The sequence below is a fragment of the Hymenobacter sp. HSC-4F20 genome, from assembly GCF_019599275.1.
Lineage (GTDB): Bacteria > Bacteroidota > Bacteroidia > Cytophagales > Hymenobacteraceae > Hymenobacter.
In genome coordinates this window covers 1,829,997-1,945,339 of record NZ_JAHZTD010000001.1, presented here as the reverse complement: position 1 = coordinate 1,945,339, position 115,343 = coordinate 1,829,997, and the positions used below count along the sequence as shown (strand labels likewise).

The window sequence follows — 115,343 nt, the reverse complement described above, 5'->3', positions numbered from 1 at the left end:
CCGGGTACCGCTGGGCACTACCTACTTGGCCACCCTAACGGGCCTGGATACTGATGGCGACGCCCTGGCCCTGACGGCCACCGGCCAGCGCTTCGATCTGGCCGCCGCCGGCATGCGCTTCACGGCCCAGAATGGCCGGGGACAGGCCTCCGGCACCTTCCAGTGGGAGGCAACCTGCGCGGCCCAGGCCCTTACCTCAGAGTTGCTCGTGACATTTCGCCTGCAGGAAAGTGCGGTTTGCAATACCCTGGCCCAAACGCGCACCGTGCGTTTCGAAGTAGTGCCCACCCCCGATACGGTAGCCTTCCTGCCCCCCAACATTATCACCCCCAACCGGGACGGCCGCAACGATGTCTTCACCCTGCCTGATCTGCCTCCCGACCTCTGCGACGGCCGGTTTGGAGGCATCACCATTTACAGCCGCTGGGGCCAGGAAGTGTATCACTCCGGCAGCCGGGGCTTTCGCTGGGGTGGGAGAGGGGTAGCCGGTACCTACTACTTCCTGATAACCTACACCGACGGCCGCAAATACAAAGGCTGGTTGCAGGTAAATCCCTGAAAGTAGGAGCAGCATGGCAGTGCCTCGGCCGTTGGGCTTTTTCCAAGCAGGAAAGCCCAACGGCCGAGGCATTTCATCGTAGGAGCCAAGCCAAGTCACTTTGTGAATCATTCTGAGGTATATTTTACCGTTTTAAATATTTAATGCTATTAATTATTGTTTAAGGAACAATTATGCGTTTCTTTGTTGTAACCGCACGTAGATAACGAAGTATCTCTCCTCTCACCTTTAGCTTCCTTAGCACTTCTCTCTTTCGGCTTATGGAACGATACAGGCATTACTCTGATACTTCGCGCTTTATCCTGCCCCTGATCGACGTGCTGTTAATATTCGGGGCGTTCCGGGTAGCGGGCTACCTGTTTCTGGGCAGCTGGTACTTCGGGGGCTATTACCCGTTTTTCTACGCCATCTTTGCCCTGATCTGGTGGATCATATCGGGGCAGTTTGCCAACCTCTACCGCACCGACAAGCTCATTACCTACCCGGAAAAGTTGCTTTACCTGATGCGCACTTTTCTGCTGCACGCCGGTATTGTGCTGCTGGGCGTAGTGGCCATGCGCATGTACTGGCTGCCAGTGCGCTACCTGTTCTCGGTTTACAGCTTTTCTGTGACGGCCGTGGTGGCCGGGCGCTTCCTTATCACGTTTCTGTACCGGGCCTACCACACCCACTTGGCCCGGCCCCACAGCCGTTTTGTGATAGTGGGCGCCGGCGCCAGCGGCCAGGAACTGTACCGCTTCCTGGCCTCCCACGACCCGATTGGCAACCAGTTCATGGGCTTTTTCACCGACAGCTCGGAGCACGTGCCCGCTGGCTTGCGGCCCCTGGTGCGCGGCCGGCTGGCCGAGTTGAAAAACTACTGCGTGCGCGACCAGGTCGATGAAATCTACTTTGCCATGCCCCTCGACCGTCGGCAGCTGATTGAGGACCTCTCCCGCTTCGCCGACGAGCATTTTCTGTCCTTCCGCATTGTCCCTGATTTCCGCGGTACCGTCCGTAAAGATGTGAATGTATATTTCTACGACCACCTGCCCATTCTCACTATCCGGCACGCGCCGCTGGGGATGCGCACCAATCAGGTACTAAAGCGCCTGTTTGACATAGTTTTTTCGCTCATTGTTATTCTGGGCGTGTTTCCGGTGGTGCTCACGGTGCTGGCTGTGCTTATTAAGCTGGATTCGCCGGGGCCAGTGTTCTTCAAGCAGTTGCGGCCGGGCAAGCGTAATCAGCTGTTTCCGTGCTTTAAGCTCCGCACCATGCGCACCGACCACGGGCAGACGGAGCTGCAGGCTACCAAAGGCGACGCCCGTATTACCCGCGTAGGCCAGTATCTGCGCAAGTACAACCTCGACGAGCTACCCCAGTTCTTCAATGTGCTGCTCGGCCATATGTCGGTGGTGGGGCCTCGGCCCAACATGATTTCGCAGCTGGAGGAATACAGCAAGCACATCCGCACGTACCAGATGCGCCACGCCGTAACGCCGGGCATCACGGGCTACGCCCAGGTGCACGGGTTCCGGGGGGAAACCCGCGAGGCCGGCACCATGGAAAAGCGGGTGGAATACGACCTGAAATACGTGGAAAACTGGTCATTCGGGCTGGATATGAAAATCATCGGCCTCACCGTCTGGAACATGGTCAAGGGCGAAAAGAACGCCTATTAAGCGTAGGGTACCACGCGGGGGCGGTTGCACCACGCAGTCTGCGCAGAAGGCACGCGCTGCACGTGTTGCTTGGCCCTCCCGCTCACTCTTTCCTTCTCTGTTGTATGCTGCGTAAGCTACCCGTCCTGGATTCCTGGATTTCTACCGGCTCAGTGTCTGATTTCGTGACGACCATTCTGAAGCTGGGCGCGGCCCGGGCTTCGGCCTACGTGTGCTTCGCCAACGTGCATATGGTGGTAGAGGCCCAGCGCGACGCGGCGTTTCGGCAGGTGTTGCACGAGGCGGCCGTAGTAGCCCCCGATGGTAGCCCCGTGGCGGCGGTGGTGCACTGGCTAAACCCAAGTAGTCCGCCCCAGCCGCGGGTAGCGGGTATGGATTTGCTGCCTGCCCTGCTGGAAGCCGCCGCGCAAAACGGGCAGTCGGTGTACTTTTATGGCACCACCGAGGACGTGCTGCAAGCCATGGTAGCGCGGGCCCGGCGTGAGCTGCCTACCCTGCGCATTGCCGGTACCCATTCCCCGCCCTTCCGGACCCTGACTCCCGAGGAAGATGCAGCAGAAGTAGCCGCCATCAACGCCACCGACCCTGACTTGCTGTTTGTAGCCCTGGGCTGTCCTCGGCAGGAACGCTGGATGGCCAGCCACCAGGGGCGCATTCGGGCGTGCATGCTGGGGGTAGGGCAGGCGTTTCCGGTGTACGCAGGCCTGGAAAAGCGCCTGCCTCTGTGGGCACGACGGCTCTGGCTGGAGTGGGCCTACCGGCTGTGGCTGGAGCCGCGCCGCTTATGGCGGCGCTACCTAGTCACCAATACCCAGTTCGTGTACCTGCTCACCCGCCGCACAGTTGCCCACATGGTAGGTCGGCCCACGCCCCGCCCGGTAGCGTAGCCTCCTCTTCGCCACTTTCCCTTGCTTACCCCCCGTTGTAACTGGAGGCTGCAATGGCATGTGCGGAACACAGGATAATAGAGATGTATAGTTTACTTTTTTTGAAAAATACTTATAAAAAATATTGATAGAATTACAATATACCCTATATTTCAGCAACCTTAGCTTCCTATAAGTTCCGCAGTATCTGCGCTTGAGCTCCTCTCGCTGACTTCTTTTCCGACCTCATATTTCTAACCCCTCACATAATATGAAAGCAGTAATTCTGGCCGGGGGCTACGGCACCCGCATCAGCGAGGAAAGCGGGGTGCGCCCTAAGCCCATGGTAGAAATTGGGGGCCGGCCCATTCTCTGGCACATCATGAAAATCTATGCCCACCACGGCATCCGCGACTTTGTTATCTGCTGCGGCTATAAGGGGCACATGATCAAGCAGTATTTCTCCGACTACTTTCTGCACAACTCCGATGTGACGTTCCGCATGGACCGCAACGAGATGCAGATCCACCGCAACCACGCCGAGCCCTGGACCGTGACGCTGGTAGATACCGGCCAGGAAACCATGACGGGCGGCCGCCTGCGCCGGGTGCGCGAGTACGTAGGCGACGAAACGTTCTGCCTGACCTACGGCGACGGGGTAGGGGATGTGAACATTCGGGAGGCTGTGCGCTACCACCGCCAGCAGGGCGCCCTGGCTACCCTCACGGCGGTGCGCCAACCAGGCCGCTTCGGGGTGTTTAACCTGCAGGATTCCAGCAGCCGCGTTTCCAGCTTCACGGAAAAGCCCGAAGGCGGTGAAACGCCCTGGATTAACGGCGGCTTCTTCGTGCTGGAGCCCGCCGTGTTCGATTACATTGATGCCGATGAAACGGTGTGGGAAAAAGCTCCGCTAGAGCGCCTGGCCGCCGAAGGCCGCTTGGCCGCCTTCCGCCACACCGGCTTCTGGCAGCCCATGGACACGCTGCGCGACAAAAATATGCTGGAGGAGATGTGGCAGCAGGGCAAGGCGCAGTGGAAAGTGTGGAGCAACACCCCGGAGTCGGCGGAGCCCGACCCCGTGCTGGCCGACATTCTGGCCACGCCCGTGGTGGCCCCGCTCACGGAGCGCGTGGCGGCTCCTACCATCATGCCCGCCGACTAAGAAGTGAGTTAGAGAGAATGAGTGATTGAGTGAAGTGCTCGGTTTGACTGCACGTTATCTGCTTTCACTAATTCTCTGTTGCTTCACTCAATCACTACCTCACCACTTCACGCTATGCGCATTCTTATTACGGGTAATATGGGCTATGTAGGCCCAGGCGTTGTGCGCCATTTGCGCCAGCAGTTTCCGCAGGCCGAGCTGATTGGCTACGACATGGGCTACTTCGCCCACTGCCTCACGGGGGCCCGCCGCCTGCCCGAGTCGCGCCTCGATCAGCAGATTTTTGGCGACATCCGCCACTTGCCCACGGGCCTTCTGGAAGGCGTGGATGCGGTGGTGAACCTGGCTGCCATCAGCAACGACCCCATGGGCCAGACCTACGAGCAGGTAACCCTCGACGTAAACTATCTGGCCGGTATTGAGCTGGCCCGGCAAGCCAAAGCCGCGGGCGTTAGCTCCTTTATCTTTGCTTCCTCGTGCAGCATGTACGGAGCCGGGGGCGAAGGCGCCAAAACCGAAACCTCGGAGCTGAACCCGCTGACGGCCTACGCCCGCTCCAAGGTGATGACCGAGCAGGATCTGCGCCCCCTGGCCGACGACAACTTCGTGATTACCTGCCTGCGTTTTGCTACCGCCTGTGGCTGGAGCGACCGGCTGCGCCTGGACCTGGTAGTGAACGACTTTGTGGCTGGTGCCGTGGCCGCCGGCGAAATCAGCATCCTCAGCGACGGTACGCCCTGGCGCCCCCTGATTCATGTGCAGGACATGGCCCGGGCCATTGAGTGGGCCATTGGCCGCCCGGCCGAGGTAGGCGGCACTTTCCTGGCCGTGAATACTGGCTCGGAGCAGTGGAACTACCAGGTGCGCGACCTGGCCTACGCCGTGGCCGACTCGCTGCCCGGTACGCAGGTCAGCCTGAACCCGTCGGCTCCGCCCGACAAGCGTTCCTACCGCGTCGATTTCAGCCTGTACCGGGAGCTGGCCCCAACCCACCAGCCGCGCCGTACTCTGGCCGATACCATTGACGAGCTGCGCGACGGCTTGCTGGGCATGCACTTCCGCGACGCCGCCTTCCGCTCCTCGGAGCTGATGCGCCTGCGCGTGCTTACCAGCCTGCGCGAAACCCAGGAGCTAGCCGACGACCTGAGCTGGGCCCGCACCGTGGGCGCCCGGGCGGCGGCTCCCGCGGCGGTAGTAGCCTAAGGCTCGCTACCCCCAGGCCCCGGGCCAAGCCGGCCCTTCCATCCCTTCCTGTCACTTCCAAGCATCTATCTGTATGATTTTTACCGAAACCGAACTGCCGGGCGCCTTTATTATTGACGTAGACCGGATGGCTGATGACCGGGGCTTTTTTGCCCGCTCCTGGTGCGCCGATGAGTTTGCGGCCCACGGCATTCTGATGCCCCCAGTTCAGGCCAACGTTTCTTCGAACCCCAAGCGCGGCACCCTGCGCGGCATGCACCTGCAACTAGCGCCCTACGAGGAAACCAAGCTGGTGCGCTGCACCCGCGGCGCTATTTACGACGTGATTGTGGACCTGCGCGAAGAGTCGCCGACCTACGGGCAGTGGCTGGGCGTGGAGCTCACGGCCGATTCGTTCCGGATGCTGTTCGTGCCCGGTCGTTTTGCCCACGGCTTTATCACCCTCGAGGACAATACCGATGTGGGCTACCAGGTATCGGCCAAGTACGCGCCCGGCTACGAGCGGGGCCTGCGCTGGAACGACCCAGCCATTGGCATCAAGTGGCCCATCGAGCCTACCCTGATTTCCGAGAAGGACCAGAAGCACCCCGATTTTCAGCTGCGCGTGCCCGAGGTAGTGGGCAGCTAGAGAACGGCAACCAAGACACACGGCAGGCAACGGGGAAATGATGGGCAAGGGCTTGGCTGCGGCAGGTCATTCAATTCAGTTAACCAACCTATTACAAGAAACAACATGCTCATCATTGATACGGCCCTGCAACAGCGCCAGCGCGAAGGTCGCCCGATTCGGGTAGCCATGGTAGGGGCGGGCTTTATGGCCCGGGGCGTGGCCCGGCAAATCTGCTGCTACGTGCCCGGCATGGAGCTGGTCGCCATTGCCAACCGCACCCCCGAAAAAGCCCGCGCCATCTACGCCGAAGCCGGCGTAACCGACGTGGTGGAGGTTAGCTCCGTGGCTGAGCTGGAAGCCTGCGTAGAGCAGGGCCGCCCCGCCATCACCAACGATGCCCTGCTGCTAAGCCGCGCCGCCGGCATTGAGGCCATTATCGAAGTAACCGGCGCTGTAGAGCACGGCGCCCATGTAGTGTTGGAAGCCATCGGCCACGGTAAGCACATCATTCTGCTCAATGCCGAGCTGGACGGCACCGTTGGTCCCATTCTGAAAGTGTACGCCGACCGTGCCGGGGTAGTGTACACCGTAGCCGACGGCGACCAGCCGGGCGTGACCCTGAACCTGGCCCGCTTCGTGAAGGGCCTGGGCGTAACGCCGGTGCTGTGCGGCAACATCAAAGGCCTCCACGACCCCTACCGCAACCCCACTACCCAGGAAGGCTTTGCCAAGCAGTGGGGCCAGAACCCCAGCATGGTTACCAGCTTCGCCGATGGTAGCAAAATCAGCTTTGAGCAGGCCGTAGTGGCCAATGCTCTGGGCATGCGCGTGGCCCGCCGCGGTATGCTGGGCCCCACCGTAGAGCCGGGTACGCCCGTGACCAAAGCCGCCGAGTGGTACCCCCACGAGTTGCTCCTCAATGGCGGCCCCGGCATCGTCGACTATGTAGTGGGTGCCGAGCCCGGACCCGGCGTGTTCGTGCTGGGCACTATTGATGACCCGGTGCAGCAGCACTACCTCAAGCTCTACAAGCTGGGCCCCGGGCCACTGTACTGCTTCTACACGCCCTACCACCTCTGCCACTTCGAAACCCCCACCACCGTAGCCCGGGCCGTGCTGTTCCAGGATGCGGCGTTGGCGCCCGCCGGCCCCATGTGCGTGGAGGTAGTTACGGCCGCCAAAGTGCCCTTGCAGGCCGGGCAGGTGCTGGATGGCATCGGCCACTACCACACCTACGGCCTGGCCGAAAACGCCGATGTGACGGAGCGCGAAAACCTGCTCCCCATTGGGGTGGCCGAAGGCTGCATTCTGCGCCACGACGTGCCCAAGGACCAGGTGCTGACGTACGACGACGTGATTGTGCCCGAAGGCCGCCTCATTGACCAGCTGCGCCGCGAACAGGCCGCCTACTTCCAGCAGGCGGCTCAGTCCGTAGCGTCCTCTGCTGCCGTTGCTCCGTCCCTGGCCTAGGCTTCCCTTCCGCCGGCCACCCTGCTCTCCCGCTCTCTGCCCTATTTTCTCCCCTCGTATTGGTTATGGAACACTTTTCTCCGTTCGTCGTTGGTGGTGCGACGCTACGTGCTGCCAGGCACCCGATACCAGCGCCAACGTACCTGCTTCCGCAACCCGTAGAGCCGCCGGCCAGTCCGTGCCGGTTCTGCGGCGAGCCCCTGGACTATACGTTCGTTGACCTGGGTACCTCACCGCTGTGCCAGCACCACGTGCGGCCCCACGAGTTCAACCGGGCGGAGGCCTGCTACCCCCTGCATGCTCGCGTGTGCCGCAGCTGCTTTCTGGTACAGCTCGACGAGTTCGTGACTTCTGAGGAAATCTTTCAGAACGACTACGCCTACTTTTCCTCCTACTCGGCTTCCTGGCTGCGCCACGCCCGCCGCTACACCGACATGGCCACTGAGCGGTTCGGGCTCACAAGCAGCAGCCTGGTAGTAGAAGTGGCTTCTAACGACGGCTACCTGCTCCAATACTTTGTAGAGAAAAACATTCCGGTGCTGGGCATTGAGCCGGCCGGCAACGTAGCAAGTTACGCTCAGGCCAAGGGCATCAACACGCTGGTGCGCTTTTTCGGGACGGAAACTGCCCGCTACGTGGCCCAACTGTTGGGGCAGGCGGATGTGCTGCTGGGCAACAACGTGCTGGCCCACGTGCCTGATATCAACGACTTTGTGGCCGGCCTAGGCCTGTTGCTCAAGCCCGACGGAGTCGTTACGATGGAGTTTCCGCACCTGCTGCGTCTGATGGAGGGCAACCAGTTCGATACCATCTACCACGAGCACTTCAGTTACCTGTCTTTTTACACCGTGGAGCGCATTTTTGCCCACCACGGACTTACCCTCTTCGACGTGGAGGAGCTGCCGACGCATGGCGGCTCCCTGCGCATTTTTGCCCGCCACAGCGCCAGCGCGGCCTGGCCAGTAACGGAGCGGGTAGGGACGCTACGCCGCCGCGAGCTGGCTGCCGGTATCACCGACCTGGCTTACTACAGCGACTTCGAGGAGAAAGCCAAGGAAACCAAGCGGAAGCTGCTAGAATTCCTGATTGAAGCCAAGCGCGAAGGCAAAACGGTGGTAGGCTACGGGGCTCCCGGCAAGGGCAACACGCTGCTGAACTACTGCGGCATTCGGACTGATTTTCTGGACTATACCGTAGACGTGAGCCCCCACAAGCAGGGCAACTTCCTGCCCGGCACGCGCATCCCCATCTGCCACCCCGACCGTATCCGCCAAACCCAGCCCGACTACGTGCTGATTCTGCCCTGGAACCTGCAAGAGGAGATTATGGAGCAGATGCAGGACATCCGGGCCTGGGGCGGCCGTTTTGTAGTGCCCATTCCGGAAGTACAGGTGTACGCATAAGGCGGGGCGTTACCGATGTCGACTGCCTTGCTACCTGGTGCCGCCGCCCCAACCGATGTGGCTTCGGCTGGAGCAGCCATGCACGCCCTTATGGCGCGGCTGTTTCCTATCTGCCGCAGCATTACGGGCAACGGCGTGCGCGAAACCCTGGCCGTGCTGCGCGAATATCTGCCGGCTCTGCAGGTGCACGAGGTGCCCAGCGGCACGCCCGCCCTCGACTGGACCGTGCCCGCCGAGTGGAACATTCGCGACGCCTGGGTGAAAAACGCCGCCGGCGAGCGGGTTATCGACTTTCAGCAGCACAACCTGCACGTACTGCAGTACAGCACGCCGGTGCACGGCTGGTTTTCGCGCCGGGAACTGGACGAGCACCTGTTTTCCCTGCCCGAGCAGCCCGACCTGATTCCCTACCGCACCAGTTACTACCAAGCCAGCTGGGGCTTCTGCCTACGCCACCACCAACGCGAACAGCTGCGCGAGGAGCACTACGAAGTCTGCATTGACAGCACCCTGGACGCCAGCGGCTCCCTGACCTACGGCGAGCTGGTACTGCCCGGTGCCTCGGAGGAAGAAGTGCTGCTGTCCTGCCATTGCTGCCACCCGTCCCTGGCCAACGATAACCTTTCGGGGCTGGCCGTGGCCGTATTCCTGGCCCAGGCCCTGGCCCGGCAGCCCCGCCGCTATACCTATCGGTTTGTGTTCGGGCCGGGCACTATTGGCTCCCTTGTCTGGCTGAGCCGCCACCGCGAAACAGTCGGCCGCATCCGGCACGGGCTGGTGCTTACGCTGCTGGGCGGCCCCGGTGGCTTCACCTACAAGCAAAGCCGCCGCGCTACCGCCGATATAGACCGCACCGTGGCCCTGGTGCTGCGCGACTTTGGGGCCGAGTACGAGGTGCGGCCCTGGTTGCCCTACGGCTACGATGAGCGCCAGTACTGCTCACCGGGCTTCAACCTGCCGGTGGGCTGCCTCTCGCGCACGCCCTTCGGGGAATTTGCCGAGTACCACACCTCCGCCGACAACCTCAGCTTCGTGCGGCCGGAGCAGGTAGCAGAAAGCCTGCGCCTGACTGAGGCAGTGTGCGAGGCTCTGGAGCGCAACCATACGTACCGCAACCTCAGCCCCTACGGAGAGCCGCAGCTAGGCCGCCGCGGCCTCTACAAAGGGGTAGGCGGCGGGCAGGAAGGCGCCGACTGGCAAATGGTCCTGCTCTGGCTGCTCAGCCTTTCCGATGGCTCTAAGAGCCTGCTGGATGTAGCCGAGCAAGCCAACCTGCCGCTGGCCCTGCTGCACCGGGCCGCCAGTGCCCTGGAAGGCGCTGGCCTGCTTCAACCCCTCTAACTCGCTTACTGGCCCCAGACGGCGTCTTTCCACATGGAATCACCTTTGGCTCACTCTGCCCCCGAAGCTGCGCCTGCTGGTTCTTCTCCCAGCTTCGAGCGGTCGGAGGCGCTGCAGGCGCGTTTTCACGCCGCTATTCCCGGCGGGGCGCACACCTACGCCAAGGGCGACGACCAGTTTCCGGAGCACATGGCGCCCTATATGGTGCGGGGCGAAGGCTGCCGGGTGTGGGATGCTGATGGCAATGAGTTTATTGAGTTTGGGGCCGGCCTGCGCTCCGTTACGCTGGGCCATGCCTACCCCCCGGTGGTAGTGGCAGCGGCCCGGCAACTCAGCCTCGGCTGCAACTTTGGGCGCCCAGCGGTGCTGGAGCTGGAAACCGCCGAGGAGTTTCTGGATTTCACTGGCGCCGGCGAGATGGTGAAGTTTGCCAAAAACGGCTCCGATGTTACCAGTGCCGCCGTGAAGCTGGCCCGCGCCTATACCGGCCGCGAGCTGGTTGCCATCTGCCAGGATCAGCCATTTTTCTCCGTCGACGATTGGTTTATCGGTACCACGGCCGTTGGTGCCGGCATTCCGCAGGCCATCCGCGAGCTAACCGTCGGCTTTCGGTTTAATGACTTGGCTAGCCTGGAAAACCTGTTTGCGGCTCGTCCGGGCCAGGTGGCGTGCGTGTTGCTGGAAGTGGAGAAGGAGGTGCCGCCGGCCCCGGGGTTTCTGGCTGGGGTGCAGGCCCTGTGCCGCCGCGAGGGGGTAGTGCTCATCTTCGATGAAATCATTACGGGGTTTCGGTGGCACAACCAGGGCGCCCAGGGGTTCTACGGTATCCGCCCCGACCTCAGCACCTTTGGCAAAGCCCTGGGCAACGGCTTCAGCGTAGCCGCTCTGGCTGGCCGGCGGGAACTGATGGAGCGCGGCGGCCTGCACCACCCGCACGAGCGGGTATTCCTGCTCTCCACTACCTACGGGGCCGAAACGCATACCCTGGCCGCCGCCCGCGCCGTAATGCAGGTGTACCGTCAGGAGCCCGTCACCGACCACCTGCACCACGTCGGGCGGCTACTGGCGGAGGGGCTGCACCAGTCGGCGCGGGAGCATGGGCTGAGCCAGCAGGTGCGGGCCCTGGGGCAGCCGTGCTGCCTTATTTACACCACCCGCGATGCGCAGGGCCAGCACTCTGCCGCGCTTCGGACCTTGTTTTTGCAGGAAACCATGCGCCGCGGCCTGCTCATGCCTTCTCTTATCGTCAATTACTCGCACACGGAAGCGGTTATAGCGCAGGTGCTGGAGCGGTTGCACGACGTACTGGGCGTGTACCGCCGGGCTCTGGATGAAGGCGTGGAAAAATACCTGCGCGGCCAACCCGTGAAATCCGTTTATCGGCGCTTCAACTAGCAAATAAGGTAGAGCCAGACAGGTTTGCGGACTACAAAGGGGTAGGAGCCACCAGCCTGACTCAGGATACCGGGTATAAGAAGGAAGAGGTATCGGGCGGGAAGGCTAGTACCAACAGGGTAGCGCCGGCACGTTTCATCTTCAAACGAAACGTGGCGGCGCTACCCTGTTAGTGGTTGGTATAGCTGCGGCGGTCTAGGTGCTGGGTACTGCCCAACTGGTATTGGTGGGCAGCGGCGGCGTGAAGTTCAGGCGAGCCAACGTGCTCAGCCCTAGCCGGATGGGGAGCCAACGCGCCGGTACCGGCAAATGGCGCAGGGTAGGCAATTCCAGTAGTTTCAGGGTGCGGCGCGCCGAGGCAGCATCGTGGTGCTGCAAGGCCCGGTAAGCGCCCGCCAGCACAAACTGGTGGAAAAACCTGGCTTCGGCCCGGCGCAGACGAGGTTCGGGCAGCAGCTGCTGGGCCCGGGCTTTCTGGAAGATTCGCTGAAGCAGCTGAATATTCTGCTCGTGAAAAACCCCGGTGGTCAGGGCCCCATCGTGCACGGAATACGCGGCAGTAAGGCTGGGCACTTGGTAAAGCCCGCCGTAGGCGAATACGCGGAGCCACAGGTCGGTATCGTCGGTGTCTTGCTGGCTTGGATCGGGGCCGCCGGTATGCTGGTAGGCCTTTCGGCTTACTACCAGGCCCGGAATACGAATCAGAGAGGAATTGGTCAGCAGCGCCTCTATGGCCGCTTCGGGTGCCAAAAAGCCGGCCCGGGCTGGCACCTGGCGCCGCAGCTCCTGCCCATCCGCATCCACTACGCTTACTCCAAATAATATGGCATGCTGCTGCCCGTGCAACTGCCGCAAGGTCTCGAGCATAGTTTCCAGTCCACCGGGCAGCAGGTAGTCGTCGTCGTGCAGCATGAGCACGTACTGCCCCCGGGCTCGCTCTACACAAGCCCGCCAGTTGGTGGCAGCATTGCCGCCGGGAGGGTTGCGGTGGTAGTGCCAGCGTTGGGGTGGCTGCTTTCCGAGCACCTGTTGCGTGGTTTGCTCCCCGGCCTCGGCGTCGTGGGTTGAGTTATCGGAGATGATAACTTCTACCTCAGCGGGTAGCGGCCCGATGGAGCGCAGGGCGCGGGCCAGTAAGGTGGGCCGGTGGTAGGTAGGCACGCAAATGCTAAGCAGGGGGGGAGACAGGGCCGACGCAACCGGAGCGGGCAGCCAGCCGCGCCGGGCCCGTTGCTGCACTAGCTGGCGAGATACCAACACCTCCCGCCAGTGCTGCCACAGATACCGCACGGCCCGTAACGACTTGCGCTCGGCCAGCACGGCATAGGCTACAATGCCCACCTGCCGGGGCAAGGCGCGCAGCAGCAGGCCCGGAACCTGCTTAGGCGGAGTGTTTTTGAGCAGCAGCAGCCACTGGTTTTTCACAGCATCGGCCTTGATGGCCCCGTTCAGCCGCCGCCGTAGCCGCAGGTTGGAAGGCAGGAACTGGCGGGGGTGCAAGGCCCGGCAGGCGGGCTCAAATAGCGTGTGCCACCCGTAGAGACGCCCCCGCCAGGCAATGTCCCAATCCTCCTTATGCGCGAAAAAGCGGGAGTCGAAGAACTCGCCCTGCACCCGCAAATCGTCAATAAAGCGCCGGCGGAACAGGGGAAGGGCCCCATCGGCTCCGTCGACGTAAGTGGGCTCCAGAATACCGGCCGTGCTCAGCGGCTGTCCGTGCAGGCGCAGGCTGAAGCGGCCATCGGGCAGGGCCACCATGCCGGCACTATCAATGCGCGGATCCGCGTCGCGGTTCTGCAGCAGCAGGCCGCACACGGTACCAATGCGGGGGTCGCGCCGGATGGCGGCCACGGCGCAGGCCAGGTAGTCGGGCTCCATCTCCACATCGGGGTTGACCAGCAGCACCAGGTCGGTTTCGGTGCGGTCGAGGGCGTAGTTGTGGCCTCCGCAGAAGCCGGTATTCTCCGTCAGGCGGTGGAGGCGTACGCGCGCATCGGTGGCGGCCAGGGCCTCCACCCGGGCGCATGTGTCGTCCTGGGAGTTGTTGTCAACCACCCACAGCTCAAAATCGGCCCACGACTGTGCCAGCACGGAGTGTAGGCAGGCTTCAATGGAGTCAGCACTGTTCCACGATACCAACGAAAGCAGGACGGAAGGCATAAGCAAGGCAGTTGGAAGGAAAAGAGACGCCCGACTACACGCTAGCCGGCTCCGGTTGGCGCTGCAAGGCCGTTTCTACTAGGGGGCGCAGGGCCTCCAGGTCCACGATGAGGTGGTCGCGCTGGGCGCCGGTGCGGGTCTGGCTGGGGTTGGGCGTTTCGCACACGAGGTACTGGTGGTCCATACCAAGGCGGGAGGTAAACTCCAGGTAATCGGCTACTACAAAGCTGGACGGGAACAGCTCAATGAGCTGAGCGCCCCGCGGGCTGACGACGATGTTGGCCAGGCCGGCGCCTACTGAGGAGACAATAACTTTTGCCTGGGCAAACAAGGCCGTTTTCTCATCCTGGGAGTAGGGGGTGAGCGTGTGCGTCTCGAAGCCGTATTCGCGCAGCATGGCCTCCAGGGCGTCCTCGTTGAGGATGTGTCGGCCCGGCGCATCGCGGCGGCTGATGTAGATGTAGGGGCTAAAGGTGCGGTTCACTGCGGGCGGCGGCAGCAGAATACTGCGCAGAAAGTCGCAGGCCCAGACGGGCGTGTGGGTTAGGTTGCCGCGCACGCCGGGGGTAGCCAGCAGGCAGCGGGCCCGCACGTGCGGGTTCTCCGTGACATCTACCAGCCGCTCCGGCCCAATGCCCAGCGCCGCCATGGTGCCCTGCACAAACCGCTTCGATTTATCATAGACCAAAAAGTAGTCTACCGCGTCGAGCAAACCAGCTTCGCGCACCAGGTGCAAGCGGGGCAGCGAGTCAATCAGCCAGTGGTAGTAGTTGCCGCTGGCCGCGCCCCCGCCGGAAAGCAGGTTGCAGACGGTGCCGGGCAGCTCCCGGGGAGCCACAAAGTAGCGCTGGCGGAAGATGTTGTTGCTCTCCGGGGGCGTGAGGTCCCACCGGGCCCCGTCGTACTGAAACGACACGTCCCCGACCAGGCGGTTGTCGGCGGCAATAACGGCCACGCTGTTAAAGTTGTCGGCGTACACGCGGCCGTCAATCAGCTCTACCACAAACGCAGCCGGTACTTTCTCCTGGCGGTGGGGCTTGTCGTGCAGGCCCTCGTACACGGAAGCCTTGTCGTAGAAGTCATCGGGCACGTGCAACTGGGAGGTGTAGGCCGGTACCACCCCGAAGTACGCCACGCCGCCGCCGGGGCGGGCCGCCAGCTCGCGGCTGCTGGGGTGCACGCCCACCGGGCGGTAGTGCAGGTTCTGGGGTATCCACTCGCGTAATAGCCGCCCTGCTTTGCGCCGGGCCCGCAGTACAACATCGTGCATAAAAAATAGAACAAGTGAGGGGAGAGGAAGGAGAAGATTAGGCGAATTGGGGCCGGGCAGTAGCGCGCTGCCAGTCGGCCGATTGCAGCACAGCCGTAATGCCTTCGCGCAGGCCAATGGTGTGGTGCCAGCCCAGCGCATGGAGCTTGCTTACATCCAGGAGCTTGCGGGGCGTGCCATCGGGCTTGGAAAAGTCAAACAGGATTTCGCCGGCGTAGCCCGTGAGCTCGGCCACCAGGTCGGCCAGTTCCTGAATGCTGATGTCGCGGCCGGTCCCGATGTTGACGGGCTCGGCCCCGTCGTAGTGGAGCAGCAGGTGGAGGCAGGCGTCGGCCAGGTCATCCACGTGCAGGAACTCGCGGCGCGGGGTGCCCGTGCCCCACACCGGCACCCGGGGCAGGCCCAGGGTTACCGCCTCCGAGAACTTGCGCAGCAGGGCCGGCAGCACGTGGGAGTTGTGGCTGTCGTAGTTGTCGCCGGGGCCGTAGAGGTTGGTGGGCATAGCCGTAATGAAGTTACAGCCGTGCTGGGCCCGGTAGGCCTCGCAGAGCTTAAGGCCGGCAATTTTGGCAATGGCGTAGGGCTCGTTGGTGGGCTCCAGGGCCCCCGAGAGCAGGTATTCCTCTTTGATAGGTTGCTGGGCCAGGCGCGGATAAATGCAGGAGGAACCCAGGAACAGCAGCTTGCGCACTCCGCACCGCTGGCTTTCCCGCAGCACGTTGCTCTGAATCATCAGGTTGTCGTAGAGGAAGTCGGCGCGGTAGGTATTGTTGGCCTGAATGCCACCCACTTTGGCCGCGGCCAGCAGCACGTACTCAGGATTTTCGAGGGCAAAGAAATCTTCCACGGCGGCTTGGTCGCGCAGGTCCAGCTCCTGAGAAGTACGGGTAACGATATGGTGGTAGCCAGCGCGCTGCAGGCGGCGCACCAGGGCTGCGCCCACCATGCCACGGTGGCCGGCCACGTATATTTTAGCGTTTAATTCCATCGGGGAGAGAGGCTGAGGTAGGGTAAGAGGGAAGGGAGGAAGGAGGGGGTAGAGGGGATAGGGCGCGGAGGTAAGCAGGAGCCAGTTGCCCTGTAGCTGCGTAGCCTCCGCCCCTCCTTATGGCGCCGTTTTATCCTAAAAGCTATTCATCGTGGTACATAATCTGGTGGCCGGCTTCCAGGAGCACCGCATCGCGGCGGAACAGGCGCAGGTCGGCCTGCACCATGTCTTGCACCAGAGCCGGTAAATCATACTGCGGCTCCCAGCCCAGCTCAGTTTTAGCCCGCGTGGGGTCGCCAATGAGTAACTCAACCTCCGTGGGGCGGAAGTAAGCCGGGTCTACGGCTACTACTTCCTGGCCCAGGGGGAGCTGAAAATCAGGATGGTGGCAGGCTACCACAAATGCTGTTTCGTTGGCGCCGTCGCCGCTGAAACCTACCTCAATGCCCAGCTCGGCAAAGGCTAGGCGCACAAACTCGCGCACGGTGGTGGTTACGCCGGTGGCCACCACGTAGTCGCGGGGCTGTTCCTGCTGCAGCATGCGCCACATGGCTTCCACGTAGTCTTTGGCGTGGCCCCAGTCGCGCTTGGCGTCGAGGTTACCCAGGTACAGCTTGTCCTGCAGGCCCAGGGCAATACGGGCGGCGGCGCGGGTAATCTTGCGGGTCACAAAGGTTTCGCCCCGCTGCGGGCTTTCGTGGTTGAAAAGAATGCCGTTGCAGGCGTACATACCATAGGCTTCCCGATAATTCACTGTAATCCAGAAACCGTACAGCTTGGCTACGGCGTAGGGCGAACGGGGGTAGAAGGGGGTGGTTTCGCGCTGGGGTACTTCCTGCACCAGCCCGTACAGCTCCGAGGTGCTGGCCTGGTAGATGCGTGTTTTGTGCATCAGGCCCAGAATGCGCACTGCCTCCAGCAGCCGCAGCGTACCCACCCCGTCCACGTCGGCCGTGTACTCAGGCGTGTCAAACGACACCTTCACGTGCGACATGGCCCCCAGGTTGTATATCTCGTCGGGCTGTACCTCCTGCACAATCCGAATCAGGTTGGTCGAGTCGCTCAGGTCGCCGTAGTGCAGCTTAAAGCGCACATTCTTCTCGTGAGGGTCTTGGTAGAGGTGGTCAATCCGCTCGGTATTGAACATGGAGGAACGGCGCTTGATGCCGTGCACCTCGTATCCCTTGCTCAGGAGCAATTCTGCTAAGTAAGAGCCGTCCTGGCCCGTGATGCCCGTAATAAGTGCGCGCTTCATAGAGGAAGAGAAGGAAGTGAGAAAGCAGCACAGTAGAATACTTTGCTGTATAACTTTAACGACAAATTATTGTATTTTGAACTTGATAAACAACCTATTTTGTAGAAAAATTTATTCTATATATTGAATAAGTTAAAATACTGCGCGTCAATTCGGCCCTGCCGCCTTGTAGAGGCCGATTTAACCCACAAAAAAAAGCCTGACTCCTTTTAAAGGAATCAGGCTTTTTTAACGTGGCCAGAAGCTAAGGCGAACAGCTACCTACGGGGCTAGCTTACGCGCCGGCGCGAATCAGCCGCTAGGGCTACAAGCAGTGCCGGCATTGCTCCCGTTTCCATGGGGGCCGAGCTGGCAACCGGGTTCAGCTGGGTAGCCATGGGGGCCAGCGAGGTAGAAGGCACGGGCTGGAAGGCCGTTGTAGTGGTTTTACGCCATACTTCCACCCCCGAAAGGTTTAGGTCGCCGCCCGAGCTAGTTAGCTGAATGGTGCCGTTGGTTACGGTTACGGCGAAGGGGCCAACCTTGCTCCAGGACCCAGCCGAGCCGGTGTTGTGGTTGCTGAGCACGGATTGTCCGTTGAGGCTGATGTTAATCGTTTGGGCGTGGTTGTCTTCCCAGATATAAGCGTATACCTCGTACGAGCCGTTGGGCACGTTGCTCATCGTAAAGCTCAGGTTGCGCGAGTACACCGAGGAGCGAATCATCTGGGCCCGGGCCGTGGTAGTGGCCGGATTCAGCGTAACGCCCTGGTTAGCGAAGCGGGAGCCATTGGTAGAGTAATTCGGGGCCGAGTTGCCTTCCCAAGCATTGCCGTCCAGAGAGGTAGCAGCGCCGTTGAGGTTAATGGCACGGTAGAACACCGAGTTTGCCGTGGACGTGGAAGCCGTAGCGGCAGTCACGCTGACGTTAACGGCAGCCGAAGTGGTCGTAGCCCCAGCGTTATCGGTGGCGTGGGCCGTCAGGGAGAGGGTACCGGTGGCAGTAGGCGTCCAGCTCAGCTGATAAGGGGCTGAGCTGTCTTCACCCAGCTTGGTCGAGCCGTTGTAGAACTCTACCTTCGTTACCGAGCCATCGGCGTCGGCAGCAGTAGCCGTCAGGGCCAGGGCTGTGTTTACAGGAACGGTGCTGCTGCCAGCGGCCAGGCTAACCGTGGGGGCTTGGTTGGCCGGCGCAGTGGTCGTGTTTTGACGCCAAATTTCTACGCCCGACAGGTTGATAGTACCCCCGGAGGTTGCCAGCGAAAGGGTGCCGTCCGTTACGTTAACCGTGAACGGACCCAGTCGGTCCCAGTGGCCGGCCGTACCGCTGTTGTAGTTGCTCAGGACAACTTGGCCTTCCAGACGGATGCTGTACGTTTCCGCATTGTTGTCTTCCCACACATAGGCATACACCAGGTAGGTACCATTGCTGACACTCATGCTGGCATGCAGGGAGTTGCTGTGCACGGAGGAGCGGATCATGCTGGCCCGGGCTGCATCCGTAGCCGGCGAGAGGGATATGTTCTGGTTGGCAAACCCACTGCCGTTGATCTGCACGCCACTGGCGCCGTTGCTGGCTTCCCAGCTACGCCCATCAATAGTGGTGGCCGGGCCGTTCACGTTAATAGCCCGAACAAAGGTGGCATTGGCGGGAGTTGGAGCCGGCGTAGTAGCTACCGGCGCCGACACGGTTGGGGCCGGAGCAGGTGCCGGAGCAGGGGCCGTGTTCGTGCCGTCGGCGCCCAGGGTAATGCCATTCTGCTGAAGCTTTTGCTGCCAGAGAGTCCGCTCGTTCTGCTCGGTCTGGAGCGTGATGGGGTTGGGTAAGTGCGTGGTGCCGGTGCAGTTAGAGCACGCCCCGGAGCTTAGATCGTGGCGGTCCTGGAAGGGAACGTTGTAGCCCCACTTGATAAAGCCGATGGTGTTGTTCGTGCTGGCATTGCCAAAGAACACGCTGCCCGGCTGCTGGTAGGCGTTGAAGATGGAGGTAGCCGCGTAGGTGGCGTTCAGGCGGGAGCCATCGGGCAGTAACCCGCTGGTCACCATCCGGTTGTTGTAGTACTTGATGTCGTGGCCGGCGGCAATGTTCATGGCCGCGTTGCAGGTCGAGATGAACTGGTTTTCGTAGGCGTTAACGAAAGCCGTAGTGGTTGAGGGCGAGGAGCCATCCCCATCCGTGGTCATGCCCGTTCCCGTGAAGGTGCCGCTGTTGGCGGGGTAGGGGTAGGCGCCCTGCACGTAGTTGTTGTGTACGCGGGCCGGGCTCTGCTGGGTACCACCCGAGTTATAGAAGTTGATGTTATCTTCTACCAAGCTGTTGTTGGGCTCATTGATCACCTGATTCCAGGCTATTTCGATGTTGCCTACGTTGCGCACCTGGTTCAGGCCACAGAACTGCACGTACTGGCCCCCGCCGTTGCGGTAGCGCCCGTCAATGTTTTTAGCTTGGTTGAAGCGCACCGTCAGGGTTTGGGAAGCCGAGCCGTCGCCGCTCCACTGGTAGGCCGTAATGCCCGTGGTATGCTCAAAGTAGTTGTTTTCGATACGCACCGAGCGGCCTGAGTTTACTTCCACAAAGCGGCCGTGGCGGCGGCCATCCACGCTCTGCTGAATGCCGTAGCCTTTGTTGTTGGTAATCACCAGCGTGGAGCCGCCATTTTTGGCGTCAATCAGGTCGCCGGCCCCCACCAGCACGCAGTTCTTGATGGTAACCGGCTGCGTGGTCTGGATCCGGATGCACGGCACATTGGAGTCTGTGCTGCGGAAGTTGCCGGTGTATGTGCCCCCTTGCGTAATAGTAATGGGGGCCGAGTAGGTGATATTCGTGGGATACTGCCCCTGGGCGTGGCTGGCCGTCGGGGCCAGGTTAAGGAGCAATACTACTGCCGACAGCGGCAGGAAATGGGCGCCAGAGCGGTTGCGTTGAGTCATCAGGGAAAAATGTAGTCCGAGGGCTTTTTGCATTCTGTGAGCCTTCAAAGAAAGAAACCAGGTAGGAATGAGTGAGAATTCTACTCCGTAAGTCAATTTGTTCCCGATGGCTGAATGAAATTTGTGCTATTTGTGCCTTGCCCACTTATTCAGCCTGCAGTACCTCTGTTCCGGCTTGGTCCAAGAAAAGCACCCGGCGCCTGGTGCAGGTCTGGCCGTGCCTCGAAGCAACCAGTACAGACATCTTGCTGGTCAAACTAAGCGTAAATTGTTGTGGCAACTCTATTTAGCACTCTGCACGTTCCATTTACAGCCACCAGGGGCTACCGTAGCCCGCTGAACTTGCGGTTCCCCGTTAGGTGCAATCCGCATAGCTGAAACTACGGGTATACGGTTGCTTCTTGGGTAACCTGCTCAATAATAGACTTTGAAAAGTTCTATATTGATTCCTTTGGTTCAATGCAAATGTATAAAACAGATTGAAAAGACAAACACGGTCTGTAAAAATATTAATTGTACTATTTTTATTTTTAATGCCCGATAGACGCGAAAAATCAGCTTGTAGGCGTCGGACAAGCTGATTGTATAAAATTCGGGCATTAAAAAATACCTAGTTCTGGTATTCAATAGTTTACCCAATACTGGTGTGTACTACCCTTGTTATTTTTTGCGCGGCTGAGGCAAGGTACGGGGCCCAACCACTTGCCCGGTTTGGCGCAGCCGACGCCGCCAAGAGGGTAGTTCCAGGCGCTCCAGCTGCAGGGTAATCGGCCCGGGCACGTGGTGCGTACCCGTGCAAGGCGAGCAGGCATTCGTGCTCAGATCGTGCCGGTCGGGGAAAGGCGCGTTGTAGCCCCACTTCACGAAGCCAATAGTATTATCGGCCACGCGGTTAGCAAAAAATACGGTGGCCGGCTTTTCATACGCGTTGAAAATGGACGTGGCCGCGTACGTAGCCCGCAGGCGGGAGCTGTCAGGAAGCAGCCCGCTGGTAATCATGCGGTTGTGGTGGAACGTGTTGTGGTGGCCGGCGGCAATATTCATGGCCGCGTTGCAGGTGCTTACCACCTGGTTCTGGTAAGCTTCCACGTAGGCAGTAGTTGTTAGAGCCGAGGAGCCATCCCCATCGGTGGTGATGCCCGAGCCGGTAAACGTAGCTGCTGTGGCCGGGATGGGGTAGGCCCCCTGAATATAGTTGTCGTGCACGCGCAGCGGGCTAGCCGGGGTGCCGGAGGAGTTGTGCAGGTTGATGTTATCCTCTACGAGGCTGTTGTTGGGCTCGTTGATCACCTGGTTCCAGGCTATATCGATATGGCCTACCCCGTGCACCTCGTTCAGTTGCAGAAAGCTCACGTGGGCCCCGCCCCCGTTGCGGTAGCGGCCATCAATGTTTTTGGCCTGATTGAAGCGCACCGTAATCGTTTGCGCCGGCGAGCCGTCGCCGCTCCACTGGTAGACGAGCACCCCGGACGTTTGCTCCAGGTAATTGTGTTCTACCAGCAAGCTGACGCCACTATTCACTTCTAGGAATCGGCCGCGAGCTTGGTTATCCAGGGTGGCGGGCAGTCCGTAGCCGCGGCAGTTGCGCACGGTTAAGCGGGCGCCGCCGGCGGTAGCGTCAATCAGGCGGCCGGGGCCGCGCAGCTCACAGCCGTCCAGCACTACGGGCTCGGTGGTGGCAATGCGGAGGCAGGCCTGCCCGGAAGCAGTGCTGGTGTAGCGGCCGGAGTAGGTGCCGCCGCGCGTGATGACAAGGGTAGCATCCGGGCCGGCGAGGCTGCATTGGCTGACCAGCAGTAGGAGCCCCGCAGCCCAAAGCAACCGCAGGATGGAGGTAGTTGCCATGAGGCGGGAAAGGAAAGGGTGGGACGAACAGGGCAGGACAAACGTACCGCGCTGGCAGGCTAGTGCAGAAAATAGCCTACCAGCCGCCGGGCATAGCCATTGAGCAGAAAGTAAGGCAGGTAGGGCCGCGGACAGTTCTTGAGGCTGAAATACGTGAAGTTGCGCAGGTTGCCCCCGCCCCGGATGCCGAACAAGTGCTGGTAGTACCCGCGCAGGCTACGCTGGCGGCGGGTTATTTCCTGGCCACTCTCCTCAGGGTAAGTGCTTAGGTGCGCATCGTAGTTGCAGTATACCGGGAAACCGTGGCGGCGGGCTACACTGGTATAGTCAAAGTCGGCGAGGTAGTGGGGCAGGCGCTTCTCATCGAAAAGGCCAATCGTTTCCAGCACAAGCCGCGGAATCAGTAGGCCCCGCCCCGGCAGATAAGTAACTGGGTGCAGGCCGCGGCGCTGCTCGGCAGGGAGGGTTTCCAGAAGGTCGCGGCGGGTGTTGGTGCGCCAGTCCAAGGTTTCGCCTCCGTATACGGGCTTCCCGGTGGTTACGTCCAGTTCCAGAGCGCCCAGCACGGCCGTTGGGTGGGCGTCAGACCAATCCAGCATCCGGGCCAGGAAGTCGGGGGCGGCTACTACGTCGTTGTTGAGCGTCATGATGCGGGTAGCTCCCTCGGCCAGCGCCCGCCGGATGCCCAGGTTCACGCCCGCCGTCCAAAACAGGTTACCGTCGCCCTCCTCGATGAGCACCTCCGGAAACTCCGTGCGCAGCATCAGTCCGGTGCCATCGGTGGAGCCGTCGTCGACCACTACCACCCGGAACTCCGGCACAGTTTGCTGGCGCAATGAGTCCAGGCAGGCCCGCGTAAAGTCTTTGCGGTTAAAAACGGGTATAACGATGTAGAGCATAAGCAAGAGGAGAGAGGAGAATAGGTAGCGCAGAAAACAGAAGGCGTGTAAGCTGCCGTGCCGGGGCATGTGGGGGCCTAGGCTACTTCCGCAGTGGCCGCCGACCGCAGGGACGTGGGGGCAGGAGGCTCGGGGCGGTACGCTGGGCGCGGGGGCACCAGGTGGCTGGCGAGCTTCATGAGGCGGTAGGTGCGGGCCGCCCAGGTTTGGGTGCGGGCAAACTCGTAGCCGGCCTGGCTCATGGAGGGGCGCTCGGCCGGATGGTCATAGACGTGCTCTACGGCGCGGGCCAGCCCCCGGGTTGTGGCCTGGGGGGTAGTAACGGCTACTTTGATGGCTGCCGCTGCCGGAATAAAGTCGTGGGCGCCCTGGTGGTCGAGGGTAATGATGGGCAAGCCTGTGCCCATGGCCTCCAGAAACTGCGAGGCAAAGGAGTCGCGCAGGCTGCCGAACAGCAGCACGTCGTGGCTGAGAAAGGCCGCGCGGGCCTCTAGCCACGGCACGGCCCCGCGCCAGGTTACCCGCTCCGTCAGGCCGTACTGAGCAATCCAGCCCGGTACCTGCGGCCCCAGAGGCCCATCGCCGATAACAGTCAGGTGAAACCTAACGCGCGGGTCTACCTGGGAAAGGGCATCCAGCACCAACAGCAGAGCCTTGCGCGGGTACAGCCGGGCCAGCCACAGCAGGCGCAGCACGGGGCCGGGCTCCCGCGCGGGCAAAGCCTCTGGAAAAAATGACTCCGGCAGGCCCGAGTCCAGGAACAGCTCTACCCGGTGGGCCCCGAGGCGGCGGGCGAGGGCGGCGGTTTCGGAGTTTGCCGCCAGCACCAGGGCCGCATGGCGCAGGGTTTGGCGCACGTTGGGGTCAAAAGTCATCAGCAGCCAACCGATGGCGTTGCGCAGAGTCTCGGTTTTAAACCAGTCGGGAATGAAGGTGCGGAACGCTGTGGGGGCCCGCTGTCCGCCCCCTACTGGCCCAAATATCAGAGGCTTGCCCAGGCGCCACATCCAGGAGCCCATTTGCAGGCTGCCGTAAGTAGCATGGTGCACGTAGTCGAACTCTATCTGCTGGCTCAGGCGGCGGGCCTGCCGCCAGGCCAGGTACTGCCACACCATATAATGCAGGTACACGCCAAACTGCCAGCGGTGCAGAAACTGCACCCAGGCTGGCACGGCCACAAAGAGAAACCGCAGCTGCTCCGGGGCCAGCTCGTGGCCATGCTCGGCCATGAACGGCTCGATGCCCGCCCGGCCGTCGGGGTTGGTGAGGCACCATACCTGGTGGCCGCGCTGCGCCGTTTGCCAGGCCCAGTTAAAGCCGTTGCTATCCTCGCCGCCGTGGGCCGGGTTGCAGGCGTAGGCCGAAATCAGGACGTTCATACCAGTTGCGTGTGCGGGGTAGAAGACGATGCCGGCACTAGGGGCGCCGGGTCAAGGGGAGTGGCGGGTGGTGGCGGGCCTGGCAGCGCCGCTGCGGGAGCTGCCGGCCTGGGCAAGGCCCGAGCCAGCAGGCGGCGGGCTTTGGCTTCCACGCGCCCCCACAGAAACTCCCGGAACCGTTGCTGGTCGCGGCGGCGGTCAGCCAGTACGAAGGCCGGGTGCCGCAGGGGAAAGGTCACGTCGGTGGTGGGTACGTTGGCAAACTCGTCGGTGGCGTCGAGCGTGTGAGTGCCCTGCTCCCCGAACCCGATGTTGCCCACCAGATTGACGGCCGGCACCACGCACAGGCCCGAGTGGGCCACAATGGCAAAGTGCCACTGGTAGTCCCACACGTCGGGGGGCTGGGGCAGGCCCACCACGCTGCGGATTTTGCTAAGGCGGTAGCGGTTCTCCAGCCAGGAGCTGTACAGGCCGCGCAGCTTGCCCTGGGCCGCGAGCTGGTGGTACTGGCTCAAGTGAAAATCATAGAGCTGCCAGGCGCGCCGCCAGGTGGCCCAGCCCCAACTGTTGACCTGGGTGGAGAAGTAATAGGAGTCGGCGCCGGCGGGCTGGGGGCCACGGGCTTCCCGGCTGAAGTTGTTACCCCCGATGTGCAGCACGCGTGTATCGTGGCGGTAGCGGGCCAGCAGCTCCTCGCAGAACGGAAAGAACGAAGGAGCGGGCACGCAGTCGTCCTCGAGAATAATGCCCTCTTCTTCGCGGCGAAAAAACCAGTCAAGGGCACTGGCAGGCCCTACGCCGCAATTGAGGTTGCTGGTGCGGAAGAGTGTAAACACTTCGCAGGGCCAGTCGACGTCCTGCACCACGGCGCGGGCGGCGGCACATTTAGCGGCGTCGTCGGGGTGGGTAGGGCGGGGGCCGTCGGCGGCCACGTAGAGGCGGGTGGGGCGGGCCCGGCGCACGGCCTCGAACACGCGCCGGGTAGTATCGGGGCGGTTGAAGAGGAGCAGCAGCACCGGCGCTTGCAGTGGAGAGGCCCCCTCGGGAGCAGCAGCGGAGAGGTCAGGAGTGGACAGCATGCGCGGTGGGAGCTTGAAGGGCGGAAGGAGAAAGCACCACGGGCGCCGCGCCGAACTCGGGCTGGGTAGCCGGACTAGCGGGAGCCCCGGCCCCCCAGGCAAAGGCGGCAAACGGCACGGGCACGGCCAGCGCCAGCGTGAGGCCAATAATGCCGTAGAGGTAGGGGGGCCAGTCGTAGGAAATGCCGTAAAGCAGGGCGCTACTGGCGTAGCTGATGAAGGTGGCCGTGGTGGGGCTGAAGGGCACCTGCTGGCGCACCCGTTTCCAGAGCTGCCCGATGGGCACGGCCAGCACCAGCAGCAAGCCCAGAACCCCAAAGTAAAACAGCCGGTCGAGGTAGAAGCTGTGGAAGTGGTGGCCGGTATGGTCGGCCCAAACGGGGTGGTCCCCGTCGCCGTAGAATTGCATGGGCAGCTCGAAGCCTTCCAGCCGCATGCCCAGCACGGGGTGCTCCTCCACGAAGGGCTGGTAGGTTTCAATCTGCTGCAGGCGCCAGCTGCCCGTGCCCTGCTTGTCGGCGTGCTCAATATCTTCCACGCTGCTTTCCAGCTTGCGCAGCACCTTGGGGTTATCGAGCACCACGGCCGCGCCCCCAATCAGGCCCAGCACCAGCGGCATCAGCAGCATGGGTAGCAGGCGGTTCATGCTCAGCCGGGCGCCCTCCACCCGGCCCGCCAGCACAAACGCCCCGTTGAGGACCAGGGCCAGCGCCGTAGTTAGCCACACGGTGCGGTGCTGCAGAAACACAATCAGCGCCAGCAACCCAAAAAATACGCCCAGCCGCAGCAAACCGCCCCGGCTCAGGTACTCATTAAAGTAGTAAAGCGCGGGTAGCAGTAGCAGAAACGCCGACGTGACATCGAAGCCCCGCTCGTTGTCCAGGAAGGCCGATAAGCTGAGGGCATCGGGATGGTAGAAGGCCAGGTTTATCACCAACCCAGCCAGTAGCAGCACCATGAGCAGGGGCGCGGGCAGCGGGTAGCAGCGGTAGTAGGCGTAGAGCCCAAAAATGGGCAGCAGGGCCATGAGCTTGGCAAACACGTGGGGGTAGACCATGGGCGTGCCCCAGCCACTGTACGACTCCAGGGCCAGGGCCGCGGTGGCGGCCAGCACCACCAGCAGCCACTTGCGCATCACGGGGCTGAGGTAGCGGAAATACCCGACGATGAGCAGCAGCGAAAAGCCTGTTATAGCATAGTTATACAAGCCTAGTACCGGGTCCTCGTTGTCCTTCACCAGAAACTCGTTGAAGGCCCGGTCGGTGGCTAGTACCCCCAGCGCGGGTAGCACATGACGAAAGCGCAAGCTGATTTTCATAGCTCAAGGACGGGAACGGGTGGAACGACGGGTACCGGGGTCAGGTGCGGATTCGCGTCTTGACCGGCGGCTTCGTACACGGCCCGGGTGCGGCGGGCGGTTTGCTGCCAAGTGAAATCGAGCAGGCGCAGCTGCCCCATCCGAATCAGGTCCTGGCGCAGGGTGGCGTCCAGCAGCAGGCGCTCCAGTTGCTGAGCCAGCTCGGCGGGCTCGTGCGGGTGATGGTAGAGGGCTGCCTCCTGGGCTATTTCCGGAAAGCAGGAAGCGTGGCTTAGCAGCACCGGGCACTGCTGCCCGAAGGCTTCCAGCACGGGCAAGCCAAAGCCCTCGTACTGGGAGGGGAACACGAACGCCAGGGCGTGGCGGTACAACTGGTTGAGCTGGGCATCCGTGACGGGCCCGAACTGATGGGCGCGCTTGGCCCACCCAGTGAGGTGCAGCAGCTCTTGCTCTGCCGCCGTGAAGGGCCCGCCCCCGGCGCACACCAGATGCAGGCCGGCCGCGGCGGCCGGGGGTAGCAAGGCCAGGGCTTCGAGCAGGCAGCCGAAGTTCTTGTACAGGGCGCGGCTGCCGGTAAACAGCACGTAGCGTTCCGGCACCGGTAGGGCCGGGCCCGCCGTGGTATATTCCCGGTCGGCGTAGCCGTGATGCACCACGCACACCCGCTCCGGCGCCACCGGCAGCAGGCGCAGCACATCGGCCCGGGTGTTTTCCGATACAGTAATCACGCGGTTGGCCCGCCGCACAATGTGCTCCAGCGTTTGCCCGTCCCGGTCGGTGTAGTACTGCGGGAACAGGGCCGGAATCATGTCGTGCAGGGTAATGACCAGGGGCCGCTCATCCAGCAGGTCGAGAAAGTAGGGGTCGTCGGTGAGGGTAGGGTGGAAGACGTCAAAAGCGCCCCGCCGCAGGGCCTGCACCGAGGCCCGGTGGTTGAAGTGCTTGATTACCCGCCAGCGGGCCGGCAGGGGCACGTTGGGCAAAAAGGTGCGGTGGTTGGAGTATTTCCGGTCGCGCAGGTAGAGGTTGTTGCTGAGCACTACCGCCAGCTCCGACTGCCAGGTAGCGTGGCAAAGCAGCTCGTGATGGTAGCGCGACACGCCCCCGAAATCCTGCAGCGAAAAAGCCTGATGGTCGTAGAGTACACGCATGACTAGGCTAGTTCGGTTTCCGGATCGGGCAATAGGGCAGCGTGGGGGCGCAGAGGAACACCGGACGGAGCCGTAGCCGGAATGGGAACCGGCTCCCCGTCAAGCCGGGCGAGGCGGGCAGAAAATGCCCGCAGCAGCAGTTCTACCCGGCCCGTTCCGGCTTGGCCTTCCTGCAGGCGGGCCAGCAGGCGGCGCAATACGCTGCGCAAACCCGCCGGCGGCATACCCACGGCCAGGCCCAGCAGCAGCAGCGCACCAATACTCATTTCCGCAAGCAGCAGCACGGAGGCCGGCACCAGGCCGGGCGGTAGCAGCAGGCGCACAGCGGCAATACCGGCGGCTACGGCTGCCCCGGCCAGTAGCCCGGGCACGTAGGAGCCGAGCACTTCCGCCGTGGTGACGGCCAGCACCCGGCGCATGAGCAGCAGGTAAAGCACCGTCCGGATAACCTCCCCGGCTACTACGGCGCCGGCCACGCCCAGCAGCCCGTAGGGGCTCAGACCGTAGAACAGGCCGGTGAGCAGCACCACGTAGCCCAGGTTCAGCCACAGCTTGGGCGTGAGCGTGGCCGTTGCATCGCACACCACCCCGGCAAACATGGTCACCATACTCAGGCTGAAAGCGGCGCACACCACCCGCAGAACCGGCACGGCCTCGCCCCAACTCGGGCCCAGCATCACCCGCACAATTTCGGGGGCTGCTACGGCCGCACCGGCGCAGATGGGGATTACCAGGGCCGCAATCAGGGTAATGCTGCTGAGGTACACGTTCTTCAGCCGGGGCCGGTCGGCCTGTACCTGGCTGAAGGAGGGAAACACCACCCGGGAAACGCTGGTCGTCAGCATATACACGGGTAGGCCAATGAGCTGCCAGCCCCGGCTGTAAATGCCCAGGGCCGCCGCGCCCAGCAAGCGGCCAATCAGCAGCGTATCCAGGGAGCCCGTCACGAACTCCAGGAAGCTGATGGCCGACATGCGGCTGCCGTAGGCCACCAGCGGGCGGTAGGTTGCCCAGTCGAACAGCAGCCGCAGGTCGTGGCGGACGGCCCCGTAGCTCAGTACCGTCAGCAGCAGGCCCTGGCCCAGGGTAGCCCCTACCAGGCTCCACACGCCAAACCCCTGCCAGGCCAGGCCAATGCCCAGCAGGCCGTAGCTCAGCACGTAGGACACCACCTCAAGTAGGGCCAGGGTGCGGAACTGCATGCGCCGCCGCAGCAAACTCAGGGCTGTGGCGTTGAAGCCCGTCAGGAGCAGGCCCACGGCCAGCACCCGCACTACGGGCACTACCTCGGGCTGGCGCACAATGCCAGCGGCCAGCGGAGCCCCCAGTAGCAGCAGGCCAGCAAACACCACGCTCAGGCCCAGCGAAGAGGTGAAGGCGGCCCGCACGTCCTTGCTGGTAATGTCGGGCTTCTGGATAATGGCCTGCTCCATGCCCATTTGGGCGAAGTAGGAGCCGAAGCGCAGGATAACCCCGGCCAGGGCCACCAAGCCAAACGCCGCCGGACTCAGCAGACGGGCCATGGTGGCCGTGTAGCCAATTTGCAGTAAGGAAGTGGTGATGGTTGCCGCGGTAGTCCACTTCACGCCGTGAACGGCTGCCGTGGTCAAGTTAGGAGCAGAAGAAGCCATGAGGCTATCCGGGTAGAAAGGTACGGGAGCGGAGCAGGGAGTAGAGGGGGGAACCTTCCGGCGGCGGCCCGCAAGCAGCGGGCCGCCGCCGCGGGACGGCAAGCGACAGGGCGGAAAAGCGGAGCGGCGGCAGAGGCTGGCTAATACCCGTAGGTGTAGGCCTTCTCCTTGTGGCGGTACTCGTAAGTTTTGGTAAAATGCATATCGTTAATAATAAGGTAGATATGCTTGATCTTCTGCTCGCGGTGCAGCTCGTTGATCTGACTGATCAGGCCACGGTCGGTGTAGTTCTGGCGTACCACGTAGATGTTAGCGTCGAGGTGGCGCAGCAGCATAAAAAACTCCGACACGTAGCCCGTGGGCGGGGTATCCACAATTACGTAGTCGTACTGAGTGCGCAGCTGCTCCAGCAGCTCCTCCATGCGCTGGCTTTCCAGCAGCTCGGTCGGGTTGCCTGGGATGGGGCCGCAGCAGATAACGTCGAGGTTGCGCACCCCCGAGGCATGGCGGCAGTCCTCCAGGGTGCTCAGGCCCATCAGGTAGGAACTCAGGCCGTGCTCAGCGCAGGCCTGCTCTAGCTGGAAGTAGCTCGCTACCGTGGGGCGGCGCAGGTCGCACTCCAGCAGCAGCACCTTGCGCCCGCTCTGGGCCATTTCCGCGGCCAGATTTACGGAGCAGAAGGTTTTGCCTTCGCCTGGCACGGAGGAAGTAACCCCAATGAGCTTCTTGTCCAGGCCGGCGGCCAGGTACTGCAGGTTCACCCGGATGGAGCGGAACGACTCGGCAATGGGGCCTTTGGGGTCGCGCAGCATGCTTTCCTTGTCCTGCTTGGAGCCGTGGGCCACTACTCCCAGCATCGGGATGGTAGTAATGCGCGAGAGGTCTTCCTTGCTTTGAATACGGCGGTTGGCCTTGTCCAGGAGCAAGGTAACGCCCAGGGGGAGAGCCAGGCCTGCCACCAGGGCAATGAGCAGCACTACCCCCGGCTTGGGCGCGGTAGGCGCGTCGCCCTGCATGCCGGCGGCGTCTACTACCTTCTTATCGGTGGCGTTGGTGGCCAGGGCAATAGCAGCCTCGGCCCGCTTCTCAATCAGAAACTGGTAGTTTTTGTCGTTGAAGTCGGTTTTGCTTTTCAGCGAAGCCAGCTGCCGCTCATTTTCTGGCATCTGGCTCATGGTGCCGCGCACCTTGCCCAGTTGGGCGTCGAAGTCGCGCAGGGCAATGTCGGCGGCGCGGGTCATGTTGGCCAGGGTCTGGGTCAGGGTTTCCTTGGCTACCCGAATCCGCTCGTCAAGCACCGTTACCATGGGGTTCTCGGCGCTGGCATTCACGCCCAGGGCCGCGCGCTGGCTGTTCAGGTCGGTAAGCTGCAGAATCAGGTTGTTTACCACTGGGTCCTCGATGCCCACGCTGCTGGGAGCTACAATGTGGTTGCCGCCGTGGGTGTCGCGCAGGTAGGCCAGCATGTTCTGGTAGTACTTGCGGTTGGTGGCCACCTTGGCCCGGAGCATTTCCAGCTCGCCCTGCTGCTGAATGCCGCGGGCCGATTGCGCCCCGGCGTCTACTACCCCCCGGGCGGCCCGGAAGGAGCTAAGCGCCGCCGTAGAGCGCCGCAAGGAGTCCGACAGGTGGCCGATTTCCTTGTCGAGGAAGGCTACCGTTTTTTGGCCGGTCAGGTTCTTGGCCAGCAAGTCGTTTTGTACGTAGCTGTGCATCAGCGTGTCCAGAAACTGAGTTTCCTTCTGCGGCACGCTGCCTTTGCTGGTCAGCTCAATAATGCGCGACTCCCGGTCGATGGGCTTGATGGAGAGGTGACCCATGTATTCGCCAATCAGGCTGTTATGGTCGCGCAGCACCACGTAGTAGTGCTCGTCGGTGCCGGCGGCGGGGTAATTGGGCTCGGCCTGCACCACGGCCGTGAGCAGGGGGTGGCGCAGCGTGTCGCCGGCGCGTACGGTTTCATTGAGGTGTACGCCCAGCACTTCCCGTACCAGCTCGCCGGTAGGCAGGCTGTAGAGTTGGCCTTTATCGGCGTCGGCCCGGAGGTGGAAGCGGCCATCGGGGGTAGGCTCCACGTAAATGGGCACGCCCGCCAGCTGCGGGGCGCTCAGGTCGGGCACCAGCCGGAACGGCACTGTGCCCGCGGCCCGCTCGCGCACCTGCACATCCTTGAACGTGTTCAGCCAGGTAGTAGGGGCGGCGTAGTACGCCACGTTGAAGGGCAGGCGCTGCAAGGCCTGGCCCACCATGTCGGCGGAGGTCAGCAGCCCGATTTCGTCCTCCATCTTAGTGCCTTTCTCCTTCACCTCCAGAATTTTGAGCAGCTCCTGCGCTTGCTTGGAGCCGGTGCCCTGGTCGCCGAGCAGCATGGTGGCCCGGAAAGCGTATACCGGCTCTTTTACCCGCAGGTAGAGAAAGGCCAGCAGGCCCGCCAGCAGCAACGACCCCAGAAACAGAGGCCAGCGCTGGCGCAAGCGGAAAAACAGCTCGTGCAGGTCGAGTTCATCGGTGGATGTGTGCGGACGTGGTTCCATTCCGATAGAGGATTAGGATGAGAGGAGGCGCGGCAGGGCGGCAGGGTTAAAAAACTTTCAGGTAGTTGAGAATCAGCACTACGGCCGAAATGCCTGAGAAAACCAGGGCTAGGTTGCCCGCGTTGCCCCGGTCGGCGCGGGCTTTCAGAGGCTCCACGTACAGGGCATCGTTGGGCAGCAGGTAGAAGTAGGGCGAGGTGAGCAGGGCGGGGTCGGTCAGGTCGAGCAGGACTACTTCTGAGCCCTTTATCGTCTGCCGGATCAGCTTCACGTTGCGGCGGTTGCCGAACTCAGTTAGGTCGCCGGCCAGGCCCAGGCCTTCGAGCACGGTGCACTGGGCGTTATAGACGAAGTAGCGGCCGGGCGCGCGAACCTCGCCCAGCACGGTTACTTTGAAGGAGAGCAGCTTCACCAGCACATTGGCGTCGCGCACGTAGCGGGCTACCTGCTGCTGGGCCGCGGCCTGGGTTTCTTCCACCGTGAGGCCACCTACCTTGAGTTTGCCCACGGTAGGTAGGTTAATAGTGCCGGCATCGTCTACGGAGTAACCCGTCAGGTAGAGGTTGCCCGGGTCCCCGTTGAACACGGCCCGGGTGTCCACGGTATTAAAGATATCGTTGAGCTGCGGTTGCACGCTCTGCACCCGGATGCTGAGCACATCACCGGGCTGAATGCGGTAGCGCTGGGGAGCGTTGTCGGCCGTTACGGGCGTGCGGGTATTGTATTTCTGCCCTTGCAGATACGGCAGATTTTTCTGGGATACGCAGCCAGTCAGCACTGGCCAAATCAAAACCAAAGACAATAGGAGAGTGCGGCCGAAACGGCGAAGCATAGACAGCATAGCGCAGCGGGGAGAGATGAAGCGGGAGAAAGCAGCTACTGGCAAGCAGTGAAGAAAGGAGGTAAAAACAGCGGGGCTTACATAGGCGTAGCATTGAATATTTCCATAAACGTATTGGATTGAAGTTGTAAAGTCAAGGGATATTTAAATTATTTCTATAATTATTTGCATTGATGCAGGCAACGTACTTCCCTGTGAAGGGGTTACAGAAGGCGCCATTTTCTTTCCTTACCGGAGCAGGCGCTACCTTGCCGGCTCTAATCCGCGTATAGCCTGCCCATGAAGATTTTGCTGGTTGAAGACGAACCCAAAGTGGCCTCCTTTCTGCATCAGGGCCTCACGGAGCAACATCACACCGTTGACTTGGCCGCCGATGGACTACTGGGTCTGCGCCTGGCCCAGGCCGGAGGCTACGACCTGCTCATTCTTGACACGCTGCTGCCCGGCCTGAGCGGGCTGGAGGTGTGCCGGCAGGTGCGGGCCCAGGATACCAGTGTGCCGATTCTGATGCTCACGGCCCTGGGCGAAACCGATGATAAAATCCGGGGCCTCGATGCGGGTGCCGATGACTACCTGGTCAAGCCCTTCGCCTTCCAGGAGCTGCTGGCCCGCATCCGCGCCCTCACCCGCCGCCGCCACGAGGCCCCCGCCGCCGAGGCCGTGCTACGCCTGGCCGACCTGACCCTGGACCCCGTCCGGAAGGTAGTGCAGCGGGCCGGGCAGGTAGTGCAGCTCACCGCCCGCGAGTTTGCCCTGCTGGAGTACTTGCTGCGCAACCAGAACCGGGTCGTGTCGCGGGTGGATATTCTGGAGCACGTCTGGGAAACATCCTTCGATACAGGCTCCAACGTCATTGACGTGTACATCAACTTCCTGCGTAAAAAGCTCGACAAGGACTTCACGCCCAAGCTCATTCATACGCTGGTGGGCATGGGCTACGTGATGAAGGAGGACGCGTGAGTGCAATGAGAAAGAAAGCCTGAGGAAGGAGAGGAGCAGTTCGGCGCGAGGCGCACGGAATGCTTCGCCCAGTCCGGGAGGCAGTTCCCGTGCGCCTTGTGCTAGAATGGTACTCCCACGCTGCCGGCTGTTCTACCGCATCTGTTGCTTATCCGATTCTGCGGCTGGCGTATTCCTGCTTCCTTACTCCTTATTCTTTCCAGCATGACTATCCGCACCCGCCTCACGTTGCAGTTCGCCCTAATTCTGGCCGTGACGCTGCTGCTGTTCTCGCTGGTCATCTACTACTTCACGTACCACTCGCGGCGGGAGTTTTTCAGTGAAAGCCTGTTTGCCCGGGCCCGCATCGTGGCCCACGTGTACCTGGATGGCACCAACCGCGCCGACGAGGAAAGCCGGGCTTCCTACCGGCGCTACCTGCGGCAGTTCTACCGGACGCTACCCGAGGAGGAGGTACGCGTGTTCGACGCTCATAACCGGGTAGTATTCAAAGAAGGGCGCGACGGGCGCGAGCAGATTCCGCAGGAGCTGCTGCGGTCAGTGCGCGAAGATGGCCGGGAGGTGCTGCTGGAGGACGACTACCGCCAGACCGTGGGCCTGCTCTACCGCGACGCTGAGCGGGGCGACTTCGTGGTGGTGGCTTCCTCCGTGGATGCCGACAGCCGGCAGAAGATGCACGACCTGCTCACGGTGCTGCTATCGGGCCTGCTGGCGTCCTTTGTTATTGTGGGCATCGGGGGGTTCTTTTTTGCCGGGCAGGCCCTCAAGCCCATGCAGCGCATCATCCAAGAGGTGGACAGCATCACGGCCTCCGACCTGCACCGCCGCCTTTCCCAGGCCGACGGTCAGGACGAGGTATCATTACTGGCCCAGCGCTTCAACAGCTTGCTAAACCGGCTGGAAACGGCCTTTGCCGGGCAGCGCACTTTTGTGCGCGACGCTTCCCACGAGCTGCGCACCCCGCTCACGGCCATTATCGGGCAACTGGAGGTGGCCCTGCTCCAGCAGGAGCGTACGCCCCAGGAGTACCGCCGGGTGCTGCAAAGCACCCTCGACGCGGCTCGCCTGCTCAAGGACCTTACCAACGGTCTGCTTCAGATTGCCCGCGCCTCCGACGACCCTTCTCAGGTACCGCGCACCCTCATCCGCCTCGACGAACTGCTGCTGCAGGCCCACGAGGAGGTGCACCGCCGTCATCCTACCTGCCGCATCGACCTGGACTTTAGGGAACCTGCCAATAACCGCCGCCGAGTGCCCTACGGGGTGCTGGGCAATGAGGCACTGCTGCTGTCGGCCTTCCTTAATATTCTGGAAAATGCCTGCAAATTCTCGGTGGGGTGCACGGAGCCAGTGGTAGCTACCCTCACGGCCTCCCTGACCCAGATCCGGCTGGAAGTGCGCGACCAGGGCGTAGGCATGAGCGAGGCCGACCGCCAGCAAGTATTTGTGCCCTTCTTCCGGGCCGATGCTGTGCGCAACGTGCCTGGTCACGGCATTGGGCTGCCTCTCACGGCCAAGATTATGGAGCTGCACGAAGGAGAAGTACACGTGGAAAGCCAGCTCGCTCATGGTACTGCCGTAACCCTTGTGCTGCCCGCGGCAGTGATCTAGCATGAAGAGAGCAGTAAAACGATATAGGTTGCTATTATTCGCTTGATTTACAAATAAATAAGTTTTTAATACCCTTTTAATTGACTTTTAATTAGGTCTTAACAAGAGGGCTGTAGACTTGCATTGGGGTTAGTAGTGCTTCCCAGCGTACCGTCCCCATCTGCTCCTCCCACATCCCCTCAGTATATGCTCAAAGCTACCCCGGTTTCCGAAACGTCGGTTGCCTCACAACTGGTTGGGGTTCCTACCTCGCCCTGGAAAACGCTCAACAAGGACCTGCCCGCCGGTCTGGTTGTATTCCTGGTAGCCTTGCCCCTATGTCTGGGTATTTCACTGGCGTCAGGAGCACCCTTGCTAGCTGGCATTATTGCCGGTATTGTAGGCGGCGTGCTCGTATCCTGGCTAAGCGGCTCCCAACTCAGCGTGAGTGGCCCCGCCGCGGGCCTGACGGCCATCATGCTGACGGCCATCAAAACGTTGGGGTCTTTTGAGGCCGTACTGGCCGCTACCGTCATTGCCGGGGGCCTGCAGCTGGTGCTAGGGGCAGTAAAAGCGGGCATCATTGGGTTGTACTTTCCCACGTCTGTCATCCGCGGAATGCTGGCCGCCATCGGCCTGATTCTGCTTCTGAAGCAGATTCCGCACTTTGTGGGGGCCGATGCCGACTACTTCGAGGATATGAACTTCCTGCAGTTTGACGGGCGGAACACCTTCACGGCCATTCAGGCTGCTATGCGAGGGATTAGCGCCGGCTCGGCCCTGGTAGGTCTGGTTTCGCTGTCAGTGCTGCTCTTCTGGGACAATGTGCTCAGCAAGCAGGTTAGAATGCTGCGGCTGGTACCCGGAGCCCTCATTGTAGTGGTGCTCTCCATTGGCCTCAACAACATCCTCGATGTAGCCGCCCCCGTGCTGCGGATTCGTCCCGAACACCTGGTAAGTCTGCCCAATATCACGGCGTGGTCAGACTTCACGGGCCTCTTTACCTCCCCCGACTGGATGGCCTTTTCCCGCCCCGCTACCTACACGGTTGCTTTTACTATTGCTATTGTAGCTTCGCTGGAAACCCTGCTCAGCGTGGAGGCCGTCGACAAGCTTGACCCCTACAAGCGCGTGACGCCCCCTAACCGGGAGCTGTTGGCCCAGGGGGTAGGCAACATCGTGAGTGGGTTGCTCGGGGGCCTACCCATGACGGCCGTAATTGTGCGCAGCTCCGCCAACATCAATGCCGGTGGTCAAACCCGCCTGTCGGCATTCTTTCATGGCTTGCTGCTGCTGACCAGCCTGCTGTTTCTGGAGTCTGTGCTCAACCAGATTCCGCTGTCGGCCCTGGCGGCTGTGCTGCTGGTAGTAGGCTATAAGCTAACCAAGCCGGCTCTGTACCGCACCCAGTGGAACCTGGGCTGGCAACAGTTTTTGCCGTTCATTGTCACCATCATTGCCATTTTGTTTACGGACCTGCTCAAGGGCGTTACCATCGGTCTGGTAGTTGGTATCTTTTACATTCTGAAGGCCAACTATGAATCGGCGTACTTCCTGAGCCGGCCGGCCGCCCAGCAGCCTGGCCCATTGCACCTAAAATTGTCGGAGCAAGTCACGTTCTTGAACAAGGCCAGTATTGTAAAGCTGCTGAACGAATTGCCGCGGGAGTCGCACGTACTCATTGATGGCTCCGATTCCTCGTTTATTGACTATGATGTGCTGGAAGCCATTGAGAACTTCCGACTTTCAGCCCCGGAGCGCGGTATTACCGTAGAGCTACGGGGTATTGAGCAGGTGCAAGTGCTGGGGCACTAAGTTAGTGCCGCAAAGTCGCCACCGGCCGAGCCGCTGGCGGCAACAAGTTGCACTTGCCCTACCCGCTACCGCACGTCACATCTTTTAACTCACCAATTCCCCACGTATGAAAGGCATCGAGCCAATTCTGGAAAATAACCGCAAATGGGTTGAGGGAAAACGAGCCCAGGACCCGGACTTCTTCAACCGCCTCGCTAACGGCCAACAGCCTAAATACCTGTTCATCGGCTGCTCCGACTCGCGCGTGCCGGCCTCGGCCATTACCGGCACCGGTCCTGGTGAAATGTTCGTGCACCGCAACATCGCCAACCTGGTCATTCATACCGACTACAACCTGCTGTCGGTACTGCAGTATGCCGTGGAAGTGCTGGGCGTAGAAGATATTATGGTGGTTGGTCACTACGGCTGCGGCGGGGTAGCTGCCGCCGCCAGCAACAAGCAATATGGCCTCATCGACGGCTGGCTCACTAACATCCGCGACGTAATCCGGGTGCACGAAACGGAATTCCTACGGATTGCCGACGAGGAAGCCCGCCTGCGCCGGCTAGTCGAGCTGAACGTTATTGAGCAGGTGCGCAACCTGGCCAAAACCAACATCATCCAGAATGCTCGCAAAGGGCCCAAACCTCCGCGACTGCACGGGCTGGTGTACGACATCAAGGAAGGCCTGCTCAAGGACTTGAAGGTAGAAGAAGACCTGATTGTAGAACTGGAGCACATCTACGGCCGCGAAGCAATCAACCATGCTGCGGAAGTGCTGGAAAAGGAAACCGGCCAGCCCACGCTCACCGACGACAAGCCCACTCTTACCGATGGGCCTACTCCCAACGGTAAGGGCAGCAAGAAGGAAGGGCAGGAGCTGCAAAACCAGCCCAGCTAAGTCATGCAAACATCAACTGAATCATCGGGCGTAGTCTGAGGGGAGTGCGCTTTCGATGTGTGGAACCGCCGCATCCATTGGGTGCGGTGGTTTTTTTATGCGCCGGACTTGCGCATAGGGTAGAACAGGTCTGATGAACGCCATCTATTTCGAAGAATACGGTCCGGCTGAGCTGCTGCTGGCCAGCTACTAAGCGCCCGGCTAGTCATTGCTGCGGGTGAAGGCAATCAGCACGGCCCCACCAGCCATCAGCACGGCGCCCACCACCACCTGCCAGGTTACTTTTTCTTTCAGAAAAAACACGGCCAGCAGAATCGAGAAAACCAGGGAAATCTTATCGAAGGATGACGTGCGCGATGCCAGCCCCAGCTTCAGGGCTTGAAAGGAGAACAGCGAAGAAAGGCAGGTAATGACGCCGGCCGCCACCAGAAACAGCCAGGTGCGCCGGTCAATTTGGGCAACTTGGCCCAGGTGTCCCTGCCACGCCACCACGCCCCAGGCCACGGCCACAATCAGCACCGATTGAACGGCAAACGCCACGCTTGCTTCAATATTCTTGACGCCAACCTTGGAAAGCGTAACTACCACAGCGGCTGACAATGCGGCCAGCAACGAAAACATCCACCACATACAGCTCTGAGCAACGAATTTGAAAAGGATACGCAACGGACAGTGGTTTCGCCGAAACCTGGGCTGACGTTTTTCCTTGGGAGGAAGCGGACCAGGGGTATCTTTGGCTACCCTTGCTGCTAAAGTCCGGGACTGGCCCGGGGGGCTGCATTAAGTGCATAACTTACTATGAAGAAAAGCCAGGTGAGTTGCCTGCTGGCAGTGCTCCTGCCAGTAACAGGATGGGCGCAAGCAAGCCGCTCAACCAGAACCACGCCCCTGCTGCCGGAGCCGCCCGGTACGGTGCGGGTAGCCGAAAATCTATTTGTCGATGAAACGGAGGTAGCCAATATTCATTGGCTGGAGTACCTGCACTTCATCCGGCGCGACTCGACCCTGGCATTCTACCAGAGCCAACTGCCCGACTCGACCGGGTGGCACCCCATCGTTGACCCCGAGCAGGCCCAGGCACCGCAGTCGTACTTCCGGGCGCCGGGTACCGGTATTACCCGGCTACTAACATCAGCTATGAGCAGGCCCAGGCCTATTGCCGGTGGCGGAGCGCCGTTGTGAACCAGGCCTACTTTCAGGGTCCAGACTTTCGGAAGCAGCATCCCGAGCTGTGCGCGTATACGGTCAGGGTGGAATACCGCCTGCCTACCGAAGCCGAGTGGGAGCAGGCGGCGGCCGGGGGGGGGGGGGGCAGGTAGCCGGCCGTTTGAGGTAGTGCAAACCCGGCCGGCCCGCAAGCCTAAAGGCCAGAAGCTAGCCCAGGCCGACAACCTGCTGGCTTGCCTGGAGGCGCAACAGCTACCACATCCAGCCACCGAGGTAGTCTACGAACTGCCCTTCAACCTGCGGGAAAACTATTACCTGGCCGGCAGCAACCAAGTATTTACCTGCCCCCCGCCAAAGCAGCTGTTTCCGTTACAGCTTACCACCGCCGGGCCGCCAAACGGAGTTGGCTTGCAGCAGATTATCGGCAATGTGGCCGAACTGACGGCTACTAAAGGCGTGGCCAAGGGTGGCTCGTACCGAAGCTCCGTACAGGGGCTTACGCTGCAAGCGCGCCAGCTGTATCAGGGGCCCCAAAGCTGGTTGGGACTGCGGTGCGTGGCCACGGTACGCATGCAGCGGAAAGCAGCCGAGTAAGCAGCGGCTCAGCTACAAGGCCATTTGGTGGAGGGTAGCGCGCGGCTATACATTGCCCAACCTCGGAAACCGGGCCTGGATAAGCAGGTACAGGCCATACAGAGCCAGGCCAATAGCCACGGTGCCCAAGGCGGCTGGCCCCAGGGCCTGAAGAGCGTTGAAGCAGCCTTCCGTGTCTCGGATTTCGTTGCTGTTGGCGTGGTGAGCGGCCAGAAAGCAGAAGTAGCCCATAATGCCTAGCACCACGCTCCGTGCGCTGTATCCCACTTGGCCCATATGGTAGACTACCCGCCGTTGCGCCGGGGTGAGTGGGCGGCCGTTGATGTCCGTGTCAAATTTACCGGACCAGGCGCGGTACAGCTGGAGCAGGCCGGCACTTAGCACTACTACCCCAATGAGGGCCAGCCACCCCTGGCCGTGCGGATGGTGTAGCACCCGTTGCAGAAGGGAGCGGCCCGCATCCTCTTCCCGGGGCAGCCGACCGTACCAAGCCATTTTACCCGCGTAGAAGGCCAGCAGCGCATACAGTACACCACTACACAAATAAAACCCGCGAACCGCCACACCGGTCAGGCTCAGGCCCTTGTTTTCGGTGTCGAGCAGGGCTTGCGCCAAGCGCCACGCTACGTAGCCCAGCAGCCCGCCAGCCACCAGCCACAGCAAAACCTGACCCAGGGGCATATGCTGAATCGTCTCAAATACTTCCCGCTGGTTAGGCGTTGTGCTACCGCGCACTCCCAGCGCCGCCAGTGTGGCCAGTCCGCCCAAAACCAAGTACACAAACCCGAGCGAGGCAAAGCCATAACGGGCCCCCGCCTTCAGGCTGGTAGCTGGGGAGGGAAGCAAATCGGGCAGAAAAGACACCCAAGCCATGAATCAGGAGCAGAAAAGGCCAAAACACGCCTATACGCACAAGGTTGGCAATTGGAGGCAACGGCCGAGCTACAAATGCCAACAGGGGTTCGTACTGGGGCCGCCCGCCATCGTGGTTGGGCCTGGTACAGCAACTGGGTAGCGAAACTGATGTAGTTACTTACATTTATTTCTCCCGGGGTTACGAGCAGTATAGCCTGCTAATGTATTGATATACAAATTTATAAATGATATGTGATGCCGTTATATATGTAACTTTACTCACTATATATTGCATTATTAATTGTATAAAGTCGGCAGTATCATAATATATTGCCGTATAATGCAAAATGAATAGTGTCTCTATCATGCATGGGTTGAGAAAAATTGAGGAACTGTTTGCGTACGACTCATTGGTACAACTAGCCGGTGAGGTAAAAAAACAAGAAGCGGAGTACCGGGGTGCCTCGCTGTCAGGAGTCCAGGAATATATTCCTTACGGGCTCTACGTTCTTCAATTAGCTGACCAGGGACACCCGTGTTTTTTTGGTTTGAACGCCGAAAATGAGCCCCAGGTTATTACCCTGCCGCTCAACCAGGCCAGCCGCTTTACCTCCATTGGCTACTACGTGAGCAGTGAGGCAGGCACGTTCCGGGTGCACCGCACAACTTTGGCGCTGTGGGTAGCCAGCCTGAGTTTTAGCCAGCTTAAGCAGTTCTATCCCCGCATCTTCGAGGGCAACAATTCCTCTACTATGGTGCTCACGCCGCCGGCAGAGTTCGGTGTGCTGTTGCCCCCTGACAACCGTTGGGGCCAGCTCTACGCTGCCCCACACCTCTACGAAGAGGCTTTACACGAGGTGGCCGCCAAAAGCGGCGTGGTAGTAACCCACAACGAGCAGGAAAACCTGTTTGGGCTCTATCACCGCGGGAGCTTGGTGGAGCAAGGGCCCCAGCTGGAAGTTAGCCACTTGGTTAAGCTTATCACCCACCGGCTGAATACGCCCGTTGCCTACCACCGCGTGAAGCAGAAAGTGCTGGATGAGCGCTATGCCAGTACCTTTCCCCCGGAGCTAGACAACTTTGATAATTGGGACGGTGAAATTCGGGAACACCGGCAGTTTCCGCTGGCCAACCTGTTCTACGTGCGGGTGCAGGCCGCTAGTGAAACGGCCGCTTTGCACATCGCCCGCGAGGAAATTACCTTGCAGCGCAGCCTGAACCCGGTGCGCGTAGCAGCCCGAGGATTGCCTTTTGAGATTGAGAGCGTGGTTATGCTGGATCGGGTGCTGGATACGGGCTTCTACGAAGTGCGCTACCACTTCGTCACTAGCAGCAACCAGGTAGAGCTGGCCTCCGCTTCCTGAGCCAGCAGGCAACACTGCGCACATAAAACCGACTTTTTCTCCGCGTATCTTTGTTGATTCCTTGCTGGCGTTTGCGCCGGCTACCTCAGTATCTGAATCAGCGAGTAGTGAAAGTTTGTATTGCCGAAAAGCCCAGCGTAGCCCGCGAAATTGCCCAGGTGCTGGGTGCCAACCGCAAAATGGACGGCTATTTTGAGGGCAACGGCTACCAGGTCACCTGGACGTTCGGGCACTTCTGCCAGCTGCGCGAGCCCGAGGACTACCGCCCCGAGTGGAAGCGCTGGAGCATCCATGATTTGCCCATGGTGCCCGAGAACTTCGGCATTAAGCTCATGCGTCGCGATGACGGGGTAGTGCGCCAGTTCACCGTTATCAAAAACCTACTGGCCAGCGCCGAGGAAGTTATTAACTGCGGCGACGCAGGGCAGGAAGGGGAGGTGATTCAGCGCTGGGTGCTGCTGGAGGCTAAGTACCGCAAGCCCACCAAGCGCCTCTGGATTTCCTCGCTCACGGAAGAAGCCATCCGCCAGGGCTTCCAGAACCTGCGCGACGGCTCGGAGTTTGACTCACTTTACCAGGCTGGCAAAAGCCGCGCCGTCGGCGACTGGCTGCTGGGTCTGAATGCTACCCGCCTGTTTACCCTGAAGTACGCGCCCGGCCAGCGCCAGGTGCTCAGCATTGGGCGAGTACAGACGCCTACCCTGGCTCTGCTCGTGGACCGCTACCACGAAATCCAGAACTTCCGCCCCGAGCCTTACTGGGTACTGCGCACGGAGTACCGCGGCACTATGTTCAGCCACGTAGCCGTGGTGAAGAAAGGCAAGGAGGACGACGAGCCCGACGAAAAGGCCCGCCTGAAAGCCCGTGGCTACTTTGTGACCCAGGAAGAGGCCGATGCCGCCCTAGCGGCCGTTAAGGACGTGCCCCTCACGGTAACCAACGTTGAAATTAAGAAGGGGCTGGAAACGCCGCCGTCGTTGTTTGATTTGACCTCCCTGCAGGTGCAGTGCAACAACCAGCTGGGTCTTTCCGCCGAGGACACGCTGAAAACAGTGCAGGCCCTCTATGAAAAGAAAGTAGTGAGCTACCCCCGCGTAGACACCACCTTCTTGCCTGATGACCAGTACCCTAAAATCCCTGGTATTCTGCGTGGGCTAGGGGCGTATAATAGCCTCACGGCCCCGCTGCTGGCCGGTAAAATCAAGAAGTCGGGCAAGGTCTTTAATAACAATAAAGTTACCGACCACCACGCCATCATCCCGACCGGGGCCAGCGCCAGCGGCCTAGGCGGCACCGAGCACAGCGTTTACGACATTATCGTGCGTCGTTTCCTGGCCGCTTTCTACCCCGATTGCGAAGTGTCAAACACAACCGTAGCGGCCGAAGCCGCGGGCCGCACCTTCCGGGTGCGAGGCCGGCAGATTCTGAACCCCGGCTGGCGCGTGGTGTACGGCGACCCGGAAAAGCAGCAGGCCCCCTCGGCCCCCAAAGCTGCCGGCGAGGGCGACGATGACGTAGTCAGCACCGTGCTGCCTGCGTTCGAGAAAGGTGAAAACGGCCCCCACAAGCCCCGCCTCGACTCGAAGATGACCCAGCCCCCGCGCGAGTATTCGGAGGCTATGCTGCTGCGCGGCATGGAAACCGCCGGCCGCAACGTAGACGACGAAGAACTGCGTCAGGCCATGAAGGAAAACGGCATCGGGAGGCCCTCCACCCGTGCCGCCATCATCGAAACCCTCTTCAAGCGCGGCTACATCCGCCGCGACAAAAAGAAGATCGTGCCTACGCCTACGGGTGTCGAGCTCATCGGCCTGATCCGGAACCCGACCCTGAAATCGGCGGAGCTAACGGGCCAGTGGGAGCGGAAGCTGCGCCAGATTGAAAGCGGCCAGCTGGACCAGGAACAGTTTCTGGGCGAGCTAAAGCAGTTGGTGCGCGAAATGGTGCACGAGGTAAAGCAAGACGGCTCGGGCCGCGCCGTAACGGTAACTTCTGCCGAAATCGCTACCCCTGCTAAAGCCGCCAGCCCTCGCCCCATGCCCGCTGCTGCGGCTACCCCGGCTGTGCCTGGTGCACTAGGTCCGTGCCCGGCCTGCGGGAGTGGCCACGTCCTGCGCGGTAAAACCGCTTTCGGCTGCTCGCGCTGGCGCGAAGGCTGCCAGTTGCGCCTCCCTACCTCGTATGAAGGCAAGAAGCTTACGGATAAGCAGGTCGGTGACTTGCTCAAGAAGGGCCGCACCCAAGTCATGCAGGGCTTTCTGGATGATGCGGGCAACAAATACGGCGCGGCCATCAAACTCACGCCCCAGCACACCCTGGAGTTGGTGCGCGCCGCCGAAAGCAAGCCCACTACCGCCACCGACCCCGGCCAGATTCCGTGCCCCGTCTGCCGCCTGGGCCAGATGCTGCGCGGCAAAAGCGCCTGGGGCTGCTCCCGCTTCCGCGAGGACTGCCAGTTCCGCGTGCCCTTCGAGTGGGGCGGCAAAACCCTCACCGACAGCCAGATGAACCAGCTCCTGCGCAAAGGCAAAACCGGCGTCATCCGGGGCTTCATCTCCTCCAAAACCGGCAACCGCTACGAGGCGGCCCTGCAGGTAGGCGCGGAGGGTAGGATAGAGCCGGTGTTTGATAACAAGGGGTAAAATTAGCTATATGTTAAACACGTATATCGTATTCATTCTCTTGCTATTGTCAGGACTAACTGTCAATGTTCAGGCACAAGGGAGGTTAGCTAATTTGATTACTGACGCCGCAGTTCAGCAGGTTGTAAGGTCGCTAGATGAGGATTACAAGAATTTTCAGGTAGACTCCCGACTTCGCTTTGAAGACAAGCGGGTGCAACAACTGTATCAGCGAGAAAAAGTGCGGGCCTGGGAAAAGGCAGATGTCGATGGAAATGGATTACAAGATCTACTCATCACCGGCACCCATTACGATAATGAGAGCAAAGTAATCTGCGTGCTTGACATGGGAGATAGGCTGGTTTTGGAAGAGTTCAGCCGTCAGTTTTACCGGTACTGCCCTGTGGTTCGCATCAAGTATGAGGGTCAACAAGCCTTGATTTCATACGCCGATTATGATAAACCTTTCCTGATTACGCAGCCTTTAGACAAGAATGATCGGCAGGAGTTTCTGTTGACTTATCGGTTTGGGGGCTTGATCGAGTATAATCCAGCCCCTACGCGCAACATTCAGCCAGATAGCATTCTGTACACTTCACATTTTGCCTACCACGATGTAGAAGAAATTGAAATTCAGATGGAGCCTCACGGTAGAGCTCGGTGCCGTTCCTGCGAGTACCCAGTACTCGACGAGTCTAAGAAGAAGTGCGAAGACTTGACAACCAAGCTTGCTGACACTACGCAACAGCAACTGGTACAATTGCTAAACTATTTACAACCGGATAAGCTAAGCCGCGAGTATCGCATCGGTTTCAACCATGTGCCTTATATTACGCTACATGTGGTATATGCTGATGGTCGGCGCTTACAAGCCGAAGACAGAGGTGGGATAGGGGCGTTCGGCCTGACGCGTCTATACGCACTATTAGAGTCGTTGCGTAAAACGCAGGAGTGGGTGCCTGCAAAAAAATAGTCTCCGCCATGACCCCACAACTCGGTAAAACCATTGTTATCCTCGGCCTTGTGCTGGTGACCCTCGGGGCGTTTGTGTGGCTGGGAGGGGGTAGTCTGCTCGGCTGGTTCGGGCGGCTGCCGGGCGATATTCGGGTGGAGCGGCCGGGGTTCCGGTTTTACGCACCTATTGTGTCCATGCTGCTGGTGAGCTTGCTGCTGAGCCTGATCATGTGGCTGGTGCGGCGGTAGGCTAGTCTATATTCGGTAAGTGCAATTATTAGCAGCCTCGGCAGGAGTTGGTCGTTCGGGTTGGGGTGGGCTGCAGGGGTAGGGAAGGTGGGTTAGAGAGAGTACGAAGAAGCCTGACAGGCAGCATTGGCAACGTTCCCGACAACGATTGCGCAAATAATCAGGGCCTTGCTAGGTAGAATGCGGTGGGTATTCGCCTAACATTAGTGAGGGCTTACTTCGGTGCGCCCGGCTGCTCTTTCTTCGACCAATCAAAATTCCCCACCATGAGAAACGCTTTACTAGTAAGTGCCCTGGTGCTGGGTACAACGGTGGCTGCCCAGGCGCAGCAAACCCGCCAGCTTCAGGGACGAGTGCTCGATGGTACCACGGGTGAAGCCTTGCCCGGGGTGACGGTGGTAGTGAAAAATACCACCATTGGCGCTACCACGGATGGAGACGGGAAGTTCGCCCTGAGCGTTCCGGAAGGTGGGGATGTGGCCCTCACGTTCAGCTACATTGGCTACCTGCCTCAAACGGTAAGTGTCGGCTCACAAACCCAGCTGAAAGTATCGTTGAAGTCGGATGAGAAGGCGCTGGACGAGGTAGTAGTTATTGGCTACGGGCAGGTGAAGAAGAGCGACGTGACCGGCTCCATTGTATCGGTGAAAGAAGAGGACCTGAAGAAGGTGCCTTCGGCCAACGTAATGGAAACCCTGCAGGGCCGTTTGCCGGGCGTAGATATTACCCGCAGCAGCGGCTCGGCGGGCTCGGGGGTGAACATTGCCGTGCGCGGTAATCGCTCCATCACGGCCCAGAACGGCCCCCTGTTTATTGTAGATGGGGTGCAGTACAACTCCATTCAGGACATCAACCCCAACGACATCCAGAGCATGGAGGTGCTCAAGGATGCGGCCTCCACGGCCATCTACGGCTCACGTGGGGCCAACGGGGTAATCATCGTCACGACCAAGAAGGGCGCGGCTGGGCAGCCCCGCGTGACCATCAACTCTTACTACGGCATCACGGATGCTGTGTATTACCCCCGCGTGAACGACGCGGCTGCCTATGTAGCCCAGAAGCGTGAAGCCAACCGCACCACCGGCACCTGGACCGGCCCCGCCGACGATTCCAAAATCTTCACGCCGCTAGAGATTCAGAATATTGCCAACGGTACGGGAACTGACTGGATGGATATGCTGCTGCGCCAGGGCGTGCAGCAGGAGCACCAGATTGGCCTCTCGGGCGGCTCGGACAAGACGAAGTTCTACACCTCCTTCGACTACTTCAACGAGCAAGGCCTGTTCCGGATGGACGATTTGAACCGGTACTCCATCCGCTTCAACCTTGATCAGGAAATCAACAGCAAAGTGCGGGTAGGCTTGCAAAGCCAGCTCACCTACTTCAACCAGGACCGCCGCCGCGACCCTACCAACCAGGCTAACAAGATTAACCCTTTGCTCACGCCCTACGACGAGAACGGGCAACTGTCGGTCTTTCCCAACGCCGGCAACTTCATCAATCCCCTGATTGACGAGCAGGAAGGCAATTACCAGAACAACGTGCGCACCACGCGCACCTTTGTCACGGGCTACGCCAGCTACCAGATTCTGCCCAGCCTGAATTTGCGCTCCAACCTCGGTCTTACCTTATCCAGTGCCCGCACAGGTATTTACCAAGGCTCGAACACGCTGGACCGCAACGGGTCGGTGGCGCAGTCGGCCTACGGGACGGAGTTCGTTACCAACTGGAGCTGGGAGAACATCCTGAACTACAACAAGACGTTCGGCAACCACGCCATTACGGCCACGGGCGTTACCTCTCTACTTACCTTCAACACCGAGAACTCCAACGCCCAGGGCCGCAACCAGCTGTTGGATTACCAGGGCTTCTACGCCTTGGCCAATGCTAACCAGCAGGTCGGCATCAACAGCGGCTACGTGAACAGCAAGCTGATATCCTTCACGGGCCGGGTGCAATACAACTTCAAGAGCCGCTACCTGCTCACGCTCACGGGGCGCTCCGATGGTTCCTCGGTGCTGGCTCCCGGCAACAAGTGGGCCTTCTTCCCCTCGGCTGCCGTAGCCTGGCGCATCATCGAGGAAGACTTCATGAAGGGCCTCACGCCGATTACGGACCTGAAACTGCGGGCCAGCTACGGCCGGGCCGGCAACTACGATATTCCGGCCTATTCCACGCAGTCGTTGCTGGTGCGCATTCCGTTTGCCTTCGGCGAATCGTCGACCCCGGCCTACACCTTTGCCAACCGCATCGGCAACAAAGCGCTGGGCTGGGAGCTGTCGAACACGCTCAACTTCGGGCTTGACTTTGCTTTGCTGAACAACCGCTTTACGGGCACCGTGGACGTGTACGACACCCGCACCAGCGACCTGTTGCTGAACCGCGTGCTGCCCGCTACCTCCGGCTATTCCATTGTAACCGAAAACGCCGGCAAAACCCGTAACCGCGGCATCGAGGTAGGGCTAAACGCACTGGTGCTGGAAAAGAACGATTTCCGCTGGAATGCTGGCCTGACCTGGTTCAAAAACAAGGAGGAAATTACGGCCCTTACCGTGTCGGGTAACGACGTGACGAACCGCTGGTTTATCGGCTCGCCAGTGAACGTGTTCTACGACTACGAGAAGGTAGGCATCTGGCAAACCAATGAAGCCGATGCCGCCAAAGCCTACGGCCAGAAGCCCGGCCAGATTAAGGTGCGCGACCTGGATGGCAGCAACACCATTACGGCAGCCGGGGACCGGAAAGTGCTGGGCTCTACGGTGCCCAAGTGGAGCGGCTCCTTCAACACCGATGTCAGCTACAAAGGCTTCGATTTGTCGCTGCAATTCTTCGCCCGCATCGGGCAGATGCTCAACTACGAGTACAACGGCTTCTTCGACCCCCAGGGCATCGAGAACAGCTCGCGCCAGAATTACTGGACCCCCGAGAACCCCTCCAACGACTACCCCCGTCCCGACGCCAGCCTCTCGAAAAGCACCCTGCAAAACGCCCTCTACGGCACCACGCTGCTCTACGAAGACGGCTCCTATGCCAAGTTGCGGGCCGCTACCCTGGGCTACACGTTCCCGGCGGGCCTGGCCTCGCGCTTGCGCATGTCGTCGCTGCGGGTGTACGTGCAGGGCAAAAACCTCTACACCTGGAGCCACATCGACAACTACGACCCCGAGCGGGGCGGCGCCATCACCACGCCCATTCCGCGGGTGCTCACTGCTGGTATCAACCTGGGTTTTTAAGCGAGTAGCGGTAGTTTTAGCCTAATCAGAACGATGAAATTCCCCACGAATCATACGCTGAAGTTGCTGCTGGCCGCCGGGGTAGCAAGCCTTGCCCTGCCCGCCTGCGAAAAGCAGCTGGAAGAATATAACCCCTCGGGCCTCACGGCCGATGCCGTGTACACCACGCCCGCTGGCTTCGAGACGCTGGTAAATGCCGCCTACTCCTACAACCGCTGGTGGTACGGCAAGGAAAACGGCTATAGCATCTCGGAAATGGGCACCGACCTCTGGCAGCGCGGGGCCGGCGACGTAAACCCCGACCTAACCGAGTACACCACCCTGCAGGGTAGTTCCGCCGCCCTCACCGACCTCTGGAACCGCCTGTATGCGGCCGTGAACGTGTGCAATGCCGGCATTGCGCGCATCGGCAACTCGGGTATGAGTGACGCCTTGAAGAAAACCCGGGAAGGGGAGCTACGTTTCCTGCGGGCCTTCTACTACTGGCAGATTGTGGAAACCTGGGGCGGCGTGCACTTCACTACCGAGGAAGTAACGTCTATTGCCAACACCGCCAACCGTACCCCCGTCGAAACCTTTTACAAGCAGATTTTCGAGGATCTGAACGTGGCGGTGGCCAATCTGCCCACCACTACCGCCGACTACGGCCGCGTGACTAAGCCCGCCGCCGAAGCCTTCCTGGCCAAGATGTACCTGACCCGCGGCCAGGACCGGCAGGCCGCCGACCTGGCCCAGAAAGTCATCAGCAGCTACGGCTACGCCCTGCAGCCCCGCTTTGCCGATTTGTGGTCGATGACCAACCTGGAGAACAAGGAAATTCTCTGGGCCGTGAACTACTCCAAGGACCTGAGCCTGAACGATAGGGTAGATGCCACGCTTTACCCCGACGGCCACCCCCGGGGCGGCAACAACGGCCACCTGCTGTTCCTGATGAAGTACGACGACCAGCCCGGCGTCATCCGCGACATTGCCTACGGCCGGCCGTTCAACCGCTTCATGCCCTCACTCTTCTACCTGAACCTGTTCAACGAGAAGATTGACTCGCGCTACGCTGCTACCTTTCAGACGGTGTGGCTGGCCAACCGCGCCGTGCCCGGCATTGCCGTCGGCGATACGGCTGTGGTAGCCAGCAAGTACATCATCCCGGAGGCTACCAAGGCCCAGAAGAAGTACCGCATCTGGGACCAGAGCGCCGTGTACCGACCCAACGGCACCATCAGCGGGGACCGAATTCACTACATGACCATGAAGAAATTCATGGACCCCACGCGCCCTACCATTGCCGAGGAACAAAGTGCCCGCGACGCCTACGTAATTCGTCTGGCTGATGTGTACCTGATGGCTGCCGAAGCCGAGTTCAAGGCCGGCAACGCCACCAAAGCCGCCGACTTGATTAACGTGGTGCGCCGCCGCGCGGCCCTGCCGGGCAAGGAAACTGACATGCTCATCAAGCCCGCCGACGTAACCCTGGACTTTATCCTGGATGAGCGGGGTAGGGAGCTGGGCGGCGAGCAGCTGCGCTGGTTTGACCTCAAGCGCACCGGCAAGCTGCTGGAGCGCGTGAAGAAGTACAACCCCGATGCGGGGGCCAGCATTCAGGAGTTCCACCTGGTGCGGCCCATTCCGCAGCGTCAGCTCGATGCGGTTTCCAACAAGGGCGACTTCACCCAAAACCCTGGTTACAGATAATATTTCCTACCCTGGTCAGGCCGGCAAACGTTGGGCTGACCAGGCTTTTTTACTTCTATGAAACAACTCACCGTTCTGTTTCTTGCCGTCCTGCTGCTGGCCTTCCGGCCCGCCGCGGACAAGAAAACCACCATTTTCCTGGTCGGCGACTCCACCATGTCCGACAAGCCCCTGGACAAAGCCGAGCGTGGCTGGGGCATGTACTTTAAGCAGTATTTCGATGAGGGCGTGACCATTCAGAACCACGCCATGAACGGCCGCAGCACCCGCAACTTCCGCCACGAAGGCCGCTGGGCTAAAGTGCTGGAGCAAGTGAAGCCCGGCGACTGGGTGTTCATTCAGTTCGGCCACAACGACTCCAAGCAGGAAGACACGGCCCGCTACGCCGCGCCCAAAACCGCCTACCGCCAAAACCTGACCCGCTACGTGCAGGAAGCTCGCGCCAAAGGCGCTAACCCGGTGCTGCTGACGCCCGTGGGCCGCCGCTACTTCGATGAGCAAGGCAAGCGCAAGGACGACCACGGCGACTACCCCGGGGTAGTAAAGGAAGTAGCGAAAGCTCAGAAGGTGCCAGTAATCGACCTGCACGAAACTAGCTGGGCGATGTACTCCCAGCTCGGCGACGCGGGTAGCAAGCCCCTGTTCTGGAGTTACCAGAACGGCGCTAACAACACCAAGCTCGACAACACCCACTTCTCGGCCTACGGGGCAGAGCGTGTGGCCCAGCTGGTAGCTCAAGATGTGAAAAAGCAGAACCTGGGCATTGCCTCGCACCTGCAGCCCTTGGCCTTCGCGGGCAAATATCAGTATGACCTACCCGTGGTACTGCAGCCCTATTTCCGCAAGGATACCTTTAACATTACCAAGTACGGGGCCGTAGCCGACGGGCAGACCCTGAACACCGAAGCCTTCCGCAAAGCCATTGACGACTGCAGCAAGCAGGGTGGGGTAGTGCTGGTGCCGCGCGGCCTCTGGCTGACCGGCCCCATTCAGCTAAAAAGCAACGTGAACCTGCACGTGGCCAAAGGCGCCCTGGTGCAATTCAGCAACAAACTCTCCGACTACCAGCTCATCAAAACCAACTGGGAAGGCGAGGATGCCGTGCGCAACCAGTCGCCCATTTCGGGCTACGACCTCGAAAACATTGCCATTACCGGCCAGGGCACCTTCGATGGGGCCGGCGACGCCTGGCGCATGGTGAAAAAGGAAAAGCTGAACGCCGGCCAGTGGCAGCGGTTGGTGAAGTCGGGTGGGGTAGTGGATGAGAAGGGTACTACCTGGTATCCCTCGGCTAGCTCCCTGAAAGGCTCTACCCTCAACAAGCCCTGGACCATTCCGGCCGGCCAGCAACCCGATTACAGCAAATACCAGGAGTTCAAGGATTTTCTGCGACCCAACATGCTCAGCCTGCAGCGCTGCAAGCAGATTTTGCTGGAGGGCTTCACCATCCAAAACTCTCCGGCCTGGACCATTCACCCCCTGCTCTGCGACAACATCACCCTGCGCAACGTGACGGCCAAAAACCCCTGGTACGGCCAGAATACCGACGCCCTCGATCTGGAATCGTGCCGCAACGGGCTGGTGGAAGGCTGCATCTTCGACGTGGGCGACGACGGTATCTGCATCAAGTCGGGCCGCGACGAGGAAGGCCGCAAGCGCGGCGTGCCCACCGAGAACTTCATCATCCGCGACACGAAAGTGTACCACGCCCACGGCGGCTTCGTAATCGGCTCGGAAATGTCGGGCGGGGCGCGCAACCTCTACGTGAGCAACTGCACCTTCATGGGCACCGATGTGGGCCTGCGCTTCAAAACTACCCGGGGCCGCGGCGGGGTAGTAGAAAACATCTTCGTGGATGGCGTGGACATGACCGACATTGCCGGTGAGGCCATCCTATTTGACATGTACTACGCCGCCAAAGACCCCGTGCAGGTGAACGGCGAGGCCTTTGGCATCCCGGAAATCAAGGCCGAGCCCCTGAACGAAGGCACCCCGCAGTTCAAGAGCTTCCGCATCAAAAACGTGACCTGCAAGGGCGCTAACACTGGTATTCTGGTGCGTGGACTACCGGAAATGGCCATCCAAGACGTGGACATTGAAAACGCCGTGCTGGAAAGCAACAAGGGCCTCGTGTGTCAGGAAGCTGACGGTATCCGCCTGAAAAACGTAACGCTGATTTCCAGGGAAACCAAGCCGGTAATGGAAATCCAGAACAGCCGCAACATCAGCCTCGACAACATTCGCTATGCCCCCGGCGCCGAGCTGCTTCTGCGCGTTACGGGCGCTCGCAGCAAAGCCGTAGTTCTGCGGAACACCGACACCAAAGCCGCCAAAAAAGGTGTAGAAATGGGGGAGAAGGTAGCGAAGAAAGTGGTGACGGTTTCTCAGCGGTAAACCGAGTACGAGAGCCGCGAAACCACGAAGTATTGTTCTTGCAAGAAACTTCATAGCAGTATCATATTGCCGAATGTCATGTCGAGCTGGTCGAGACATCTCGCGTGCTGACGTCTGAATGCCATTACAACGTCAGCACGCGAGATGTCTCGACCAGCTCGACATGACGTTCATAAGATTAACTCTCCCTACCCATGCTCTCCCGCCGCTTCCTTCTTTCCGGCCTGCTGCTCGCTTCTCTGTCAACCCAAGCCCAGACTACACCCGCTACCTCGCGGCCCATGTCGCAGCGCATGGCGGACGCCTTTATCAGCTGGCACCCCGATTCTATTCTGATTGGTAACCGCAAAACGGCTCGCTGGGACTACGAGCAAGGGCTAATGCTCAAGGCCCTGGAACGGGTGTGGCAGCGCACCGGCGACGCCCGCTACTTCACCTACATCCAGAAAGACCTCGACCAGTTTGTACGCCCCGATGGCACCATCCGGACCTACAAGCTGGAAGACTACAACCTCGACAACCTCACGACTGGCCACGCTCTGCTCACGGTAGGGCAAATGTCGGTGCCCCAGGCTGAGAAGTACCAGAAGGCGGCCCAGCTTCTTCGCAAGCAGCTAGAAGGACAGCCTCGTACGAAGGCCGGCGGTTTCTGGCACAAGAAGGTGTACCCCAACCAAATGTGGCTAGATGGCCTCTACATGGCTGAGCCCTTCTATGCCGAGTACAGCAAGGTGTTCAACCAGCCCGCTGGCTTCGATGACGTAGCTAAGCAATTTGCTCTTATCGAAAAGAACCTAGTGGACCCCAAAACCGGCCTGCTCTATCATGGCTACGATGAAAGCCGGGAACAGAAGTGGGCTAACAAAACCACCGGCCAGTCGCCGAACTTCTGGGACCGGGGCATGGGCTGGTACGCTATGGCGCTGGTTGATGTGCTGGACTACTTCCCCGAGAACCACCCGCAGCGCCAGCAACTCATCAAGGATGTGCAGCGCCTGGCTCCCGTGTTGGCCAAGTATCAGGACCCAAAAACCGGTACCTGGGCCTTGGTGGTCGACCAAGCTTCGCGCAAAGGCAACTACCAGGAGGCCTCGGGCAGCAGCATGTTTGTGTATTTCCTGCAGAAGGGCGTGCGCATGGGCTACCTCGATAAAAAGTACGCCGACGTGGCCCGCAAAGGCTACGACGGCCTGCTGAAAACCTTTGTAAGCACCGAAGCCAACAACGCGCTGGCCTTCAACGGCACGGTAAGCGTAGGCGGCCTCGGCGGCAACCCCTACCGCGACGGTAGCTTCGAGTACTACCTCTCGGAGCCCCTGCGGAAAAACGATTTGAAGGGGGTAGGGCCGTTTATTCTGGCCAGCCTGGAAATGGAAGTGGCCGCCGAAACCGCCCTGGGCAAGGGCAAAACGGTAGCCGTGGACAACTACTTTAACCACGAGCTGCGCAAGAACGCCCTCAGCGGGCAGGAGGAAACCTGGCACTACACCTGGCAAGACCGCACCCACGGCGGCTTCTACTTTTGGGGCCAGCAGTTCCGCGACCTGGGCGCCAAAACCGCCACCATCAGCACCGCGCCCACCGCTACCTCCCTCAAAGGCATCAACGTCTACATCATCGTGGACCCCGACACCAAAAAGGAGACGCCCAAGCCCAACTTCGTGCAGCCCGCCGATGTGCAAGCCCTGACCAAGTGGGTGAAGGACGGCGGCACGCTGGTACTCATGGCTAATGATACCAGCAACTGCGAGATTCCGCGCTTTAATACGCTGGCGCAGGCCTTCGGTATTCAGTTTAAGCCTCTGAACCTGAACATGGTAAAAGGCAGCCAGTTTGAGCAGGGAAAAGTAGCGCTGCCCGCTGGCAATGCCGTGTTTAAAAATGCCCGCGCGGCCTATATCAAGGAGTTGGCCCCGTTGGATGTGAAAGCGCCGGCTCAATCCCTTATTACGCAGGAGGGCAATGTTATCATCGCTACGGCCAAAGTAGGGAAGGGCACCGTCTTTGCAGTAGGCGACCCTTGGCTCTACAATGAGTATGTAGATGGCCGCAAGATTCCGGCTGAGTACCAGAACTTCCAAGCGGCAAAAGACCTGGCAACCTGGCTGCTGCAACAGGCAGGTCGCTAAACAGGTAGCGCCCCGGCAACTGGCTCAGGTGAGTGGAGCAGTTGTCGGGGCGCATTGCTTTGGGCCATTCTACTTTACCTAGAATGGCAATCCTTTCCTCTGGGTTTCTGCTACCCCTTCTTGCTGCCTATGCTCCGGCTTCTTTCCCTACTACTGCTGCTCTTGCCGCTGGGCTCCTGGGCCCAATCTTCCTTATCGAAAGTGTGGGTGCCCGACTTGGGCAACGGCACCTACAAAAACCCGGTCCTTTACGCCGATTACTCCGACCCTGATGTGGTGCGGGTAGGAGAGGATTACTACTTCACTTCGTCGAGCTTTAATGCCGCGCCAGGCCTGCAAATCCTGCACTCCCGCGACCTGGTCAACTGGACTCTCATTGGGGCGGCGTTTACGGAGCAACTGCCCAAAGCGCGCTATAACGAGCCCCAGCACGGCAATGGTGTGTGGGCTCCGGCCATTCGCTACCACAGTAAGGAGTACTACATCTACTACCCCGACCCCGACCTAGGCATCTTTGTTACCAAGGCCAAGAATCCGGCCGGGCCCTGGAGTACGCCCGTGTGCATCAAGGAAGCCAAGGGCTGGATTGACCCCTGCCCGCTCTGGGACGAAGATGGCCGCGCTTACCTTGTACACGGCTTCGCGGGCTCCCGGGCGGGCATCAAAACCATTCTGGCCGTGTCGCCGATGGCCCCGGACGGCCTGAGCCTGACCGGCCCCGATGCGCTGGTGTTTGATGGGCACCAGGGCCACCCCACGCTAGAAGGACCAAAGTTTTACAAGCGCCACGGCTACTATTACATTTTTGCCCCGGCGGGCGGCGTGCCCACCGGCTGGCAGCTGGTGTTGCGCTCCAAAAACGTGTACGGTCCCTACGAGGAGCGCATTGTGATGGACCAGGGCAAGACACCCATCAACGGTCCGCACCAGGGTGCCTGGGTGGATACCAACGCCGGTGAGGACTGGTTTTTGCACTTCCAGGACCAGGGGCCCTACGGCCGGGTGGTGCACCTGCAGCCCATGCAGTGGAAAAACGACTGGCCCGTTATTGGGGAGGATCCTGATGGTGACGGCAAGGGCCAGCCAGTGCTAACCTACCGCAAGCCCAACATCAAAGGCAAAACGCAGCCCCTGGCTACCCCACCTACTTCCGATGAGTTCAGCAGTAACCAGTTGGGGCTGCAGTGGCAGTGGCACGCCAACCCACAGGATTACTGGGCGTACCTCAACGGCCCGCAAGGCTACCTGCGCCTCTACTCTGTGCTACCCCCCGAAGGAGCCAAAAACCTCTGGCAGGTGCCTAACCTCTTGATGCAAAAGCTGCCGGCCGATGTATTTACGGCTACCACCAAGCTCACCTTCACCCCGCGGGTAGAAGGCGAAAAAGTAGGGTTACTGATGATGGGGCTAGACTATGCCTACCTCTCCCTAACCAACCAAGGTGGCAAACTGCAGCTCAGCCAAAGTACTTGCCTGAACGCCGACAAAGGTTCGGCCGAAATTACCACGCCCGCCGTGGAAGTGCCCACCGCCCAGTCCAAGCAGCCCCTCTACCTGCGCGTGGCCGTAAAAGCCGGTGCCAAGTGCCAGTTCAGCTACAGCTACGATGGGCAGACGTTCCAGCCACTCGGCCAAGAGTTTCAAGCCCGCGAAGGCAAGTGGATTGGGGCCAAAGTCGGCCTATTTGCTACCCGTCCCAGCAAGTTCAACGACTCCGGCAACGCTGACATCGACTGGTTCCGGGTGGAGTAAAGTAAATGAGTATGTGAGTGAACAAGTGAAGTAGAAAACGCCCGTGTCATCCTGAGCACAGCGAAGGACCTCTACTGAAGGTAATTTCGCCGTTATAACGAAGCGGTAGAGGTCCTTCGCTGTGCTCAGGATGACAGTTTCTTCTTCCTTATCATCAACCTCACAACTTCACAAACTCACCACTTCACTACTTGTCATCGTGGAGCTGCGCACGATAAGCTCCGTCGGGATTTTGACGGTTTCGATGGGTAGGGCCCGGTGTTTCCGCTCAATCTGGTCGATGAGGCGTTCGGCCGCTACCTGCCCGATTTCGGTGGCCGGCTGTACCACCGTGCTCAGGGGCGGGGCCAGCAGCTCGGCGACGTTGAGGTTGGTAAAGCCGATCAGGGATACATCTTCGGGAATGTGCAGGTTGCGCTGCCGTAGCGCCTGCAGGCAGCCTACGGCCAGGCGGTCGGAGGCGGTAAAAAACGCATCGGGCGGCGACGAGTAGCGCATCAGCTCATCCACCATCGGGCCTACCTCGTCGGGGCCGAAGGTGCCGTAGCGGATCAGGCTTTCATCAAACTCTAGGCCGTATTTCTCCAGGGCGGCGCGGTAGCCCGCCAGGCGCTCCTGCGTGATGCTGAGCCAGGGCTGAATAGTGAGGTGAGCAATGCGCTTCCGGCCTGACTGAATCAGGTGCTCGGTAGCCGCAAAGGCCCCCCCGAAATTGTCGGCCACCACCTTAGTTACGTTCAGCTCAGCCGAAACCCGGTCGAACAGCACCAGCGGCACGTTCTTATCCAGCACTTCCTGCAGGTGCGCCACATCGGAGGTTTCGCTGGACAACGACATCAGCAGCCCATCTACCTTCCTGGACATAGACTGCTGCACGTTGGCCACTTCCCGCTCGTACGATTCCTGGCTCTGGAAGATAATCACGTGGTAGCCCCGGTTGTAGGCAATGGCCTCAATACCGTTGATGGCCTGGGAGAAGAAGTAATTGGCTATTTGGGGCAGAATAACGCCAATGGCCCGGCTGGCGCTACCCTTCAAACTCAGGGCAATGGGGTTGGGGCGGTAGTTGAGCCGCTCGGCGCACTCCATGACCAAGCGCTTGGTTTCCGGATTGATTTCATAGCTCCCCCGCAGCGCCCGGGATACCGTGGAAGTGGAGATGCCTAACTCGCGGGCAATGTCTTTGATAGTGAAGGTTTCCACAGGTGTGAGCAGTAGGAAGGTGGGACAAGGCGTAGGTGTGTGGGGACTTACTTTTATCCAAAAACCAAATATGGCCGGAGGACCACATCTGATGCCGGAAAGTAGGAAAACAAGCGAAATGCCGGGCAAGCAAAGCGCCTCAAACGGGCCGGAAAGCAAATTGGCAACGTTCCCGACATCGATTGCGCAAATTATTAAGATGATATTCTTCCTTTTCGAAGGAGCAAGCTCTAATCTTAATCATGCTGACCAGTAGTCGGCTGTTCCAAAAGTACACTGGATTTCTTCGAAAAGTTTACAAACCTCCTCTGCTATGCCTTCTCCCGCTACGTTCGATTTGTCTGGTAAGCTGGCCCTCGTGACGGGCTGCAACAAGGGCATCGGGCAAGCCATGGCGCTGGGCCTGGCCGAAGCGGGCGCCGACATCATCGGCGTATCGGCCACGCTGGCCCTACAAGGTTCCGAAACAGAGCAGCAGGTGCAAGCCCTGGGCCGGCAGTTTCACGCCTACCAGGCCGATTTCAGCCAGCGTACCGCCGTAGATGCCTTCCTGGCCCAGGTGCAGCAGGATTTTCCGCGCATCGATATTCTGGTCAATAATGCCGGCACCATTCAGCGCGCCCCGGCCGCTGAGCACGCCGACGAGCTGTGGGACAACGTGCTGGCCATTAACCTGGATGCGCCGTTCCGCCTGGCCCGGACGTTGGGTGGCCGCATGCTGGAGCAGGGGGGAGGCAAAATCATTTTCACGGCCTCGCTGCTCACCTTCCAAGGAGGCATCAACGTGCCGGGCTACGCGGCCAGCAAAGGCGCCATCGGCTCGTTGGTAAAAGCTCTGGCCAACGAGTGGGCCGGGCGTGATGTGAACGTAAATGCCATTGCTCCGGGTTATATCGCCACTGATAATACCCACGCCCTGCGCCAGGACCCCGACCGCTCCCAGAGCATTCTGGGCCGCATTCCGGCCGGCCGTTGGGGCACCCCCGATGATTTCAAAGGCCCTACGGTTTTCCTGGCTTCCGCAGCCGCTGATTATGTCCACGGCACCATCCTTACCGTCGATGGCGGCTGGATGGGACGGTAGAAGTGAATGAGTAAATGAGTGGATGAGTGAAGTAGAGGCTTGACTGATTTTCTGCTTGCTCACGCTCAATACTTCCTTTGCACTCTTCACTTCACTCATTCACTCATTTACTCATTCACAGATGACCCAACGATATGCCATCGGGCCCCGCGAAACGGCCGCTATGACCACCGCCGAGCTACGCGAGAATTTTCTGCTGGAAAACCTTTTCGTAGCTGGTGAAATCCAACTGGTATATACGCATTATGACCGTATGATTGTGGGCGGGGTAGTACCCGCCACCGAGCCTGTTGCGCTACCCTGCCCCGAGAACCTGAAGGCTGAGTTCTTCCTGCAGCGCCGGGAGTTGGGCGTGCTAAATACCGGCGCCGCCGGTACCGTAACCGTCGATGGCACCGCCTACGAGCTGGGTCGTCAGGATTGCCTCTATGTGGGCAAGGATGCTCGGGACGTGACGTTTGCCAGCCAGGATGCTGCGGCCCCGGCCAAGTTCTACTTGCTTTCTACCCCCGCGCATGCCACGTACCCCACTACCCGCATGACGCAGGCCGAAGCTACCCCCGTAACCCTGGGTGCGCTGGAAACGGCCAATCAGCGCACCATTTATAAGTACATCTACTCCGAGGGCATCCAGAGCTGCCAGCTGGTGATGGGCCTGACCCAGCTCCACAGTGGCAGCGTGTGGAACACCATGCCCGCCCACACCCACGACCGGCGCATGGAGGCTTACCTCTACTTCGATTTGCCGGAGGGCCAGCGCGTGCTGCACCTCATGGGCCAACCCCAGGAAACCCGCCACTTGTGGGTGGCCGAAGGGCAAGCCATTCTTTCCCCGCCGTGGTCCATCCACTCGGGCTGCGGTACGGCCGGCTACACCTTTATCTGGGGCATGGGCGGCGAAAACCAAGAATACACTGACATGGACCCCGCGCCCATCGTCGATTTGCGCTGATACACCCGGCGCCATAATTCCCACAAAATTCCCACACCCTACGTCATGAAAAGAAATCTACTGTTGCTGGCTCCGCTATTGGCGGTGGCGGCACCAGCCTGGGCGCAGCAGCAGCGCGTGCAGGGCGTCGTTAAGTCGGAGAAGGGCGAGGCCCTGCCCGGCGTGACGGTAGTTGTAAAGGGCACTACCGCTGGTGCTACCACGGATGCCGATGGCCGCTTCGCGTTGGCGGTTCCGGCCAATGCTACCCTGCGCTTCAGCTACATCGGCTTCCTGCCCTACGAGGTGGCCGTGGGCACCCGCACCGACCTGAGCGTGACGCTGAAGGAGGATACCAAAACCCTGGATGACGTAGTAGTTATTGGCTACCAGGCCGTGCAGCGCCGCGACGTGACCGGCTCGGTATCGTCGGTGAGTGCCCAGCAGATCAAGGACATTCCGGTAAACTCCGCCGCCGAGGCCCTCACCGGACGCCTGGCCGGGGTGCAGCTCACTTCTTCGGAAGGTACGCCCGGCAACCTCGATGTGCGGGTGCGGGTACGCGGCGGGGGCTCCATCACCCAGGACAACTCCCCGCTCTACATCGTCGATGGCATTCAGATTGAAAATGCCCTGGCCGTTATTGCGCCCCAGGATATTGCCTCCGTCGACGTGCTGAAAGATGCTTCGGCCACGGCTATTTACGGGGCCCGCGGGGCCAACGGTGTTGTGATTATCACCACCAAGAAGGGTATTGAGGGCAAAACCACCATCAGCTACAACGGCTTTGCCGGCTTCCGCAAGCTGGCCAACAAGCTGGACGTGCTCAAGCCCGCCGACTACCTCAACTACCAGTTTGAGCGGGCCCAGCAGGTAGGCGCTACCGGCAGCGGCAGCCTGGAAACCTACGCCAAGCTATTCGGCAGCTCCGACTACCAGAGCACTACCATTCAGGACCTGGGTAAGACCCCTTTCATTGACTGGCAGGAGGAAGCCTTCGGGCGAAGCGCCTTCCAGCAAACCCACAACCTGTCGGTTTCCGGGGGCGTGAAAGGCACTACCTACGCCCTGAGCCTGACCCGCAACGATGAGGACGGTATTCAGCAGGGCTCGGGCTTTACCCGCAACCTGGTGAACTTCCGCTTCGACACCAAGCCGCTGGAAAAGCTGCGCATTGGCCTGAACGTGCGCTTCAACGACCAGCAGGTGGACGGGGCCGGTACCTCTACTACGGGCTCCAACACCACCTCGCGCCTGCGTAACGCCGTGCAGTACTGGCCCTTGGCCGTTAGCCGCGCTACCGCCCTGGACCCCAACGCCTTCGACCCCGAGTTCTTCCAGTTTTCCTCGCTGGTAAACCCGCTGGTGGCCATCAACAGCGAATTCCGCGAGGACAAGCGCCGCACGTTCAACATCGGGGCCAACGCCGACCTGACCCTGGCCAAGGGGCTGGTGTTCCGCACCACGGCGGGCTTTGACATTACGAACACCGGCGTGAACACCTTCAACGGCATCAACTCGCCTACCCTGCGCCAGCCCGGCGGGGGCTACAACGAGCAGCCGTTTGCTACCATCAGCACGGGTACCCAGAATACGATTAACAACTCCAACGTGCTGGATTACAGCCTCGCCAAGGGCAAGCACGCCATCGGGGTGCTGGTGGGGGAGGAAATCTACCAGCAGCGCAACACGTCCCAGTTTATCCAGACCAACTTCCTGCCGCCCGATATTACCGCGGAGCGGGCCTGGGCCAACATCAACCAGGGCGTGCTGCCCGCTGGGGTGCTGGCCCAGCCGGTGCTGCCCCGCACCGATATTCCGCAGAACTACCGCCTGCTCTCGGGTTTCGGCCGCCTGACCTACTCCTTCGACGATAAGTACCTGTTTACGGGGACGTTCCGGGCCGATGGATCTTCGAAATTTGCGGAAGGTAACCGCTGGGGCTATTTCCCCGGCGCCTCGGTAGCCTGGCGTATTTCCAAGGAAGACTTTTTCAAGGCCGTACCGGTGGTGTCGGACCTGAAGCTGCGCCTGAGCTACGGCCAGGCCGGCAACAACCGCATCAACGACTTCCTCTACGATCAGCTGTTTGCCGCGGGTAGCGCCCCCTACTACCTGAACCACAGCCAGGTACTGGGCGCCTCGGCTACTACCTTGCCCAACCCCAACCTGAAGTGGGAAGTAACCACCTCCCGCGACTTCGGCGTGGACCTGTCGCTGTGGGACAACCGGGTGCAGTTCACCGGCGACGTGTACTACAACACCACCACCGACCTGCTTATCAACCGGCCTATCCCGCCCTTCCTGGGCTACACCAGCCAGCTGCAGAACGTAGGCAAAACCTCGAACAAGGGCCTGGAGCTGCAGCTGACCGGTACCATCTTCAACAAGCCCAACTTCACCTGGACGGCCACGGCCAACGCCTCCCTCAACCGCGGCCGGATTGAAAGCCTGGGCGAAAACCTCAATGAAATCACGCCCATCAACTCCGGCTGGGCCGGCTCCAACTTCGCCTCGCCCTTCGACTTCAAGGCGCAGGTAGGCCACCCGGTAGGAGAAATGTACGGCTACGTGACCGACGGCTTCTACACCGCCGATGATTTCGAAGGATATGACCCGGCTACCAACCTCTGGATTCCGGTAAAAGGCCTGCTGCCGGCCGGAACCCCCGTGGGGCAGGTAGCCCAGCCCGGCGTGATTAAGCTCCGCGACCTGAACAAGGACGGGGTAGTAAACGACCAGGACCAGCAGGTAATCGGCAACGCCAACCCCAAGGTGACGGGCGGCCTGAACCAGCAGTTTACCTACAAGAACTTCGACGCCAGCATCTTCCTCAACTTCGTGCTGGGCAACGATATCTACAACGCCAACAAGATTGAGTTTACCACGAACACGCCCAACACCATCTTCAGCAACGTGCTGGGCGTGATGGAGGACCGGTTCCGCACCATCAACGCCGATGGAACCCGCATTACCGACCTCAACACCCTGCGCCAGGTAAACAAGGATGCCAAGATCTGGACGCCTACCCAGCGCTACTTCCTGCACTCCTGGGCCGTGGAAGACGGTTCCTTCCTACGCATCAACAACCTGACGGTGGGTTACTCCCTGCCCAAGCCCCTGATTCAGCGCGTGAAAATGACCCAGGTGCGCTTCTACGTGACGCTCAACAACCTGTACACCTTCACCAAGTACACCGGCTACGACCCCGAGGTGAACACTCGCCGCTCGTCGCCGCTGACGCCCGGCGTGGACTACGCCGCCTACCCGCGCAGCCGCACCTTCCTGTTCGGCGTGAACCTGGCCCTGTAATTCCCACCCCCTGAATTCCCGCTTGATCATATGAAATCCATATTCCCTATCCGGGCGGTAGTGGCCGCCGTGGCCCTGACCGGCACTGCCGGGCTGGTATCCTCCTGCAAAGATTTCCTTGACGTGGAGCCCGTGGCGCTCAATACCACGTCGTACGTGTTCAGCACCGTGGCCGGCGCTACCACCGCCGTTATCGGGGCCTACGACCCGCTCTCTGGCGACCAGGGCTACGGCCAGCGCCTGAGCCTGTACTACCCCGGCGACTCCGACGAGCTAATCCTCTCGCCCGGCGCCCCGGAAGGGCAGCGGCGCAGCATTGCCCGCTACAAAGCCCTGTCAACCAACTCGGAAATCACCAACCCCTGGAACCAGCTCTACCAGGGCGTAGAGCGCTCCAACATCTGCATTCAGCAAATTCCGCAGATGGCCCTCTACACCAGCGGCTCGGCGGCCGATACGGCGGCCCTGCACCGCCTGCACGGTGAGGCCCTGACCCTGCGGGCCCAGTACTTTTTTGAGCTGATCCGGAACTGGGGCGACGTGCCGGCTCAGTTTACGCCGTCCGTATCGGGCCAGAACTTCAACCTGCCCAACGCCGACCGCAACGAAACCCTGACCCGCCTGATTGCCGACCTGGCCCAGGCCCAGAAGCTGGTGCCCTGGCGCTCGGCCGCCGGCACCGCCAACGAGCGGATTACCAAAGGCGCCGTGAAGGCTCTACGGGCCCGGTTGGCTTTGTACCGCGGGGGCTATTCGCTGAAAGGCAACCAGATGGTGCGCCCCACCGACTACCTCGACTACTACCGCATTGCCCGCCAGGAGTGCGCCGAGCTGATGGCCAAGCCCACCGAGCACAAGCTGAATACCTCGTTCCTGGAAACCTTCCAGAGCATCAACCAGCAGCGTACCGACGCGGCCAACGAAATCATGTTCCAGGTGGGCATGGGCGGCTCTACCTCGGGCTCTGACAGCAAGCTGGGCTACTGGAACGGCCCGCGCCTGCAAAACGCCAGCAGCCCCGTGGGGGCCACCTCGGGCGCTATCATCGTGGCACCTACCTACTTCTACGCCTTCGACTCCACTGATACCCGGCGCGACGTGACCGTTACTACCTACGGGATGGCCTCCAGCAGCACGGTGTTTTCGGGCGTGGCCCTGAACGTGCTGACCGACGGCAAATTCCGCCGCGACTGGCGTACGCCCCTGTCCACGGGCAACAGCAACTACCTGGGCTACAACTGGCCCCTGATTCGCTTTGCCGATGTGCTGCTGATGTTTGCCGAGGCGGAAAACGAACTGAATGGCCCCACCCAGGCTGCCAAGGATGCCCTGCTGCAGGTGCGCACCCGCGCGTTTGGCACGGCGGCCAAGGCCTCGGCCGGCCTGAACATGGGCTCCAAGGAAGCCATGTTTAACACCATCGTGAATGAGCGCTACCTGGAGTTTGGGGGCGAAGGCATCCGCAAGTATGATCTGCTGCGCTGGAACCTGTTTGCCAGCAAGGTGGAAGAGGCAAAGCTGAATATCGAAAAGCTGGCCAAGGGGCAGGCTCCTTACCAGAACGTGCCGCAAACCATGTACTTCCGCACCGGCACTACTGGCAGCGGCGTGCAGTGGGCCCGATCCTTCTACCGCCCCGCCCCGGCTACGGCTCCGGCCGGTACCACCAGCGTGCAGTGGCGCGCCTCCATTGGGGCATCATACCTGGCTAACCTGCGCCCCGCGGGTACTTCTTACACCTTAGGGACTACCACGGCTTCCAGCACGGCCACCGGCCTGGCCGCCGAGTACGTGCCCGGCCAGGGCAAGGAGCTGCTCCCCATTCCGCAGAGCACCCTGGCCTCTGACCCCGCGCTGGTTCAAAACTTCGGCTACTAGCAGGTAACTGCATGACGGTACGCCGCTGAATGGCGGGCACTTTGCATCCCTCGTTTCCCACTCCACTTCTCCCCGATGACAACTACTTCGCGCCCCGCTTTTTCTACTACTGCAACCCTGCCCTGGCTAACCGTGGGCGAAGGAATGCAGCGTCAAATTCTGGCCTACGGGCCCGAGCTGATGCTGGTGAAAGTAGCCTTTGAAGCAGGTGGCATTGGAGCCCGGCATCACCACATACACTCCCAGATTACCTACGTGGAAAGTGGCGTGTTCCGGTGCACGGTAGGGGAGGAGGAGCAGGTGCTACGCGCCGGCGACACGTTTTACGCCGCGCCCGATGTGTGGCACGGGGTAGAGTGTCTGGAAGCCGGCGTACTGCTTGATTCGTTCAGCCCCATGCGGGAAGATTTTGTGTAACCGGAGGCTGCTTGTGCGCTGCACTATGAAACGAGTATTGATACTGCTGTTCCTGCTGGCGGGGGTTGGGGAAATGGGAATCTTATCGGCCCGGGCCCAGCAGGTAACGGTGTCGGCGGATGGTTCGGGGCAGTTCCGGACCATCCAGGCCGCCATTAACAGCTTGCCCAACGAGGCAGCCAAGCCGCGCACGGTGTACATCAAGAATGGCACCTACCGCGAAAAGGTCTTCCTCGATGGCAAGCAGAACATCATCCTCAAAGGCCAGAGCGAGCAGGGCGTCGTCCTGACCTCGGCCCAAGCCCGCGACGCCTGGCGCTGTGACCCGGTAGCGGGCCAGGATGACTGGGGCGTGGCCACGCTGAATCTGCGCAACTCCCCCGATATCACCCTGGAGAGCCTCACGGTCATCAACAGCTACGGCTTTGACGCCCCGGGGGAGGTAGTAATCGACTGCCCTACGGAGCCCAGCAAGAAGAAAACCATCAGCAAAACCGGCCACCAGATGGCCCTGCGTACCATGCCCGGCACCACGCGCCTCGTGGTAAAGCACTGCACCTTCCGCGCCCTCGGCGGCGACACTGTCAGCCCCTGGGACGTGGATGCGGGCCTGTACTACTTCAAGGACTGTACCCTGGAAGGCGGGGTAGATTTTTACTGCCCCCGGGGCTGGGCCTACGCTGAAAACTGCCGCTTCATCTGCCACAACCCCAACGCCGCCATCTGGCACGACGGCTCCAGCGACGAGGACTCGAAAACGGTGCTCAAAAACTGCGTTTTCGAGGGTGACGCCGGCTTCAAGCTGGGCCGCTTTCATCGGGAAGCGCAATTCTACCTGGTGAACTGCACGTTTGGGGAGAATATGGCCGACGCCGACATCTACTGGGCCCAATCGGGACCCGGAGCTAAGCAGTGGGGCCGCCGCGTGTACTACCACAACAACCACCGCCGGGGCGGCGACTACGCCTGGTTCAGCAACAACCTGAGCTCGGCCAAAAACGCCCCCAAGGCCCGTAAAATCAACGCCGACTGGACTTTTGGTGGACGCTGGTACCCGAAGTCGGGCAAGCCGGCCACGGTGCCGCTGAAGCCCTCCAACCTCGGTGGCCCGGATAAGTATTCGACGGCGCCCAAGCCGGAAGCCAAGCCCGCAGATGCCACGGCCACGGCTTCGGTGGGTGGTGCTACCCCCGTTGCTGCCGTTAAGGTTGATTCGGTGGCCGAGCGGATGCTGATTTACCAGCGGACGGTAGGGGGCTGGCCCAAGATGGTAAACAACGTCAAGGTAAAGTACGACCACCCCATGACGGTGGCCGAGGAAGCCGCTACCCGCGACGACGCTGGCCGCAACGACGCCACCATCGATAACGAGGCTACTACCCGCGAGATTCGCTACCTCGCTGGCGCCTACAAAGCCACCGGCAACGCAGCGTACAAAGCCGCCGCCGAGAAGGGTATTCGCTACCTGCTCCGGATGCAGCAGCGCACCGGCGGCTTCCCGCAGTACTACCCCGATTCCAGCAGCTACCGTCACTACATCACTTACAACGACAACGCCATGGTGCGGGCCCTGCAAGTGCTCCGCGACGTGAGCCGCCGCACCAATGGCTTGGAGGTAGCAGATGCCAGCCTGGTAGAGCCCGCCACCCAGGCGGTAGCCCGCGGCATTGAGTGCATCCTAAAAACCCAGTACGTGCAGCGCGGCAAGCTCACGGCCTGGTGCGCCCAGCACGACGAGAAAACCTTTCAGCCGGTAAAAGCCCGCGCCTTCGAGCTGGCCTCCCTCAGCGGAATGGAAACCGTGTACATCGTGCAGTTTCTGATGGACACCGAAAACCCTACCCCGGCCATTCGGAAAGCAGTGGATGCGGCCGTGGCCTGGCTGGAGGCGGTGAAAATCACGGGCTACACCATCAAAGACCAGCCCGACCCCAAACAGCCGAAGGGTTTTGATCGGGTGATTCTGCCGGAAGCCGGCTCCACCATCTGGGCCCGCTTCTACGACCTCCAAACCAACCAGCCCATCTACGTCGGCCGCGACTCCAAGCCCCGGCCGAAGCTCTCGGACATTGAATACGAGCGCCGCACCGGCTACGCCTACGCCGGCGTGTGGCCCGCCAAACTGCTCAGCCGCGACTACCCCCGCTGGCAGCAGAAACTCCATAGCAACGCAACGCCCGTTACGGGCAGCAAACCATAACGGTTCTGACCATGCCGCATTTATCCCAACAACTGGTTTCCCAGGCACCCGCGACAACCGTTGCGTTGCCCTCGCCCGCCCTGCTGGAACTGCCCGAAAAAGTCCTCCAATTTGGTACCGGCGTGCTGCTGCGCGGCCTGCCCGACTACCTCATCGACAAAGCCAACCGCCAGGGCATCTTCAACGGCCGCATTGTGGTCGTGAAAAGCACCGATGGCGGCGACATCGACGCCTTTACCCGCCAGGATGGCCTCTACACGCTTGGTATTAGAGGCATTGAAGACGGCCGCGAGGTGTCGGAAAACGTGGTGTGCTCGGCCATCAGCCGGGTGCTGTCGGCCAAAAGCCAGTGGGTCGACATTCTGGCCTGCGCCGCCAACCCGGAGCTGACGGTAGTTATTTCCAATACCACGGAGGTAGGGATTCAACTCGTGTCGGACGACATCAGCCAGAGCCCGCCCCAGTCGTTTCCGGGCAAGCTGCTGGCCTTCCTGCTGGCCCGCTACCAGGCCTTCAACGGCGCCAAGGACAAGGGCCTCGTGATTGTGCCGACCGAGCTGATTCCCGACAACGGCACCAAGCTCGAAGCCATTCTGCTGGAGCAGGCCCACCGCAATAACCTTGATGCGGAGTTCATCGACTGGCTGGAAACGGCCAACCACGTGTGCAACTCCCTCGTGGACCGCATCGTGCCCGGTCGGCCGGATGCCGCTACGCAAGCGGCCCTGCAAGCCGAATTGGGCTACGAAGATGAGTTGCTGACCATGTCGGAAGTATACACGCTCTGGGCCATTGAGGGCGACGCGCGGGTTAAGGAAATCCTGAGCTTCGAGCAGGCAGACGCGGGCGTTATCGTGCAGCCCGACATCAACCTGTTCCGGGAGCTGAAGCTGCGCCTGCTCAATGGCACGCACACCCTAAGCTGCGGGCTGGCCTTCCTGGCTGGATTTCCGACGGTGCGTGAGGCTATGGAAGATACCAACCTCGCCAGCTTTGTGCACAACCTAATGCTGGCCGATTTGCTACCCGGCATTCCGTATCAGGTAGATGAGAAGATGGGTCAGCGTTTCGGCATGCAGGTGCTGGACCGGTTCCGCAACCCCTCCATCGAGCACAAGTGGCTGTCGATTTCGATGAATTACACGGCCAAAATGCAGATGCGCAACGTGCCCACGCTGCTGCACTACTACCAGAAACTGCGGGCCGTGCCGCACTACATGGCGCTAGGCTTCGCCGCCTACCTACTCTTTATGCGTGCTACCCGGCAGGAGGGAGGCAAGTGGCAGGGCGAGCTGAACGGCATGTCCTATGAGATTCAGGACGAAAAAGCGGGCTACTTCGCCGACCTGTGGGCCCGCCTGGAGCCGGCCGAGCTTACCCGCACCGTTTTGCACAACCAGGCCCTGTGGGGTCATGACCTGTCGGCCCTGCCCGGCTTTACCGCCTGCGTAACGCGCTACCTCTCAACTCTGCTGGAAAACGGCGCTCGCGCTACCGTGGCCCACGCCCTGAACCGCAGCGTGGAGCAAAACGTGACCGTGTAAACTCATCTGCTTTTCCGGCAGTTCTACGGTCAGCAATACCACTTTAGAATACGACCCAATGAAACATTTGGTAGCCAAAATTCACCCCGACGATAACGTGCTCGTTGCCCTCACGGATCTGCCCATCGGCACGCCCGTCACGTGGGAGGGAACCACCGTCACGACTACCGATAAGATTCCGGCCAAGCACAAACTGGCTCTGCAATTTCTGGCTCCCGGCGACCCGGTGCACATGTACGGAGTGCTGGTAGGCACGGCCCGCGAAGCCATCGGAGTAGGCGGCTTGCTGACTACCAGCAACATCAAGCACGCTACCGACAGCTACGACGAGCACCACCAGCGCCGCGCCGACTGGACTGCTCCCGATGTTACCAAGTGGCAGGAGCGCACTTTCATGGGCTTTCACCGCGCCGATGGCAGCGTGGGCACCGCTAACTACTGGCTGGTGATTCCGCTGGTATTCTGCGAGAACCGCAACATTCAAGTGTTGGAAGAAGCCCTGGTGAATGACCTCGGCTACGCCCGCCGCAAAAGCTACCAGCCCCAAACCCAGGAGCTGATTTCGCTGATGCAGGCCGGTAAGTCGGTAGAAGAAATTCTGGCGACGGATCTGCATTCGGCGGAAAATGGCCACCACAAACCCAAGCTGTTTCCGAACGTGGATGGCATCCGGTTCCTGAGCCACGAGGGCGGTTGCGGCGGCATCCGCCAGGATGCTCAAACGCTCTGCGGACTGCTGGCCGGCTACATCACCCACCCCAACGTGGCCGGTGCTACCGTGCTAAGTCTGGGCTGCCAGAACGCGCAGGTGAGCATGCTGCAGGACGAAATCAATAAGCGTAGCCCCAACTTCCAGAAGCCGCTTTATATTCTGGAACAGCAGAAAATTGGGACGGAAGAGGCTCTGGTGAGCACGGCCCTGCGCCAGACGTTTGCCGGCCTGATGATGGCCAACCAGGCAACGCGCCAGCCAGCCCCGCTCAGCAAGCTGTGCATCGGGCTAGAGTGCGGCGGCTCCGATGGTTTCTCGGGTATCTCCGCCAACCCCGCCGTAGGTCACGTTTCCGACTTGCTAGTAGCCCTGGGTGGCTCAGTTATTCTGGCTGAGTTCCCGGAGCTGTGCGGGGTAGAGCAGGAGTTGGTAGACCGCTCCGTGGATACTGCCACGGCTGAACGCTTCAGCTCCCTGATGAAAGCCTACGGCGACTCCGCCGTGGCCGTGGGCTCGGGCTTCGACATGAACCCCTCGCCCGGTAACATCCGCGACGGGCTGATTACCGACGCCATGAAATCGGCCGGGGCGGCCCGCAAAGGCGGTTCCTCTCCGGTGGTAGCCGTGCTCGACTACCCCGAGCTGGTGACGAAACCCGGCCTTAACCTGCTCTGCACTCCCGGCAACGACGTGGAATCGACGACGGCGGAAGTAGGCTCGGGTGCTACCGTGGTGCTGTTCACCACCGGCCTGGGCACGCCCACCGGCAACCCCATTGCCCCGGTGGTCAAGATTTCCAGCAACACGTCCCTGGCCCGGCGCATGCCCGACATTATCGACCTGAATACCGGCACTGTCATCGACGGCGAAGAAACCATTGAGCAGGCCGGTGAGCGTATCCTCGACTACGTGATTCGCGTGGCGAGTGGGGAGGAGGTAGCTGCCGTACGCCACGGTCAAACTGACTTCATCCCGTGGAAGCGCGGCGTTTCGTTGTAAACTGTCATTCCCAACTCTTGTCATCCTGAGCCTAGGCGAAGGACCTCTACCGCTTCGTTGTAATAGTAATTACCCTCGGTAGAGGTCCTTCGCCTAGGCTCAGGATGACAAGAGTAAAGAAGCTTTCGGCTCCTTGCCGACCGGGAACGTTTGCGTAGAAAAACTTGCCCGATGCCGCCAAAAACGGCCTGTTCTGGTTCCAGTCCGAATACCTTTACCCATCCCGCCACCCACTTTTCTGCGGGTACCGCCCACTTCATTCGAGTTGACTATGAAGCCATTTCTCAACGACGATTTTCTGCTCCAGACGGCCACGGCCAGCACGCTCTACCACGAGTATGCCAAGCAGATGCCCATCATCGACTACCACAACCACCTGCTGCCCGACCAGATTGCCGAGGACAAGCAGTTTGACACCATCACCCAAGTCTGGCTCTACGGCGACCATTACAAGTGGCGCGCCATGCGCACCAACGGCATCCCCGAACGTTACATCACCGGTGATGCTTCGGACTGGGAAAAGTTTGAGAAATGGGCTGAAACGGTGCCCCAAACCGTGCGTAACCCGCTCTACCACTGGACGCACCTGGAGCTGCAGCGTTACTTCGGTATCACGGAGCTGCTGAACAAGAACAGCGCCCGCCGCATCTACGACCAGTGCAATGAGCTGCTACGCACTCCCGAGTATTCGGTGCGCAACTTGCTACGCCGCATGAACGTGGAAACCCTCTGCACCACCGACGACCCTTCGGATTCCCTGGAGCATCACCGCGCCATTCAGGAAAGCGGCTTCGAGGTGCAGGTGCTACCCACGTTCCGCCCCGACAAGGCCATGGCTCCGGAAGACGCGGCCAGCTACAACGCCTACCTCGACAAGCTGGGCCAATCGGCGGCTGTGGATATCAAAACGTACCGCGACCTGGAAACGGCCCTGCGCCTGCGCCACGATTACTTCGCGGCCCTCGGCTGCCGGCTATCGGACCACGGCCTGGAGCAGATCTACGCCGCCGACTACACCGAAGCCGAAATCAGCGCCATCTTCGCCAAGGTACGGGGAGGGGAGACGCTAGGGGAGCAGGAAATCCTGAAGTTCAAGTCGGCCATGCTGGTGCTGCTGGCGGAAATGGACTGGGAGAAAGGCTGGACTCAGCAGTTCCACCTCGGTGCCCTGCGCAACAACAACTCCCGCATGCTCCGTGAGCTAGGTCCCGATACGGGCTGGGACTCCATCGGCGACTTCGCCCAGGGCCGCGCCCTCTCTAGTTTCCTCAACCGCCTCGACTCGCAGGATAAGCTGGCCAAAACCATTATCTACAACCTAAACCCGGCCGACAACGAGCTGATTGCTACCATGATTGGTAACTTCAACGATGGCTCGGTGGCCGGTAAGGTGCAGTTTGGTTCCGGCTGGTGGTTCCTGGATCAGAAGGATGGCATGGAAAAGCAGATGAATGCCCTTTCCAACATGGGCCTGCTGAGCCGTTTCGTGGGCATGCTCACCGACTCGCGCTCCTTCCTGTCTTACCCACGCCACGAGTACTTCCGCCGCGTGCTTTGCAACCTCTTCGGCAATGATGTAGAAAACGGCGAGCTGCCCGCGGATATGGAGCTGCTGGGTGGTATCATCCAGAACATCTGCTACGGCAACGCCAAGGAGTATTTTGGCTTTGCTACGGTAGCCCAACCCATAGAAACGGCTGTAGTCTAATTCTATCCACGACCTAGTAGGATATCCTGCTGGGTTCTGCGAAGCATCTCTGCCTCAGGCTAATTCTATGAGGTAGCACTGAAGCGGTAAAGGTGCTTCGCGGAACTCAGCAGGACGTTCAAACTGATCCACTCTCTTCTTCTCACATGAAGCAAGTTGTCACCTTTGGTGAAATCATGATGCGGTTGTCGCCGCCGTTGAACTACCGGTTGTCGCAGGCCAGCTCGCTGGAAATTACCTACGGCGGCGGCGATGCCAACGTAGCAGCAGCATTAGCCTACTTGGGCGTGCCAGCAGCTCACGCCGGTTGTTTTCCGGATAATGCCGTGGGGCGCGCTGCCGCGCAGCAGTTTCAGCACCACGGCGTCGACATGAGCCACTGCGTGTTCCAGGGACAGCGCTTGGGGCTCTACTTTCTGGAAGTAGGGGCCTCTTTGCGTGCCAGCCGCATTGTGTACGACCGGTACGATTCGGCCTTTGCCAACTTGCAGCCGGAGTGGTTTAACTGGGATGAGATTTTCAGCAACGCCCAGTGGCTGCACTGGACGGGCATTACGCCGGCCATATCGGCCACTGCCGCCCAGGCAACGCAGGAAGCCATTGCCGCCGCCCGGCGCCTGGGCCTTACGGTTTCAGCCGACGTAAACTACCGCCGCAACCTGTGGCAGTATGGGCAGCGCGCCCAAGACGTAATGCCGGACCTAGTAGCAGGTTGCGACCTGGTGGTGTGCACCGAAGGCGACGCCGAAGACCTGTTTGGCATTAAGGCGGAAGCCGGAGCTGAGAACAGCTTTGTGTCGATGAGCCAGCAGTTAATCCGCCGCTTCCCGCAGATTCAGCAGGTTATTGCTACCCGCCGCGAAACCCAAAGCGCTTCGCACGAGCGGATTAAAGGCATTGCTTTCAGCGGCGGCCAGTACCACGAAACCGAGTTCTTCGACATCAACCCGGTAGTGGACCGCATTGGCGGAGGCGACTCCTTCATTTCGGGCTTCATCTACGGCCAGCTGAATTACCCTACCCTACAAGAGGCCCTGACGTTTGCCACGGCCGCTTCCGCTCTCAAGCACACCATTCACGGCGACATCAACCTCGTGACGCCCGCCGAAGTGGAGCACATTGTAGCAGGCAACACCTCCGGGCGTTTGCTTCGCTAATTCAACCGACCTTCTTCTGGCTCCGGCTGGCTACCCCGCCGGGGCTTCTGAACCTCCTTCCATGGCCCGATTCTCTTCCGCCACTGCTTTAGAAACCGTGCTGCACTACCCCGTGGTGCCGGTGTTCTACCACGCCGATGCGGCCTACACCAAGCGTATCCTGCAAGCCTGCTACGTGGGTGGGCTACGCGTATTTGAGTTTACCAACCGCGGCGCCAACGCCTTCGACGTGTTCCAGGAGCTGGTGCCCTTCGTGCAGGAGAACTGCCCGGATATGCTGCTCGGCATCGGCACCATTTACACGGCGGCGGATGCCGAGCGGTTCATCCAGGCCGGCGCCGATTTTGTGGTGCAGCCCTGCCTCACGGCGGAAGTAGCCGAGGTGTGCCGCCAACACGGCACGCCCTGGCTGCCCGGCACCATGACCATTTCGGAGGTGTACCAAGCTACCCAGCTGGGGGCGGCCATCGTCAAAATCTTCCCCGGCAACGTGCTCGGGCCCGTTTTCATCAAAAGCCTGCGCGGGCCCATGCCCACGGTGCCCTTGATGGTAACTGGGGGGGTAGAGCCTACCGAAGACAGCTTGCGCGAATGGTTCACGGCCGGCGTGAACGTAGTGGGCATGGGCTCCCAGCTCTTTAAGAATGCTGACGATACCGAGGCTCTCCAACGGCAAATTGCCGGGCTGCTTGCCTTCGTCGATACGCTAAAGAAGTAAGGCTTCCTACCCTTGCTTTTGCCTTCGGGCGCTAATTGCCTGACGCCACCGAGTATCTCCCACCGAATTCTCCGAACTCGATGATACCATCTCCCACCCAGTCTGCGCCGGCCGCCGTGGCTACCCCTGCCACCACGGGCATGGGCAAATACCGCTGGACCATCTGCGCCCTGGTATTTTTCGCCACCACGGTTAACTACCTCGACCGGGCCGTTATTTCCCTGCTGAAACCCTACCTCGAAACCGAGTTTCACTGGAATGCCGGCGACTACGCCAACATTGAAATAGCCTTTAAGCTGGCGTACTCTTTCGGGATGCTAGGGGTAGGGCGCGTGATTGACAAGCTGGGCACGAAGATGGGCTACGCCCTTTCCACGTTCCTCTGGAGCTTAGCAGCTATTGGGCACGCCTTCGTGAGCAGCACGTTTGGCTTCAGCGTGGCGCGGGCTTTCTTGGGCGTAACCGAAGCCGGCAACTTCCCGGCCGCCATCAAAACCACCGCTGAGTGGTTTCCGCAGAAGGAGCGGGCCCTGGCTACCGGTATCTTCAACTCGGGCTCCAACGTGGGCGCCATCATTGCCCCGCTGACGGTACCCCTGATTGCCGAAACCATCGGCTGGAAATGGGCTTTTATCATCACCGGGGCCATGGGCTTTATCTGGCTGGCTTTGTGGTTCTGGCTCTACGAAGTGCCGGCCCGCCACGCCAAGCTCACCAAAGCCGAGTTCGACTACATCCACAGCGACGTAGACGACCTGGCGGCTGCATCTATTGAGACCCAACCTAAAGTTTCGTGGTTTAAGCTGCTCACGTTTCGCCAAACCTGGGGCTTCGTGTTGGGCAAGTTCCTAACCGACCCGGTATGGTGGTTTTACCTGTTCTGGTTGCCCGACTTCCTTAACAAGCAATATGGCCTCAAGGGTACCGACGTGGCCTTACCCGTGGCAATGGTGTACATGCTTTCAAGCATCGGAAGCGTCGGCGGCGGCTGGATTCCGCTGAACTTCATCCGCAACGGTTGGGCGCCCTTCAAGGCCCGCAAAACCAGCATGCTGCTGATTGCCCTCTGCGTATTCCCCATTGTGTTTGCCCAGCAGCTCGGGCAGGTGAATATGTGGCTGGCGGTATTGGTAATTGGCATTGCGGCAGCGGCTCACCAGGCCTGGAGCGCCAACATCTTCACTACCGTTTCCGACATGTTCCCGAAGCGGGCAGTAGCTTCCGTGACCGGCATTGGCGGTATGGCGGGCGGCATGGGAGGCATTCTGCTGTCAGCGCTGGTGCAGAAGCGTATGTTCGTGTATTACGAAAGCATCGGGCAGCTGGATAAGGCCTACTTCATCATGTTCTGGATTTGCGGCGGAGCCTACCTGCTGGCCTGGGTGCTGATGCACTTCTTGGCTCCCACCATGAAGCAAATCAACCTGGATGAGGCTGCTCCGGCAGGCCACTAACCCTTTGTCTTTCTGTGCTATGAAAAAACTGCATCTGCTACTGACCCTGCTGTGGCTGGCCCTACCTGCCCTCACCTTCGCTCAGTCTAAAAAAGACCAGGCGGCTGCCAAGGAAGTAGAAGCCCTGGAACGTCAGCGCTTCGAAGCGCAGGTGAAAAAGGACTACAGCATCCTGGAAAAAGTCTTCGCCGATGACTTGGTGTACACCCACTCCAACGGCAAGCAAAACAACAAGCAGGAGTACATTCAGAGCATACGCGACGGCAAAAGCCAGTACGAGAAAATCGATGTGGAAGCCCTGAACGTGCGCGCCTACAACGAGGGCAAAGCCGCCGTGGTCAACGGCACCATCACCATTACCCTGCCCAACAAGCCCGACGGTACCCCCAACCTGGCCCACCTCAAATATGTGGTGGTGCAGGTGAAAGACCCCAAGAAGGGCTGGCAGGTAGTACTCTGGCAAAGCCAAAAACAGCCCGACGCCAAGAGCTAGCCGGTAATCACCCACGTAGAGAGGCAACACTGAGCAACACCGATTTTCGGTTCCCGTCTCGGCCTCAGCACAACCGTATTGGCGCGGTCCAGTACAGCACGCACCGATACGTCAGTTTCTATACCAGCCTAAATTTACTTGGTCAGGGTAGCTGCTCAAGCTAACCCTAGCATTCCTTCATACATCATTCAGCTTACCCAACAGAGTACGCGGCAGCTTGACCGATGCTGGCAGGCCTAAAACCTTCCGGCGTTTAAAAGCAGCTGCGTAGTCTGTAGGGACTTCTGTACCCCTGTCGCTCATGAATATTTCTACTGAAAACACTATTGCTCAGCCAGTTGGCACTACTTTGGAGCGCTACATCATGCGGAAGCAGGCTGAGTTTCCTTTCGCCACTGGTGAGCTGAGCCAGCTGCTGCGCGACATTGCGCTGGCTGGCAAAATTGTGAACCGCGAAGTAAACCGGGCAGGCCTGACGAGCATCATCGGGGCTATGGGACAGCAGAATGTGCAGGGCGAAAGCCAGCAGAAGCTGGATGTGGAAGCTAACATCCGTTTTATCCGGGCCCTCACCAATGGGGGCGAGGCTTGCGCGGTACTTTCCGAGGAGGAGGACGACATCATCCACACGGGTAATGCCCAGGGCAAGTATGTGGTGGCTATTGACCCCCTGGATGGCTCCTCCAACATTGATGTGAACATCAGCATTGGGACCATTTTCAGCATCTACCGGCGCGTGTCGCCGGTAGGGGAGACGGCTACCCGCGAAGACTTTTTGCAGGGTGGGCGGCGGCAGGTAGCGGCAGGCTACATTCTGTACGGCTCCAGCACCATGCTGGTGTACACCACCGGCCACGGGGTAGCAGGCTTCACCTACGAAAACTCCCTGGGAGAATTTTTCCTCTCGCACCCCAGCATCACCATTCCTACCTCCGGCACGGTGTTCAGCTGCAACGAAGGCTACTGGTTCGACTATCCCCAGTACGTGCGCGACTACCTGACCCAGTGCAAGCGCGAGGGGCAGAGCGGCCGCTACGTAGGCTCCTTGGTGGCCGACTACCACCGCAACCTACTTACGGGCGGTATTTACCTGTATCCGCCCACAGCCAAGAACCCCAGCGGCAAGCTGCGGGTGCTGTATGAGGCTTTCCCGTTGGCCTTCCTGATTGAGCAAGCCGGTGGCCGCGCCGAGTCGGGCGCAGGGCCCATCTTGGATATTATTGCCACGGAGTTTCACCAGCGCACGCCGCTGTTTGTAGGCTCTCCAGCCTTGGTAGAGAAGTTACTGGGCGAAACAGAGGTAGTACCTAAGGAGGAAAGCGTAGAACAAAATCACGCCTAATCTGCTTACTTAGCCCGGCCGGCCACGTATGGTCGTAACCGTGTACCTATCGGCTGCGAGCCGATGCTTTCTCCGTGTGCCACGCCGAATCGCCGGTCGTTGCTATCCTACTCTTTCCCAACCATGCCTAAAATCGTTTCCCCTCAGGTGGAGTTCAGCTTTCTGCTCCAGCAAACCAAAAACGTCACCCCCGAAATCTTCACCCAGGACGGCTCCGGCTTCCTGAACCTGCTGGAAGGCCGTTGGCAGGAGCCAGGCAAGCCCCGCCCGTTCGTGTCGCCGGTAGATGGCTCTGAAATCGGCTCCCTACCCATGCTCGACCACGCTACTGCCCTGCGTGCCGTAGTATCGGCCAAGCAGGAAGCCGCCGCCTGGGGTGCTACCGACCTGGATGAGCGCAAGCGCCGCGTGCAAGACTGCCTCGACCAGCTGCGGCCGCAGGTGGACCTGATCGGCAAGCTGCTGATCTGGGAAATCGGCAAAACCTTTAAGCTCGGCTTCACCGACATCGACCGCGCCATTGATGGCGTGCAGTGGTACGTGGATAATATTGAGGATATGCTGGGCCAGCGCAAGCCCCTGGGCCTGGTGAGCAACATTGCCTCCTGGAACTACCCCATGTCGGTGCTGCTGCACGCGGTGCTGGTGCAGGCCCTGTGCGGCAACTCAGTCATTGCCAAAACGCCTACTGATGGGGGTTTTATTTCCCTGAGCCTGGCCTTCGCCATTGCCCGCCGCTGCGGCCTGCCCGTCACGCTGGTGAGCGGCTCGGGCGGGGAGCTGAGCGACGTGCTGGTCAAGCACGAGGCCGTGGATTGCCTGAGCTTTGTGGGCGGGCGCTACAACGGCCGCAACATTGCCGACGCCCTCAGCCAGGAGCATAAGCGCTACATGCTGGAAATGGAAGGCGTAAACACCTACGGCATCTGGAATTACTCCGATTGGACCTCCCTGGCCGATCAGCTCAAGAAAGGCTACGACTACGGCAAGCAGCGCTGCACGGCCTACGTGCGCTTTGTGGTGGAGCGCCGCCTGTTCCCGCAGTTCCTGGAAACCTACTGGAACACTATCAAGGACCTGAAAGTAGGCAACCCCACCCTGGTCGACAACCCTGACGACAAGCTGCCCGACCTCGCCTTCGGACCGGTCATCAACGCCCGCCAGGCCGAGGACCTGGACCGCCTCTACGCCGACGCGCTGAAAACCGGCGCTACCCCTATCTACGAGGGCAAGCTCGATGACTCCCTGTTCCTGCCCGGCCAGGACAGAAGCGCCTACCGCGCCCCGCGGGCCTTGGTCAACCTGCCCCGCCAGAGCGAGCTGTACTTCAAAGAGCCCTTCGGCCCCATCGACAGCATTGTGCTCGTGGATCGGGTAGAGGAGCTGGTTGGCGAGATGAATATTTCGAATGGCGCGTTGGTAGCCGCCGTGGCTTCCGACGACGAGAAGTGGGCCGCCCGCACCGCCAAGGAAGTGCGCGCCTTCAAAGTGGGCCTGAACAAGCTCCGCTCCCGTGGCGACCGGGAAGAGGTATTCGGCGGTATGGGCGAGTCGTGGAAAGGTGCGTTCGTGGGTGGCGCTCTGCTGGTAGAAGCCGTAACGGAAGGCGAAAAAGCCATTCTGGGCAACTTCCAGGATGCGCTGTTGCTACCCGAGAAAATCTAAATTGGCCTAGCGTATTGTTTGGCCTGAAGTAAAACAAGCCCTTTCTACTTGGTGGAAAGGGCTTGTCTTTTTCTGTTTCCGAAATGAAGCCTGTCCTTGTTCTGTTGGCGGCCCTGAGCCTGCTACTTGCTACCCCGGCCGCCGCGCAGAAGCCTTACAACGTCATCGACTGGAAAGCGCCGGCCACGCTCAGTACGTACCTATTGCAAGAGCTACACGGGCAGTACGACCTGCGCCGCGCGGCCTGGAACCAAGCTACGCAGTCGGCAGCGAATATGCGCGCGTACCAGGACAGTGCACGGGCGCGGTTTCGGCGGATGTTGGGGCCACTGCCGGCGCGTACGCCGCTCAAGGCGCGGGTAACGGGTACGCTGGCGCGGAATGGGTTTCGGATTGAAAAAGTCATTTACGAAAGCACGCCGGGTCACCACGTAACGGCCAACCTGTACCTGCCGGAGGGTAAGGGCAAGCGGCCGGCGGTGCTGCTGTTCTGCGGGCACGAGCAGGAATCAAAAGCCACCGAATCGTACCAGAAAACGGCTATTCTCTTTGCCCAGAATGGGTTTGTAGTACTGGTAATCGACCCGATTTCGCAGGGCGAACGAATGCAGCTGACCGATGCCGCGGGCAAGTCGCTTACGCGGGGCGGCACCACGGAGCATACCTTGCTCAACGCCCAGGCGGCGCTGCTGGGCCGCTCGGTGCCGGCTGCTCAGCTCTGGGACAACGTGCGCGGCCTCGACTACCTGCTCACCCGCCGCGAAGTGGACGCCGAGCGGGTTGGCTGCCTGGGCAACTCGGGCGGGGCCACCCAAACCGCCTATTTCCTGGGCTTCGACGACCGGGTGAAGGTAGCAGCTCTGTGCAGCTACGTGGCCGCCGGCGAGCGGAACCTGGAGCTAACTGGCCCCGCCGACGGCTGCGTAATGCTGCCCGGTGCCGGCCAGTCGGGCCTCGACCTCACAGAGTATCCGCTCATTTTCGCTCCCAAGCCCCTGCTGCTGCTGGCGGGGCGCTATGATTTCGTGGACTACACCAGCATGGAGGCTACCCATCAGGAGTTGCAGCAAGCTTATAGGCTGCTCGGCCGGCCGGAGCAGGTAGGCATGTTCACGTATGATGATGGGCACGGCATCTCGCAGCCCAAGCGCGAGGCAGCCGTTACCTGGTTTCGGCGTTTTCTGTTGCAGGATGCTACCCCCGTGCGGGAGCCCAACCTGGCTACACTCTCGGAAAAGGAACTGTGGTGCACGGCTACCGGGCAGGTAAATACGGCTTTTCAGAACGAACAAACTCTGACCGAAGAATATGCTGCTGAAGCTCAGCAACTGGAACGGACACGTCGGGCGCTACCGGCGGAGCGGCTGCGTACGGTAGTGCAGCAGCAGTTGCAGCTAGCAGCCCCGCAACCAGTAGTGGCGGAGGCGAAAGGAACAGCCGTGGCGCACGGGATTACGTGGCAGAAAGTACTGCTCCGCCGTTCCGGTGAGCCACCACTGCCGTTGCTACTGGCCCTGCCCGCCGGCACTACCCCCCAGAAAGTAGTGATGCTGCTCAGTGATGGTGGCAAGGCTGCTTTAGCTGATAGCACGGCACTCATGCAACGCTACTTACAGCAGCAAATGGCAGTGGTGCTACCCGACCTGCGTGGCCTCGGCGAAACCACCGACCCCGCCGCCTTCAACGACCCGAAGTACTACAACCGCGAGTACCGCCCGGCCCTGCTCAGCCTACACGGGGGCCAGCCCTTGCTAGGCCAGCGCGTCACGGACATCCTGACGGTAATGGAGTGGGTAGGCAGCACAACTGATTTGCAGAGCAAGCCCCTGGAAGTGCACGCAACCGGTCTGAGCGGGGTAGTAGCTCTCCATGCCGCTGTGTTAACAGAGCGCATCAGCCGCTTAAGCCTACAGCAGGTGCCCGCTTCTTTCCGGGATATTTTAACGGAACCCACCCGCAAAGACACGTATACTTGGGTGCTGCCCGGCGTGCTACGCCGCTACGATTTGCCCCAGCTGCGGCAAGCAGTAGGGCAGCGGCTGCTTGCACAGTAGGCGAGCAGGCTACTTAGCCGAAAACCGACGGCTCAGGCGCAGACCAACTTGCCGTTGGTCGGGGTTGCCGAACAGGACGAAGGAGTTGATTTGCCAGGCAGGGGTAGGCCGCACGCCCGCCTCCACAAACCCCGACCACCGACTAACCCCCGCCGGTACGTCGTATAGCTTGGCGCTGGCGGCCCCGGCCCGAAGCTGCCATGTTGAGCCGCCCAGCCCCGTGCCCACGCCCACCCGCTGCTGCGGGTTCGCGGCACCGTAGCCGAGGTAGTTGTAATCGACCAGCCCGTATACTTTTTCCCGTTGGCCTATTCGCACTGAGGCCTGCAAGTCCAGAATGCTTGCCTGGTCCCCGTAGGTGTATTTGTGGTAGCCCAAAGATCCTAACAGGATGCCTCCCCCAATACCTAGCAGGGGGCGGTCAATCTGGACGTAGGGATTGAGGGCAATTAACGGTGTGCGGCGGTTGTAGCCGTTTGAGGAAAGCGGGGTTTCCTGGTCGATGCCCCCATGCAGACGGATACCAATCGTTCTTTCGGCCTTGTGCACCTCCCCATCGGGGTACACGCCGGGCATTCTGGTCCGCGAAAAATCAATAGTGCCCGTTGTGTAGCGGTGACGGTATAGCTCTAGAGGCGTCGCTCCCCCACAGCCCGTACTGTTCTGCTCGCGCATAAAGCTTCCCGAGTTGAAGCTGCCACTGAGGGTGTAGTACTTTTCGGGGGTAGTAGAAAGGCGGGCGGAGTCAGGCGAAATCTGGCTGGTAAGGACGAACGTTGCGCTGGCCAGCCCCAGTGGCAACGCGGCCCGCACCGGCTGGAGCGCCGAAGCCAGACTTGCTATGTACGCGCCGCCCTCCAACCCGAGTACCGCGAGCAGCAAGGCTTTAATGACCAAGACCTCCGGCAGCGTCAAGGCCCAGGGGCCTAACCAGGCCGTGAGCCCCAGTAAGCCCACTACAGACAGCAGATTACGCCCCGGAAAATTAAGAGGGGCCTGTTCAGGAGTAGGCACCGCTTGACGGGCCTGCCGCACCTGCCACCACCAAATGCCGAGGGCTAGTAAGGTCAGGGGTAATAAGGCCCACTGGAGTTGGAGCAGCGCAACGCCTCCGTGCGCATGGGTAGCTGCACCCACGGGTTCACCGGCAGGCTCGCGCCAAAATTCCAGGACGAAACGCCCCAGTAGCAGCAGCCCCACTTGCAGCCAACGGCGGCTGCCGCCCGGCCACTGGAGCTGGTGCGTGAGCAGTAGCACGCCACTTACTGCTGCGCACAGCACCAAGGCGTACAACTGCGTGGGGTGGGTGGGCAGAGAATGGGCCGCACTAGCCGGAATCAGCCCTTGGTACACCTGCACGAGGTAGGGCAAGGTATCGGGCTCGTAGGTGAGGCCCCAGCTACCGGAAGTCGGCACCCCGAAGCAACACCCCGTCAGGATACAGCCCACGCATTGCACCATGAGTGCCGCGCACAAGGGCAGGGCAAAGGCATCGTACACGTGGCGGCTGTAGCCGAAAATCCGCCGCAACAGCGGGAGAATTAGCCCGGAGGCTAGCGCCCCACCCAGCACGGAGCGTGCCCCCGAAGTAGGCAGTTGCCCACTACGCAGCACCACGTCCCACTCTGCCCCCGACAAGGCCAGCAGCTTGGTACCCAGTATAAACGGCACTGCTACACAACCCAGCAGCATCAGCCACGAACGTAGGGGGTAGCCACGCTGTCGGCCTTCCCATAGCAATAAAGCCACATTCACCCCGAAGCCCAGCACGTAAAACAGGGTGTAGTAATCGGGACCGTGCGGAATAGCAATTATCCACGAACTAGAAGCAGGTAGCGGCATATAGTAAACGTAAAGCGGTAGAAATTGACCTGGTACCTTCTCGGAAAAGGAGTGCTACCATGTAAAAACCGCCGTCCCGCCCATGGGGAAGGCAAGAGACGGCGGCTAGGATATGGCAATAACAACGGGTTGGTAACGGGGGGCTAACGGCCCGTCACAAAGGAATAAAGAAGTAGTGCGGTGGATAACGGGTTGAAGGTAAAGCCCCCAGCTCACGCCACCCCAACGAAAACACCTGATAACTAGACTTTGTAATTGAGCTGTTATCGAATATAAATAACTGATAATAAATGGTATAGCAACTGCTAAAACAGGCTTTTGAATTAGTCTGCAGCCAACAGAATAACTACCTGAGGGCTTCTAGTTGCTACCCCCGAAAACCATCTGAACCCCTATTAGGCCTGCGGCATCGGGGCCTACGGGTAGTTGCAGGTACAGGCCGCCCTCACCAAAGGCGCCTCGCACATTGGCTTCCACGTACACCCCAATTTCCTGCTCGGGCAGGGCCAAGGTTGCGATGGCTGCCCCGATGCCCACGCGCACCCGGCCCTCGAGCACGCCCCCATATGCCCCACCTAACTGCAAAGGTGGGTTGCCCAGGCCGCCAAACTTATTGGCGTATGCCAGCAGGCCATGAAAGCCGGTAAGCTGGCCGGCCCGCACCCGCACCTGGGGCACGACCCGGCCCTGCTCCAGGCCTTCAGCCCGATAGTCGCCCAGCTGGCCAACCCAAATGCCTAGGGCAGCGCCAAAAAATTGGCCATCCACGGCTGCGTAGGGGTTCACCCCCCAAATTGCTCGCTCAGGCGAAGCAGAGCCTGCATACGCCTGTTGCTTGCCGGCACCCAGGCGCAGGCCAAGGGTAAAATCAGAATCGTACTCCGCATCGGAGTAGCGCCAACGGTTACGGCGGGCCAGGCCCAGGCCCGCCGCGGCGTAGCGGTAATAGCCCGGCACGCGGCCGGCGGTACCGTAGGCTGCTACCAGCAGAGCATTATCGGAGGTATGGCCGGTGGCAGGCCGTGGAGTTTCCGGCGTTTGAGCCGCCAGCGGTAGAAAGCTCAAGGCCAGAATAGAAGTCAGGAGCAATTTCATGGGGTAGCGTTAGGGCAGCACGTAGCCTACCCGTACGGCTGCACTCAGGATGTCACCGGGAAAGTATAAGTAGGTACGGCTTTCGAGGCCAGCCCCCAGGTAGAAGCGGTTTTGTAGGGTAACATCAAGCCCTACCCCCAACGAAAAGCCGAACTGCCGAATTGTTTCCCGGCGGTACTCATTGTCGGTCAGGGTAGTAGTAGTGCCGTCGGGATTGAAGTAGGTGCCGGGGTAGCGGTAGAGCGTGGTTTCCCGACCGGCAAAAAAGGCCGGTCCGGTTTCTATCCGCAGGGCCAGCCGCTCGGGGTGCCGGCTGGTGCGCACGGCTATTAGGGCTTCGACAGTGCCCACCGCGAATTTCTCGCCGGGTTGTTTATCGGGTTCCAGACTGCGCGTGTCGGCCCGAAAATAGCTCAGGCGTGGCTGGAGGCTGAACAGGGAGCGAGGAGAAAGTCGATGCTCCAAGCCCAGAAAGACCACAGTGCCGGGCCAGCCGTAATTGGTTTGATAGGCTCGCCCGGCGCTTAGCAGCAGGGTATTGCGCAAAGCAGGCTCGGGGGTACCTTGGGCCAGCACGGAGGCCACGGGAGCTGATAAGAACACAGCGAGTAAGGTTCGATACATAGGGCAGAATAAAGGGAAGAGAATAGAAACTCTCGCCCGGCAACTATCCTGCCACTGCTTGGCAAGCAGCCTGCGGGTAGCATAAGTTAACAGAAAGGAAGCCGGCCTCTGCTGCCCTTATTTCCGGCGCGGGCGCTTACGGCGCCGGGCCGCTACCCTTTCCCGCTCGGCTTTGCGCTCCGCCCGGAAGGCCAAGCGCTCCTCCATCCGGCTCATCAGTTGCCGCCGCACATAGTAAGCCAGCGCCGATAAGGCCACCAGCTGAGTGGTGCGCAGAAAGCTCAGTACCTCCCGGCGGCGCAGGCTACTGACGCCCACCAAGCCCTGGGCCAGCAGAAACTGCTTGATTTCTTCGAGCCGCAGCAAGGCCGCTATGGCGGGGCGCTCTACGGTAGCATTGTACAGGGCCGGCCGGTGGGGGCGTAGCCCATCCGCCGAAGCTACCAGCACGCCTACCCACTCCGGCAACTGGGGCAACAGCTTGGGCAAGTGCTTTTCCGTGACAACGAAGGTGACAAAATCATAGGCCCGCCCGTAGCAGGGCAGCTGCTTTTCCACCCGCTGCAGGGTGTCACCGTCGCCTTTCAGCTCATAGCCGTGCATAAACTGCTCCGTGATGTGGACCACATCGGCGCGGGTGGTGCCGGTGGGCAGTTCATCCACATACACGCCGCCTTGCAGGAGCGGGTAAAGCAAGGCACGAATTTCAGGGTCGTTCATGAAAACAGGAAGCCGCAGAAGCCAGGGCAAAGTTCTGCGGAATAGCACAACAAAGTTACGCGTTCAGTACATTGAGGAATGAACGTGCTATTCGGTCGTTATCAGGCAGCCCCCATTTTCTACGCGGGCGTAGTATGGTTGCTTATTGGCTTGTTTGGCAAGCAGCAAACTGCCTTTCTCATCCTGGGGTTGGTGTTTATGGCGATGGGGCTAAAGCGAGTGGAGCAGCCTCCGCAGGAGGAAAAACAGCCAGACACTCCGGCTGACAAGTAGAGAGAGGAGCAGGTAGGCTTTGTCGCTACCTTTGGGGCTTCCTTTACTTCCCGTACGCGTATGCCCTTTCCCATGACCTCCCGCCGCTGGCTCTGGATTTTTCTCCTGGTGCTCGGTACCGCCTTTTTGTGGCAGCTGGGCAGTTGGGGGCCGCTGGAAAGCAGCGAGGCGCGCTACTCGGAAATCGGGCGGGAAATGCTCGCGGGCCAGGACTGGCTTCACCCGCGCCTGCTGGGGATTCAGCACTTCCACAAGCCCCCACTTACCTACTGGCTCACGGCGGCTGGCCTGGGCTTATTCGGCGAGAATACCTTAGGGGTACGCATTTTGCCCGTGCTGGCCGTGCTGTTGCAAGCCGTGCTGATGTATGGCCTGGGGCTCTTGCTTTTCCAGCAGGACCGGGCCCGCGCCCTGGCCGCGGCCGTTATCTACGGCACCCTACCGGTCGTGCTCATTTCCGCCCTCAACGTTACCACTGATGCCTACCTGGCTACCCTGGAGCTGGCTTCGGCCTATGGGATTCTGCGCTATTATCACGGGGGCGGGGCGCGGTGGCTCTACCTGTTCTGGGTTGGGCTGGGGCTGGCTTTTCTGACCAAAGGACCGGTAGGCTTTGTGCTGCCGCTGATGGTAGTAATCGGGTATTATTTCAAGCAAGGGCAGACCAAGCGGCCGTTTACCTGGCATCACGCCTTAGGGTTTGGGCTGTTTGTGCTGGTAGGGCTGAGCTGGTATCTGTATTTGATTGGGGAGAATCCGGCTTTCCTGCGCTATTTCTTGTTTGAGCATACGGTGGAGCGCTTCGCCAATGCCGCCACCTTTAACCGGGCCAAACCCTGGTGGTTCTACGTGGTGCTGGCCCCGGCTACCAGCTTGCCGTGGGCCGTGGCGCTGATTGTGCGGGCTGCCCGCACTCCCTGGAGCACAGTGCCGCGGCAGTGGCGCAACGTACTTATCTTCTGGGTGCTGGTGCCGCTGCTGTTTTTCTCCCTCTCCAAATCCAAGCTGCTGCTCTACGTGCTGCCCATCTTTCCGGGGGTAGTGCTGCTCACGGTGTACTACCTGGGCCGTTGCACCGAGGCCGCCCTGCACCGCTGGTACGTGGGCATTGTGGCGTTTTATGGGTTTCTGCTGGGGGCATTGTGCTTGCTGCCCATCCTGACTACGGTGCTACCCCTGGGTTTTGAAGTAAAGCCGCTCACGGCTATCTGGCCTGCGGCCGGGGTAGTGGCGCTGGTACTTACCCTCACGCTCTGGAGCCAGGTGCGCATTGCCCCGCGGCTGCTGGTGGCCACCACGCTGTTCACGGTGTTCCTGCTGCTGTCGGCCAAGCCTATTTTACAGCAAAACGAGTTGGCTTTCAACGGTGCCCGCCCCCTGGCCCAGTTCATCCGCGACAAGCAGCTCACCAACCGCCAGGTTGTCGTATACGACCAGCTGCTGCCGTCCCTGGCTTTCGAGCTGGGCCAACTGCCCGTATTCCTCCATGATGGCAATACGGCCCTTAACCGCGAAACGCAGTTTGAGCCCGGCACGAGCTGGCACCGCTACCTCTTGTATTTGCAGGAACCCCAACAGGAGCCTGCCCTCGGGGCGTTACTGCTTCAGCACCCGGTGCTGCTGGTGAAAGGCGAGCTGAAACCTGAGCGCCAATGGATGCTGCGCTACTTTACCCAGCAGGAAAAGCTCGGTAAGTGGACAGTACTCTGGTAAGCGCTGAAGCAGAAACCTTAGCTGCCGCATTCTGTACCGCCAAAAACAGAAAAAGCCGCTACCAGAGGTAGCGGCTTTTTATCTACGGGGTTGTAGTTAGTTATTCTGTATCCACCCTACTCCTTTCACTAACTACAACACACCACGCGGAGAGCCTTCCTTTCCATAAACTCTTCGTGCGCCGTTTGTTATTGAGTCAAAGGTAGAATGGGCCGCCCCTATGCTGCTGAAAGTTTTGGTTAACATTCCGTTCTACACGGTCAGCGTAGCCTTTCACCCGACGGACGGAAAACCAGCCCCCAGACGGCAGCTGCGCAAACTACTGGAACAGATTACCGATACACGGCTTCTGCCTTTTCGCGCAGGTTGTAAGCCGAGGACATTACCTCACCGTAGGCCCCCGCGGAGCGGATAGCCACCAGGTCGCCGCGCTGGGTTTCGGGCAAGGTGATGGACTTACCGAACGTATCCGACGACTCACAGATGGGCCCCACGATGTCGTAGGTCAGCTCCGGGCGCTGGCTGGTTAGGTTCTGGATGAGGTGGTAGCTCCCGTACAAGGCCGGGCGAATCAGCTCGGTCATGCCCGCGTCGAGAATGGCGAAACGGGTCTGCTGGCTTTCCTTTACATATAGCACCCGGCTCAGGAGCGTACCGCACTGGGCCACAATGGCCCGGCCCAGCTCTACGTGCACCTGCTGGCCGGGTCGCCGCTCCAGGTGCTGCTCAAACATGCCGAAGTAGGCAGTGAAATCCGGAACCGGGTTCTGGTCGGGTTGGTGGTAGTCGATGCCCAGTCCGCCTCCCACGTTGAGGTGGGGGAGGCGGTGGCCCCGGTCTTCCAGCCAGGTTTGCAGCTCGTTGAGTTTACGGCTGAGGTTAGCAAAGGCCGACAGCTCCGTAATCTGGGAGCCGATGTGGGCGTGCAAGCCAATCAGCTCCACGTGGGGCAGGCTGTCGAGCCCATCCACTACCCCCGCCAGATCGGCCAGGTTGATGCCGAACTTGTTGGCATCGAGGCCGGTAGTGATGTAGGCGTGGGTGTGGGCATCCACGTTGGGGTTGATGCGCAGGGCTACCCGCGCCTTGCGGCCCTGAGCTCCGGCCAACTCGTTGAGCACCTGCAGCTCCGGCACCGATTCGGCGTTAAAGCAAAAGATGTCGGCGGCCAGGGCCCTGTTGATTTCGGCGTCCGATTTTCCTACCCCCGCAAACACAATATGGTCGGGGGAAAAGCCCGCATCGAGGGCACGCTGCACCTCGCCGCCGCTTACGCAGTCGGCTCCCAACCCGGCCTGCTGAATGCGCTGCAGGATGGGCAGGTTGGAGTTGGCCTTCAGGGCATAGTGAACCTGGAAGTTGCTCGGCTTAGCGGCCGCGGCCAAGGCCGTCAGCGTCTGGTTCAGCAACTGAAGGTCGTAGTAGTAAAAGGGCGTGGGCTGCTGCGCAAGCTCTGCCGGAAGTTGAAAAGGCATTGGAATACAGAAAATTACCGCTGAAACAGCCCGGCGTTCAGAGCCTGCAGGGCGTTTACTTTGTGGTTGGTGTGCACCAGGATGCTGATGTTGTTCGGCGAGCCGCCGTAGCTGATCATGCGCACCGGAATGTCTTTTAGGGCGGTAAAGGCCTGGTGAGCGGCGCCGTGCGCATCCTGGCCCAGGCTGCCAACCAGACAGATAATGGTTTGATCTTCATCGACTTCAACCGTGCCAAAGCGGCGCAGCTCTTCCAGAATCTGGGGCAGGCGGGTGGCGTCGTCAATGGTCAGCGATACGGCTACTTCCGAGGTCGTAATCATGTCGATGGAAGTGCGGTAGCGCTCGAAAATCTCGAACAGGCTGCGCAGGAAGCCGTGGGCCAGCAGCATGCGGCTCGATTTCACGTTGATAGCGGTGATGCCGTCCTTGGCCGCTACCGCCTTAATAGCTTCCGAACCGGTTTTGGCCGAAATGAGGGTGCCGGGCGCCTCGGGCTGCATGGTGTTGAGCAGGCGTACCGGAATGCCGTGCTGGCGAGCGGGCAGCACCGAGCTGGGGTGCAGGATCTTCGCCCCAAAGTACGCTAGCTCGGCAGCCTCATCAAACGACAGCTCCCGGATAGGATAAGTGCCTTTTACTACCCGCGGGTCGTTGTTGTGCAGGCCGTCGATGTCGGTCCAGATCTGGATTTCTTCGGCCTCGGCAGCCGCCCCAATCAAGGACGCGGAGTAGTCGGAGCCGCCGCGCTTGAGGTTGTCGATGTGGCCCTGGGCGCTGCGGCAGATGTAGCCCTGCGTAATGAACAACTGCTCAGCGGCGTACGGCGCCAGGGTAGCGGCCAGATGTTCCCGGATGTAGGCAGCGTCGGGCTCCTCATCTATATCCAGGCGCATGAAGTCGAGAGCAGGCAGCAGCACGGCTGGCTGGCCCAGCACCTGCGTTACGTAGCGGTGCACCAGCAGCGTGCTCAGCAGCTCGCCCTGGGCCAGAATCACCCGTTCGCCATCGGCTGAAAGCGGGGCCGACGTCAGGCTGAGCACAGTATCAAAGTGCAAATTCAGCGCTTCAATGGCCGAATCGGCCAGGCCTTCCCCGGGCAGTAGCTCGCGGGCTACCTCGTGGTAGCGCTGGCGCAGGGCCTCGATGCGGGCGGTGGCGGTTGCCACGTCGCCGGCGTAGAGCAGGGTAGCAATTTCAACCAGCGAGTTGGTGGTGCCGCTCATGGCCGAAAGCACCACAATGCGGCGCTGCAAGTGCGGGGCGTGAATCAACTCGGCTACTTCGCGCATCCGCTGCGGCGACCCAACGGACGTGCCGCCAAACTTTAGAACTTTCATAAACGGTGAAAAACGGGAGATAAGTGGCGCAGAAAAGCCCGGCAGGTTGCGGGACGGAAAAAGAAAAGGCAAAAAAAAGCGCCGACCCTGAGGAGGACCGGCGCTTGAAGGTTCAGTGGTAGGTACAGCGAACTAGTGCGACGGTCAGGTCGGGTTGCGTTTCTTCGATTTCTTGACCATCAGCAGGCCTGCCCCCAGGGGCGAGGCTACCTGCTTGTTAGGCTTCACCCCCGCGCATACCGCTGCTACCCCCGCCAAAACCGGGAATGCAGCAAAACGAAAAGCGAGCGTGCGTGCCATAAACAGGTAGGCAAAGCGGCGTCTTAAAGCAGATAGCCCTTTTGCGGCCGCAAGTACGCAGTTTCCTCTAAAAACTCCAGCGGCGGATATAGAATTTTTGTGTTGTATGAAGGAAACCACGTAGCAGAGGCTCGTTCGGAAACCTGCGTGATACCCTTGAATCTTATCCTCCGGGCCCGGATGCCGTAGGAGAACAGCAGATGCCCGGCATCTGACCGCCTGATTTCTTCTCCACCTCTACGATTGCCTACCCATGCCAACTGCCCAAGACTTTCTCCAAACCTTTGCCAACCAGTTCACGCACAACGCCGGAGCACGCACCGTTTTCGGTGAGCCCATTGTGTTGCCTTACGCTACCGTGGTACCAGTTGCACGGGTAGTCTATGGGTTGGGCGGAGGGTTTGGAGCCGGCAAGCGCCTGCACAAGCCCGGTGAAGACGAAGCCGATACCGCCGGCAGCGGCGGGGGCTTCGGTGGCGGCGGAATGGCCTTTCCAGTGGGCGTGCTTGACATACGGCCTAAGCGCACCCGCTTCCTGCCAACCAGTCGTACCCGCCATGTGCTGCTGGGAGTGGCCCTGGGCTTCGTTCTGACGCGGGCCTTGGGCCTGGCGCGCCAGGTAGTACAGGAAAAAACAGCATAAGCCTGCGCGAGATGCTCCGGCTGTAGGCAGGGCAACAGGGTAGCAAAAAGTGGTACACGTGGCTAGGCCAACAGTGGCAACTCCATCTGGATATTGCACCGCTCGTAGGGCGAGGGTGGGGCAGCTACCGTTTTGCGGAAGCCCAACTGATGATACAGGTTGAGGGCGGGCGTAAGCCGGGTGTTGCTCTCCAGATACAGACGGCTGGCGCCCAACGCGCGGGCCTTGGCTATGGCCGCATCTCCGAGCAAGCGCCCAATTCCCAGCCCTTGCACCAGCGGCGATACCGCCATCTTGGCCAGTTCGTAGGTGGTAGCATCCATCGGAATAAGGGCGCAGGTACCCACAATGCGGCCCTGATAGCGCGCCAGCAGAATGTGCCCGCCCCGCGCCAGAATGTACTCCTGCGGGTGGTCGAGGGCCTTTAGGTCAGCTTCTTCTACCCGAAAGTAGGTTTCGATCCACTCTACGTTGAGTTGTTTGAAGTCTGGCTGGTACTCGGGCTGAAAATCGAGTATGTCGACTGCCGCCCTTATGCGCTGGTTGCGGATAGCTTTTACCCGCTTGGCCAAACTCTGGCGCGACAAGGCATACTCCGTTTCCTCCAGGGCCAGCCACAGGTTATGGCGGGTTTCGGTTAGCAACTGCTCGGTAGCCTGGCGCACGTCCTGGGTTTGCTGTTGCAAAACGGGCCAGATGGCAGCGCCCTTTTCGGTTAGGGTTACAATGCTGCGGCGCTGATCTGCCTCACCACGCTGCACCTGCACTAGCGCCTGTTTTACCAGTTCCTTCAGCACTTGGCTTACTGCGGCATGTGTCTGGCCAATACGCTCGGCAATTTCACCTACGTGCAAGCCAGGCTCGGCAGCAACTGCGTAAAACACCGGGAACCAGCGGGGCTCAAAAGCAAGGCCGTACAACCGGTACACGTCTGCTGCTTGCCCGGTAACTTGTTCGCTGAGCCGCCGCAAGCGGCTACCTAATGCCGCGGGCCCTAGTTGCTCAAAGAAATCCATGAGTTGATTGATTTGTAATTTACGTAAGTACTTACAAATATACATAATGGTTATGAGTAGCAATGCCGGTTTGCTGCTTCTGAAAGCGTTTTCGACCGTTCTTCGTGGGATGGCATAAAATAAAGCGCTGACGAAAGACAGTGTTCTTAGCCTTTCGCCAGCGCGTTATTTTGAAAGCAACACTCTCATGCCGCGTTACTACGGGTGCGGTGAAGTGGGCTGGGAGGGGTTAGTAAGGCTCCGGGCAATGTTGGTGAACTCGGAAGGAATAAGCACCACCGTGGTCGTGTTATTGTCGATGCCGATTTCGGAGAGCATCTGCATGCGGCGCAGCTCCAGGGCCATGGGGCTGCTTTCCATCTGATGGGCGCCCTGGGTGAGCTTTACGGAAGCTTCCAGCTCGGCCTCGGCCTTGATGATGCGGGCCCGCTTCTCACGGATAGCCTCGGCCTCCCGGGCCATAGCGCGCTGCATGGACTCGGGAATTTCCACGTCCTTGATTTCCACCATTTCAATCTTCACGCCCCAGGTTTCAGTAGCGGCATCCACCAGCTGCTGCAGGGTAGCATTGATGCTCTGGCGCTCCTTCAGTACCTCATCCAGTTGGTGCTGGCCAATGATGTTGCGCAGGGCCGTAACGGAGAGCTGGTACACGGCCTGGTTGAAATTGGCCACCTTGATAACGGCATCGGCCGGCGTTACTACCCGAAACCACAGCACGGCGTTTACCTTGATAGTGACGCTGTCCTTGGTAATGGTTTCCTGCTGCTCCAGCTCCACGGTTTTCGTGCGAATGTCGATGGTTTGCTGGCGCTCAATGAGGGGGATAATCCAGTACAGACCCGGCCCGCGGCTGCCCGTAAAGCGGCCCAGCCGAAACACAATGGCCCGCTCGTATTCCTGGGCAATACGCAGGCCCAGCAACAGAAAGCCAAGTAGGATAAGCGGAAGTAGAAGAGGAAGTGACATGGTAAAACGAGTAGGTAGTGGGTTGACTGCTTCTGCTACCCACGCAGCATGCCAAGAATACATCGGACACAGCAACCCCCATTTCTATGTGAGCAACGGGGTTTGCTGTGTTGATGGAGCTAAGCTGGTCATGCGGAGCCTACTGTTTTGGTAGGGTAATCTTTCCGGATTGATAGGATGTGGTACTGGGGCTAAAGGTCAGATTCGGCTTGGCTAACGCCGTCAATCAGCCAACGGCCACCGGAGTCTTGAATGAGCATAAAATTTAGCCCGAACTGCCAGCCTCCTCCATGACGTGGGCCCCTGGCCTGTACCAATGCTTGGCTACCCCTGTTCCAGGCCAGGGCAGTTGTACCCGAAAGCAGGTCGGCTACCTGCGCGTCGGGTTCTTGGGACAGCATCAGGAAGTCGTAGTCAAAGCCAGCGGCGGGGCCGTCGTTCTGCGGGTGCAGTTGTAGGGAATCGGCATACTGTTGGAAATGGGTACGCCACCTGTTTAGGTAGGTTTCGGACACTAGCCCGCTTTGCCGTACGGCGGCCAGCCACCTTTCGGTGGCCGAAAAATTTACGGCATAGAACTTTGTAGTGTCTTGTCCGTCGCTGTTCAGAATAAAGTCACCAGGTAAATTATTTTGGTGGCTATTATACCAGTTAAGATACTGCCGTACCGTATAGGCTGGTCCGGGTGCGGCTTCTGGGGCTTGAGTAGAAGGCACAGTGCGGGGTGGCTCCCGGGAGGTTTCTGCTTGCGGAGCCGGCTCGCCGCAAGCAGCCAGAAAAAGCAACAACAAGCCGGGAGTATAAGCAGACCTAAACGACAGAACCATACTGCTACCGCACCGGCTTGGGAATAACGGGTAGGCTTTCGTGGCCCTCAGCATCTACCGACACTACCCCGAAAATGTAGTTGTCCTTGCTGTGGGGTAGGTCGGCTTTGGTGTCCGTCACGAAGAACTTTTGCTGCCACTCCGGGGCGCTGGTTTCCCGCATGAGCACGTAGTAGCCCGCGGGTTTTTCGCCGGCTTTGGGTGCTTCCCACTTCAACTGGGTGCGGTTGGTGAGTTCGGCCGTGAGCACACCTACGTTTTCGGGCGCGGCAGGGGCCAGGGCCAGGCTGGCCAGGGTAGCCAAGTTCACGCCCGTATTGCGGCGCAGGTAGGGAAAATCCATGAACTTGGCGTAGTCGCCGTACTCGGTACCGTTTTCGGTGCGCAAATCCTGGTGCTGGTGGCGGAAGTCCTCGTTCATTTCTGAAAAGCGTACCGCCGAGAAGCCTTGCTGGTTAAACGGCGTATGGTCGCCGCCGCGCAGGAAACGGTCGGGGCGGTACTCCAGCACTACCTCGTGGCCGGGCACGTACTGCTGGCAGGCCAGGCGGGTGTAGCGGGCCAGCTGGCGGCTCGGCGAATCATTTTCCGAGGACAGAGTGCGGCGTACGCGGGCCTCGTCAGTTGTTTCGGTAGCCGGTACGCCTTCGCTGAACACGCGCAGGCGCTTGTCGTCCTTTATTTCGGGGTCGTGCCCCGAGGAGTTGCCCATGATGTCGTTGTTGAGCATGGCCACTAAGTTCCAACCTTCCTTTTTCGCGCGCTTGGCCAGGTGGGTGGAGCCGTAGAGGCCCTGCTCCTCGCCCTGTACGGCCACAAAAATGATGGTAGCCGGAAACTGCTGCTTCGACATCACCCGGGCTAGCTCCATTACCGCCACGGTGCCCGAGCCGTCGTCGTTGGCGCCGGGCGCGTCGGCCGTGGCATTCATCACGTCGGTCACGCGCGAGTCGATGTGGCCGCTCACGATAAAGATGCGCTTGTCGGTGGGGTCGGTGCCGGGCAGCGTAGCCATGACGTTGGCCATCACCACGGGCCGGTTGATGCGGCGGCCGTCGGGCTTGATAGTGAAGGTATCCTGCTCCACTTTCAGGCGGCCGCCGCTGGCTTTGCTGTACTTGCGGAATTCTCCTTCCACCCAGTTGCGGGCCGCCCCAATGCCGCGCTTCTTGCTTTTAGTGTCGCTCAGGGTGTGGCGCGTGCCAAAGCTCACCAGCTTGTCGACATCTTCCCGTAGGTTTTTCTCCGAAATCTCCTGCACCATGTTGGTAATGAGCGGATCGGGGGTAGCGGCAGGCTTGTTTTGGGCGAAAACAGAGGTAGTGAAACCGAGGGAAAGCAGAAACAGCGTAGAGGAACGGCGCATGGTTGAGGTCAGGGTCAGATAGAGAATGGGCAAGAGACGCAAGATACAGTGGCAGCGTTGCGGCCCCGCATCTTTTCGCGCAAAGTACGCGACCCGGGCTGCTAGGCCTTGGCAATCCGGACCCGGGGAAAGGCGGCAGCAGTGCGCAGAAACGCAAAAAAGCCGCTTCCCTAGCAGGGAAACGGCTTTTTTGCCGGGTGGCTTACCCAATCAACCTTATTTCTGCTTGATGAAATGATGGGTTGTCCGGGAGGTGGTGCCTAGTACGTGCAGTAGGTAGGAACCGGCCGGTAGCTCGGCCACGGAAAGGGTAGTGGCCGGAGCCGGTGTAACCTGGGTAGTCAGCACGGTACGACCCAGCGCATCGGTCACCAGTACCGTGTACCGGGCTTCCGGGAAGGAAGACAGGTCCAGGTGGAGGCGGTCGGTGCTGGGGTTAGGCCACAGGACCAGCCGTGAGGTTACCCCAAACCGCACCACTTCTACGCTGCTGAGGCTGGCCTGGCCGTTGGTGTCTACCTGCCGGAGCCGGTAGTGCACCTGCTTGCCAACCTGGCCGGCCTGGGCATCGGTAAACGTGTAGCTATGAGCTACCGCGCTGGTGCCCGCGCCCGGGAGGGTGCCGACCGTCGTGAACACCCGGCCATCGGGGCTCCGCTGTACCTCGAAACGGTCGTTGCTGATTTCCTGCGAGGTAGTCCAGCGCAGCAGGGCGGCCGTGCCGCTGGCCTCGGCCCTGAAGCGTACTAGCTCCACGGGTAGCGGCGAGCTGCCGTAGGTGCCGATAAAAGTCTGGCTAAACGACGTGACGGGGAAGGTAACCGTGCCGGCCGCGGCGTTAGCGGCCGTAGCCGAAATAGGCGCCTCGAAAGCTCCGTCGCTGTTGCTGCCGCGCTTGTAGAGCTTGAGCACGCCGGGAGCAGCGGCATCGGCCGGGCTGATGAGGTTCTGATCGAGGGTGTAGGTAATGGTAGCCGCAAAATTGCTGGTGCTGTACTTGTCTACTACCCAGTAGGCCCGGGTGTGGGTGCTGCGCAGGCTGGCGTCCGTTACCGGCGTGCCCAGCGGCGTGCCTTCCAGGCGAGTCACTACCACATCGTAGGGCGCTCCAGCCACCGTCGTGAAATTAATAGCCGCGTTGGTACCCGTGAACGAGTAGGTGTTGGCCCCGGTAACCGACTGCAGGTTGCTTATCCCGGCGCCTACCGGAGCTGTACTGCTTACGCGCGTGGCGCCAGTCAGAGTGCCGGCTGAGCCTCCCACGCCATCGGTGGTGGTAGTGCCGGCATCGTTGAACTGCAGGTACGAAATCAGGCCAGTTTCCGTACCGCTGAGCGTCAGGTGCCGGAGGCGGCGCAGCTCCGCCGTACTCAGGGCCCGGTTCCACTGGCTTACCTCGTCGATGTCGCCCGGGAAGAAATTGTCGCCCGTGGGGCCAGCGCTGCCCACGTAGGCAACGCGGGTGCCGCCCGGTGCATCGGTAGCAGGAGAAGTCAGCGTGGCAATAGCATTACCGTTGAGGTAAAGGGTAAGCAGGGTGCCATTAAACGTAGCGGCTATCTGGTGCCATGCGTTGGTGGTTATGGTCTGCGGCCCGGTCTGTACGCTGCGAAGCGTGGTACCCGTGCCGAAGCCAGCCTCCACGCGGCCATTGCCGGTGATGGCAATGTAAGGAGCCGCCGTACTGCCAGTCCCGTTGCCTAGCACGTAGTAGGTAGTGTTGCCCGATCCAAGGGTAGGCTTAATCCAGGCTACCTGCGTGTAGTGTTCGCCCAGCAGAGGCGCCGGGAAAGTAGCACTGGTGCTGAAATCAACAGAACCAGCCGTAGCTCCGCCGGTGAAATGCAGGGCCTGCCCGGCCACGCGGCTGATGAGAATGATCTGCCGGTTGCCCGCCGGGTTTGTCGCGCTGGGGGTGTATTCAGCGCCGCTTACGCGCAGGCTGGTTATGGTAGCATCCAGCACATTGCCGAAGGGTGCTGCAACTGCCACGTCATACACCAGCCAGAAGTAGTTGGTGCCCGTAGCCAGCTGTTGCGCGCCGGCAATGGTGAAGGCTCCGCTTGGGGTAGCCACGGCAGCACCGAACTCTTTGCCAGCAGCAAAGGTGTCGCTGGTGCCAGTGTAATACACGCGGGCCGCGGCAATGTCGGCGGCCGAGGTGCTGCCAGTGGTAGTAAAGGTAAACGACTGGGCAGTCAGGGGCGAAGAGCTACCCCCGCCACTAGTAACGGCCACCCGCAACAGCACCTGGTTGGTGCTGCCGGCCGGCACCCGCTCCAGCATGGGCTGATCGGCCGTGCTGCTGCTATACACCGCCGTCGTGGCTACCGTAAAGGTGTTGGTGCTGCTGCTGGGGCTCACCCGCTGGCCGCTGAGCTGCGCCGTGGCAAACACGGTGTGGCTTCCCTGGGCCAGAGCCGCAGGCTGGGTCAGCGAGAAGATGCCGCCAGCAGAGGCCGGGGTCGTGCCAATGGCCGTGCCATCCACGTACACGGTGACAACCGCGTTGGCCGGTGCCGTACCGTTGTAGGTGGGCGTGTTGGTGTTAAGCTGGCTGTTGTTGGCGGGAGCAGTTACAACGGGGGCCTGCGTTTGGGGCTGCTGGTAGGTGAGGGTGTAGGGGCTGGCGGCCGTGTTGCTATTGCCGGCAGCATCCTGGGCCACCCCAGCTGCCACACCCACCGTAACCGGCCCACTGGCGGCGGGCGTAACCAGGAAGGAGTAGGTTGAGCCCGAGCCGGAGAAGCTCGACACGTTGCCGCCCGTCACCGACAGGTCGCTCTGGCTGAACCCCGTTACGCTTTCCGAGAACGTGACCGTAAACGCAAGCGGAGAGGCCGTCGTTGTGCTGCCGTTGCTGCCGGCCGTCGAGCTGATAACGGCCGTTGGGCCTGTTTGGTCGATGGTGTAGGTCTGGCCGCTGGCGTAGCCGCCGCTGAGGGCGTTGCCAGCGGCGTCAGTAATGCCCGAGCCGCTGCTCGTCACGTCCAAGCGCATGGTGCCGATGCCGCTGAGGCTGCTTATCGTCACGTCGAACTGGGTGCCGCCGACGCCGCTCACCGAGGCCACGGAGGCAATGCTGCCGGTAGCAGTGCCGGTCGTTACAAGCAAAAAGCTGTTGGTAGCTACCCCCATCACGGCCTCGCTAAACGTCACGCGGTACGTCAGCGAGGTAGCATTGGTAAGGGTAGCGGTTGGGTTCTGCCGGTTGCTGCTGCTCACCGTCGGGGCCACGGCGTCTATCAGTACGCCCGCCGTTGAGGGCACGCCGTTGGGCCCGAGTGCGGCGGCATTACCGACGGCATCGCGCAGGCTGCCACCGTTCAGCGCCAGGGAGCCCAGCGTGATGCCGTCCGTATCCAGTTCGCCGCTCTGCACGGAGTAGCTGAAGGTCAGGGCCGTGCCGCCGCTGCCTGCGGCGTAGCTGGCTTGTCGGCTGGTCGAGCCGATGGTCAGGCCCAACTGCGGAGTGCCCGCTACCACCACGGCCTCCGTGAAGTTGACTGTGAAGCTCAGCGTCTGGCCGGAGCGGTAGGTGCCATTGGCGGGCGCCGTTACGCTGCTAACCACAGGGGGCGTCTTATCGATGGTGTACGTTTCGCCGCTGTACGGCAGCGCGGTGCTGATGCCGGGCAAAATTCCCGTAGCATTGGCTAGGCGCAGCGTGAGCGTGCCGCTACCCGTGCCGTTGGAGCCGGTGTTAACTGTCACGGTGTACGTAGTGCCGGAGCCCGACACGCTATTGATGGTAGCGGTACCGAGAGTGCCAGTAGTCGTAGCGTCGAAGTTACTGGTCGTTACTCCGGTCACGCTGGAGCCAAAAGTTACCGTGTAGCTTACAGTAGCGGCGTTGGTGGGGGTGGCGCTGGCCCGCACGATAGACGTGACGGTAGCTGGAGGAACTGGGGTAGCGAAGCTCACAACGCTGCCGTAACTCGTGCCTGCCGAGTTAATGGCGTAAGCCCGCACGTAGTAAATAGTACCGGCCGTGAGTCCGGTAATAGATTCGCTAAAGGTACCCGGGCCTGAGGCATTGCTGTTTTGCGTACCGCTGCCGATAGTGGGCGTCGTGTTCGTGCTGCTGTACACTACACCCCGCTCGGTTACGGTGGCGCCGCCATCGGTGGTAACATTGCCGCCCAGTACAGCGCTGGTGCTGGTAATGCTGGCCGCGGCGGCCGTCGTAACAGTAGGAGGGGCGGCGGCGGCGGCCCCAACGGCAATACCCATGATACTCGTATTCGCGCTGCCAATCTGCGCGCCGTCATTGAGCAACGTGGTGATAGCGCCAGCGGGAGTCACGGCAACAATATCCCGGTTGTTGATATTGAGGTCATGTACCAGTACCCGGTTATTGGCCGCATCGTAGGCCAGAAAGCCCGGTGAGGTCGGGAATCCCCGGCCATTGCTGTTTACATCTACTACAAGCTGCTCCGTGCCCCCGCTCAGCGAAATGCGCCGCAGTTGGTCGTTGAAGGTATTGACGCTATTATCCCGGACAACATAGTAAAGCGAGTTGTCGGCAGTGTTGACCGCAATACCACCCTGGGTAGTAATGACCGTAGTGCCACCGGAGGAGATTTCCGTGAAAGTAAAGGCTTTCGTTACGGCCCGGCTGTTTAGATCAATGGCTGACACGTACAGGTTGTTGCCTTCGCTGTTAGCAACGGTACTGGATACGCCGTTGGTCGTGAGCAGGCGGTTGTTTTGCCGGTCGAGGGCCAAGGCTTGCGGCGTAGCCGGGAAGTTGGCGGTGTTGCTACCAACAAAGGTTTCCTCGTTGCCTCCGGCCAGCGGGATGCGGCGCAGCTGATCGAGGCGGCTCCCAAAGACGTTGTCACTGAGGTTGTAATACAGGTAGCCGCCCACATTATCCACCACCATGCCCGTTACGACGGTAGAGGCAGCCGAGGGAATACTGGCTACCGTCTTGAACAAGGTAGCGGTTCCGCTGGCACTGACCACGTAAATGGCCGACGCAGTCGCCACGGCATTGGCCACGAATACCCGGTCACCTGCTGCATCGTAGGCTATCTGGGTAGGCGAGGCCGCAAAGTTGCTGCTGCCGCTATTGCTGTACACGGGTGCTTCTGCCCCCCCGTTCAGCGGAATGCTCCGCAGCTGGTCGTTCAAGGAGTTGAAGCTGCCGTCGCTGACGGTGTAGTATACCCGCGTTTGGGCCAGGCTGCTTATGCTCAGTAGCAGTACCAGCAGCAGCGCTAGTAGCTGGCCCAGGTAGCCGCCGATTGGGGGCCGGGGGAGGAGGGGGTATATGCCCGGCGGAACCAATGACCTCCGCTGGGCAGGACGGTAATAGTGTATCATAAGAAACGAAAACAGGCGAAGCAAAAAGGGCAAACGAAGCAAGGGGAAGAAGCATAGAGCGCCAATGGGGCGGGAGGATGAAAGCTCCTGGCTTAGTATATGGCACGCTAACGATTAGATCCCCATCAAACCGGAAAGCACCGCCCGGCGCTGAAAGCCGGACGGTGCCCCGTATTCCGACAGCACGGAACTGCCGGCCGTGGCTAGTTGCGCGAAGGATACAGGCCCTGCAGGCAGATAATGTAGTTCAGGCCCAGGTAGGGCTGCATCACGCTGAACGGCTGGTTGCCGCCGGCTGCGCCGATAGCCTGAGGGCTGGCCTGGGCGTTTGGCGCCGGGGCGTAGCTGTTCACCGTCACGGTAGTGCCGCTGCCCGTGTCTTCAAAATTACCAATGGCTGGCACCCCGCCCTCAGGGCTGGAAGCTGTGCCGTTACCGGTATTTACGGCCAGGGTGTGCGTATGAGCTGGCATCTGTGCCGCGTTCAGGGTTACGGTAGGCGTGCCGCCCATCTGGCCTAGCTGCACTGGATCAAGGCCGGGGCCGGGCCGGCCATTGCTCGCGTGTACTGGTACGCGACCACGCAGGTCCGGCAGGGCAAACGTATTTCTGCCATCACCGCCGTACGTGACACCCAGAATTGAATACAGCGCCGAATTTTGCGCAATGTTCAGCAGAGAGCCGTCGCAGAAGGCCCAGCCATTAGGGGCAAAGTTGCCGGCAAACAATACAATGGAGCCGATGAAAGCTTCGTCCATAGCAAAGAGAAAAAGGTTAGTGAAAGGAAAAAAGAGCAAGTACTATCAGGCGCCGTAAGCGCCTGGGGCTGCCGGCGCAGACCTACCACCTGGCAGTACAAGCTTGCAGCGCCATGTCCAGTACTGCCAGGTGGTAGGGCACCGGGGGCGCTTGGCGCAGGCCCGTGCTGGCAGAGCCGGCAGTCAGGCTAGGGCAGCGTTTGCTTGGCATGGTTCAGCCGATATGAGCGGGCACCAGGCCAAGCAGCAGAAGAGGAACGGAAAAAACACAGGCAAGCCTGCGAGCAGGCGCAGCAGCTCGTAAAGGAAGGATTGATCAACTAGTGATCAGTGCAATAGGAGGATAGCTAGAGGCGCGGCGTAGCCGACTAGTGAAACATGATGCCCTGGTATACCCTGGTAGCATGCTTGGAACAGATCAGCTCGCTGCCAAAATTGCTGAATAGCATGGGTAAGCAGCAAGTGTTTTTCGCATTATTAAAATATTAATTAGTATAATTATATTATATATTGAATTATGTAAAATAAGAGGATTTCTACTTACGTATAGTAGAGGTTTATAACATCGACACTAGCGCACTGGCCGCATTGCCCCCGAAGCCAGCCGCATTCACCAGAACCCTACGGATGCGGCTCGGAGCCTGGGAGGCTATGTCCGTAGCGAAGGGCGGAGCGGGCCACTGCTGGGTTTCGAGTACGTGCAGGGCAAAATCGAGACTGAGCGCTGCCGAGGCACCCAACGTATGGCCAATCAGCCATTTGTTCGACAACAGCAGGGGTAGCGCCTCCCCGAAAACGGCCCGCAAGGCCGCCCGTTCGGCTGCGTCGCCGGCGGGAGTGCCTGGGCTGTGCAGCACCACGGCATCCACTTCGGTGGGCGAGAGACGGGCCTGGACTAAAGCCTGCCGGATGGCTTGCTGAAAATGCTGCCCATCGGGCGAGAGGCCGGTTTTGCTACCGATGGTCTCGAAGCCAAACCCCACGCTTTCCAGCACAAACACCGGCCCGGCTGACTTCTCCGCGGCCAGTTGCTGCTGGCTGACTTTCTCCAGGGCAAACACGGCTGCTCCTTCGCCCAGCACAAAGGTGGAGGGCTTGCCCGCGCCGGGGCGGCAGGGCCAGTCGGCGGCGGCAAACGGCGAGTAAATGCCAATGGCCTGCATCTGGGCCAGGGTAAAGTCGGTAAGAGGTGCCTCCGTGCCACCCGCTAGAAACCGCGTGGCCATGCCCGCCCGTAGCCAGGCCGTGGCATTGCCCAGGGCCTGAAATGCGCTGCTACAAGTGCTGGAGTGGCTCAGGGCTGCGCCGCCGGTGCTGCCCGCATCAAAGGCTACCCAGCTGGCCACATTGCCAAGGGTAGTCAGCGGGGAAGCGGCCGTAGGCACGGTTCCTTCGGTCAGAAACTCCGCGTGAAACTCCTCCGTGCGCCCCGTAGCGCCCCGGCTGCTCCCGATGCTCACGGCCAAGGGGTTGGCTGTGGTGGCAGGGGTAGCAGCCCAGCCGGCTGCCGCGGTGGCCTGGCGGGCTGCCAGCAAACCCAGCAGCACGGTGCGGTCGAGCTGGCGGTAGGCGGGCTGGGTGCGGCGCAACTCCGCGAGGGTTGCCTCGGTGGCGGGGGGTAGGGCCGCCACGGGCCGGCCGCTGGCATGGGTAGCAAACGGTGAAACGCTAGCATCAGCTGGCAGCGGCAGCAGCCCCAGCGCCGATACGCGGCCCCGACCCCGGATAACAATCAGCTCGTCGGGGGGTAACTCAGTCATGCAGGTACTCGGGTAGGGTAGGCGCCGGCTCGAAGTTCAGAACCAGTTCGCGCATGCGGCGCAGCACCGCGTACAGCAGCTCCAGTTCTTGGTTGGTGGTGCAGTAGGGGGGTAGTAGGTACACCACATTGCCAAGGGGGCGCAGCACGATGTGGTTGTCGATGGCGAGTTGGTAGAAGGCGTCGCGGAGGCGGCTGAAGTAGCTGGTGCCCTCGCCCGGGTCGTACTCCACGGCCAGAATGGTGCCACGGTGGCGCACCTGCCGGATGCCGGGCATGGCTTCTATTTCCAGGCGGAAAGCCGCGTGGGCGTCCTCAATCCGCTGACGCTGCTGGCTGCATTCGTCGGTGCGCGTGAGTTCCAGACTGGCCAGGGCAGCGGCGCAGGCTACGGGGTTGGCCGTGTAGGAGTGACCATGGAAGAGGGCCCGCATCTTGTCGTCGCTGAGGAAAGCCTCGTAGATGGGCGCGGCGCAGGTGGTCAGGCCCATAGCCAAGGTGCCGCCCGTCAGTCCCTTGGAAAAGCACATGATATCAGGCTGCTCCGGCAGTAGGCTGCTGGCAAACAAGGGTCCGGTACGGCCAAAGCCGGTCATCACCTCATCGGCAATGCACAGCACCCCGTGCTGGTGGCAGCGGCGCAGCATTTCGGTGAGCACCTCCGGTGAGTACATCACCATACCCGCCGTGCCCAGCACCAGCGGCTCGAAGATGAAGCCTGCTATATCTGGGCGGGTGAGCAGGGCATCGAGCTGAGCCAGCACCTCGGCTTCCCTGCCCGGCACCGGCACATCAATGAACTCCACGTCGAAGAGCAGGGGCCAGAACGGCTGGGTGAAGGTCCCACGGCTGCTGACGGCCATGGCCCCGAAGGTGTCGCCGTGGTAGGAGTCGCGGAAGCAGAGGAAGGTGCGGCGCTCCGGCTGGCCTTGGTTGTGGAAATACTGTAGCACCATTTTCAGGGCTACTTCCACCGCTGTTGAACCGTTATCGGAGTAGAAAACGCGGGCTTGGTTGCTGGGCAGAATTTCCAGCAGCTGCTCGGCCAGCTCGACGGCGGCGGGGTGGGTGAAGCCGGCGAACAAGACGTGCTCCAGGGTACGCAGCTGCTCGCTCACGCGCTCGGCAATGTGCGGGTGCGCGTGCCCGTGCAGATTCACCCACCACGAGGAAATACCGTCGAGGTAGTGGGTGCCGTCTTCAGCAATCAGCCAGCTGCCCTCACCGCGCACAATGGGCACCGCCAGCGGGGCAGTCTGCATTTGGGTATAGGGGTGCCACACGACGGCGTGGTCCCGTTCGGAAAGAGTAGGCATGGGTGGTAAACAGCGTAGGGCGGCAAAAGTAATACCCCATAGCACTACGCCAGCCTTTCTGGTGGGCCGCTTACTGAGGCAGGCTAACCGCCTGCCCCTATTTTACTACCTGCACCCAGCCTTTGTAAGAGGTATTTAAGCGCTTCAGAAACAAATGATAGTAATACAGGCCGCCCCCTACTGTGGGGGCTGTCCATGTGCCCGTATACTTCTGCTGCTGAAATACCTGCTTGCCAAATCGATTGTAAATCGTCAGCTCATTATCCGGGTACAGCTCCAGCTTGGGTATCCAGAAGGTATCGTTCCGGGTGTCGCCGTTGGGAGTGAAAATGTTGGGGATAACCAACGCGTGCTCGAAGCCCAGCTCCAAGTCGTTTGACCAGACTTCCGTAGCGTGGGTAGCCGAAACCGCCCTGATTTTGTAGTGGTGCTCGAAACCGGCCCGCGCATCTAGGCCGGCAAGCAACGAGTGGGTAGCGTCAAGCGTTTGCACCAACGTAAACCTGCTCTCGGCGTCTAGCTTGCGCCATACCTCATAGCGGGTACTGGCGGCGGGCCAGCCGCCGTAGGCATTCCAGGCCAGATCAAGCTTATCCTGATCGGGGTGGGCCGTGCCAGTTAGTCGGATGGTTTGGTGCACGGCGCTTTCTACGGGCTCATCACAGCTGTTGCGGGTACGAAGTGCGTACTCGTAGCTGCGCTCATCGGCATTTACTCCGGTATCCTGGTACGACGACTGCGTAGGCGGCAGCTGCGCCACCGGCTGCCAACTGCTGGTACCCGCTACCCTGCGAAGCACCGTAATGGGGCCGTTGCCGGCCAAGGAGCGCGCCAGCGTCCAGCGCAGCGTACTATGCGTGTCCGCGTCAGGTCCAATGCTGGCGGCATTCAGCGTGAGGGTAGTAGGGTCCTGAAATACGCTGACCCGCAACGTATCCGATACCCCGTAGCATACAGTGTCGGCTACGGTTTGCTCCTGCACCCACAGCCGATGCTCTCCTGGCCCGTCCCAACTAACGGTTATCCGACTGCTGCCTTGCCCGGCCACTAGGCTACCCCCCCGAATGCCCCAGGTGTAGCGCGAGCCGGTCGTGTTCGTAACAGCGTACTGCTGGCCATCCTTCTGGGTTAAGCAAACCGGCGTTTCTCCCCGGGGCAACTCGGTTTGGAGCAGGGGGTTGATGCGGACCGGCAGCGTAGCGCTGCTGGCGCAGCCGAAGGAGTTTGAAGCCGTAACCTGCACCTGCGCCTGCGGAATGCGCGGCCCCCAGTTCACTACCACCCGGGCCGTACCCTGACCGCTCACCAGCGTGCCACCGATGACACTCCACTGGTAGCTACTACCTGCCTGAGGTGCTACCTCGTATTCTACCCCCTGAATGCCAGGGCACACCGAGCGGCTCCCGCTAATGGTTACGGGTGCGGGCGCAGGCTGCACCGTAATGGTCACGGCATCCCGGCGGGTACAGGTGCCATCGTTCACGCTCAGGGTGTAGGTAAGGCTTGCAGGACTTGTTAGCGAAGGACCACTGTAGCGGAAGGTAGGATTCGGGGAGGCCGGGTTATCGAGGTAGGTAGCCGGCGACCAGCTGTAGGTGTAGGTAGGAAGATTCTGCCCGCTGAGCCGCACTGCTTGGGTTCCGCACACGCGCTGGTCAGGGCCGGCATCGGCTTTCACCGGGGCATCGTAGAGCAGATTGGTCGGGAACCGGGGTAAACGAGGTTCTGATCCGGCCGGTAGCGTCAGCGCATTCGCCCGAAAATCACAGGCTGCTCCCCGCCGGTCAGGAAACTGTATAGTTGCTAGCAGGGGTAGCGGCCGAAAATTGCTGTAGGGGGTCAAGTAAATCTGCCGGTCAGGCGCTATTCGCATGTCCGAAAGGCGCACGGAGCCAGTCGGGATATGCAGCCGGGACTGGATAATGCCGGCCGAGCTACCCGTGGTGAGGTCGTACTGCAGCAGCGAGTCGTTGCGCAAAGAGTACAGGAGGTTGCCGCTGGCGGAGAATTCATTTACCGCAAGAGCCCCCTTGGCAAATAGGAGCGGGTTGCTGATAACCCCGGTAGTTGGGTTGAAATCAAGCAGGCAGGTACGGAGAATTAGATTATGGCCAACGTGGGCCTCATCGTAGGAGAAGACTATCTTATCGCCCCGGGGCGAGATGCTGTGCCCGTTCACCTGCCGCATGGACACGGGCCGCGACACAACTGCACGCCCTACACCGCTGGCACTGATGCGGTACGCCTGAATTTCATCCAGGTCATCATCGGGGTGAATCAGCCAGTAGTCGCCTTCCGAGCACTGCGCGGAAAGCATAAAGCCAGAACTGCCACGAGCTATAACCCGGTCTTTCTCCGTGACGGCACCCTGCCCCTGGTTGGCGGCCATGTCTACTACCGAGTAGCACAGCGAGCGGCCAACGCTGAAGTTGGTATTGCTGGGCGGGTAACCGATGTAGAAAACGTAGAACAGGGTAGTGGAGCCGGGCTTCCTGACAATCGTGATGTTATCAAAACCAAAGTCAATGGGCCTCGATGCCCAGCCCCCGTTTTGCAGGAGTTGTCCGTTGCCGTTACATATGCCTTGGCTATTGGCATAGAGCAGGAGTTGGCCCTGCGAAGTAGCATAGGTAGCGTGCACGCTCCTGTCGGCCGAGTGAGCCGTTCGAATGGAAACCGGCGAAGTGGTGAAGTCCAGGGCAACCCCCGTGCTCAGGTACCAGATGGCGCTTTCCTGCTGGCCAAAACTTCTGGTCGCAACAAAAAGAAACAGCAGGATAAAAAGTGGCTTCATAGCGTAGCACGTAGTTTATAGAAGAATAACGCAGTGCAATACTACCGCTAAGCAGCCTCAGGTAGTATTGCCAACTAACCTACTTTCTTACTTAGCGTGAGTAGCAAACCACTCCCGGAACTCAGCAGCATAACGGCTCACTACCTCAGGGGTAACTTCGGTTTCGGGCAGGATGCGGGGTAGGAGGGGCACGCCGGTGTGCTGCTGGATGAAGTCCTCGGTAGCGGGGGTAGGCTCGCCGTTGAACACGAGGCCGCGCACCCGCAGCCCGCGCGCCTGCAGGGCTTCCAGCGTGAGCAGGGTGTGGTTGATGCTACCCAGGTAATTGCGCGAAACCACTACTACCTCCAGGTCCAGCTGCTGGGCCAGGTCGGCCATCAGGAAGCCGGGAGCCAGGGGGACCAGCAGGCCGCCGGCACCTTCTACCAGCAAATGGTTGGCAGTTTCAGGTAGCTGGAAATCCTGGGGCTGCAGCGTAATGCCTTCGGCGGCGGCGGCGGCGTGGGGCGAGGCCGGCAGCTGCAGGCGGTAACGCTCCGGCCAAAAATGGCTGCGGGCGTTGCGCACGAGGCTGCGGACGGTGCCCGCATCGGTGCTGGGTTCCAGGCCTGCTTGCACCGGTTTCCAGTAATCGGCCTGCAAAGCCTCGGTTAGAATGGCCGAAACCACGGTTTTGCCGACATCGGTGCCGATGCCAGTGATGAAAAGTCGTTCCACTAGGTAATCTTCTGCTTGCGTTGTCCTCCGGCGCTTTGGTGCCAGCGAGGCTAATCTAGTTGTGCCCTGGAAAATAGGTCGTGTATTACGTCCTCGTCTTCCACGGCCTCTTTGAAGGCAAGAGCAAACTGCTTCAGCGCTGCTTTGTCGGATGAGTAGGCGCAGTACATGCTGCCTTCCGGATCGAACTTTACTGTGCCAACCAGTTGCGGCATTTTCTCTTGCAGAAATACCTGGGCCAAAGATGCCCAATCGTAGCCACTGCCCTCAAACCCCTCATCGGCTCTTGCTTTGAAAACGTCGGTTTTGTACTCCCCGACAGGTAAGCTGACGGACGCGCTACTTTCGTGTTCTGACCAGAAGAAAGGGGAAATGGCCTCTGCGAAATCCTGCTGGCTCATGGTGTTTTTCGTTGCGTAAGAGGATACAGGGAATGAATGGCTAGCGTCTTTACAGGAGGAAGCTTAACCTGCGTTCCGTTTAGCGCTTTTGATGCTTTTGTGAAGCTACAGGTGTCCTGCCTGCTATTGTCGGTTGTAACAGTGCTGCCAGTCTATCTATATCTGCCGCCGTGTTGTAGGAGTGCAGGATAAGCCGCAGCCGCTCCGTGCCGGCTGGTACTGTAGGCGACACGATGGGCCGCACATCAAACCCTGCGGCCTGGGCGACGGCCGCTACCTCCCGCACCCGAGCTGGACCCGGCGCATCGGTAAAAAACACCGGATGAATCACGTGGCTTTCCAGCGGCACGCGCAGCCCCGGCACAGCGTTCAGGCGGGTTTTCAGGTAGTCAGAAAGCGCGAAAAGCCGCTCCCGCTCCGCCGATAGGTCAGGCAACACCTTATACGCGGCCCGGAGGCTTGCGACGGAGTAAGGGGGTAGGGCGGTGGTGTAGATGAAGGGTCGGCTGAAGTTGAGGAGGTAGTCGCGGAGTACGGCCGGGCCGGCCACGGCGGCACCCTGGCTGCCCAGGGCCTTGCCAAACGTGAGCACGCGGGCAAATACGTCGGCTTCCAGCCCCAGCTCTACCACCAAACCCTCGCCTTGTGGACCGTAGAGGCCGTTGGTATGCGCCTCATCCACTACCAGGTATAGCCCCCGCTCCCGGCATACGGCAGCTAGCTCCGTCAGGGGGGCCATGTCGCCGTCCATCGAATACAGGCTCTCTACCGCCACAAACACGGTTCCGGTGGCACGGGCCAGCTTGCGCTCCAGGTGGGCTATATCGTTGTGACGGAAGCTCCAGGCCGTGGCAAACGAGCCTCGGATGCCATCTTTTACAGAGGCGTGTGAGGCCTCGTCGTAGAGAATTGTGTCGCCGCGGCGGGGCACGGCGGCAAAGAAGCCAATGTTAGCCGCGTAGCCGGAATTGAACAGCAAGGCCGCTTCCGCGCAGTGAAACTGCGCCAGTTGTGTTTCCAGCGCTTCCGCTGCAGCTGAGTTGCCGGTGAGCAGGCGCGAACCGGTGCTACCTGCCCCAACCTGCGCAACCTGCTGCAAGGCGAGCTGCACAGCCGGGTGCCGACTGAGGCCGAGGTAGTCATTAGAACTGAAATCAACCAACCCCAACGCGGGCAGAGTAAGGCGTCGGCGGGTGCCGGCGGCTTCGCGCTGGTCTAGCTCTTGGGCGAGACGCTGATGGAGGGGAGATGGGGTAGGCATAGAATCGACCGGAGGAAAAGGAGCCGGGTAAAAAGCACCTGTCATCCCAAGCTTGCAAAGGACCTTTTTACGTTAGCACGATAATCGTTACAACGACTCGTTCTCGGCGTGATAAGGTCCTTTGCAAGCTCAGGATGACAGACGTTTTCTGAAGACAACTGCTCCTTACGCCACTACCGGAGTGGCTTCTTTGCCCAGCACCACGGCGCCTTCCGGTACGTCCTTAAACGACTTGCGGGGCTTCAGGCCCAGCAGGGCAAACATCTGCTTATCGGCGTCGAAGTCCGGGTTGGGGGTAGTGAGCAGTTTCTCGCCCGAGAAGATGGAGTTGGCGCCGGCCAGGAAGCAGAGGGCCTGCTCCGTAACGGGCATTTCCTGGCGGCCGGCCGAGAGGCGCACCATGGTGTGGGGCATCAGAATGCGGGCCGTAGCAATCATGCGCAGCATTTCCCACACGCTCACGCGGGGCTGGGCGGCCAGGGGCGTGCCTTCTACTGGTACCAGCGCGTTCACCGGCACCGACTCGGGGTGCTGGGGTAGGGTAGCCAGGGTGTGCAGCATGGCAATGCGGTCCTCGTCGGTTTCGCCCAGGCCAATGATACCGCCCGAACACACCGAAATGCCGGCCTTACGCACGTGCTCCAGCGTGTTCAGCCGGTCGTCGTAGGTGCGGGTGGTGATGATGTCATCGTAATGCTCGCGGCTGGTGTCGAGGTTGTGGTTGTAGGCGTAGAGGCCGGCTTCCTTCAGGCGCTCGGCCTGGTACTCATTCAGCATGCCCAGGGTGCAGCACACTTCCAGCCCAATGTTGTTGACTTCCGTTACCATGTTCAGCACCCGGTCGAAGTCGCGGTTGTCGCGCACTTCGCGCCAGGCGGCGCCCATGCAGAAGCGGGTGCTGCCCCCGTCTTTGGCGCGCTGGGCCGCGGCCAGCACTTCGGCGTCGGGGAGCAGCTTGTGGGCCTGCACCCCCGTATGGTAGCGGGCGGCCTGGGGGCAGTAGGCGCAGTCTTCGGGGCAGCCGCCGGTTTTCACGCTCAACAGGGTGCACACCTGCACTTCGCCGGTGGCCTGGGTTTCGGCGTGAATGGCCGCAGCCTGCGTCACGAGTTCCAGCACGGGCTGGTTATAAATAGCTTTTACTTCGTCGAGAGTCCAGTTGGTACGCATCATCATGGGGCGGGGAGGAAGTAGTTTCTGGTTTGTGGTTGGGGGTGGCAGCTAAACAAAGCAGCCCGCCGGTAGTGCGGGGCTACGTGGCGGGCTGCAAGATACACGAGAAGCAGGTTTACCCGGTTCTTCTAGGGGCGTGCCACTCTGGCACAGGGTAGCAGTTGCGTATAAAATCTGGTTCTCTGCATAAACAATGCAACTTCTGACCGGCAATGGAACTCTACATAGCATCAGTAGAATATCACACCTTTAACCGATTTATTATGATTCGTTTAGTACGCTTGTGTGCTCTTTCGCTTCTGGCTTTGAGCAGCCTGAATGCTTGCCACTCTGCCGCTGATGAGGTGCAACCCAATATTTTGGAAGGGACTTGGCAGTTAACGGCCAGCGGCGGTGGTATAACCGGGGTGGTTTCAAAGATGCCGGCCAACATCGACTACAGATTAGTTTTTGGGCCCAATAACACGTATTACCGTTACGAAAACGGAACCCTGCGAGAAACCAGTCAATATCAGCTGCCCACTACTGCGGATGTGTCGGAGCAGCAGCAGTTGCTCCTGAAGACCACTAATACCCCAACCGGAGAGGCCATTTTCTGTTCCTACAACGTGACAACCTTATCCGCAACTGAACTGGAGTTCATGACGCCGGGTGGTTGCCCAATGATTTATGAATACACGCGCCTGAAATCTTCGGAAACTGTCCAGAAATAAAGCATCCGGGCTAAAGCAAGACTACGACGCGGCTACCTCCCGCAGCACCCGGCAGGGGTTGCCCACGGCCACTACCCCCGCCGGAATATCGCGCGTCACGACGCTGCCGGCCCCAATGGTAGTACCCGCGCCAATGGTTACGCCGGGCATTACCAGCACCCCAGCCCCTAGCCACACGTTATTGCCGATGGTGATGGGTTTGGCAAACTCCCAGCCCGCAATGCGAGGCGCTACTTCCACCGGATGTCCGGCCGTCGATAACACCACATTAGGCGCGATGAACACATTGTCGCCGATGGTGACGGGGGCGCAGTCCAGAATGGTGAGGTTATAGTTGGCGTACACGTTGCGGCCCAGCCGAATGTTGTAGCCGTAGTCGCAGCGCAGGGGGGCTTCCAGGTGGGCGTCGGTTTCGTAGCCCAGCAGTTCGGCCAGCACCTGCTTGTTCAGGTGCACGGGCTCTTGGTTGTAGCGGTGGCAGAGCTGCTTGGCGCGCAGGCGCTCGGCTACCAGTTCGGGGTCGTTGGCGAGGTAAAGCTCCCCGGCCAGCATCTGTTGTTTGGGCGTCAAAAGCATAGAAGGGCTGAGCAGGGAAAGAACCTGGCCCTGTCGGCGGCAAGGTACGGCCGCTGGGACAACCGGCCGGCTACCCCCGCAGCTAACTCAAGGCCGGCGTTTCGGGGGTGGCGTTCTGGCTACGGTTGTCGCGGGTGTTTTTCTGCACGGCAATGGCGGCAAACAAGCTCAGCAAGAATGACATGGCGTAGAAGCCCTTTTCACTCAGCGTAAGGTTCGCATTCCAGAGCCCTACTACCAGCAGGGCCACGGCCAGCAACGTCGAAAACCAGCTCAGCCCGTAGTAGACGCCCGTCACCGGAATACCTTCCAGTTGGTCGCGCACCGACTTTTGTAAAGAAATGGCCGCAAACAGCCCGTACATGAGGGTAGCGAAGTAGTAACCCTTTTCGTTGAGCTGCATCTGGGCGTTCCAGAGGCCAATAATGAAAGCGGCAACCCCGGCCAGCAAGGCTACCCACGATGCGCCGATAAAGGCATTAGATGGTTTGGTGTCCATGAGATGAAACGTGTGAGGTTTAACGAACCGGCTACCCTGGCCGGCCCATCAAACATACGAGCTACCCCCTGGCAAGGTGTATCCAAAGTATTGCAGCAGTCAGACTTTAGGAAGAGGGTAAAAAATAACTGCCTGAAAACAGTATTTAGTTGCTAAGCTACTGTAAATTAATTGTTTGCGTTATAATAGGTTGATGTGTACCTGCGCGTTGTCAGACTTTACAAAAAGCATTTCGTCCAGCCTTCTGCAAAGCAAACCAGCCTTCTGCAAAGCAAAAGAGGCTGCCCTTGTACAGGACAGCCTCCGCTTATAAGTGAGTTGAAGAGTACCCTTACGAGCGTTTTCCACCGCGGCTGGCGCCCCGGCTTCCCCGGTTGCTGGTTTTAGTTGGCGCAGCTGTACCGGAGCCCTTTCCGGCACCAGCGCCCCGCGGGCCCCCCGGCCGCCCAGGGGCTTTCCCGGCGGGCCGGGCCGCCGCCCCGGTCCGCCGGCCAGAGGCAGTGCCGGGAGTCTGGCCGGATCCTGAGCGAGGTGCCCGGGCCGGTTTTGGCTCGGTGGGCAGTTCCAGCCATTCATCAGCAGGGCGGGGGGTAGGCGCCGGGCGCCGGGTTTTCTTTTCCCCGGTAGAAGCAGCAGTTGAACCCGTTGCGGGCCGCTCGCCCCAGAAGGTAGCCGTGCTGGGCCGCTTGCGCCGGGAGGCAGCTCCGGCCGGAGCCGGCTGGCTGAGTAGGTCAAGCAGGCCGCGCAGCTCACCCGTACGCAAATCGCGCCACTCACCCACGCCCAGAGCTTTCACATTGATGTTCATCACCCGGATGCGCTCCATCTGCACTACCTCGTAGCCCAGTTGCTCACACCAGCGCCGAATCTGACGGATGGTGTCGTGCAACAGCGTTATGCGGAAGATATAGGGCGTGTCCTTGGTTACGCGGATGTTCTGGGCTTCGGCACCGGGCTGCCCGGCTCCGGCCGCAATGGCTTCCAGAAATTGCTCAGTAATGGGCTTGTTCAGCATCACCACGTACTCATTCTCGTGCACGTGGCTGGCGCGCAGAATCTTATTGACCAGTTCTCCGCTGCTAGTGAGCAGCACCAGTCCCTGCGACTCCTTATCGAGCTGGCCCACGGGTACTAGGCGCACGCTGTGCTTGATGGCCCGGATGATGTTGTCGCGGATGCCGGCCGTGGTAGTAGTGGTAATTCCGGGCGGCTTGTTGTAGGCAATGTACACCGCCTCTTCCTCGCCCCGGGGCTCAACCAGGTTGCCATTTACCATCACGCGGTCCTTAGCCGTCACCTGGTCGCCCACGCTGGCGCGCTTGCCATTCACCAGCACCTGCCCCTGCTCAATATAGCGGTCGGCCTCCCGGCGGGAGCACATGCCGCTTTCGCTGATGAATTTATTAAGACGAATTGCCATGAGAAGGAAACAGGTTGAAGCAAAAACAAAAACAGCCCACCACTTCCAACGAAGCGGCGGGCTGCAAAGATACGGCGGAAGCAGGCGGCAAGAGGCAAGATCTGTTGGCGGGCCTATTTGGGCGGGCAACTGCGCAGCTCAACCGCCAATGAAATAGCGCTGAATGGCCTCGTCCAGGTCCGCCGGCAGCGCGTCCACGGCCTGCACGCGCAGGGAAGTAGGCGCGGCCGCGTCCGCGGCCGCATAGGTGCCGCCGTGCTGCGTAAACTGTAGCCGTCCTTGCTGGAACTCGCGCTGCTGCTCGGCCCCAGCTGTGGCCATCGAAACAAACGTGAGGTGCTCTAGGTGATGAGCGGCCTTATCAAACCGAAACCAG

At 60.4% G+C, this 115,343-nt stretch carries 87 protein-coding genes (2 of these 87 cut by a window edge); 47 read left to right on the top strand and 40 right to left on the bottom strand.

Annotated elements, in window-relative coordinates:
* The 10 genes from K3G63_RS08340 to K3G63_RS08295 form a co-directional block, all read left to right on the top strand.
* Positions 1-559, top strand: the 3' portion of a protein-coding gene (locus tag K3G63_RS08340; protein WP_220613584.1) for a gliding motility-associated C-terminal domain-containing protein. The gene continues 1,361 nt to the left of window position 1, outside the view; 559 of the gene's 1,920 nt are visible here — the last part of the coding sequence; the start codon falls outside the window, past its left edge; it ends in the stop codon at positions 557-559.
* A gap of 260 nt (positions 560-819) precedes the next feature.
* On the top strand, positions 820-2,223 hold the full coding sequence (locus K3G63_RS08335; protein ID WP_220613583.1) for an exopolysaccharide biosynthesis polyprenyl glycosylphosphotransferase: 1,404 nt from the start codon (positions 820-822) through the stop codon (positions 2,221-2,223).
* Positions 2,224-2,327: 104 nt separating this feature from the next.
* The gene (locus K3G63_RS08330; RefSeq protein WP_220613582.1) at positions 2,328-3,110 is read left to right on the top strand and encodes a WecB/TagA/CpsF family glycosyltransferase; all 783 of its coding nucleotides are present in this window, start codon (positions 2,328-2,330) and stop codon (positions 3,108-3,110) included.
* A gap of 250 nt (positions 3,111-3,360) precedes the next feature.
* On the top strand, positions 3,361-4,251 hold the full coding sequence (gene rfbF / locus K3G63_RS08325) for a glucose-1-phosphate cytidylyltransferase (protein ID WP_220613581.1): 891 nt from the start codon (positions 3,361-3,363) through the stop codon (positions 4,249-4,251).
* Between the two features lie 114 nt (positions 4,252-4,365).
* The gene (locus tag K3G63_RS08320) at positions 4,366-5,454 is read left to right on the top strand and encodes an NAD(P)-dependent oxidoreductase (RefSeq protein WP_220613580.1); all 1,089 of its coding nucleotides are present in this window, start codon (positions 4,366-4,368) and stop codon (positions 5,452-5,454) included.
* A gap of 73 nt (positions 5,455-5,527) precedes the next feature.
* Complete coding sequence (gene rfbC, locus K3G63_RS08315) at positions 5,528-6,082, top strand: dTDP-4-dehydrorhamnose 3,5-epimerase (RefSeq protein ID WP_220613579.1); 555 nt, start codon at positions 5,528-5,530, stop codon at positions 6,080-6,082.
* A gap of 105 nt (positions 6,083-6,187) precedes the next feature.
* Positions 6,188-7,534, top strand: coding sequence for an NAD(P)H-dependent oxidoreductase (locus tag K3G63_RS08310; RefSeq protein ID WP_220613578.1), 1,347 nt, complete (start codon positions 6,188-6,190; stop codon positions 7,532-7,534).
* 65 nt (positions 7,535-7,599) lie between these two features.
* Positions 7,600-8,937, top strand: a complete 1,338-nt coding sequence (locus K3G63_RS08305; RefSeq protein ID WP_220613577.1) for a class I SAM-dependent methyltransferase — start codon at positions 7,600-7,602, stop codon at positions 8,935-8,937.
* Positions 8,938-8,952: 15 nt separating this feature from the next.
* Positions 8,953-10,278, top strand: coding sequence for a DUF4910 domain-containing protein (locus K3G63_RS08300; protein ID WP_220613576.1), 1,326 nt, complete (start codon positions 8,953-8,955; stop codon positions 10,276-10,278).
* Between the two features lie 33 nt (positions 10,279-10,311).
* On the top strand, positions 10,312-11,673 hold the full coding sequence (locus K3G63_RS08295) for a glutamate-1-semialdehyde 2,1-aminomutase (protein ID WP_220613575.1): 1,362 nt from the start codon (positions 10,312-10,314) through the stop codon (positions 11,671-11,673).
* 195 nt (positions 11,674-11,868) lie between these two features.
* On the opposite strand, the gene K3G63_RS08290 is transcribed toward K3G63_RS08295, so the two are convergent.
* From K3G63_RS08290 to K3G63_RS08225, 14 genes are all read right to left on the bottom strand, one after another.
* Positions 11,869-13,833, bottom strand: a complete 1,965-nt coding sequence (locus K3G63_RS08290; RefSeq protein WP_220613574.1) for a glycosyltransferase family 2 protein — start codon at positions 13,831-13,833, stop codon at positions 11,869-11,871.
* A 34-nt stretch (positions 13,834-13,867) separates the two neighbouring features.
* The gene (locus tag K3G63_RS08285; RefSeq protein WP_220613573.1) at positions 13,868-15,103 is read right to left on the bottom strand and encodes a DUF563 domain-containing protein; all 1,236 of its coding nucleotides are present in this window, start codon (positions 15,101-15,103) and stop codon (positions 13,868-13,870) included.
* Positions 15,104-15,140: 37 nt separating this feature from the next.
* The gene (locus K3G63_RS08280; protein WP_220613572.1) at positions 15,141-16,091 is read right to left on the bottom strand and encodes a GDP-L-fucose synthase; all 951 of its coding nucleotides are present in this window, start codon (positions 16,089-16,091) and stop codon (positions 15,141-15,143) included.
* A gap of 142 nt (positions 16,092-16,233) precedes the next feature.
* Complete coding sequence (gene gmd / locus K3G63_RS08275) at positions 16,234-17,346, bottom strand: GDP-mannose 4,6-dehydratase (protein ID WP_220613571.1); 1,113 nt, start codon at positions 17,344-17,346, stop codon at positions 16,234-16,236.
* Between the two features lie 269 nt (positions 17,347-17,615).
* Positions 17,616-20,255, bottom strand: a complete 2,640-nt coding sequence (locus K3G63_RS08270; RefSeq protein ID WP_220613570.1) for an Ig-like domain-containing protein — start codon at positions 20,253-20,255, stop codon at positions 17,616-17,618.
* A gap of 660 nt (positions 20,256-20,915) precedes the next feature.
* Positions 20,916-22,100, bottom strand: a complete 1,185-nt coding sequence (locus K3G63_RS08265) for a hypothetical protein (RefSeq protein ID WP_220613569.1) — start codon at positions 22,098-22,100, stop codon at positions 20,916-20,918.
* 59 nt (positions 22,101-22,159) lie between these two features.
* The gene (locus tag K3G63_RS08260; protein ID WP_220613568.1) at positions 22,160-22,999 is read right to left on the bottom strand and encodes a glycosyltransferase family 2 protein; all 840 of its coding nucleotides are present in this window, start codon (positions 22,997-22,999) and stop codon (positions 22,160-22,162) included.
* Positions 23,000-23,076: 77 nt separating this feature from the next.
* Positions 23,077-24,378 (bottom strand): glycosyltransferase family 4 protein, encoded by a 1,302-nt coding sequence (locus K3G63_RS08255; RefSeq protein ID WP_220613567.1) that lies wholly within the window; start codon positions 24,376-24,378, stop codon positions 23,077-23,079.
* Positions 24,375-25,457 carry a nucleotide-diphospho-sugar transferase gene (locus K3G63_RS08250; RefSeq protein WP_220613566.1) on the bottom strand — a complete coding sequence of 361 codons (1,083 nt, stop codon included), beginning with the start codon at positions 25,455-25,457 and terminating at the stop codon, positions 24,375-24,377. The genes K3G63_RS08255 and K3G63_RS08250 overlap by 4 nt, the downstream gene beginning before the upstream one ends.
* Positions 25,441-26,775: an O-antigen ligase family protein gene (locus K3G63_RS08245; protein WP_220613565.1), complete on the bottom strand. Its 1,335-nt coding sequence runs from the start codon at positions 26,773-26,775 to the stop codon at positions 25,441-25,443. The genes K3G63_RS08250 and K3G63_RS08245 overlap by 17 nt, the downstream gene beginning before the upstream one ends.
* On the bottom strand, positions 26,772-27,926 hold the full coding sequence (locus tag K3G63_RS08240; RefSeq protein ID WP_220613564.1) for a glycosyltransferase family 1 protein: 1,155 nt from the start codon (positions 27,924-27,926) through the stop codon (positions 26,772-26,774). Before K3G63_RS08240 ends, K3G63_RS08245 begins: the two co-directional genes overlap by 4 nt.
* 2 nt (positions 27,927-27,928) lie before the next feature.
* Positions 27,929-29,557, bottom strand: coding sequence for a lipopolysaccharide biosynthesis protein (locus tag K3G63_RS08235; RefSeq protein ID WP_220613563.1), 1,629 nt, complete (start codon positions 29,555-29,557; stop codon positions 27,929-27,931).
* Between the two features lie 140 nt (positions 29,558-29,697).
* Complete coding sequence (locus K3G63_RS08230; RefSeq protein ID WP_220613562.1) at positions 29,698-32,091, bottom strand: polysaccharide biosynthesis tyrosine autokinase; 2,394 nt, start codon at positions 32,089-32,091, stop codon at positions 29,698-29,700.
* Between the two features lie 46 nt (positions 32,092-32,137).
* Complete coding sequence (locus tag K3G63_RS08225; RefSeq protein ID WP_220613561.1) at positions 32,138-32,932, bottom strand: polysaccharide biosynthesis/export family protein; 795 nt, start codon at positions 32,930-32,932, stop codon at positions 32,138-32,140.
* A 279-nt stretch (positions 32,933-33,211) separates the two neighbouring features.
* Here K3G63_RS08225 and K3G63_RS08220 point away from each other — a divergent pair, with 279 nt between their 5' ends.
* From K3G63_RS08220 to K3G63_RS08205, 4 genes are all read left to right on the top strand, one after another.
* Complete coding sequence (locus K3G63_RS08220; protein WP_220613560.1) at positions 33,212-33,892, top strand: response regulator transcription factor; 681 nt, start codon at positions 33,212-33,214, stop codon at positions 33,890-33,892.
* Between the two features lie 204 nt (positions 33,893-34,096).
* Positions 34,097-35,503 carry a HAMP domain-containing sensor histidine kinase gene (locus K3G63_RS08215; protein WP_220613559.1) on the top strand — a complete coding sequence of 469 codons (1,407 nt, stop codon included), beginning with the start codon at positions 34,097-34,099 and terminating at the stop codon, positions 35,501-35,503.
* Between the two features lie 186 nt (positions 35,504-35,689).
* The gene (locus K3G63_RS08210) at positions 35,690-37,297 is read left to right on the top strand and encodes a SulP family inorganic anion transporter (protein ID WP_220613558.1); all 1,608 of its coding nucleotides are present in this window, start codon (positions 35,690-35,692) and stop codon (positions 37,295-37,297) included.
* 106 nt (positions 37,298-37,403) lie between these two features.
* Positions 37,404-38,177, top strand: a complete 774-nt coding sequence (locus K3G63_RS08205; RefSeq protein WP_220613557.1) for a carbonic anhydrase — start codon at positions 37,404-37,406, stop codon at positions 38,175-38,177.
* Between the two features lie 201 nt (positions 38,178-38,378).
* Here K3G63_RS08205 and K3G63_RS08200 read toward each other — a convergent pair whose 3' ends face one another.
* Positions 38,379-38,807 carry an EamA family transporter gene (locus K3G63_RS08200; RefSeq protein ID WP_220613556.1) on the bottom strand — a complete coding sequence of 143 codons (429 nt, stop codon included), beginning with the start codon at positions 38,805-38,807 and terminating at the stop codon, positions 38,379-38,381.
* 168 nt (positions 38,808-38,975) lie between these two features.
* Here K3G63_RS08200 and K3G63_RS08195 point away from each other — a divergent pair, with 168 nt between their 5' ends.
* From K3G63_RS08195 to K3G63_RS08185, 3 genes are read left to right on the top strand one after another with little or no spacing between them, the layout of a single operon-like run.
* Positions 38,976-39,359, top strand: coding sequence for a hypothetical protein (locus K3G63_RS08195; protein ID WP_220613555.1), 384 nt, complete (start codon positions 38,976-38,978; stop codon positions 39,357-39,359).
* Positions 39,308-39,496, top strand: coding sequence for an SUMF1/EgtB/PvdO family nonheme iron enzyme (locus K3G63_RS23155; RefSeq protein ID WP_220613923.1), 189 nt, complete (start codon positions 39,308-39,310; stop codon positions 39,494-39,496). Before K3G63_RS08195 ends, K3G63_RS23155 begins: the two co-directional genes overlap by 52 nt.
* Before the next feature lie 16 nt (positions 39,497-39,512).
* Positions 39,513-39,938, top strand: a complete 426-nt coding sequence (locus K3G63_RS08185) for a formylglycine-generating enzyme family protein (RefSeq protein ID WP_220613554.1) — start codon at positions 39,513-39,515, stop codon at positions 39,936-39,938.
* A 45-nt stretch (positions 39,939-39,983) separates the two neighbouring features.
* On the opposite strand, the gene K3G63_RS08180 is transcribed toward K3G63_RS08185, so the two are convergent.
* Positions 39,984-40,811: a DUF1206 domain-containing protein gene (locus K3G63_RS08180; RefSeq protein WP_220613553.1), complete on the bottom strand. Its 828-nt coding sequence runs from the start codon at positions 40,809-40,811 to the stop codon at positions 39,984-39,986.
* 530 nt (positions 40,812-41,341) lie between these two features.
* On the opposite strand from K3G63_RS08180, the gene K3G63_RS08175 reads away from it, so the two are divergent.
* The 9 genes from K3G63_RS08175 (at position 41,342) to K3G63_RS08135 (ending at position 57,178) form a co-directional block, all read left to right on the top strand.
* Positions 41,342-42,157 carry a hypothetical protein gene (locus K3G63_RS08175; RefSeq protein ID WP_220613552.1) on the top strand — a complete coding sequence of 272 codons (816 nt, stop codon included), beginning with the start codon at positions 41,342-41,344 and terminating at the stop codon, positions 42,155-42,157.
* A gap of 107 nt (positions 42,158-42,264) precedes the next feature.
* Positions 42,265-44,799 (top strand): type IA DNA topoisomerase, encoded by a 2,535-nt coding sequence (locus K3G63_RS08170; protein WP_220613551.1) that lies wholly within the window; start codon positions 42,265-42,267, stop codon positions 44,797-44,799.
* A 46-nt stretch (positions 44,800-44,845) separates the two neighbouring features.
* Positions 44,846-45,751, top strand: a complete 906-nt coding sequence (locus K3G63_RS08165) for a hypothetical protein (protein ID WP_220613550.1) — start codon at positions 44,846-44,848, stop codon at positions 45,749-45,751.
* Between the two features lie 8 nt (positions 45,752-45,759).
* Positions 45,760-45,981 carry a DUF2905 domain-containing protein gene (locus K3G63_RS08160; RefSeq protein ID WP_220613549.1) on the top strand — a complete coding sequence of 74 codons (222 nt, stop codon included), beginning with the start codon at positions 45,760-45,762 and terminating at the stop codon, positions 45,979-45,981.
* A gap of 266 nt (positions 45,982-46,247) precedes the next feature.
* Positions 46,248-49,214, top strand: a complete 2,967-nt coding sequence (locus K3G63_RS08155) for a TonB-dependent receptor (protein WP_220613548.1) — start codon at positions 46,248-46,250, stop codon at positions 49,212-49,214.
* A 33-nt stretch (positions 49,215-49,247) separates the two neighbouring features.
* A complete protein-coding gene (locus tag K3G63_RS08150) occupies positions 49,248-50,903 on the top strand; it encodes a RagB/SusD family nutrient uptake outer membrane protein (RefSeq protein ID WP_220613547.1) in 1,656 nt (551 codons plus the stop codon).
* Between the two features lie 57 nt (positions 50,904-50,960).
* Positions 50,961-53,297 (top strand): glycosyl hydrolase family 28 protein, encoded by a 2,337-nt coding sequence (locus tag K3G63_RS08145; protein WP_220613546.1) that lies wholly within the window; start codon positions 50,961-50,963, stop codon positions 53,295-53,297.
* Between the two features lie 194 nt (positions 53,298-53,491).
* The gene (locus K3G63_RS08140) at positions 53,492-55,426 is read left to right on the top strand and encodes a DUF4350 domain-containing protein (RefSeq protein WP_259404308.1); all 1,935 of its coding nucleotides are present in this window, start codon (positions 53,492-53,494) and stop codon (positions 55,424-55,426) included.
* Positions 55,427-55,555: 129 nt separating this feature from the next.
* Positions 55,556-57,178, top strand: coding sequence for a glycoside hydrolase 43 family protein (locus tag K3G63_RS08135; RefSeq protein WP_220613545.1), 1,623 nt, complete (start codon positions 55,556-55,558; stop codon positions 57,176-57,178).
* 168 nt (positions 57,179-57,346) lie between these two features.
* Here K3G63_RS08135 and K3G63_RS08130 read toward each other — a convergent pair whose 3' ends face one another.
* The gene (locus K3G63_RS08130) at positions 57,347-58,381 is read right to left on the bottom strand and encodes a LacI family DNA-binding transcriptional regulator (RefSeq protein WP_220613544.1); all 1,035 of its coding nucleotides are present in this window, start codon (positions 58,379-58,381) and stop codon (positions 57,347-57,349) included.
* Between K3G63_RS08130 and K3G63_RS08125 the strand changes: the two genes are divergently transcribed.
* The 17 genes from K3G63_RS08125 (at position 58,356) to K3G63_RS08040 (ending at position 82,049) form a co-directional block, all read left to right on the top strand.
* The gene (locus tag K3G63_RS08125) at positions 58,356-58,637 is read left to right on the top strand and encodes a hypothetical protein (RefSeq protein ID WP_220613543.1); all 282 of its coding nucleotides are present in this window, start codon (positions 58,356-58,358) and stop codon (positions 58,635-58,637) included. The two genes, K3G63_RS08130 and K3G63_RS08125, sit on opposite strands and share 26 nt — an antisense overlap.
* 57 nt (positions 58,638-58,694) lie before the next feature.
* Positions 58,695-59,465, top strand: a complete 771-nt coding sequence (locus K3G63_RS08120; protein ID WP_220613542.1) for an SDR family NAD(P)-dependent oxidoreductase — start codon at positions 58,695-58,697, stop codon at positions 59,463-59,465.
* 121 nt (positions 59,466-59,586) lie between these two features.
* The gene (gene kduI, locus K3G63_RS08115) at positions 59,587-60,417 is read left to right on the top strand and encodes a 5-dehydro-4-deoxy-D-glucuronate isomerase (RefSeq protein WP_220613541.1); all 831 of its coding nucleotides are present in this window, start codon (positions 59,587-59,589) and stop codon (positions 60,415-60,417) included.
* Positions 60,418-60,462: 45 nt separating this feature from the next.
* A complete protein-coding gene (locus tag K3G63_RS08110) occupies positions 60,463-63,708 on the top strand; it encodes a TonB-dependent receptor (RefSeq protein ID WP_220613540.1) in 3,246 nt (1,081 codons plus the stop codon).
* A gap of 30 nt (positions 63,709-63,738) precedes the next feature.
* Positions 63,739-65,586, top strand: a complete 1,848-nt coding sequence (locus tag K3G63_RS08105) for a RagB/SusD family nutrient uptake outer membrane protein (RefSeq protein WP_220613539.1) — start codon at positions 63,739-63,741, stop codon at positions 65,584-65,586.
* Positions 65,587-65,661: 75 nt separating this feature from the next.
* Positions 65,662-66,003: a cupin domain-containing protein gene (locus K3G63_RS08100; protein ID WP_220613538.1), complete on the top strand. Its 342-nt coding sequence runs from the start codon at positions 65,662-65,664 to the stop codon at positions 66,001-66,003.
* A 25-nt stretch (positions 66,004-66,028) separates the two neighbouring features.
* Positions 66,029-68,203 carry a pectate lyase gene (gene pelA / locus K3G63_RS22775; protein ID WP_259404307.1) on the top strand — a complete coding sequence of 725 codons (2,175 nt, stop codon included), beginning with the start codon at positions 66,029-66,031 and terminating at the stop codon, positions 68,201-68,203.
* An 11-nt stretch (positions 68,204-68,214) separates the two neighbouring features.
* Positions 68,215-69,747: a tagaturonate reductase gene (locus K3G63_RS08085; RefSeq protein WP_220613537.1), complete on the top strand. Its 1,533-nt coding sequence runs from the start codon at positions 68,215-68,217 to the stop codon at positions 69,745-69,747.
* A 58-nt stretch (positions 69,748-69,805) separates the two neighbouring features.
* Entirely contained in the window at positions 69,806-71,458 is a 1,653-nt protein-coding gene (locus tag K3G63_RS08080; RefSeq protein WP_220613536.1) for a UxaA family hydrolase, read from the top strand.
* 271 nt (positions 71,459-71,729) lie between these two features.
* On the top strand, positions 71,730-73,166 hold the full coding sequence (uxaC, locus tag K3G63_RS08075; protein ID WP_220613535.1) for a glucuronate isomerase: 1,437 nt from the start codon (positions 71,730-71,732) through the stop codon (positions 73,164-73,166).
* A 146-nt stretch (positions 73,167-73,312) separates the two neighbouring features.
* The gene (locus tag K3G63_RS08070; protein WP_220613534.1) at positions 73,313-74,323 is read left to right on the top strand and encodes a sugar kinase; all 1,011 of its coding nucleotides are present in this window, start codon (positions 73,313-73,315) and stop codon (positions 74,321-74,323) included.
* A gap of 61 nt (positions 74,324-74,384) precedes the next feature.
* Positions 74,385-75,041, top strand: a complete 657-nt coding sequence (locus K3G63_RS08065) for a bifunctional 4-hydroxy-2-oxoglutarate aldolase/2-dehydro-3-deoxy-phosphogluconate aldolase (RefSeq protein ID WP_220613533.1) — start codon at positions 74,385-74,387, stop codon at positions 75,039-75,041.
* A gap of 80 nt (positions 75,042-75,121) precedes the next feature.
* On the top strand, positions 75,122-76,495 hold the full coding sequence (locus K3G63_RS08060; protein WP_259404306.1) for an MFS transporter: 1,374 nt from the start codon (positions 75,122-75,124) through the stop codon (positions 76,493-76,495).
* A 19-nt stretch (positions 76,496-76,514) separates the two neighbouring features.
* Positions 76,515-76,988, top strand: coding sequence for a nuclear transport factor 2 family protein (locus K3G63_RS08055; RefSeq protein ID WP_220613532.1), 474 nt, complete (start codon positions 76,515-76,517; stop codon positions 76,986-76,988).
* Between the two features lie 301 nt (positions 76,989-77,289).
* The gene (gene fbp / locus K3G63_RS08050) at positions 77,290-78,330 is read left to right on the top strand and encodes a class 1 fructose-bisphosphatase (protein WP_220613531.1); all 1,041 of its coding nucleotides are present in this window, start codon (positions 77,290-77,292) and stop codon (positions 78,328-78,330) included.
* Between the two features lie 123 nt (positions 78,331-78,453).
* A complete protein-coding gene (locus K3G63_RS08045) occupies positions 78,454-79,995 on the top strand; it encodes an aldehyde dehydrogenase family protein (protein WP_220613530.1) in 1,542 nt (513 codons plus the stop codon).
* An 83-nt stretch (positions 79,996-80,078) separates the two neighbouring features.
* A complete protein-coding gene (locus K3G63_RS08040) occupies positions 80,079-82,049 on the top strand; it encodes a S9 family peptidase (protein ID WP_220613529.1) in 1,971 nt (656 codons plus the stop codon).
* Between the two features lie 9 nt (positions 82,050-82,058).
* Here the strand turns inward: K3G63_RS08040 and K3G63_RS08035 are convergent, their stop codons facing one another.
* The 4 genes from K3G63_RS08035 to K3G63_RS08020 form a co-directional block, all read right to left on the bottom strand.
* Positions 82,059-83,891 (bottom strand): prolipoprotein diacylglyceryl transferase family protein, encoded by a 1,833-nt coding sequence (locus K3G63_RS08035; RefSeq protein WP_220613528.1) that lies wholly within the window; start codon positions 83,889-83,891, stop codon positions 82,059-82,061.
* Between the two features lie 360 nt (positions 83,892-84,251).
* Positions 84,252-84,986 carry a hypothetical protein gene (locus K3G63_RS08030; RefSeq protein WP_220613527.1) on the bottom strand — a complete coding sequence of 245 codons (735 nt, stop codon included), beginning with the start codon at positions 84,984-84,986 and terminating at the stop codon, positions 84,252-84,254.
* Positions 84,987-84,995: 9 nt separating this feature from the next.
* Positions 84,996-85,610, bottom strand: coding sequence for a hypothetical protein (locus tag K3G63_RS08025; RefSeq protein WP_220613526.1), 615 nt, complete (start codon positions 85,608-85,610; stop codon positions 84,996-84,998).
* Positions 85,611-85,727: 117 nt separating this feature from the next.
* Positions 85,728-86,330 carry a sce7726 family protein gene (locus tag K3G63_RS08020; protein ID WP_220613525.1) on the bottom strand — a complete coding sequence of 201 codons (603 nt, stop codon included), beginning with the start codon at positions 86,328-86,330 and terminating at the stop codon, positions 85,728-85,730.
* Positions 86,331-86,408: 78 nt separating this feature from the next.
* Here K3G63_RS08020 and K3G63_RS08015 point away from each other — a divergent pair, with 78 nt between their 5' ends.
* Together K3G63_RS08015 and K3G63_RS08010 are read left to right on the top strand one after the other, a co-directional pair.
* Positions 86,409-86,603 carry a hypothetical protein gene (locus K3G63_RS08015; RefSeq protein ID WP_220613524.1) on the top strand — a complete coding sequence of 65 codons (195 nt, stop codon included), beginning with the start codon at positions 86,409-86,411 and terminating at the stop codon, positions 86,601-86,603.
* A 60-nt stretch (positions 86,604-86,663) separates the two neighbouring features.
* On the top strand, positions 86,664-88,316 hold the full coding sequence (locus K3G63_RS08010) for a glycosyltransferase family 39 protein (RefSeq protein WP_220613523.1): 1,653 nt from the start codon (positions 86,664-86,666) through the stop codon (positions 88,314-88,316).
* A 332-nt stretch (positions 88,317-88,648) separates the two neighbouring features.
* Here the strand turns inward: K3G63_RS08010 and lysA are convergent, their stop codons facing one another.
* From lysA to K3G63_RS07995, 3 genes are all read right to left on the bottom strand, one after another.
* A complete protein-coding gene (gene lysA, locus K3G63_RS08005) occupies positions 88,649-89,791 on the bottom strand; it encodes a diaminopimelate decarboxylase (protein ID WP_220613522.1) in 1,143 nt (380 codons plus the stop codon).
* 14 nt (positions 89,792-89,805) lie between these two features.
* The gene (locus K3G63_RS08000) at positions 89,806-91,131 is read right to left on the bottom strand and encodes an aspartate kinase (RefSeq protein WP_220613521.1); all 1,326 of its coding nucleotides are present in this window, start codon (positions 91,129-91,131) and stop codon (positions 89,806-89,808) included.
* 144 nt (positions 91,132-91,275) lie between these two features.
* A complete protein-coding gene (locus tag K3G63_RS07995) occupies positions 91,276-91,431 on the bottom strand; it encodes a hypothetical protein (protein WP_220613520.1) in 156 nt (51 codons plus the stop codon).
* 253 nt (positions 91,432-91,684) lie between these two features.
* Here K3G63_RS07995 and K3G63_RS07990 point away from each other — a divergent pair, with 253 nt between their 5' ends.
* A complete protein-coding gene (locus tag K3G63_RS07990; RefSeq protein ID WP_220613519.1) occupies positions 91,685-92,074 on the top strand; it encodes a spore germination protein GerW family protein in 390 nt (129 codons plus the stop codon).
* A 62-nt stretch (positions 92,075-92,136) separates the two neighbouring features.
* On the opposite strand, the gene K3G63_RS07985 is transcribed toward K3G63_RS07990, so the two are convergent.
* The 12 genes from K3G63_RS07985 to bioB form a co-directional block, all read right to left on the bottom strand.
* On the bottom strand, positions 92,137-93,090 hold the full coding sequence (locus K3G63_RS07985; protein ID WP_220613518.1) for a bifunctional helix-turn-helix transcriptional regulator/GNAT family N-acetyltransferase: 954 nt from the start codon (positions 93,088-93,090) through the stop codon (positions 92,137-92,139).
* Between the two features lie 198 nt (positions 93,091-93,288).
* Positions 93,289-94,059: a slipin family protein gene (locus K3G63_RS07980; protein ID WP_220613517.1), complete on the bottom strand. Its 771-nt coding sequence runs from the start codon at positions 94,057-94,059 to the stop codon at positions 93,289-93,291.
* A gap of 831 nt (positions 94,060-94,890) precedes the next feature.
* A complete protein-coding gene (locus K3G63_RS07975) occupies positions 94,891-96,252 on the bottom strand; it encodes a M28 family metallopeptidase (RefSeq protein ID WP_220613919.1) in 1,362 nt (453 codons plus the stop codon).
* 216 nt (positions 96,253-96,468) lie between these two features.
* Positions 96,469-101,580 (bottom strand): LamG-like jellyroll fold domain-containing protein, encoded by a 5,112-nt coding sequence (locus K3G63_RS07970; protein WP_220613516.1) that lies wholly within the window; start codon positions 101,578-101,580, stop codon positions 96,469-96,471.
* 203 nt (positions 101,581-101,783) lie between these two features.
* Positions 101,784-102,338, bottom strand: a complete 555-nt coding sequence (locus tag K3G63_RS07965) for a phage tail protein (RefSeq protein ID WP_220613515.1) — start codon at positions 102,336-102,338, stop codon at positions 101,784-101,786.
* Between the two features lie 557 nt (positions 102,339-102,895).
* Positions 102,896-104,098: a beta-ketoacyl synthase N-terminal-like domain-containing protein gene (locus K3G63_RS07960; RefSeq protein WP_220613514.1), complete on the bottom strand. Its 1,203-nt coding sequence runs from the start codon at positions 104,096-104,098 to the stop codon at positions 102,896-102,898.
* Positions 104,091-105,413, bottom strand: coding sequence for an adenosylmethionine--8-amino-7-oxononanoate transaminase (gene bioA, locus K3G63_RS07955; RefSeq protein WP_220613513.1), 1,323 nt, complete (start codon positions 105,411-105,413; stop codon positions 104,091-104,093). The genes K3G63_RS07960 and bioA overlap by 8 nt, the downstream gene beginning before the upstream one ends.
* Before the next feature lie 97 nt (positions 105,414-105,510).
* Complete coding sequence (locus tag K3G63_RS07950; protein ID WP_220613512.1) at positions 105,511-108,207, bottom strand: gliding motility-associated C-terminal domain-containing protein; 2,697 nt, start codon at positions 108,205-108,207, stop codon at positions 105,511-105,513.
* 87 nt (positions 108,208-108,294) lie between these two features.
* On the bottom strand, positions 108,295-108,924 hold the full coding sequence (bioD, locus tag K3G63_RS07945) for a dethiobiotin synthase (RefSeq protein ID WP_220613511.1): 630 nt from the start codon (positions 108,922-108,924) through the stop codon (positions 108,295-108,297).
* A 50-nt stretch (positions 108,925-108,974) separates the two neighbouring features.
* Positions 108,975-109,325: an immunity 51 family protein gene (locus K3G63_RS07940; RefSeq protein ID WP_220613510.1), complete on the bottom strand. Its 351-nt coding sequence runs from the start codon at positions 109,323-109,325 to the stop codon at positions 108,975-108,977.
* A 79-nt stretch (positions 109,326-109,404) separates the two neighbouring features.
* On the bottom strand, positions 109,405-110,586 hold the full coding sequence (locus tag K3G63_RS07935) for an 8-amino-7-oxononanoate synthase (RefSeq protein WP_220613509.1): 1,182 nt from the start codon (positions 110,584-110,586) through the stop codon (positions 109,405-109,407).
* A gap of 165 nt (positions 110,587-110,751) precedes the next feature.
* Positions 110,752-111,756, bottom strand: a complete 1,005-nt coding sequence (gene bioB / locus K3G63_RS07930) for a biotin synthase BioB (RefSeq protein ID WP_220613918.1) — start codon at positions 111,754-111,756, stop codon at positions 110,752-110,754.
* Between the two features lie 266 nt (positions 111,757-112,022).
* Here bioB and K3G63_RS07925 point away from each other — a divergent pair, with 266 nt between their 5' ends.
* Positions 112,023-112,472, top strand: coding sequence for a hypothetical protein (locus tag K3G63_RS07925; protein WP_220613508.1), 450 nt, complete (start codon positions 112,023-112,025; stop codon positions 112,470-112,472).
* Positions 112,473-112,493: 21 nt separating this feature from the next.
* Here K3G63_RS07925 and K3G63_RS07920 read toward each other — a convergent pair whose 3' ends face one another.
* From K3G63_RS07920 to K3G63_RS07905, 4 genes are all read right to left on the bottom strand, one after another.
* The gene (locus K3G63_RS07920; RefSeq protein WP_220613507.1) at positions 112,494-113,048 is read right to left on the bottom strand and encodes a sugar O-acetyltransferase; all 555 of its coding nucleotides are present in this window, start codon (positions 113,046-113,048) and stop codon (positions 112,494-112,496) included.
* An 82-nt stretch (positions 113,049-113,130) separates the two neighbouring features.
* Positions 113,131-113,547 carry an inner membrane protein YiaA gene (gene yiaA, locus K3G63_RS07915; RefSeq protein WP_220613506.1) on the bottom strand — a complete coding sequence of 139 codons (417 nt, stop codon included), beginning with the start codon at positions 113,545-113,547 and terminating at the stop codon, positions 113,131-113,133.
* Positions 113,548-113,878: 331 nt separating this feature from the next.
* Positions 113,879-114,967 carry a 23S rRNA pseudouridine(2604) synthase RluF gene (rluF, locus tag K3G63_RS07910; RefSeq protein WP_220613505.1) on the bottom strand — a complete coding sequence of 363 codons (1,089 nt, stop codon included), beginning with the start codon at positions 114,965-114,967 and terminating at the stop codon, positions 113,879-113,881.
* Positions 114,968-115,105: 138 nt separating this feature from the next.
* A protein-coding gene (locus K3G63_RS07905; protein WP_220613504.1) for a hypothetical protein crosses the window boundary here: on the bottom strand, positions 115,106-115,343 show its 3' portion. The gene runs 107 nt beyond the window's last position; the window shows 238 of its 345 coding nt (coding positions 108-345); its start codon lies beyond the right edge, outside the window — the gene reads right to left on this strand; it ends in the stop codon at positions 115,106-115,108.

Excerpts from the sequence above, each read along its gene's own strand:
- K3G63_RS08285 (WP_220613573.1), bottom strand. The coding sequence starts at position 15,103 with ATGCACGATGTTGTACTGCGGGCCCGGCGCAAAGCAGGGCGGCTATTA.
- rfbC (WP_220613579.1), top strand. The coding sequence starts at position 5,528 with ATGATTTTTACCGAAACCGAACTGCCGGGCGCCTTTATTATTGACGTA.
- K3G63_RS08010 (WP_220613523.1), top strand. The coding sequence starts at position 86,664 with ATGCCCTTTCCCATGACCTCCCGCCGCTGGCTCTGGATTTTTCTCCTG.
- K3G63_RS08290 (WP_220613574.1), bottom strand. The coding sequence starts at position 13,833 with ATGCCTTCCGTCCTGCTTTCGTTGGTATCGTGGAACAGTGCTGACTCC.
- K3G63_RS08295 (WP_220613575.1), top strand. The coding sequence starts at position 10,312 with ATGGAATCACCTTTGGCTCACTCTGCCCCCGAAGCTGCGCCTGCTGGT.
- rluF (WP_220613505.1), bottom strand. The coding sequence starts at position 114,967 with ATGGCAATTCGTCTTAATAAATTCATCAGCGAAAGCGGCATGTGCTCC.
- K3G63_RS08085 (WP_220613537.1), top strand. The coding sequence starts at position 68,215 with ATGCCGCATTTATCCCAACAACTGGTTTCCCAGGCACCCGCGACAACC.
- K3G63_RS08210 (WP_220613558.1), top strand. The coding sequence starts at position 35,690 with ATGCTCAAAGCTACCCCGGTTTCCGAAACGTCGGTTGCCTCACAACTG.
- K3G63_RS08225 (WP_220613561.1), bottom strand. The coding sequence starts at position 32,932 with ATGCTGTCTATGCTTCGCCGTTTCGGCCGCACTCTCCTATTGTCTTTG.
- K3G63_RS08195 (WP_220613555.1), top strand. The coding sequence starts at position 38,976 with ATGAAGAAAAGCCAGGTGAGTTGCCTGCTGGCAGTGCTCCTGCCAGTA.
- K3G63_RS08320 (WP_220613580.1), top strand. The coding sequence starts at position 4,366 with ATGCGCATTCTTATTACGGGTAATATGGGCTATGTAGGCCCAGGCGTT.
- K3G63_RS07985 (WP_220613518.1), bottom strand. The coding sequence starts at position 93,090 with ATGGATTTCTTTGAGCAACTAGGGCCCGCGGCATTAGGTAGCCGCTTG.
- K3G63_RS07920 (WP_220613507.1), bottom strand. The coding sequence starts at position 113,048 with ATGCTTTTGACGCCCAAACAACAGATGCTGGCCGGGGAGCTTTACCTC.
- K3G63_RS08070 (WP_220613534.1), top strand. The coding sequence starts at position 73,313 with ATGAAGCAAGTTGTCACCTTTGGTGAAATCATGATGCGGTTGTCGCCG.
- K3G63_RS08055 (WP_220613532.1), top strand. The coding sequence starts at position 76,515 with ATGAAAAAACTGCATCTGCTACTGACCCTGCTGTGGCTGGCCCTACCT.
- K3G63_RS08015 (WP_220613524.1), top strand. The coding sequence starts at position 86,409 with ATGAACGTGCTATTCGGTCGTTATCAGGCAGCCCCCATTTTCTACGCG.
- K3G63_RS08020 (WP_220613525.1), bottom strand. The coding sequence starts at position 86,330 with ATGAACGACCCTGAAATTCGTGCCTTGCTTTACCCGCTCCTGCAAGGC.
- K3G63_RS07995 (WP_220613520.1), bottom strand. The coding sequence starts at position 91,431 with ATGGCACGCACGCTCGCTTTTCGTTTTGCTGCATTCCCGGTTTTGGCG.
- K3G63_RS08080 (WP_220613536.1), top strand. The coding sequence starts at position 69,806 with ATGAAACATTTGGTAGCCAAAATTCACCCCGACGATAACGTGCTCGTT.
- K3G63_RS08250 (WP_220613566.1), bottom strand. The coding sequence starts at position 25,457 with ATGCTGTCCACTCCTGACCTCTCCGCTGCTGCTCCCGAGGGGGCCTCT.
- lysA (WP_220613522.1), bottom strand. The coding sequence starts at position 89,791 with ATGCCTTTTCAACTTCCGGCAGAGCTTGCGCAGCAGCCCACGCCCTTT.
- yiaA (WP_220613506.1), bottom strand. The coding sequence starts at position 113,547 with ATGGACACCAAACCATCTAATGCCTTTATCGGCGCATCGTGGGTAGCC.
- K3G63_RS08280 (WP_220613572.1), bottom strand. The coding sequence starts at position 16,091 with ATGGAATTAAACGCTAAAATATACGTGGCCGGCCACCGTGGCATGGTG.
- K3G63_RS08205 (WP_220613557.1), top strand. The coding sequence starts at position 37,404 with ATGAAAGGCATCGAGCCAATTCTGGAAAATAACCGCAAATGGGTTGAG.
- K3G63_RS08305 (WP_220613577.1), top strand. The coding sequence starts at position 7,600 with ATGGAACACTTTTCTCCGTTCGTCGTTGGTGGTGCGACGCTACGTGCT.
- K3G63_RS08180 (WP_220613553.1), bottom strand. The coding sequence starts at position 40,811 with ATGGCTTGGGTGTCTTTTCTGCCCGATTTGCTTCCCTCCCCAGCTACC.
- K3G63_RS08330 (WP_220613582.1), top strand. The coding sequence starts at position 2,328 with ATGCTGCGTAAGCTACCCGTCCTGGATTCCTGGATTTCTACCGGCTCA.
- K3G63_RS08245 (WP_220613565.1), bottom strand. The coding sequence starts at position 26,775 with ATGAAAATCAGCTTGCGCTTTCGTCATGTGCTACCCGCGCTGGGGGTA.
- K3G63_RS08215 (WP_220613559.1), top strand. The coding sequence starts at position 34,097 with ATGACTATCCGCACCCGCCTCACGTTGCAGTTCGCCCTAATTCTGGCC.
- K3G63_RS08025 (WP_220613526.1), bottom strand. The coding sequence starts at position 85,610 with ATGTATCGAACCTTACTCGCTGTGTTCTTATCAGCTCCCGTGGCCTCC.
- bioA (WP_220613513.1), bottom strand. The coding sequence starts at position 105,413 with ATGCCTACTCTTTCCGAACGGGACCACGCCGTCGTGTGGCACCCCTAT.
- K3G63_RS08045 (WP_220613530.1), top strand. The coding sequence starts at position 78,454 with ATGCCTAAAATCGTTTCCCCTCAGGTGGAGTTCAGCTTTCTGCTCCAG.
- K3G63_RS08135 (WP_220613545.1), top strand. The coding sequence starts at position 55,556 with ATGCTCCGGCTTCTTTCCCTACTACTGCTGCTCTTGCCGCTGGGCTCC.
- K3G63_RS07990 (WP_220613519.1), top strand. The coding sequence starts at position 91,685 with ATGCCAACTGCCCAAGACTTTCTCCAAACCTTTGCCAACCAGTTCACG.
- K3G63_RS08110 (WP_220613540.1), top strand. The coding sequence starts at position 60,463 with ATGAAAAGAAATCTACTGTTGCTGGCTCCGCTATTGGCGGTGGCGGCA.
- kduI (WP_220613541.1), top strand. The coding sequence starts at position 59,587 with ATGACCCAACGATATGCCATCGGGCCCCGCGAAACGGCCGCTATGACC.
- K3G63_RS07950 (WP_220613512.1), bottom strand. The coding sequence starts at position 108,207 with ATGAAGCCACTTTTTATCCTGCTGTTTCTTTTTGTTGCGACCAGAAGT.
- K3G63_RS07940 (WP_220613510.1), bottom strand. The coding sequence starts at position 109,325 with ATGAGCCAGCAGGATTTCGCAGAGGCCATTTCCCCTTTCTTCTGGTCA.
- K3G63_RS07970 (WP_220613516.1), bottom strand. The coding sequence starts at position 101,580 with ATGATACACTATTACCGTCCTGCCCAGCGGAGGTCATTGGTTCCGCCG.
- K3G63_RS07960 (WP_220613514.1), bottom strand. The coding sequence starts at position 104,098 with ATGACTGAGTTACCCCCCGACGAGCTGATTGTTATCCGGGGTCGGGGC.
- K3G63_RS08200 (WP_220613556.1), bottom strand. The coding sequence starts at position 38,807 with ATGTGGTGGATGTTTTCGTTGCTGGCCGCATTGTCAGCCGCTGTGGTA.
- uxaC (WP_220613535.1), top strand. The coding sequence starts at position 71,730 with ATGAAGCCATTTCTCAACGACGATTTTCTGCTCCAGACGGCCACGGCC.
- bioB (WP_220613918.1), bottom strand. The coding sequence starts at position 111,756 with ATGCGTACCAACTGGACTCTCGACGAAGTAAAAGCTATTTATAACCAG.
- K3G63_RS08160 (WP_220613549.1), top strand. The coding sequence starts at position 45,760 with ATGACCCCACAACTCGGTAAAACCATTGTTATCCTCGGCCTTGTGCTG.
- K3G63_RS08065 (WP_220613533.1), top strand. The coding sequence starts at position 74,385 with ATGGCCCGATTCTCTTCCGCCACTGCTTTAGAAACCGTGCTGCACTAC.
- K3G63_RS08145 (WP_220613546.1), top strand. The coding sequence starts at position 50,961 with ATGAAACAACTCACCGTTCTGTTTCTTGCCGTCCTGCTGCTGGCCTTC.
- K3G63_RS07935 (WP_220613509.1), bottom strand. The coding sequence starts at position 110,586 with ATGCCTACCCCATCTCCCCTCCATCAGCGTCTCGCCCAAGAGCTAGAC.
- K3G63_RS08265 (WP_220613569.1), bottom strand. The coding sequence starts at position 22,100 with ATGGCAACTACCTCCATCCTGCGGTTGCTTTGGGCTGCGGGGCTCCTA.
- K3G63_RS08335 (WP_220613583.1), top strand. The coding sequence starts at position 820 with ATGGAACGATACAGGCATTACTCTGATACTTCGCGCTTTATCCTGCCC.
- K3G63_RS07925 (WP_220613508.1), top strand. The coding sequence starts at position 112,023 with ATGATTCGTTTAGTACGCTTGTGTGCTCTTTCGCTTCTGGCTTTGAGC.
- K3G63_RS08260 (WP_220613568.1), bottom strand. The coding sequence starts at position 22,999 with ATGCTCTACATCGTTATACCCGTTTTTAACCGCAAAGACTTTACGCGG.
- K3G63_RS08155 (WP_220613548.1), top strand. The coding sequence starts at position 46,248 with ATGAGAAACGCTTTACTAGTAAGTGCCCTGGTGCTGGGTACAACGGTG.
- K3G63_RS08125 (WP_220613543.1), top strand. The coding sequence starts at position 58,356 with ATGTCTTTGATAGTGAAGGTTTCCACAGGTGTGAGCAGTAGGAAGGTG.
- K3G63_RS08310 (WP_220613578.1), top strand. The coding sequence starts at position 6,188 with ATGCTCATCATTGATACGGCCCTGCAACAGCGCCAGCGCGAAGGTCGC.
- K3G63_RS07965 (WP_220613515.1), bottom strand. The coding sequence starts at position 102,338 with ATGGACGAAGCTTTCATCGGCTCCATTGTATTGTTTGCCGGCAACTTT.
- K3G63_RS08030 (WP_220613527.1), bottom strand. The coding sequence starts at position 84,986 with ATGAAATTGCTCCTGACTTCTATTCTGGCCTTGAGCTTTCTACCGCTG.
- fbp (WP_220613531.1), top strand. The coding sequence starts at position 77,290 with ATGAATATTTCTACTGAAAACACTATTGCTCAGCCAGTTGGCACTACT.
- K3G63_RS07980 (WP_220613517.1), bottom strand. The coding sequence starts at position 94,059 with ATGTCACTTCCTCTTCTACTTCCGCTTATCCTACTTGGCTTTCTGTTG.
- K3G63_RS08255 (WP_220613567.1), bottom strand. The coding sequence starts at position 24,378 with ATGAACGTCCTGATTTCGGCCTACGCCTGCAACCCGGCCCACGGCGGC.
- K3G63_RS08240 (WP_220613564.1), bottom strand. The coding sequence starts at position 27,926 with ATGCGTGTACTCTACGACCATCAGGCTTTTTCGCTGCAGGATTTCGGG.
- rfbF (WP_220613581.1), top strand. The coding sequence starts at position 3,361 with ATGAAAGCAGTAATTCTGGCCGGGGGCTACGGCACCCGCATCAGCGAG.
- gmd (WP_220613571.1), bottom strand. The coding sequence starts at position 17,346 with ATGAAGCGCGCACTTATTACGGGCATCACGGGCCAGGACGGCTCTTAC.
- K3G63_RS08040 (WP_220613529.1), top strand. The coding sequence starts at position 80,079 with ATGAAGCCTGTCCTTGTTCTGTTGGCGGCCCTGAGCCTGCTACTTGCT.
- K3G63_RS08270 (WP_220613570.1), bottom strand. The coding sequence starts at position 20,255 with ATGACTCAACGCAACCGCTCTGGCGCCCATTTCCTGCCGCTGTCGGCA.
- K3G63_RS08150 (WP_220613547.1), top strand. The coding sequence starts at position 49,248 with ATGAAATTCCCCACGAATCATACGCTGAAGTTGCTGCTGGCCGCCGGG.
- K3G63_RS08235 (WP_220613563.1), bottom strand. The coding sequence starts at position 29,557 with ATGGCTTCTTCTGCTCCTAACTTGACCACGGCAGCCGTTCACGGCGTG.
- pelA (WP_259404307.1), top strand. The coding sequence starts at position 66,029 with ATGAAACGAGTATTGATACTGCTGTTCCTGCTGGCGGGGGTTGGGGAA.
- K3G63_RS08300 (WP_220613576.1), top strand. The coding sequence starts at position 8,953 with ATGTCGACTGCCTTGCTACCTGGTGCCGCCGCCCCAACCGATGTGGCT.
- K3G63_RS08140 (WP_259404308.1), top strand. The coding sequence starts at position 53,492 with ATGCTCTCCCGCCGCTTCCTTCTTTCCGGCCTGCTGCTCGCTTCTCTG.
- K3G63_RS08220 (WP_220613560.1), top strand. The coding sequence starts at position 33,212 with ATGAAGATTTTGCTGGTTGAAGACGAACCCAAAGTGGCCTCCTTTCTG.
- K3G63_RS08000 (WP_220613521.1), bottom strand. The coding sequence starts at position 91,131 with ATGAAAGTTCTAAAGTTTGGCGGCACGTCCGTTGGGTCGCCGCAGCGG.
- K3G63_RS07975 (WP_220613919.1), bottom strand. The coding sequence starts at position 96,252 with ATGCGCCGTTCCTCTACGCTGTTTCTGCTTTCCCTCGGTTTCACTACC.
- K3G63_RS08035 (WP_220613528.1), bottom strand. The coding sequence starts at position 83,891 with ATGCCGCTACCTGCTTCTAGTTCGTGGATAATTGCTATTCCGCACGGT.
- K3G63_RS08060 (WP_259404306.1), top strand. The coding sequence starts at position 75,122 with ATGATACCATCTCCCACCCAGTCTGCGCCGGCCGCCGTGGCTACCCCT.
- K3G63_RS08105 (WP_220613539.1), top strand. The coding sequence starts at position 63,739 with ATGAAATCCATATTCCCTATCCGGGCGGTAGTGGCCGCCGTGGCCCTG.
- K3G63_RS08100 (WP_220613538.1), top strand. The coding sequence starts at position 65,662 with ATGACAACTACTTCGCGCCCCGCTTTTTCTACTACTGCAACCCTGCCC.
- K3G63_RS08230 (WP_220613562.1), bottom strand. The coding sequence starts at position 32,091 with ATGGAACCACGTCCGCACACATCCACCGATGAACTCGACCTGCACGAG.
- K3G63_RS08120 (WP_220613542.1), top strand. The coding sequence starts at position 58,695 with ATGCCTTCTCCCGCTACGTTCGATTTGTCTGGTAAGCTGGCCCTCGTG.